A 112,786-nucleotide genomic window follows, 5' to 3' on the forward strand; every position below is an offset into this window, starting at 1 on the left:
GCTCGGCCTCCCGGAGTGCCGGCCGGGCGATCCATGGGCTCGGGTGGTTCATCGTAGTCGCAGCCGGCCCAACTGCTGCTGGTACGCCTGATTTCGGGACCGCCAAAAAGCGTACATCCACGTACAGGCTCGGCCTCGGGGCCTGGTGGGGATTCTCACTTTCCAGGCAATCGGCCCTCCACACCGCAGTGCCCCTGCCCGGAACCGCCAAAAAGCGTACATCCATGTACAGGCTCGGCCTCGGCCATCCATGGCCTCGGACGCCCCGGGCAGGGGCACTGCGGTGCAGAGGTCCTGGCAGTCAGCGTTGCATGAGATTGGGGGTTCAGCTGGTCGCTACGGGTGCGATGCGGACGGAGGCGCTAGATGCTGCGGGTTGCGACAAACAGGAGTTGCGGATGCTGCGACATCGGGACTGCCGCTATCGCTATAGCTGCCGAAGCGTTGCAGACCCAGTAGCAGCAACGACCTGCTGACTCACCCGCCACCTGGAATCACGATGTTCGAGGCCCAGATGCTGGTACGCCCGATTTCGGGGCGTCCGAGGCCATGGATGGCCGAGGCCGAGCCTGTACATGGATGTACGCTTTTTGGCGGTCCCGAAATCGGGCGTACCAGCAGCTGGGCCGGCGCCAACCAGAATGAACCGCCCAAGCTTCAGCGCCTCAAATCGTCTGCCCCAGGGTCACCGCGAAACCAGCCCCCAAATGACGGGCACAAAAAAAGCGGCCGCAAGGGCCGCTTTCGAAGGTTCAAGCCTGAGCTGTAATCAGCCCAGCTTCTCCTTGATGCGTGCCGCCTTGCCGGACAGCTCGCGCAGGTAGTACAGCTTGGCCTGGCGCACGTCACCGCGACGCTTGACCTGGATGCTGTCGACCAGCGGGCTGAAAGTCTGGAAGGTACGCTCGACGCCCACGCCGTGGGAGATCTTGCGCACGGTGAAGGCCGAGTTCAGGCCGCGGTTACGCTTGGCGATACACACGCCTTCGAACGCCTGCAGACGCTCACGGTTGCCTTCCTTTACCTTTACCTGGACGACCACAGTGTCACCGGGGCCGAACTCGGGCAGTTCCTTGTTCATCTGCTCAGCTTCGAGCTGGGAAATAATCTTGTTGGTGCTCATGGCGCGCTCCTGTTAAATGCAAAGCAGCTTCACAGCTGGCTCTCTAATCTAAATTTCGTGCGAATCGCGGGATTCGCGTTCCCGGCGGTACTCCGCCAATAATTCTGTTTCCTCGGCCGTCATGGCCCTGCCTTCGAGCAGGTCCGGGCGGCGCTCGCTGGTGCGGCCCAGTGCCTGTTTCAGGCGCCAGCGGCGAATCTCTTCGTGATTGCCGCTGAGCAATACATCCGGTACGTGCCGGCCCTGGTACTCCTCGGGCCGCGTGTAGTGCGGGCAGTCGAGCAGTCCGTCGGCGAAGGAATCCTCCTGCGCGGACTGCGCGTGGCCCAGCACCCCGGGCAACTGGCGCGTCACCGTATCGATGACCACCATCGCGGCGAGTTCCCCGCCGCTCAATACGTAGTCGCCGATGGACAGCTCCTCGTCCACCTCGGCCTCGATCAGTCGCTCATCGACGCCTTCGTAGCGTCCGGCGACCAGCACCAGGCCGGTCTCGCGGGCCAGGCTGGCGGCGATGCCGTGGTCCAGCCTGCGTCCCTGGGGCGAGAGGTAGATGACCTTCGCGCCCTGCCCTGCCGCCTGCCTCGCTGCCGCGATGGCCTGGCGCAGGGTGTCTATCTTCATCAACATGCCCGGGCCGCCGCCGTAGGGCCTGTCGTCCACCGTGCGGTGGCGGTCCGTGGCGTAGTCCCGCGGGTTGCTGTGGCTGATGGCCACCTTGCCCTGGGTTACCGCCCTGCCGGTCACGCCGTGTTCGCTGACCGCGCTGAACATCTCCGGGAACAGGCTGACGACCGCGATGTGCATCTCAATCCTACCCGTTCCCCGCCCGGAGCCTACGCCTGAGCGCGGTACCGTGCCCTACTCGTCCAGGTACCAGTCGACGTCCATGCGGCCCGCGGCCAGGTCGACGTCGCTGACGACCTCATCCAGGAGGTAGGGGATCAACCGCTCCCGGTCGTCGATGCTGCCCTCGCAGGCCTGCACCACCAGTACATCGTTGGCGCCGGTTTCGATCAGGTGATCGACCCGCCCGAGCAGTACCCGCCCGGCGTCCGTTTCCGGCTCCCTGCCCCAGACCTCGAGACCCTCGAGCTGGTGCCAGTAATAATCGCCCTCTTCCAGCGAGGGCAGGCTGGCGGCTGCCACCAGGATCTCGAGCCCGCGGTAGGCCTCGGCCTCATTGCGGTCATCGACACCGGCGATGTGGGCGACCATGCCCTTGCCCTGGCGCTTCCACTGGTCGAACTCGACCGGCTCCAGCGCGCCGCGGCGTCGCAGCTGCCATCCGCCGAGCCGGAACAGGTTGTCCTGCGGCTCGGTATACGAGTGAATTTTCACCCAGCCCTTGATGCCGTAGCAGCCGGTAATCTTACCGGCTGTCAGCGCGCTGGATCCGGGCTCACTCATCAAAGACCGGTCGCGCCAGCCTTATGCGGCAGCAGCGGCGTCCTTGACCAGCTTGGCCACACGCTCGGACAGCTGCGCGCCCTGGCCCTGCCAGTAGGCGACGCGGTCCGCGTCCACGCGCAGGCGCTCTTCCTGGCCGCGGGCGATGGGGTTGAAGAAACCCACGCGCTCAATGAAACGGCCGTTACGCGCATTGCGGTGATCGGTGACGGTCAGGTGGTAAAAGGGGCGCTTCTTGGAACCGCCACGTGCAAGTCGAATCGTTACCATGTGCTCTCAATTCCCTGGATTTCTCGGCAGCCGGCTGTGATTTAGGGGGCCGCCCACGACAATAAGCCGGCACCCGGGCCGGAAAGGTGGCGTATCATACGGAAAAGCGCCCCGGATGGAAACCCCAGTGACGGGAATTTTTCATGGAATTCGGGGCCTTACGCTGGCCTCCCGGGGGCCTAGCGCATGGGGGGCATACCACCGCCGGGGGGCATCATACCGCCGAGGCCGCGCATCATCTTCTGCATGCCGCCGCCCTTCATCTTCTTCATCATTTTCTGCATCTGCTTGTGCTGCTTGAGCAGGCGGTTGAGGTCCTGCACCTGGGTGCCGGAGCCCTGGGTGATGCGGCGCTTGCGCGAGCCCTGGATCATCTCCGGCTTGCGCCGCTCCTCCGGGGTCATGGAGTTAATCATGGCCTCCATGCGTGCAAACATTTTCATATCGACGTTCTGCTGCGCCATCTGCGCCATGTTGCCCATGCCCGGCAGCTTGTCGAGCATGCCGGTGATGCCGCCCATCTTGTTCATTTCCTGCAGCTGGTCGCGGAAGTCCTCGAGGTCGAAACGCTGGCCCTTCTTGACCTTGCGTGCCAGCTTCTCGGCCTTGGCCTTGTCGACCTTCTGCTCGGCCTCCTCGATCAGCGACAGGATGTCGCCCATACCGAGGATGCGCGAGGCCAGGCGGTCCGGGTGGAAGGGGTCCAGGGCGGCGGTGCGCTCGCCCACGCCGAGGAACTTGATCGGCTTGCCGGTGATGGTACGCACGGACAGCGCCGCACCGCCGCGGGCGTCGGCGTCGACCTTGGTGAGGATGACACCGGTCAGCGGCAGGGCTTCACCGAAGGCCTTGGCGGTGTTGGCGGCGTCCTGGCCGGTCATGGCATCGACCACGAACAGGGTCTCGATGGGGTTGACCAGCTTATGCAGTTCGGCAATCTCCGCCATCATCGCCTCGTCGATGGCCAGGCGGCCGGCGGTGTCGAGGATCAGCACGTCGCTGAACTTGATCTTCGCGTGCTCCACCGCCGCGCGGGCGATGTCCGCGGGCTTTTGCGAGGCCTCGGAGGGGAAGAAGTCCGCACCCACCTCGTTGGCGAGGGTCTCCAGCTGCTTGATCGCCGCCGGGCGGTAGACGTCGGCGGAGACCAGGGTGACCTTTTTCTTGTCGCGCTCGATGAGCAGTTTGGCCAGCTTGGCGGCGGAGGTGGTTTTACCCGCGCCCTGCAGGCCGGCCAGGAGGATCACCGCCGGCGGCTGAGTGGCGAGGTTCAGGCCCTCGTTGGCCTCCCCCATCACCGCCTGCAGTTCCGCCTGCACGATCTTCAGGAAGGCCTGGCCGGGGCTCAGGCTCTTCATCACTTCCTGGCCCAGCGCGCGCTGCTTGACCGACTCGACGAAGTCCTTCACCACCGGCAGGGCGACGTCCGCCTCGAGCAGGGCCATGCGCACCTCGCGCAGGGTGTCCTGGATGTTGTCCTCGCTCAGCCGGGCCTTGCCGGTGATGCTGCGCAGGCTGTGGGAAAGACGATCGCTGAGACTCTCGAACATGGGGGCTCTCTCGCAGGAAATCTCGGTTGGAACCGGCCCGCTGCACTATTGATTCTACAGGGCCAGTTCGGTACAAAGGGGCGAATTATACGCCACCCCCGGGGCCAACCCCAAGCCGATGTCCGCCGCCCTCCTCGCCCCCGTCGCCGCGCTGCTGTACCTCGCCGCGACCGGGCTGCACCTGTTCGACGTCTCCCGCCAGCGCCACACGCTCAGCCGCGGCGTCAAGCTGCTGGGCGGCGCGGCACTGCTCGCCCACGCGGTGGTGGCAGTGACCAGCGTGGAGGGCAGCGGCGGCCTGCACCTGGGCTTTTACAAGATTTCCGCCCTGATGTTCCTGGCCATCAACCTTACCTGTGTGGTGATGCTGACCTGGCGTCCGCTGCAGAACCTGCTGGTCATCCTGTTCCCGCTCTCCGCCCTTTCAGTGCTGGTCTCGGAGTTCGCGCCGGATACCGAGGTCATCTCCCGCGACCTGCCGCCGGGCATGGTGGTGCATATTGCCAGCTCGATCTTCGCCTACGCGGTGCTCACCCTGGCCGCGGCGCAGTCCGCCCTGGTCTCCGTGCAGGACTACCAGTTGCGCCACCGCCACACCCGCGGCATCGTGCAACTGCTGCCGCCGCTGCAGCGCATGGAGAGCATGCTGTTCGAGTTGCTGTGGCTGGGCGTGCTCCTGCTCACCGTCTCCATCGTCACCGGCTTCCTGTTCGTCGACGACCTGTTCGCCCAGCACCTGGTGCACAAGACCACGCTGAGCATCGTCGCCTGGCTGCTGTTTTCCGTGCTGTTGTGGGGCCACCGGCAGCTGGGCTGGCGCAGCCAGACGGCAGTGCGGCTGACGCTGGCGGGATTCATCGCGCTGATGCTGGCATTTTTTGGCTCCAAACTGGTGCTCGAGCTGATTCTCCACCGCGTGTAATGGATCACAATCCGGGCTTGCCCCGGCATTCCTTTTTCTTCAAAATTTCGGCTCGCCCACAATAAAGGTTGTTCACCGCCTTGGACGACGAACCGTTAGGTCTTCTGTTTTCCGTTCTGGCAGCGCTCATACTCTTCTCCGCCTTCTTCTCCAGTTCGGAGACGGGCATGATGTCGCTCAACCGGTACCGCCTGCGGCACCTGCAGAAACACCACCACAAGGGCGCTATCCGCGCCGGCAAGCTGCTCGATCGTCCGGACCGGCTGATCGGGTTGATCCTTATCGGCAACAACCTGGTGAACATCCTCGCCTCGTCGATCGCCACGATCATCGCCATTCGCCTGTGGGGGGACGCCGGCATCGTCATCTCCACGCTGGCGCTGACCCTGGCCCTGCTGATCTTCGCGGAAATCACGCCGAAAACCATCGCCGCCCTGCACCCGGAGCGCGTGGCGTTCCCGGCCAGCGTGGTTCTGCTGCCGCTATTGAAGCTGCTATTGCCGGTGGTGGTGGGCGTGAACTGGATTACCAACGGCCTGCTGCACATGCTCGGCTTCGACCCGAACAAGCAACTGGACGAGAGCGTCTCCTCCGAGGAACTGCGCACCATCGTTACCGACGCCGGCCACCTGATTCCCGCGCGTCACCGCGGCATGCTGCTGAATATCCTCAACCTCGAGTACGTCACCGTCGACGACATCATGGTGCCGCGCAATGACGTGTTCGGCATCGACCTGGAGGCCGACGACGATGAAATCCTGGCGCGCATCCAGGCCAGCTCCCACACCCGCTTGCCGGTGTGGCGCGAGGACATCAACAACATTGTCGGCGTGCTGCACACACGCAACCTCACCCGGGTGATCGACGGCCAGGGCCTGGACCGTGTCGCCCTGGAGCGCGAGATGGAGTCGCCCTATTTCGTACCGGAGAGCACGCCGCTGCACACGCAGCTGATGAACTTCCAGAAGCACAAGCACCGCCTGGGCGTGGTGGTCGACGAATACGGCGAAGTCATGGGTCTGGTGGCGCTGGAGGACATCCTCGAGGAGATCGTCGGCGAGTTCACCTCCAACCTGCAGGACAGCTCGGACTTCATCTTCCCGCAGCGCGACGGCACGTTCATCATCGCCGGCACCGCCAACATCCGCGAAGTGAACAAGTCATTGAAGTGGCAGCTGCCCACCGATGGCCCGAAGACCCTCAGCGGCCTGATCCTGGAAACCCTCGAAGGGTTCCCGGAAGGCAATGCGGGGCTTTCGATCGGCGATTACCGGCTGGAAATCCTGCAGCTCGAGGGCAACGTGGTGCAGGCGGTGAAGGCACAGGTCAGAGCCTGAGGCTGGGCGCGTCCCGGCGACGCGTTGCGATGAAGCAGGCCGGTTATAGCGACCGGTTCAATCCAATCGGCTTAATCCAAACGGCCAACTCGAAACGGCTTAATCCAGCCGGATGTCTGTCGCCGCCTCGCGCCGGCGCTGGGCGCAGGCGAGAATCTCGCGCTTGCGCTGCGGACTGGCCATGAACCAGTCGACGATTTCGTCGGCGCTGCGGTAGCAACCGGTGCACACGTCTTGCTCGTCGAGCAGGCACACCGAGATACACGGCGAGGCGGGGGCGGTATCGTTCACGCCTGCTCCCGCAGGCCGGCGAGATAGCGCCGCGCCTTGTCGCGATAACCCTCGGCGTTGAGCAGCAGTTTCGCCTGGGCCTGCGCGTCCAGATCCTTGACGATCTTGCCCGGGGAGCCGAGCACCATGGAACCGTCCGGTACTACCATGCGCTCGGTGACCAGCGCGTTGGCGCCGATCAGGCAGCCGCGCCCCACCTGCGCGCCGTTGAGGATCACCGCGTTGATACCCACCAGCGTGCCGTCGCCGATGGTGCAGCCGTGGATCATGGCGTTGTGGCCCACCGTCACGTTGCGGCCGACGATGGTGGGGTAGCCCGGGTCCGCGTGGATGACCGTGCCGTCCTGGATATTGCTGCCGGGGCCGATCTCGATGCGGTCGACATCGCCGCGCAGCACACAACAGAACCACACGCTGCTGTACTCGTGCAGGACCACGTCGCCGATCACCGCCGCCCCGGGGGCGATGAAATGGCCTTCGCCCAGCAGTTGCACCTGCTTGTCTCCCAGGGAGTATTTCACGGGCTTTCCTTCCAGTTGCGCTGCAAATCGAACCCCGCATCGTAGGCAATATTGGCGAGCATGGCCAGCACCGCCGCGGTCACGCCCCAGATGTTGTCGTTGTCGATATCGTAGTGCGGCACCATGCGCTCGCGTCCGTCCTGGATCATGCGTTCCAGGCGGAACACCTCGCGCTCGGCGAAGCGGTCCAGCCCCAGGGTGAATACGGAATCGAATTCCCGGGTGTCGACCACCGGGGTAAACGGCGCGGTAATCGCTGCGACGCAGGGATGCACCTCGAAGCCGGTGCGGGTGACCAGCGGTGACAGCTCTCCCAGCGGTTGCGCCAGGCCGGCCGGCAGGCCGACCTCCTCGGTGGCCTCGCGCAGGGCGGTGGCCCAGGGCGTGGCATCTTCCGGTTCACGCTTGCCGCCGGGAAACGCCACCTCGCCGGGGTGGTGGCGCAGGTGGCGTGTGCGCCGGCCCAGCCAGACCCGCGGCGTGGCTTCCATCGAGAGCGCAACCAGCACCGCGGCCTGGGGTTTGTCGCTGCCGTCCCAGGTATTCCCCGCCAGCGGCAGCTGCCGCTCTATCGCCTGCAACACATTCACGGCAGCGGGTTGACCAGTTCGACCATATCCCAGGCGGGCTCCTCGTAGGGATGCGCGGCGTACAGGGCATCCACCACGGCGCGGGCGCAGCGCTTGTCGCAGACCATCTCCACGCGGTACTCGGGCACCCGCTCCAGCGCCCCGTGGCTGCCGATAAAGGGCTGGCTGCCGGACATGGGCCGGAACTGCCCCTCGCCCGCCGTCTGCCAGCAGCAGTGTTCGTAGTCGCCAATGCGCCCCGCGCCCGCGTCGAAGCAGGCTTCCTTGACCGCAGCGAGGTGTGATTCCGGCACGTAGAAACCGAGCTTATACATCGCCAGCCTGTTCCGCGTAATAGCGCTGGGCAAAAGTTTCCAAGGTGCCCTCCTCAACGGCCCGGCGGATACCCGCCATGTGCTGCTGGTAGTAGTGCAGGTTGTGAATGGTGTTGAGCTGCGCGCCGAGAATCTCGTTGCATTTTTCCAGGTGGTGCAGGTAGGCACGGCTGAAATTGCGGCAGGTATAACAGCTGCAGTTTTCATCCAGCGGCGCGGTGCTGCGCCTGTTCACGGCGTTGCGCACCTTGACCACCCCGCGCGAGGTGAACAGGTGACCATTGCGCGCGTTGCGCGTGGGCATCACGCAATCGAACATGTCGACGCCGCGGCGCACGCCTTCCAGCAGGTCCGCCGGCGTGCCGACGCCCATCAGGTAGCGGGGTTTGTCCTCGGGCATCAGTGGCTGCAGGTGTTCCAGCACCGCCATCATCTCTTCCTTGGGCTCGCCCACCGAGAGACCGCCGATGGCATAGCCGTCGAAGCCCAGGGCTTCCAGCCCGGCCAGTGACTCGCTGCGCAGTTTCTCGTACATGCCGCCCTGCACGATACCGAACAGGGCCGCCGGACTCTCGCCGTGGGCCGCCTTGCTGCGCGCCGCCCAGCGCAGGGAGAGCTGCATGGACTCGCGCGCCTCCTGCTCGGTGGCCGGGTACGGCGTGCACTCGTCGAAGATCATCACGATATCCGAGCCCAGCGCACGCTGGATGGCCATGGAGGTTTCCGGGTCCAGGAACACCCTGGCGCCATCCACCGGCGAGGCGAAACGCACGCCCTCCTCGCTGATCTTGCGCATCTTGCCCAGGCTGAACACCTGGAAGCCGCCGGAGTCGGTGAGGATCGGGCCGTCCCAGCCCATGAAGTCGTGCAGGTCGCCGTGGGCCTCGATGATTTCGGTGCCCGGGCGCAACCACAGGTGGAAGGTGTTGCCGAGAATAATTTGCGCGCCGATCTCGCGGATGTCCCGCGGCAGCATGCCCTTCACCGTACCGTAGGTGCCCACCGGCATGAAGGCCGGGGTTTCCACCACACCGCGCGGAAAATGCAGTCGGCCGCGGCGCGCGGCGCCATCGCCGCCCAGGCGCTCGAAGCGCATATGGCACTCGCGACTCACGCGTCCTCCCGACGATGGCTGATAAACATGGCGTCTCCGTAACTGAAAAAGCGGTAGCGGCTGGCGATAGCCTCGGCGTAGGCCGCCATTATAGCGTCCCGGCCGGCGAAGGCGCTCACCAGCATCAACAGGGTGGATTCCGGCAGATGGAAGTTGGTGATCATCGCGTCCACCGCGCGGAAGCGGTAGCCGGGGTAGATGAAGATGCGCGTGTCGCCGGTAAACGGCGCGATGTCGCCGCCGGCGCTGGCCGACTCCAGCGAGCGCACCGCAGTGGTTCCCACCGCGATCACCCGCCCGCCGCGCGCGCGGGTCTCGCGCACCGCCTCGCATACGGCCGCTGACACCTCGGCGAACTCCGCGTGCATCACGTGCTCCTCGATATTGTCCGCGCGCACGGGCTGGAAGGTACCGGCGCCAACGTGCAGGGTCACCTGGGCCTGGCGCACGCCGCTGGCCGCAATCTCTTCGAGAAGTTCGCGGGTGAAATGCAGGCCGGCAGTGGGCGCGGCGACCGCACCTTCGCGGCGGGCATAGACCGTCTGGTAGCGCTCGCGGTCCTCGCTGGCGTCGGCGCGCTCGATGTAGGGTGGCAGCGGCATATGCCCGATGGCCTGGAGGATTTCGGCGACAGGCGCACACTGCGCGCTGTCCAGGGCAAACAATTCGCCCTCGCGACCGGTGACCTGCAGGTGGACGTCGCCGTCCGGTTCGGTATCGGCGTCGCGGGCCAGCAGCAGGCGCGTGCCCGGCTTCGGCGACTTGCTGGCACGCACGTGGGCGAGCGCCGTGTGACTGCCGGTGACGCGTTCGACCAGGACCTCCACCCGCCCGCCGGAGTCCTTGCGCCCCCACAGGCGCGCGGGAATCACCCGGGTGTCGTTGAACACCAGCAGGTCGTCGGCTGTGAGCAGCCCCGGCAGGTCGGTAAATTGTCGGTGCGCGATAGCCCCGTCGCGCCCATCCAGGCACAACAGACGGCTGGCGCTGCGCTCGGCCAGCGGGTACTGGGCGATCAGCTCCGGGGGCAGGTCAAAACTGAAGTCGGTGCGTTGCATGGACAAAAAAGCCGGCGCGGGGCCGGCTTTCCTGAGTGGCTCAGCGGGAAATTACTCCTCGCTGGCCTCTTCCTCGGCCGGCGCTTCTGCGGAGGCTTCCTCGGCAGCAGCTTCCTCGGCGGGCTCTTCGGCTACGGGCTGGGCCACTTTCACTTCGACCAGGCCCTCGGCGACGAGGATCTTCACTTTCTCTTCGCCATTGACGGCGTTCTTGTTGGCATCCTTCACGGCGTAGCGCTCGTCGCGGCGCTGGTAGATGCTGTAATCGTCGGTTTTCTTAACCAGTTTCATGGACATGGTCCTTTCTCCTTACGGGTGTCGCAACGCGGTTGCGGGTACTCGGAACAGCCGCCTTCAGGACGGCCTTGATTGACGTGCACCAGGCTCGCCCCAGGGGCCAGGCCCAAGGGCCAAATCCAGGGGCCGGGTGACGACAGGCCGCGGAGTTTACATGGAAACCGGGGCCAGGTTAAGGGCCGTATTGCGCTTTGGAGACCGGTTGTTATAATCCGCCGCTCTCCCGGGCGGGCCTCCGCCCGACCGCTCAATGCCGGAGTGGTGAAATTGGTAGACACGTCGGATTCAAAATCCGATGGGGTAAAACCCGTGCCGGTTCAAGTCCGGCCTCCGGTACCAGACGCGCCCCGCGTCGAAGCTTTATATCCAGGCGCCTCCCACTGCGTGTTCACGCATCAGGCCTGAATCGCTGGCAGTCCTCGGGCCACAGACTATTCTTGAATAGCAGCGCTTGTTCGAACACGTCGCCAGACCGACTGGAGGCCATACTCCTGGAGAAAAAGAAATAATGCCTACTGCGGAGCTTTCCGAACTCGACCGCCATGTTTTCGCCTACTTCATTTCACACGCCGCACAGACACTGAATATCGACGGCAGGTTTTATCCCTACGGAGAGCTGGTGATGGCGATCCGTAACAAGCTGCAGCTCAATACCAGCAAGTTTGGGAAAGGCGTCACGTCCCGCGTCGACCCGGTTTCCAGGTACTTCCTGGACCTGCTGATCGAGCGCGGCGCCCTGTCCGATATTCCCCAGAAAATCGGCAACAACATGCACCAGTTCCAGGCGGATGCCTACCGCAACCTGCTGCGGGAACTGGAAACGTCCGACGAAATTATTCGCGCCGCCGACGGCAAGGGCGATGACTACTGGCGCGAGTTGTTCACACGCCTGATGTGACCAGCGGGTTTACCAAACCCGTCCTTATCCCACATTCACACAGCAACAAATTTTCGATTAGTTCACATATTTCCTGTCGCCATCTTGAAGCGTAGCGGCTGCCACCGCACACTTCTGGCGTGGGCAGCACACGTCGCTGGCATCCCATTTGAATGGAACTCAAAGCAGGATTGACATATGCACGTACTCATCGGGCTGCTCACGGCCATCGCCTCACTGCTCTATGCCCTGGATCGTCTGGGCGTCGACATCGGCTGGCTCAATCCCTGGGCCTGGGCGCGGCGCCGACGCTGGCGCAAGCAGTTGAGCGTCAATCCCGCATTTAACCTGAATACCCCCATGGAGGCCGTGGCGCTGCTACTGGTGGCAACGGCGCGGATTGACGGCGACCTCAGCGCCGAGGAGAAAGCCGAACTCAAACGCCTGTTCGAGGATTCCTTCAAACTGAATTCACGCGACGTATCGTCGCTGATGAGTTCCAGCACTTTCCTCCTCGGCAGCGGTGATGAGGTCTTCCAGCGGCCCGAAGAAGTCCTCGCCCGTAGCCTGGACCGGTTCAGCCCAGAGCAGAAAGACTCGTCCCTCGAAATGCTCAACACCATTTCCGGCGTCGGCGGCACCCCGAGCCAGGCACAACAGGACTTCATCGCCAGAATCCGCGGTTCGTTATTCACGGAGGTCGCGGCGCAAGGCTGGCAGTAACAAGTGGGGTCAGAGCCCTTTTTGAACACAAAAGATCACTGACTCCCAGCCCGGTCGACAACGCAAACCTGGTCCTCTCCAGCAGCGTATAAATCAAATTGGATCAAAAAGGGCTCTGACCCCTTAAATGCTTGACGAGGATCGTCTGACTGGTTCGAATAGTGTCTCTATAAAAAATAAATAACGAGACTCACCACGTGGAATCCGCAACGACAAACCCTGCCGCCGGGCACGGTGAGCCGCGGCCATCGCCGGGGCGGTGGTACGCACTCGCCATCCTGTTCCTGGTGTCGGTGATGAACACCATCGACAAGATGCTCATTCCGGCCCTGGCCGAACCGCTGCGCATCGAGTTCGACCTCAGTGACTCCCAACTGGGCCTCCTCATAGGCCTCGTGTTTTCCGTGGCCTACGCCATCGCCTCGATCCCCATGGGCCTGATGATCGACCGCCTGAACCGGACCCGCCTTCTCGCCGGACTGCTGGCGCTGTGGAGCGTGCTCACGCTGGTCAGTTCTCGGGCCGGCTCCCTCACCAGCCTCGCCCTGTGCCGCATGGGCGTGGCTGCTGCGGAGTCCGGCGGCAATCCCACCACTCTGTCGCTGCTCAACGATTACTTCCCGCGCAACGAGAGGGCGCGCGCCATCGGCATATTCAGTGCCAACGCGGCGGTCGCCGGCGTACTGGTGTTTTCGCTGGCCGGGCTGATTGCCGCGCAACACGGCTGGCGAGCGGTGTTTGTCGCTGCCAGCGTGCCGGGGTTTCTGCTCAGTATTATCGTGCTGCTCAGCCTGCGCGAACCCCGGCGCGGCGCCTTCGATCCCGCTCCTGCGGCCGCTGAAGACGCGACTCCCCCGGGACTGGGCACCGTGCTCAGGGCCCTGGGCTCGAACCGGACGCTGCTGTGGGTGATCTCCGCCGCCGTGCTCACCACCATGGGCCAGGCTGGGAGCAGCGCATTCGTGTCCGCCTTTTTTGTGCGTATCCACGAATTGCCGCTGGAAAAGGCGGGGCTGATTGCGGGCCTGATTCTCGGGCCCGGTCTCGCCATCGGCTCCGTCACCGGCGGGTTTATTGCCGATGTCAGGGGCAGGCGCAGCGCCGGCGGCGGCTGCTATTTCGTGGGCATCGCCACCGGGCTGGCGGTACCGCTGGGCATCGCCGCGTACATGGCGCCAAGTGTCGCGGTATCCATGGTCTGCCTGTTCGGCTTTCAGGTGCTGGGAACCTGCTTTTACGGCGCCACCATGGCCACCATTCTCGAGCTTTCCCCGCTGCGGGTGCGCGGCTCCATCATCACCTACAGCCTGTTGCTGATGAACCTCGGCGGCTACGGGCTCGGCCCACAAATCTCCGGCGGCTTCAGTGATCTGTACCGCCACCTCGGCGTCGATGAACCCCTGCGCTGGGGCCTGGCCAGTGTGATTGGATTGCTGCTGCTGGCGTCCGCCTGCTACTTCATCGCCGCCCGGCGCATGCAGGGTGGTCGTTAGGAAAACCTGGAAGCGGATAGCTACCGGAAGCGGAGAAACAAAGCGTCGGGTAGCGGCAAGAACAGTTGGCGCGGTGAAAAAGGGTCCGCGCATTGCGCGCGGACCCCGCAGTCATCACTGGCCGAGGTTGTAGCGCAAACGGACCCCGTACATCCGCGGCTGCCCGTAGAGGTAGTCGATGATGCCGAAGGAACCCCAGCCGCCGCCGGTAGCCACTTCGTAGGCCTCGTCGGTGACGTTATTGGCGAACAGTGACACATCGATTGCCGAGTTGAACACGCTGCGCCAGTGCACGTTGACATCGATCAGGCTGCGATCGTCGATGTAATCATACGGCGCCGGCGCGCTGGTGTTGACCAGCTGTTCGTCGGTGTAGCTCCAGATGACACCGAAGGAAACGTCGCCGTAGCTCTCGTCGATGGGCAGGGTGTAAGTCGCGCTCAGCGAAGCCTTGTGCTCGGGCACCAGGTTCAGCGTGCCGCCCTCTTCCGCCAGCGGGCTGATCTCCAGGAACGGCGTACCCTCGAGGTTGACGCCCGAGGTGTCCAGTTCTTTGATCTCCGCATCCAGGTAGGCATAGGCGAGAGTCACTTTCAGGTTGTCCGTGAGCACCGCCACCGCATCGACTTCAATACCGGAGATTTCGGATTTACCGGCGTTGACGATGGCCGCGCCGCCGGAGACCTGCGGGTAATTGACGCGGTCGGTGATAAGCGAGCCGAATACCTGCTGGTCCGTGTAATCGTTGTAGAACGCGGCAATATTGAGGATACCCTCGATGGCGCCGCGGTAGGTCAGCTTGGCACCGACTTCGTAGTTATCCACTTCTTCCGGGCCCCAGGTTTCCACGCCGGGGTTGGTGAAGTTGATGCCGCCCTGGCGGTAGCCGCGGGCGTACTTGGCGTAGATCAGCGCGTCTGGTGAAGGCTTGTAGTCGAGGTTGACCAGCCAGGTCGGCTCGTCGGACTCCTCTTCCAGGGTCTTGCCGCACACCTTGGGATCATCCGCGATCACCCCCGGGAAGCGGAAGGAGTCGCGACAGGTCGCGATCAGCGGCTCGGTGGTGAACGGGGCCGGTGCGATACGCACGCCCTGGTCGTAGCCCTCGATCTTGTCGAAGGTGTAGCGCACGCCTGCGGTCAGTGCGAACTCGTCGGTGATGTCGAAGGTACCCTGGGCGAAGATGCCATGGTTCTCGAACTTCAGCTTGGTGGCCGACTGCGAGATGTTGCCTGCCAGCGGGATGGCGGAGAAGTCGCAGTCCGTGGTGTCCACGTTGTCGCAGTAGGTAAAGATGCCGGTGCGGCCGCCGTTGAGGCCGTCCGGATCCGAGTACTCTAAGTAACCGCCGACCACGTATTGCAGGCGGTCGTCGAAGGCAAAGCCCTGCAACTGGAGTTCCTCGGTCCAGGTGTTCTGTGCCGCATTCGACTCCCCGGGCAGCATGCCCAGTTCAATCAGGCGGAACGGGGTCCCGGGGGTGATCGGCGCCGGAAAGCCAAAATTCAGGAAGTTCACCGAGTCCGGCACCGTGAAGTTATCGCTGTACAGGCTGAAGCGCGACTTCTCCTCGAATTCACCGTAGCTAAGGATGTTCTTCACGGTGAGCGAGTCGTTCACTTCCCAGGTGGTGGTGTTGATGAACTGCCACTGCTTGATGCTAAGGTTAGCGCGCGGTGCATTCACTTCCACGTCGAACTCATCGTCGCCGCGTGCAGCCTGCCGGTCGATCTGCTCGCAGGCGGCGAGCGTGACCATGGCGTTGATGCTGATCTGGCCAATCTCGTCGGGCACCGCGGCCTCCCGGTCGCAGGCCACGTAGCGCGAGGCGTAGCCCGCGGTGTTGGAATCGCTTGAATGCAGGATCGTGTAGTTTTCCAGGGAGTCGGTGATCTCCCAGATGGCACTCAGGCGGTAGGCCTCGTAATCGCGATCGTTGAAATCCGGGCCGTTGCCGGACTTGTTCTCCATGTAGCCGTCGCGCTGGTTGATGTCGGCGGCGAACCGCACCCGGAAGCTATCGGTGAGAGGAACGTTCAACGCGCCCTGCACCCGGGTCATGTCGTAGTTGCCGACCGAGCCCTCGATATAACCGCCGAACTCGTCGACCGGTTCCTGCGGCACCAGCAGGATCGCCCCGCCGTCCGTGTTGCGTCCGAACAGCGTGCCCTGCGGGCCTTTCAGGACCTGCACGTTCTGCAGATCCATGAAGGCGCCGGCGCCGACCGTATTACCGGAGGTGGTACCGCCCTGGGCGCGCACACCAACCACGTCAGCGAAGTACACGCCCACGGTGGGCGCGGTGGCCTGGTCCTGGTTGAAGCCGCGAATCGAGAACGAGGATTTCTCCGGACCGTAACGTTCATTCACCGACAGCGACGGCGTGTAGTTGGCCAGGTCGCTGGCGACGGTGATGTTGCGGTCGTTTAGCTGGTTCTGCGAGAAAACCGTCATCGAGATGGGTACGTCCTGGATGTTCTCCTGGACGCGGCGAGCGGTGACCACGACTTCCTCGAGAGTCACGTTCTGCGCCTGAACGGGCAAGGCCGCCCATACAGCAATCGCGAGAGCGGTCTTTTCAAAAACCCTGTAATTCATAGTGTTCTCCTGACGTTATTATTAATCTCGATGAACAGGTTTTATGGGCGGGGTCGCCCGGGACTTCGGTATTACGGACTGGTGTTTGCTACCTCCACGCCAAACAGACGGCACGCACCGCACCGGTGTCGCGAAACACCGATGGGCAGGATTCGTCCCAAAGCGGGACCTGTTAGTGACCGGGTAACCAGGCAATCAGTTGTCATAGGCCGTTTTTTATCTTTACTAGTCTGGCGCACAAGACAATGTAGAACAGGCTCAGGATGAGCCTGAAATTCCGTATTTGGAACAGTTATTCTACATCTTTACTTATAATGACACCCCCCCTGAACGGCTGTCAATCACTGACAGCGCCCACCCGGGTCAATGGAGAGTGTTGAGAGACTAGCGCAACAGCAACAATGGCGTTTGCGACTGCGCCAGCATGCGCAGGGTGACGCTGCCAAACAGCAGCTCGCGCAGGCGACTGTGGCCGAATGCTCCCATCACGATCAGGTCGATCGCATGGCTGCGCTGGTAGTCCAGCAGGGCGGTCTCGGTATCGCCGGTGAGGTTGGCGCTCACCACCGACAGCCCCGCATCGCGCAAAACGGCCTCGCCCTCAGCGAGTACCGCCTGGTCGGCGGCACTGTTCTTGCCCACCTGGACCAGGTGGCAGTCCAGCCCGGCATAGAGCGGGCTCATGGTCATCATGTCGAGACCGATGCGTGCCGCCTTGCTGCCATCGTAGGCGATCATCAGGCGCTGCGGCGGCGCCTCGAGTGGCCGCTTGACCACAAGGATGGGACGGTGCAGGGCGCGAATCACCGGCTCCAGCTGCTCGCCGATGGCCTGGTCGGTCTGCTCGGAATGGGATTCGCCGCGGATGCCGAGCACCAGCACGCGAATCTCCTCCTCCATCTCGATCAGGCTGTCGACCAGGCTGCCGTGACGCTGCAGGGCCACGATGTCATCCACCTGCGCTGCACGCACGCGGCTTTCGGCCGCGTCCAGGATCAGCTTGCCCTGGTCGCGCAGGATCTTGCTGCGCCGGGATTCCAGTTCGGTGAGTTCCTCGAGCAGTTCGGAGCGCTCGCCGGGGCCGAGGTTGCCGCTGAGGTCAAAGGTCGAGGCCACCCGGTGCTCGAGGTTGTGTAGCAGTCGTACCGGCGCCGCGACCCGGCGTGCGATCCAGGCGGTGTAATCGGCGACGGCATCGCTGATCGGCGAACCGTCGACACAGGCAAGCACCAGGCTTCTTGTCGTTGTCATGCTCAGTGCCCTCCGAGGACTTTCTCGATTTCTTCGGGTTTATCATGCACGCCAAAGCGGTCGATGATCGTGCTGCTGGCGTCATTGAGACCGATCAGCTCCACCTCGGCGCCCTCGCGGCGGAACTTGAGCACCACCTTGTCCAGCGCGCCGACCGCCGAAATGTCCCAGAAGTGGGCCCGACTCAGGTCGATGACCACGTTCTCCACCACCTCGCGAAAATCGAATTGCTCGATGAATTTCTCGGCGGAGTTGAAAAACACCTGGCCGATGACCTGGTAGCGGCGCGTGCTGCCGTCCTCGTCCAGCGAGGAGGCCACGTACATGAAGTGGCTGACCTTGTTGGCGAAGAACAGCGATGCCAGCAATACACCGACGAACACGCCGTAGGCCAGGTTGTGGGTGGCCACCACCACCGCGACGGTGGCCACCATGACGATGTTCGACGACAGCGGGTAGTGCCGCAGGTTGAGCACCGACTCCCAGCTGAAGGTACCGATGGAGACCATGATCATCACCGCCACCAGGGCCGCCATGGGAATCATCGACAGCCAGGGGCCGAGAAACACCACCAGGATGATCAGGAACAGGCCCGCGCAAAACGTCGAGAGCCGTCCGCGGCCGCCGGACTTCACGTTGATCACCGACTGGCCGATCATCGCGCAACCGGCCATGCCGCCGATCAGGCTGCTGCCAACGTTGGCGATACCCTGGGCCTTGCACTCACGGTTTTTGTCGCTCTCGGAATCGGTGAGGTCATCGACGATGGTCGCGGTCATCATCGACTCCAGCAGTCCCACCACCGCCATCGACGCGGAGTACGGCAGGATGATCATCAGGGTGTCGAGGTTGAGCGGCACATCCGGCCACAGGAACACCGGCAGCGTGTCCGGCAGCTCGCCCATGTCGCCGACGGTGCGGATATCCAGGCCCATGCTAATGGCGACCGCCGAGAGCACCAGGATGCACACCAGCGGGGACGGTATCACCTTGCCCACCAGCGGCAGGTAGGGGAACAGATAGATGATGCCGAGCCCGGCGGCGGTCATGGCGTACACATGCCAGGTGACGTCGGTGAGCTCTGGCAACTGGGCCATGAAGATCAGGATGGCCAGGGCGTTGACGAAACCGGTAACCACTGAGCGCGAGACAAAGCTCATCAGGTTGCCCAGTTGCAGGTAGCCGGCGAGGACCTGCAGCGCACCGGTCAGCAGGCCCGCCGCCAGCAGGTACTGCAGGCCGTGGTCGCGCACCAGGGTCACCATCAGCAGCGACATCGCGCCGGTGGCGGCGGAGATCATGGCGGGCCGCCCGCCGGTCAGGGCGGTGATCATGGCGATACAGAACGACGCGTACAGGCCGATTTTGGGATCGACGCCAGCGATGATCGAGAACGCGATCGCCTCGGGCACCAGCGCCAGCGCCACCACGAGTCCGGCGAGCAGATCGCCGCGAATATTTCCGAACCAGTCGGCCCGGGTCCAGCTCAACAACATCGAACAACCTATACAGTGGTAAGGGCGACCGCCAGCGGGCACCTGCATGAGGTGTACCCGCGACGGCACAGAATGCGAACAGGATGCAAAACCGGCGAGCGATGCGCCGCGCGGCAGTCGCATGACCGGCGCGCCCTGCAGGCGAGAGGAATTTCACGTGGACCGTGCGTTTCGCCCCGCCAGCGGGCGCGAAAAACGACGAGCCGGGGATTCTACCCCAGCGGCGCTACAATTCAAGGTCGCGCCCCCCGCGCGGCAAGGCCCCCGGGGGCCTGCGCCACCGCCCTGCCCGGCGACTATCGAGAGTTCGAAAACCGGCCTCCGACGCCCGCGTCAGCAGTGGCCGAAACTGCTACCATGCCTGCGACGACATCGTCGACGGCGCACAGGTCGCGCCTGGCGAACGACTCGACAATAACGATAAGCCGGACAGGAACCCCAGCATGCAGGACGACCTCGCCATGCGCGCACTCGCCGACCACCGGGAAATCACCGATCTCATCTACCGCTACTGCCGCAGCGTCGACCGCCTGGACATCCCGCTGGGCCACTCGATCTGGCATGACGGCGGCACCGCCGACTACGGCGAGCTCTACGAGGGTCCGGGCCCGGGCGTGATCGACCTGATCTGCCGCCAGCACGAGCACACCCTGCACCACTCCCACCAGGTGACGAATATCCTCATTGCGCTGGATGGCGAACAGGCGGGCAGCGAAGCCTACTGCACCGCGACGCTGCGCCTGCGCGACGGACAGGCCATTCGCCAGATCAGCGTCTGGAGCCGCTACCTGGACCAGTGGTCACGTCGCGATGGCCGCTGGGGGCTGGATCACCGCCAGGCCGTCATCGACTTCGACGAGATCCGCGAGGTGACACCGATGGCAGAGCACCAGGTCGGCCGCCGCGACCGCCAGGACCCCTCCTACCGCTGCCTGCCCTGAGCGCGGCGCCCGACACCAACACAGCTGGAGCATCCCGCGTATGTCCCCACCCTCCCCCGACTTCGAGGCATCGCTCAGGCAGCGCTACGGCAGGTTCAGCACGTTCCACGCCGTCGACATCGACGCCCCCGCGCAGGCGCTGTGGCGCGAGATCGAGGCCTTCGAGCAGTGGCCGCAGTGGAACCCGCTGTATACACGGGCCAGCGGCAGTTTTACCCCCGGCGCCACACTGGGCTTTACCGTCGCCATCCCCGGGATGCCGGAACACACCGGGCAGGCACAGGTCGTCGAACTGCAACCGGGGCAGTGCGTGAGTTACCGCATGCTGGGCCGGGAATGGCTGACCCGCGCCACCCGGTTTATCGAAGTCAGCGAACTGGATAGCGGTCGCAGTCGCCTGGTCAACGGCGAGGCCATGGGCGGGCTGCTCGGCCCGCTTCTGTACCTGGGATTCTCAGCGAAGATTCGCGGCGGCTTACAGGGCATGAACGAGGCGCTGAAGGCGCGCCTGGAAGGCGGGCGCGCCGCGGACGGCTAGTCCGGAACCTTTGACTGGAAACGCCTCTGCGCAACAGCCGCCCCGAAGCTGCTAGCCGGGAACCGCCTCGATCGCGATCGGCACACCGGAATAGTGGGCCATGCCGCTCAGGCGGTCGATGGCCGCGGTGCTGGTCAGCCGGTTGACGTTGCTGTGCAGGTAGCCGTGACTGATCGACACCACCCCGCGGCGCACCCCGGGGTCGATACGCGCGACGAATTCCACCACACCGCTGTCATTGCTCACGCGCACCATCTGGCCGTCGCGAATCCCGTGCGCCTCGGCGTCCAGCGGATGCAGCAGGGCGTTGGCCTCTTCGCCGAGAAAGTCGAGTTGTGCGTTGAACTTGCGGCGCTGGCGGCGCGAGGAAAAACACAGCGGCTTCGGCGCATCGCCCTGTTCAGCATCGAGAGCGCGCATCTCGTTCCACTGCTCCACCAGGCGCTGCGGCGCGAGCCGCCAGCCGCCGATGCGCTCTATGTGGCGGTCCACCCAGGGGGCGGGAAACTCCAGCGGGCGCTCCACGTAACCCTTGGCCTGCAGTTCCTCGAAACTGCAGCGCGCGCCGGTCATCAGGTGGGCGAGCATGGCCTCGTCCGCTTCCTGGGTGGGCTCGCAATCCGGCACGTGCGCCGGTACCGGCAGGCCGGCGCGGCGCATGATCTGCGAGATCACCCACCAGGCGGAGCGGCGCTCGCCCAGCGGCGCCACCAGCGGCGCCGAATACTGCATGGACAGGTTCCAGCCAAGGGTATCCCAGCGGCTGAGTTCCGCGCGCTCGATACCGTCCTTGGTCGGCAGCACGTGGGTGGCGAACGCCGTGGTCTCGTTGTGCAGGATCTCGGTCATCACATGCAGTTCGAGATCGCCCAGGGTGCGCTCCAGCGCGTTGGTATCCGGAAAGGAGCGCAACAGGCGGCCGCCGAAATTGAACAGGCCGCGGATATTGCCCGCGTCGATCTCGTCGGGCAGCACCGCGCAGGGCCAGTCGCCGAGGATGCCCAGCGCGTCGGGGCGGGTCTTCGCGCCGGGCGTCCAGGGGTCCATCTCCGGCAATTCGAAGTTCTCGTAGGGGTGCAGGAAACTCGGGTGGAACCAGGTGCCGCCGCGATTGTTCATCGCCCCGGTGAGCACCATCAGAAGCCAGGCAAACCACTGGGTCAGGTTGCAGCCGGTGGACATGGTGATGCCGGTGCCGGTCTCCACCACCACGTTGCCACCCTTACGGCGGATCGCCGCGAGCAGGTCGCGCATGTCCCGGGCATCCACCCCGGCCACCGCCGCGGCGGTGTCGAGATCGTAGCCCTCCAGCGCCGCGCGCAGGGTGTCCAGGCCCTGCACCGGCTGGCGCGGCACCAGCGGGCCGTCGTCGATGATCTCGCGCACCAGCCAGGCGAGGATGGCGTAATCCTTGCCCGGGTAGGCGGCGATGTGTCGTGTGGAGAACTTCGCCGTCTCGGTGAACACCGGGTCGATGGTCCACACCTCGCCGCGCCGGGCGGCCTCGCGTATCCACACCGCCGGGTTGTACATACCGGTGTTGTGGGCGTGGCTGACCATCGGATTGGTGCCGACGTAGATCAGCATTTCCACGGCGTCGTAGTCGGTCTTGGGGTTGAGCCCGGGGAAACCGCCCATGGCGCCGGCCATGAGCACCTTGGCCACGCCGTCGATAGTCAGCGGCGTGAACTTGGGGCCGTAGCCCAGGGCCTGGTGCAGCGCCTCCTCCATCGCATAGCCGGAGGAATCCAGGCCGAGTCCGCTGCCGAAGTTGATCGCCACGCTGTGGCCGCCGTGGGTATCGATGAGGGTACGCAGCCTGGCGGCGATATCGTCCAGGGCCTCGTCCCAGCTCACCGGCTCGAGGCGACCGTTACGCCGCATCAGGGGCCGGTCGATCGCCTCGGGGCTGTGGTGCAACTGGCCCACCGCGCGCCCCTTGGGGCAGGTGTAGCCGGCGGAGAGCGGGTGCTCCGGGTCGCCGCGCACCTTGAGCACCTGGTCGCCGGCCACCTCGGCCAGCAGCCCACAGTGGACCATGCAGACTTTACAGTAGGTGCGCTTCAGTTCGACGGGCCTGTCCGACATGGGGCCTCCTGCGCGTGTCGCCGTTATTAGACTTATAAGTGATCAACTGGCCACATTCTGCGCCGCAGGGACGCCCTTGGCAAGTCGGGGCGGGCCAGGCTTACTTGTTGTCGACGATGTCCTGCAGTGCCTGCGCGAACCAGCGCACCGACCCCGGCGGTACACGACCAGTGGTCAGGCGCCGCGACTGGATGGTAAAGCCGTTGAGCAGGGTAAGCATATTGAGCGCGCGGGCATTGGCCTGCGGTGGGCCCAGCCATTTGGCCAGGGGTTTGAGGATGTGGTCGCGGGTCACGCGCTGGGCGATCTCCGCCGACTGCGGGTCGGCGGTGGCGAGGATGATCATGGTCGGCAGCTTCGGGTTGCTGCGGCTGACCACCAGTTTCGCCATGCGCTGCCCGAAGTCCTGTTTGTCATCGACGAACAGCGAGTGCTCCTCGATGCCGTAGACTAAGGTGGCCTCGAACAGGCTCGCCTTGCTGCCGAAATGCCGCGCAATCAGGGACGGCGCCACGCCCGCTGCGGCGGCGATATCCCGGGTACCTGTCCTGGCGTAGCCGTGCTCCGCAAATAGCTCGAAGGCCACGCCGAGAATCCGCCCCTTGGTCTGCTGCGCATCGCGGCGCCTGGTTTCCTTTCCCCTGGCCATAGACCCTCCTTCTGGTACATCGGGTTATTTCATTTTGTCACGCAACTTTAGCATAATCGGTGCTCGCGCTACCGCAGTACATTCGGTGCACTGAGTATCGATTCTGCGCGTGGCCAGGCACACTCCTCCACAATCATAAGCACAGGAGATACGCATGCCCACCAACGCGGAGATTGTCACCGAGTTCGTCCACTGCTGGGCGGACAAGGACATCGACAGGATCATCGACTACTTCACCGATGACGCCGTCTACATCAATATCCCGATGGACCCGCCCAACCACGGCAAGGCGGAAATCCGCGCCATGATCGAAGGCTTCATCGGCAGCGCCGAGGCCATGGATTTCGAGATCTTCCACCAGGCGGAGTCCCCCGATGGTATCGTCATGAACGAGCGCTGCGACCGCTTCCTCATGGGCGGCCAGTGGGTGGAACTGCCGGTCATGGGCATCTTCGAGCTCGAGAAAGGCAAAATCAAAGCCTGGCGCGACTACTTCGACCTCAACCAGTTCACCAGCCGCATGCCGCAAGCGGCCGGCTGACCCGCTCGCCCCTGCGGCGACCGGCAACCACAAGGAGATTGCAATGAGCGACGAAAGCAGCGCGGAGATCCGCGACACCCGCGCCGACTGGATGACCGAACACCGGGCCATGTACCTGCGCTCCGGCGGCGCCGAGGGACACATCATGGACCTGACCGCGGTGGGCGCCCACCCCTTCGGCACCCACTGCCTGGTGAAATACACCGGGCGCAAGAGTGGCAAGATATTCATCACGCCCCTGTGCTACGGCGCCATCGGCGGCGAGGTCGTCATCGTCGCCTCCAAGGGTGGCGCCGACCAACACCCCGCCTGGTACCTCAACATCCGCGAAGCGGACGAAGTGCAGTTCCAGATCGCCACCCAGGCGTTTCGCGCCAGCTGGCGCGAGCCGCAGGGTGCGGAGCGCGAAAAGGTATGGAACTTCATGGTCGACTGCTACCCGTTCTACGCCAATTACCAGGCCTCTACCGAACGCACCATACCGCTGGTCATGATGAAGCCGCTGGAGGCGATCGACGTATTCCGCGAGGCCGACGCCACCGGGGTTCGCCAACTCTGAGCCGGCGCGGCGGCGAGCGCTCTCAGTCGGGGAACTCGCGGCGCACGCGCTCGAGAATCTCCGCCACCGCCGCCCGCGCCTGGTGCTCGGAGAAACCCTCGACGAGCAGCGCGCGGCTGGCCGCCTCCAGGTAGTCGCCCTTGCCCGGGTGTCCGTGCAGCGCGAGTTCCTGGTAGATCCGGATGCAGTCCTCGGCCAGGGTCAACGAGACCAGGTTGAACTCCTCTTCCTCCAGCTGCTTGAGGCTGGCGGTGAGCCGCCGCGGTTCGCCCAGCAGCGACTGCATGACCTGGGCCCGCTCGACGTCGACGATGCCGTCCTCGATCAGCAGGTTCATGGTCTTCACCACGAGGTCGGTGTACTTCCAGTGTTTGTTCAGGTGATCCAGCATCGACGCATCTCCAGTGCAGTACAGGTGCGATCGAGTGCGTGTTCATGCGCCTCTCGACCGTGCCTGCCAGCGTAGGGAGAGCGCGGTTTTCACCACATTGCCGGGCGCGCCAGGCACATGCCATTGCGCGCCATTCATGCGGATGACGGGGTTTTTCCGGAATTTCCATTGGTAAATCGGGTGTCGGTGCTGCGATTACTGGAAGCGCAGCGAGCCCGCCGGACAGCCCGGTGGGCACGCTGCCATGGGTAGTGGGATCAGTGTTCCGCTGCGGCGGGTCTGCGCGGCATCTTGATGCGCACGCTCACCTTGTCGATGGTGCCGCTGAACACGCCTTCACGCTCGTAGTCAGGCGCCACCGGCACATTGCTGTCGCGGCCGGTATCGAAGGTCTCGCCATTGCCCGCCAGGGTCCGCGGGCGCCGCGCGATGGGGCCGCTGGCCACCGGCTCGCCATCGACGCTGATGCTCAGTTCGCCCCCGCCGCCCTTGCTCGCCGTGAAATCGAACAGCAGCGTGTGCTTGCCCGGCGCCAGTGCCTGCTGCGCCGCGACGCGCGACTGCGCACCGGGCAACGGCAGGCCGGAGACCGAGGCATAGGCCACCGGACGGCCTTCGTCGAGGAAGAAGCTCCAGCCGCCGAACTTGCTGCCGGCGGCGACGATCACGCCCTGGGCGCCGGCCTCCGGCACGCTGATCTCGGCCTCGACGCTGAAGGGCAGGAAGAAGATGGGCGGCGCCGACATCACCTGCAACTGGATGTCGCGGCCCCAGTAGACATATTCCGGCCGCGGCAGCATGCCGCTGTGGCGCGCCATGTTCATACCGCGCTTCATACCGCCTTCGTCCTGCAGCGGATAGACCATGTACTTGCGCGCCTCGCGGTCGAACAGCGCCTGCATCTCGCGCAGTTTCTCCGGTTCGCGGGCGGCCAGGTTGTTGGCCTGGGCGAAATCCTCGCGCAGGTTGTACAGCTCCCAGGTGTAGGTGCTGGTGTCACCGCCGCGCTCCACCGGCATGTTCCAGGGCATATTGCGCGGCGTGGTGTTGGCCAGCCAGCCCTCGTGGTAAATGCCGCGGTTGCCGTGGATCTCGTAGTACTGGGTGGTGCGCACGTCCGCCGCGTCGGCATCGTCGAAACTGTAGAGCATGCTGCTGCCGTGGATGGGCTGCTGCTCGATGCCATCCACCCGCGCCGGGGCGTCGATGCCCGCCGCCTCGAGCAGCGTGGGCATGATGTCGATCACGTGGTGGTACTGGCTGCGCAGCTCACCGCGCGCGGCAATGCCCGCGGGCCAGGAGACCACCAGCGCATTGCGCGTACCGCCCAGGTGTGAGGCCAGCTGTTTGAACCAGGGGAACGGCGTGTCCATGGCCAGGCTCCAGCCGCTCTGGAAGCCCTGGTAGGTGTCCGGCCCGCCGAGCACGTCCAGGTGCTGGGCCAGCCATTGCAGCGGGATGCCGTGCTGGCCGCTGGACAGGTCCGCCATCTCGTTGATCGAGCCGCTCTCTCCGCCCTCCGCGCTGGCGCCGTTGTCGCCCTCGATAAACACGACCAGGGTGTTGTCGGCGATGCCCATGCGCTGCAGTTCGTCGACGATGCGGCCGAACTGCGCGTCCTGGTAGGCCAGTTGCGCGGCGAACACTTCCATAAAGCGCGCATAGACTTTCTGTTCATCGGCGGAGAGGCTGTCCCAGGCCGGCACCACAGCGGGCCGCGGCGCCAGCACGGTGTTCGCGGGGACAATACCCGCCGCCTTCTGCCGCGCCAGGATCTGCTCGCGCTCCACGTCCCAGCCGTGGTCGAACCTGCCGCGGAATCGCGCGATCCACTCCGGAGGCGCCTGGTGGGGCGCGTGGGCGGAACCGGTGGAGTAGTAGATGAAGAACGGCTTGTCCGGCGCGGCGGCCTTCTGGTTGTGAATCCAGTTGATGGCGCGGTCCGCCAGTTCCCGGTCCAGCAGGTAGCCCGCGGGCCGGTCGGCGTCGCGCACCGGGGTGATGCCCTCGTACAGCGCCGGCTGCCACTGGTCCGAATCACCGGCGATAAATCCGTAAAAGTACTCGAAGCCACGGCCGGTGGGCCACTGGTCGAAGGGGCCTGCCGGGGTGCGCTCCGCGTGCGGAATGTTGTGGTCCTTGCCGAACATCGCCGTGCTGTAGCCGTTGTCGCGCAGGATGCGCGCCACGGTGGCGGCGCTAGGCGGAATGCGGCCGGTGTAACCCGGGTAGGGGCTGGGGATGTCCACCAGCGTGCCCATGCCCACGGCGTGGTGGTTGCGGCCGGTGAGCAGCGAGGCCCGGGTCGGCGAGCAGATCGCCGTGGTGTGGAACTGGTTGTAGCGCAGGCCGCGCTGCGCGAGGGCATCCAGCGCCGGAGTCGGGGTCGGGCCGCCAAAGGTGCTGGACGAGGCGAAACCCACATCGTCGGTCATCACCAGCAGGATGTTGGGCGCCCCCGCCGGAGCCTTGAGCGGCGTCGGGTACTGCGCGGTGGACTGCGCCGCGGTCGGCTCCAGGGCACCGGCGAAGGGTTCCGGCGCCGGCGGCAGCGCCTGCGGCGAGGCGGCCTGCAGCGGCACGGCGCCCACCAGCAGCAGTGCGGTGAGCACGCCAGGCAGGCGACGGGACAGACGGAACGGTATTTTCATTATGGCCTCCGCGAGTGAACTCGACGCCGCGCCCACACGATAGCGGGCAGCGGCAGGCGGCACGTTAAGTCAACTGTCTTAACAAGTCAATCATCCGGCGCTGGCGCCAGCAAGCCGGCGGCGGCAAAGGCCACCGCGCGCTGCAGGTGGGCGTCGCGCGCTTCCGGGCAGTGCGGTCCGCCCGGGGTCGCGCCGCGGTCCCAGTCGACCACGGCGATCAGGAACACCGCCACCGCGCCGAGCAGGCGCACGCTGAACTCCTCGGCGGAGAGCCAGTCCACCGCGGCGCGCAGGCTGGAATCGATCTCGCGGGTGACATGCGCGGTTTCGGTATATCGGTTCCACTGGCGGATATCGCCGAACAGGCGCAGGCCGAGCAGGAAGGCGGCGAACGAGCAACGCCCGGCGGAATCGCGTTCCTCGGCAATGGGCAGCAGCAGCGCGCGCAGCAGGCTGGCCGCCTCGGCGTCCTGATCCGCCGAGCGGGCGGCGGCGAGATGCTCACTGCGGGCGATTTCCAGGGAGGCCATGCGCCGGTCGAAGATCGCGCGGATCAGCCCCTCCTTGCTGCCGAAGTGATACTGCACCGCGGAGTTGTTGGCAGAACCGGCGGTGGTGGCGATCTGGCGCAGGGAAACACCGTCAATGCCGTGGCGCCCGAACAGGGCCTCGGCTGCATCGAGAATGGCGTCGGCGGCGGACCCGCGGCTGGCGGCGTTCGCGACGGCGGAAGTCTTGTCCATTATTGGTATCACCTGGTGGGACCAGGCGAACATTGAACTGGAAAACGCGCCGCCGGTAAACCGCGGCCGGGTTACATCACGGTCCAGGCACCGTCCACGGCGATGGCCTGGCCGGTAACGAAACTCGATTGTTCCCCGCACAACCACAACACGGTCTGCCCCACCTCGGCGGGTTGGCCGAGGCGGCCGATGGGGCTTTGCTCGACCAGCGCCGCCTGTACTTCCGGCCCCATGGAACCGCTGGCCATCGGCGTGTCGATCAGGCCGGGACATACCGCGTTGATACGTACGCCCTGGCGCGCGTATTCAAGTGCGGCAGTGCGGGTAAGCCCGACCACGCCGTGCTTGGAGGCGACGTAAGGCGGCAGCCCGGGGGCGCCGACCAGGCCGGCCACCGAGGCGCAGTTGACGATGGTGCCGCCGCCATGTTCCAGCATCACCGGGATCTGGTGGCGCATGCAGTGCCACACGCCGGTGAGGTTAATGGCGATTACCCGGTGCCAGTTCTCCGGGCTGGTTTCCGCCGTGGGCTTGCCCAGGTCGCCATCAATGCCCGCGGCATTGAACGCCGCGGTGATGGGTCCGAGGCGGTCCACGCAGGCCTGCACCGCGCTCTTGACCATGGCGTCGTCACTCACATCGCACTGGAAAAAATGGCACTCGCCAATTGCGGCGAACGCCTCCTGCACCTGCTTGCCGGCGGTATCGTTAACGTCGACCAGGGCGACCGCGTAGCCGGCGCGCAGGAACAGCTCCGCGGTGGCCTTGCCGATGCCGGAGCTGGCGCCGGTAATGAAAGCGACTTGTTTCCTGTCTGCAGGGGTCATTGGAAATCCTCGCTATGGGGTGCGCGTTCCAGGGTAGTGGTCGCCGTGCGCCGGTTGCGCACAGCGCGGTTCAGCCGCCGAGCTTCTGCTCAAGGGCTTTCAGTTGTTCCTGCAGCGCGGCCACCTGGGCGCGTAACAGTTCTACCTCGTTGCCGGCAGGTTCGGCAGGCGGACGGCTCTTGTAGCTCAGGCGCCAGTCCTCGGGGAAGTTGGCGTCGTTGTCCTTCACCGCGTTGTTCAGGCCCTTGTCGAAGGTGTCGTCGCCGAGGGCCAGTTCGTCGCCGTCGGTCTTGACCATCGGCAGCATGGACTCCAGCCAGCCGGTGAGCACGCTGCCCATGTATTCGCCCTGGTTCTGCTTGAACACCTCGAAGAAGGTCTTCTGCATCACCACCGTGTCCGTGGGCCGGTTCTTCGCGCAGGCCAGCGCGTATTTCAGGGTTTCCGCCTCCAGTTGCTCGCGCGGCACCACGCTGTTCACGAAATGGCAGTCGTACATCTCCTGCGCGGTGAACGGCCGGCCGGTGAACACCATCTCCTGGAACTTGCGCAGCCCCATCATCAGGGCCCATTGCCACATGCGCGCCGCCCAGCCGGCGTAGCGCCAGGCGGAGTGGCCGAACAGGGCCTCGTCGGAGGAGATCACCATGTCCGCGTCCGCCGCCTGGTAGAAGTGCCAGCCGTAACAATAGCCCTTGGCCTCGACGATGCTGATCTTCTTGAAGTCCTGCAGGCTGCGCATGCCCGAGCCGGTGGTCGCGTAGTGCTGCACCAGGGTGGCCAGGTAGCGGTAGGAATCCTTCGGCGGGTACTTCACCCCCTCGTCATCGGGGATCTCAAACTCGTGCAGCAGCGACGAATCCATGTTGTCGGAGAAGAGCTCGGACTGCTCCGGCAGGTCCGCACCGCTGCCCAGGTGGTTGCCCACACCGCGAATCACCAGCACCTTGACCTCGTCGTCCACGTTGGCCCGCTGTACCAGCCTGGCATAGCGCTGGCGCGCGGCGATGGTCGGGGCGTTGAGGTAGTTGGGGCGGTTCAGGGTGATGGTGGCGATGCGCGTCGCCGGGTCCTTCTCGTAGAGGATGATGTCTTCCGGGGACGGGCGTTCCGACGCTTGGGACATGTGAGGGTAACTCCTGGTACCAGTGAAAGGTCGCGGCCGCGGCTCAGGCCTTGTCCAGTTTGCCGGCGATCATCGCGCCGATCTCGTTGAGCTTGAGCTTGCCGGTGGAGGTGCGCGGAATTTCCGCCTCGGTAATGAACACGATATCGCGCGGCACTTTATAGCTGGACAGCCGCTTGCGCAGCGCCTGCTGCAGTTCCGCCGCGTTCGGCGTGCAACCGGCGGCGGGCACCACCGCGGCAACCACGCGCTCGCCGAGTTCCACATCGGGCAGGCCGGTGACCACCGGCAGCTCGACCTCGGGCAGTGCGCGCAGGGCTTCCTCGACTTCCAGTCGCGAGACATTGGCCGCCCTGGTCTTGATCATGTCGCCGCGCCGGGCGACGAAAAACAGGTAGCCGTCCGCATCCACGCGCACCAGGTCGCCGGTGGGGTAGAAACCGTCCGGCGTGAACACCTTGCGCCGGTCGACCTTGTAGAAACCGTGCATCAGGCCGCCGCCGCGCAACTGCAACTCGCCGACCTCCCCCGCCGCGACTTCCTCGCCGGTCTCCGGGTCGACCACCCGGCGCTCGTAGCCGTGCACCGTGCGACCGGCAGCGCCGGCCTTGTCCTCGGGCAGGCGCACGTTGAGCGGCTCCGCGCTGTGCACGGCGAAGGTCTCGCTCATGCCCAGCGGATTGGTGCACAGCTGCGGCGGGATCAATTCCCCGTTCTCGTCGCGGAACTCGCCGAGGCCGACGATGCTGTCGACATCGATGCCGCGTTCCTTCGCGGCCGCGCGCAGTTTGAACAGCATGTCGCCCCAGCTATTTAAGCGGTTAACCGCGCAGCGCTCGATGGTCTCCAGCACCACCTCCTGCTCCGGCGTCTGGGGGTAGACCAGGGTGGCGCCGACGCTGAGCGTCTCCAGCGCCATGACCAGCCCGCCCAGCCAGAACACCGGCAGCAGGGGCATCATGCGGTCGTCGGGCTGGAGCAGGAAATAGCGCGCCACCTCGCGCGGGTGGCGGGCCAGGGTCCACTGGGTGTGCACCACCGCCTTGGGCGCCGAGGTGCTGCCCGAGGTGTAGACGATCACCGCCTCGTCGCCGGGGGTCACCTCGTTCTCCACCGCCTGTAACAGGGCGGCGTCCGGCGCGCCGGGGCGTTGCGCCAGCGCGCGCAGCTCATCCACCGACGCCGCCCAGGGTACGCCCTCGGCATCGTCCAGCCAGATCGAGCGCAGGTGCGGCGCATCCGCCAGGCGTAGGCGACCGGCCTCGGCATCGGCCAGCGCGGGCAGTGCTTCTTCCAGGGTGACGACATAGTCGTGGCGCAGGAAGCGGCGCTCGGCGATCAGTATCTGCGTATCGCTGTTGCGCAGGATATGGCGCAACTCGTGCGGGGTGACCAGGGTGCTGACCAGCGAGACCAGCGCGCCGATGCGCATGCTGGCGAGGAACGCGGTCATCCAGAAGATACCGTCCGAGGACAACAGCGCGATGCGCGCGCCCTTCCCCGCCCCCAGTTCAAGCAGCGCGCGGGCCAGCTCCGCCGAGCGCCGGTCGAGTTCGGCGTAGGAGACACTTTCACTGAGAGTCACCACGGCGTCGCGCGCGCCGCGGTGTTTCACCTGCGCGGCAAACAGGGCCGGCAGCGTGGCGGGCATGTGTTCGTCACTCATTGCAAGCGGCCTTCGACTTCAACCGAGACGGCGGATCGGGTCACTGCCGTCCCAGTTGGCGGCGGCATCGCTGAACTGCTTGAAGATCATGTCCGCGGTGGGGTTGGCCTCGACCAGTTCGACCATGAAACCCAGGGTGGCGCTGAGGTCCACCCAGCAGGTGCGGAAATCGATCATGATGCCGCTGAAGGCGACCTCCGCACCCGCCGCGGTGTAGGCGGCCAGTTGCGCATCGAAGTCCTCGCAGTACAGCGCGGTGTGGTGAAACCCGGCCTGCCCCGCCGGCACCAGGTCGCGGAACATGGAGGGGGCGTCGTCGTGCTGGCAGATCAGCTCGATCTGGGTGTGCCCGGCCTGGGCGATGGCCGCGGAAATATCGAAGGGCTGGTCCGGGGCGGGTTGGCCGCGGTACATGGCGTTGCTGTAGCTGGGTTTGTCGAAGACGAAAAACGGCCCGACGCCGGCGCAGCGCGTCCAGTGGTCTATCGCCGCATCGAGGTCGGGGACGACCCAGCACATCTGCATGAAATCGCGCTCGGGAAACGGCATCAGGGACATCGGGTTCTCCTTCTCTTGTTATGCACAACGGACCGCTGAAACGCCCGCCGGCGGGCATCTGGAACGCGGGGCGCGGGCAGCCGGCGGCCGCGCCTGGCACGACGACCTGACCGCCAGTGTGCCGCCGCGCCGGGGGGGATTCTCGACAGATGCTGTCCATTTTTCGACTTCCCGGCCAGCTTGCGCGAGACACGCCGGGGCGGTTAAGCTCCGTGTCTGACAATAAACCGATAAGAATCGTCAGTTACTCAGGACGTCGCCGCCCGCCACCCCGGGCCGTTGCCACGACGTACCGGGAGGAGCGCCATGCAAGCCCAGTTCAGCCTGTCACCCACCGCCGAGCGCCCGCTCGTCCCCTGCCCCGGCCAGGGCAAGTTGCGCGCCGGCTACCTGCGCGGCTTCACCGACCTGATCAGCAGCTTCGGCGCCGACCCGTCCAGCATCCTCGCCCGCGAGGGCATCGACCCGCAGAGCTTCGACGACCCGGACCAGGACATCGAGTGCATCGCCGCGGTCAACCTGCTGGAGTTCTGTAGCAGCCATTTCCAGGACCCGCTGTTCGGCCTGCGCCTGGCCGAAATCCAGGATCCGGATGTGTACGGCTGTGTGATGGCCATGGCGCGCGCCGCCCCCAACCTGCGCCAGGCCCTGCAATGCCTGGTCGACTACGTGCCCACCTGCGTCTCGCCGGAGGCGGGCTTCGAACTGGCCACCACCGGTGGCACGGTGGAGCTGCGCTGGTCGACCAACGTCGGCATGGGCCGGCTGGAACAGGTCAACCTGCACGGCATGCTGCTGAACATGAAGATGCTGCACATCCTCGGCGGTGAACATTTCCGCCCGCGCTACGCCAACCTGACCTGTTCGCTGGACCGCGCCAGCATCCGCCGCCTGCAGGACCAACTCGGCTGCCGCGTGCGCGGCGGCGCCAGCTCCAACGCCATCGCCTTCAGCGCAGACGCCCTGGACCAGCCCCTGGCCAGCGCCAACCGCATGTTGTTCGGCCTGCTCGGCCGCGGCCTGGCGGAACTGTGCGCCAGCGCCCGGGCCAGCTTCCGCGAACAAGTCGAGGCCTGCGTGCGCCAGGCGATCTCCAGCGGCCAGTGTTCGGCGGACGATTGCGCCGAACAACTGGGCACCTCCACCCGCACGCTGCAGAAACGGCTGGCGCGGCTGGGTGTGAAGTTCTCGGATATCGCGCAGGAAGAGCGCATCAAGCTGGCCAAGCACGCGCTGACCTGGAGCGATTTCTCCCTCGACGAGATCGCCTCGCGGCTCGGTTACTCCGAGCAGACCAGCTTCGGCCGCGCCTTCAAGCGCGCCACCGGCATGACCCCCAAGGCCTACCGCAACGCCGCGCAGGACGCCTCGCGGGCGATGGCCTGAGGGGCGCCGGGCCGCGCCCCGCAGGTCCAGCCCCGCAGGTCCAGCCCCGCAGGTCCAGCCCCTCAGATTCAGCCCCTCAGATTCAGCCCCATAGAATTAACCCCGCGGTTTCAGCCGCAGGTTCAAGCCTCCCCGGCTTATTTCTCGTCGAGCAGGCCCGCCAGCACCGCATCGAACGCCGCGGGCCGCTCGTACATGGCCCAGTGCCCGGCGTCGGCAATCACCCGAAAGCGCAGCGCGGGAAACTGCGCGCGCAATACCGCCTCCTGCGCCGCCGGGTCCGGGTGCGGGCGGTCGTGTTCCCCCCAGATGGCGTCTACCGGTGCCGCGATACTCGGCAGAATGCGCAGCAACTTGTCCGGCAGGACGAGATCGATCGGGTTGAGGCGGCTGGCGGCGCCATTCTTCGCCTGCAAGTACAGGGCCAGCTCGTCCACGCTCGGAGGGTGATGCAGCATCAGCTGCAACAGGTTGTGGCGATTGACCTCGCGCCGGGCGTCGTCATCCAGCCCGCGCATACCGCGCAGCTCGACTTCGCCGCGCGGTGTATCCAGCCCGCCGGTGCCCACCAGTAACAGCTGCCCTACCCACTCCGGGTAGTAGGCGGCGAGATGCGCACAGGCCACGCCGCCAAAGGAAAAACCCACGACCTTCAACGGCCGCGGTGCGCCGAGCAACTGGCGCAGGCCGGCGTCCAGCGCGGCGCTGATGGCGCGGTGGGTGGGCTCGGCGGGCAGGGCCGAGTCGCCGTAGCCGGGCAGGTCCACGGCCCACACGCTGTAGTGCGCCGCAAGGGCTTCGATGTTGCGAATCCAGTGGGTCCACGAGCCCTGGGCGCCGTGGGCGAGCAATAACGGAGGTCCCTGCCCCCAGCGGCGCCAGACCATCGCACCATCGCCGCAGGGTGTCTCCGCCCGCTGGGCGCGGCGTTCGAAATCGGCGACCAGTGCCTGGGGATCGCTGCCCGCAGGAGTGCTAGTGCTCATCACCACCCCCACGCGGTGTTGGTATTTCACAAGGCCGCGCCGGGATCATGCCGCCGGCGCCAGCAGCTCGAGGATTTTTTCATCCGCCGGCGCCAGGTTGCCCTCCTGCGCCGGCAGCACCTGCACGCAGACCTGGTCCGCGCCGGCATCCCTGTGCGCCTGCAGGCGTGCACGGATTGCGGACTCGTCGCCCCAGGCCACCAGCGCGTCGATCAGGCGGTCCGAGCCGCCGCCGGCCAGGTCTGCCTCCGTGAAGCCCTGGCGCAGGAAACTGTTGCGGTAGTTGAGCAGCGGCAGGGAATGGCCGATGACCCGGCGCGCGATCTCCCGGGCGCGGGAGGGGCTGGTTTCCAGGATCACCTTCTGTTCCGGGCAGAGCAGTTTGCCGGGGCCGAGGATTTGCCTGGCGCGGGCGGTGTAGTCCGGCGTCACGTTGTAGGGGTGAGCGCCATCCGCGGCGCTGGCGGCCAGGGCGAGCATCTTCGGGCCCAGTGCCCCGAGCACGGTGGCCGGGCGCTGCGCCGGGGCCGGCCCCACGTACTCCACCGCGGCCATGCTCTCGAGGTAGCGACGCATGGTTTGCAAAGGTTTGCCATAGGTATGGCCGCGCCAGCCCTCCACCAGCGGCGCGTGGGAGACGCCGAGCCCGAGCAGGAAGCGGCCGGCGGAGAGTTCCGCGAGACCGTACTGGGCGTTCACGCAGGCCATCGGGTCGCGCGCGTAGACGTTGGCGATGCCGGTCGCGACCTGCAGGCGCTGCGTGTTCGCGAGAATCCAGCCGGCGGCGACCATGGGGTCGCGACCGAAGGCCTCGGGCAGCCACAGGGTGCCGTAGCCCCAGTTCTCCAGGCGGCGGGCGAAAGCCGCGGCCTCGGCGGCTGTGAATCCATGGGTCAGGGCCCAGACACCCAGTTTTGCCAGTTGCATGCTTCCCTCATTTCTCGATCTGTCGCGCAGTAGGCGTGCCGCGCAGCATCGCCCACCAGCGTGCCACGAGCCTAACAGCAGCGCGGCCGCCGCGCGCGACAAGTGCCACGAGCCTAACAGCAGCGCCGTCGCCGCGCGCGACAATAGCGGACAGCAAATGGATTTTTCACGCCGGTTGTGCGCGACACATGCCGCCAGCGGAGGACGCAATCTATCGAAACGCCCGGGAACCGAGCTGTCATACTGCGCCCGACATTGGGAGGACCAGCGCATGCCCGCCGCCGACAACAGCCCGCTCACTTTCATCAATGCCCGTGTGTACGACGGCCACCGCCTGTTGCCCGGCCTGCACAGTGTCAGCCTGGCGCAGGGACTGATCGGCGAACTGGATGCCCCCATCGCCGAGGACGCCCGCTGCATCGACGCCGCCGGCCTGACCCTGCTGCCCGGGCTGGTCACCTGCCACCTGCACCCGGACTTCTACAAGTTCACCCTCGCCGAGGGCCTGGCCGGCGCTCAGCTCGGCAAGGAACTGCCCCCCGGCGTGCTCATGGCGGTCGGTGTGCGCACCTGCCGCGTGCTGCTGGAAAGCGGTTTCACCGGCTACGTCGGGGCCGCCTGCGCCCACGATATCGACGCCCAGCTGAAGATCGCCATCGCCGAGGGCATCATCGACGGCCCGCGTATCCGCGCCTGCGGCCACCACATCGGCACCACCTCCGACCTCAACGACTCGCGCAAATGGTGGCAGCGCTACACCGCACCGGGTATCGACCTGTTCGGCGACGGGCCGCAGGAACTGCGCAAGCTGGTGCGCGAGGAAATCCGCCGCGGCGTGGAGACAATCAAGATCTTCGCCAGCGCCGGCCACGGCTTCCCCGGGCCGACCCCGCGCAACATGGCGCGCGACGAGATCGCCGCCATCGTCGACGCCGCCCACGAGCGCGGCGCGAAGGTGCGCGCCCACGTCTCGGACAAGGCGATGATCATGGAGTGCATCGAGCTGGGCGTGGATATCATCGACCACGGCGACGAGGTCGATGACGAGGTGATCGCCGCCATGGTCGCCGCCGGCACCTACTGGGTGCCCAGCCTGATCTACCCCAAGCTGCTGCTGCAGATGGGCTGGGGTGAGCCCGACGGCTCCACCCAGGTCTGTTACGATAACGTGCGCCGCATGCTGCCCGCGGCCCAGCGCGCCGGGGTCAACATCCTGGTCGGCGACGACTACAGCGGCGTGTTCCGCGACGTCATGGAAGAGGACCCGCTGGACCACGAAGTGGGACGCTACGCCCGCGAGTTCGCCTACTACGCGGACATCGACGGTCTTACGCCGGAGGAAGTACTGGCCTGGGGCACCGGCAACCCCGGCGCCCTGCTCGCCGGCAAGGGGCCCAGAGTCGGTGTGGTCGAGGCCGGCGCGGTCGCCGACCTGATCCTGGTCGAGGGCAACCCGCTGGAGGACCTGACCCTGCTGGCGCAGCCGGACACGCACCTGAAGGCCGTGCTGCGCGATGGCCGCCTGGTCATCGACCGCCTCGGCGAGCGCGGCGTCGCCGGGACCGTCGCGGGGAACGTCACGAATGCCCCGCGGCAGGCCGGCGCCAACCCTTAACCCAGTCTGCCCAAGGTGACACGACACGCGTTGCCGAACGGCGACGCAACACAAGATGTAAACGCTATGAACCCCGAACAACGTATCGCTATCGTCAAGGACTTCCTCAACAAGCTCGGCGCACTGGAGATCGAGGCCGCCTGTGAGCATGTCGCGGAAGACGCCGTCATGCTGTTTCCGTACCTCTCGCAACCCGGTCCCTACGAGGGCCGCCAGCGCATCTTCGAGCAGTTCAACAGCACCCTGCCCGCTTTCTGGGAGCGCATGGAATTCAGCTACCGGCAGTGGTACAGCTGCGACGACGACACTACGGTGATCGGCGAATTCGACAGCCGTGCGATCCAGAAAGGCAACACCGGCACCTACGCCAACCAGTACATCGCGGTGTTCCAGTTCCGCGGGGACAAGCTCACGCTGATCAAGGAATACTTCAACCCCGCCCTGCTCACCGTGAAAATCTGATCACAGGAGTTTCTATGGCCGTCGTCAATTTCAGTGTCAACGGACAAGCCGTTCAGTTGGATGCGGACCCGTCGACACCGCTGCTCTGGGCGCTGCGCGACCACCTCGGCCTGACCGGCACCAAGTACGGCTGCGGTATCGCCCAGTGCGGCGCCTGCACCGTGCACCTGAACGGCGCGGCGACACGCTCGTGCATCATCCCGCTGTCCGCGGTCGCCGGCATGGAGGTGGTCACCATTGAAGGCCTCGCGGGTGAACAGGACCACGTGCTGCAGACCCTGTGGTACGAGATGAACGTGCCCCAGTGCGGCTACTGCCAGACCGGCATCATCATGGCCGCCGCGGACCTGCTGCGACGCAAGCCCGACCCCAGCGACGCCGACATCGACAACGCCATCACCAACCTGTGCCGCTGCGGCACCTACCCGCGGGTGCGCGCGGCGATCCACCGCGCCGCCGCGCAACTGGCCGGAGGTGCAGCATGAACGCCTCGCGGGATACTCCCGTAGACAGCAGCCGCCGCCGCTTCCTGATCAACGCCTCGGTGCTCGCCGGCGGTCTCGCGCTGGGCATCCGCGCTGAGCGCTCGGACGCGGCCCAGAGCACACCCTGGGCACCGGACACCGCCAGCGGCCGCGAGCTCTCCGCGTGGATCGAGATCACACCCGAGGACGCCGTGATCATCCGCGTGCCCACCCCCGAGATCGGTAACGGCGCGATGACCCAGGCGGCGATGAACGTCACCGAGGAACTTGCCTGCGACTGGTCGAAGGTGCGCGTGGAGTTCTGCTCCATGCACCGGGATTTCATGGAAGGCGGCGTCTACAACCGCGGCTTCCTGCCCTTCTTCGGCGGCCACGGCACCAACAAGGACCGCCTGGCCTACGCCCTGCAACTCGGCGCCAGCGCACGCGAACGGCTGAAGGCCGCTGCCGCGCAGCGCTGGGGTGTGCCGGTAGCGGACGTGACAGCGCAGGACAGCGTCATCACCCACAGCGCCAGCGGCCGCACGCTCAGCTACGGCGCGCTAGCCGCAGACGCCGCAAGCATCACACTGGATGCAGAGCCGGCACTGAAACCGCAGTCCGAGTGGACCTTCCTGACCAAGGCCTCGCCGGCCAAGCTGCATATCCCGCCCCTGGTGCGCGGCGAGGCGGTGTACGGCATCGACGTGCAGGTACCCGGCATGGTGCACGCGGCCCTGCGCCAGTGCCCGGTGCACGGCGGCAAACTGAAGAGCTACAAGCCAGAGGTGGTGCTGGACATGCCCGGCGTGCGCGCGGTAGTCGTGGTCGACCCGGCCAAGACCCGCGGCACGCCGGTGGAATCCCAGGCCACCTGGGGCTTCGCCACCAACCAGGTGCAGAGCGGCGTGGCGGTGATCGCCGACCACTACTGGCAGGCGAAGACAGCGCTGGAGGCGCTGCCGGTGGAATGGGACCTGGGTGCCGGTGTGAACTGGAAAGACACGGCAATGATCTACGCCGAGGGCGAGGCGCTGCTGGACGCGGACGAGGCGAAAGTGCTGCGCGAGTCCGGCGACGTGAATGCAGTGACCGGTGGCCGCGTGGTGGAGCACACCTATTCCACGCCCTACTGCGAAAACGCCATGATCGAGCCGCTCAGCGGGACCGCCATAGTCAGCGCCGGGGGCGCCGAGGTGTGGTGCCCCACCCAGGACATGCTGCAAGCCTACTGGGTGGCGGTCGACGAGACCGGGCTCAAGCCGGAAACCGTGCGCATGCACCAGACCTACGTCGGCGGCCGTTTCGGCCGCAGTACCCAGGGCGATGACGTGCGCATGGTGGTCGCCGTGGCCAAGGAGTACCCGGGTGTGCCGGTAAAAACCATCTGGTCGCGGGAGGACTGCTTCGAACAGGGCCGCTACCGCACGCCGATCTTCGCCCGCTACCGCGCGCAGCTCGGTGAGGACGGCTACCCCATGGCAGTGCGCTCGCGAGCCAGCTTTATCGGCACCCACCCCATCTACCAGCTGCCGCTGGGCTACGACGACCAGCCCTACTTCACCAGCGGCATCATTCCCAACGTGCACATCTCGCGTAACAACTACCCGGTGAGCGTGATGAACGGCGCCTACCGCGGCCCGTGCTACAACACCCACGCGTTTACCGTGGAGACGTTTATCGACGAGTGTGCGGTCGCTGCCGGCATCGACCCGTTGGCCTACCGCCTGCACCTGATGTCGCGCTGGGACGAGGCCTGGTCCGACTGCCTGCGCGTGGCCGCGGAAAAAATCGGCTGGGGCCGCAAGCTGCCGCGCGGCGAGGGCCTGGGCATCGCCATTTCCAGCTGGCCCTCCGCCGCCATGCGCGGTACCGGCACCGTGGTGTGCAGCGCGGCGCACGTGGCGATCAGCCGCGCAGGGGCGATCGAGGTCAAGCGCGTGGATGTGGCCTTCGACTGCGGCCGGGTAGCGAATGCGGACGCGGTGCGCTCGCAGATCGAGGGCGCCACCCTGTTCGGCATGAACATGACGCTCAACGAGCAGCTGACGATTCGCGACGGCGTCACCGAGCAGCGCAATTTCGACAGCTACCCGATGCTGCGCCTGCGCGACCCGCTGCCGGACATCCACGTGCACTTCGAGGCGCTGTCCGGTGCCGAGCGCATCGACATCATCGGCGAGGCGCCGGTGGGGCCCATCGGCCCGGCCATCGGCAACGCCATCTTCCAGGCCACCGGCAAGCGCCTGCGCAGCACGCCGTTCCGCAATCACGACCTGAGCTGGAGCTGAGGCCTCGCGGGCGGCCGTTCTCGATAAAAAACACGCGTTTTAGCGCGGTCCCGGGCGGGTTGGGTAGAGTTGCCCGACGCGCCGGCTGCTAGCATCGGGCCGGTTCGAGACTATTTCGGAGACGCCCCATGCAAGCGCTGGAGACCCTGGACCTCCCCTACCTGCCCATGGAACAGGAGGGGTTTTCCGCCGATCCCCTGCCCTGGTTCGAGGAGGCGCGCAGCAAACACCCCTGGGTGGCGCGCTGCGCTTTCGGCCTGGTGGTGCACGAGCACGGCGCCATCGAGGACCTGCTGCGCATGGACCAGCACCTGTGCCCGAGCTTCGACAACATCATCGAGACCATGGGCGCGCAGGACACGCCCTGGGGCCGCTTCACCGAAGTGCAACTGCTCGCCCACACCGGCGACTCGCACCGGCGCATGCGCGATATCCTGGCGCCGATGTTTACCCCCGCCGCGGCCAACCGCAACCGGCCGCTGATGCGCGCCACGATGCAGGACCTGCTCGATACCTGGGCACCGCGCGGCGCATTCGACTTCGAGGAATTCATCTCCTACTACCCGATCTCCGTGCTCAGCGCGATGATCGGCGCCCCGCGCGCGGACATCCCGCGGCTGCGCAGCTCGCTGGAGGCCATGGGCCTGGGCTTCGCCATGGACCCGACCCACCTGCCCGCCCTGCAGGAGGCGATCGGCATCCTCGACGACTTCGTCCAGGACATGGTGGCCCGGCGCCGCGCCGAGGGCGAGCGCGCAGAACCCCAGGACCTGCTCGACGACCTGCTGTTCGCCGGCAAAGCGGGCAAGCTCGAGGACCGGGAAATCTACGACCTGCTCATCTTCATGTTCGTCGCTGGCTACGACACCTCCAAGAACGTCATGACCCTGACCATGAGCATGCTGCTGGAGCGCCCGGAGAGCTACGCGCGCTGCGCGGAGGACCTCGGCTGGTGCAGCAAGATCGTCGAGGAGGCAATCCGCTTCCGCAACCCGACGATGATCTTCCGCAAGGTAGCGCAGGATATCGAGTACCGCGACACCGTGCTGCCCGCGGGCACCATGCTGTTCTTCCCCGCCAACGTCTCCGGCCACGACCCGCGCTACTTCGACCAGGCCGACGACTTTCTGCCCGAGCGCGAGCGCAAGGCCCGCCACATCGCCTTCGGCCGCGGCATGCACATCTGCCTCGGTCAGTTCATCGCCCGCGCGCAGATCGAGGAGGGCCTGCACCTGATCGCCCAGCGCCTGCGCAACCCGCGGTTGACCGGCGAGATCGGTTACCGGCCGTTCTATGGGGTCGGTGGGCTGAAAGGGCTGCCCATCGCCTTCGATACCTGAACCAAAAAAAACCGCGGGGAAATATTCCCCCGCGGTAATGGCTACCGCCTTGGTTCGGTAGTCGTTCAGGGCAGCACAGCGCTGCTCATGTCTTGAAGAATTTTCCCGCCGACACTCACCCGCGCCGGGTAAAGGTCAGGGGCAGCCGCTCCAGGGTCTGCGTGGCCAGGGTCGGCAGGTAGTCGAGCTCCTCCAGCGGCACCGCCAGGCGGATGTTGTCCATGCGGCGGATGATCTCCTGCGCCGCGACCTTGATCTCCATGCGCGCCAGTGAGGCGCCGATGCACAGGTGAATCCCCGCGCCGAAGGTCAGGTGCTTGCCGGCGTTGCTGCGGTCCAGGCGCAGGCAGCGTGGGTCCTCGAAGCGCTCGTTGTCGTCGTTGGCGGAGGCGAACATGATGCAGATCTGCGACATCGCCGGAATCCGCGTACCGCCCAGTTCCACGTCCTGCATGGCGGTGCGGTAGAGGCCGTGCACCGGCGGCTGCAGGCGCAATACCTCCTCCACGAAGCGGCTGATCAGGCGGTCGTCGTCGACGTTGGCGTAGAGGTGATCCAGCAGTTCCGGGTCGGTGGCGAGCACCAGCATGAGGTTGGTCAGCGCGGCGGCGGTGGTGTCGTTGCCGGCGATCAACAGGGCGCGCACGCAGGACACCTGCTCCTCGAAAGACAGCCGCGGGCGTTCCTCGTCGTCCAGCCGCGCGTGCACCAGGTCCGAGATCATGTCCTCGCGCGGGCTGGCTTCGCGCTCGCGAATCCGCGGGATGATGTAGTTCTGCAAATCGCACATCTCCCGCGCGTTCTCCAGCATCTCCTCGCGGGTCTGCATGCGGCCGATCTGGGCTAGCAGTGCGGTGGTCCAGCTGGCGATTTTTTCCGTGCCGACCTCGTCGAAATCAAAGCCCAGCTGCTCGCAGATAATGCGCGCGGTCATCGGTGCGCTGATGTCCTTCATGGCATCGCAACTGCCGCGTTCGGTGAGCGGTTCGATCAGGTCGATGACAATGCGGCGGATGTCCGGCTCCAGGGTTTTCACCCGGTGCGCGGTGAAGGCGTTTTCCAGCAGGCGGCGCAGGCGGGTGTGCTCGGGCGGGTCGCAGGCGATGATGTCGCGGATGAAGCCGCCACCGTCGCGATTCATGATTTCCGCCAGTTCCTCCACGTGGCCGTTGGCGTAGCGGTCCTGGTAGCCGTGCTCCTGCGAGTAGGTGATCGGGTCGCGCAGCACGGTCATGGCGTCGTCGTAGCGGGTGACCAGGTACAGGTCCAGGCCGGGGTCGTAGTACACCGGGTCTTTCTCGCGCAGGGCGCGGTAGAACGGGAACGGGTTCTTGCGGATCAGCGGGTCGAGTCGCGACTCGCCGCCCTTCAGTTGCATAGTGCCGCCGCCCAGCGGGCAACCGCCGGTGGCCGCGTCGGCCTGTGTCGTCGTGTTCATGCTCATGCTTCCTCGCCCGACGGCGACGCCGGCACATAGGGTTTGATCGCCCACTGCCGGGGGTCGGCAGCGGCATAGGGAATAGCGGTCTCCGGCGTGCCGGCAAAGATTTCCGACCAGCGTTCGGCGACGGTCTCGATCTTTAACTCGCGGTCACTGAAACCCGGTGTGGCACCGAGGTAGAACGAGCGCACCTCGCCGCCCACCGACTCGATACAGGCGCCATTGACCGGGCACTGCTCGTGGGCGAGGTAGGCGACCACCGGGGAGGCGAGTTCCGGAGGCAGGTTCTCGCGCGCGTGCTGCAGCATCGGCGAGCTGTCTTCCTGCTGCGCCGCGACCATGCGGGTGAAGGCGCCGGGGTTCACCGCGTTTACCAGGATTCCCAGTGCCTCGCCCTCGGCGGCGAGCGCGCGCGACAGCGACAACAGCCCACCCTTGCTGGTGCCGTAGGCCGCCAGCCAGGCATAACCGGTCAGCGAGCCCGAACAGATGTTGACGATGCGCCCGTAGCCACGCTCGCGCATGTGCGGCCAGGCGGCGCGGCAGGTCCACACCGGACCCATCAGGTTGATGTCGATATGCCGCTGGAAGTCGCGCGCCGACATCTGCTCGAAGGGCGCGGCGATGGAGATGGCGGCATTGTTGACCAGGATGTCGATACTGCCGAAGGCATCCAGCGCGCTCTGGATGATCGCCGCGCCGCCCGCCTCGCTGGCCACGGAATGGGTGTCGGCGATAGCCTCGCCACCCAACTCGCGGATTTCCCGGGCCACTGCCTCGGCGCTCGCGCTGCCCGCATAGCCGGGCGTCTCCGGGTCACGCCCGATATCGTTGACCACCACCTTCGCACCGCGTTCGGCGAGCAACAGCGCATGGGCACGGCCCAGGCTCGGATTGCCACCGGCGCCGGTAACGACGGCGACGCGCCCGTCGAAGCGCAGCGGCGTCACCGCCGCGCTCCACGCACGGGCCGTGCATACGCGGCGGAAGCTTGCTGTGTTGGCATGGCGATCTCCAGGCACCGGGAAAACCCGGCTGTACCAGTTCGGACACAGGCTACTGGGGCGCACAATCCGATTCTCGACAGAAGCTGCCTGTGCGTCGATATTTCTTTGAGCTGGTTGTTGGCGCTGACTCTTCGCAATCGCGCGTCGAATCCCCGCACACGGGCCTGCCGCAGATGCGACGCTTGCAGATAAATTGTCGCGAGATGTTGAGCGCCCCGCGCCCGCCGACTGCTAGATTGCACACTGGCCACCGCGTACCCGCCGGGGCCGGTGTCCGCAACAGGAGAGCGAAATGTCAGATCAGGCGCGCGTACTGGAATCACCCTGCAGGGACGTTACTGCGCAGGAGATTGCCCACTACCACGAGCACGGCTGGGTCAAGCTGAGCAAGTTCATCAAGCCGGATGTCATCGCCCTGCTGCTGCAGATCGCCAAACGCCGCATGGGCGAGGACGGCGACAGCAACGACTCCTACGGCCTCGACCAGCCCTACTTCAACGCCGAGGCCGCCGAAGGCCTGGGCAACCAGGAGGTGCGCGCGCTGATCGAGGGTATCGGCCGCAACGCCACCGCACTGCTGGCCCGCAAGGGAATCCGCGCCCGCTACTTCTCCGATTTCTTCGCGCCGAAGCTGCCCTGCTCCAAACAGACGCGCAACGCCGGCAACGGCGCCACCGCGTTTCACCAGGACTACATCACCTTCGCCGTGGACCGCACCGGCGGTATGACTTTCTGGATTCCCCTGGAGCCCTATGGCGCACAGGCCGGGACCATGTCGTTCATCACCGGCTCGCATAAGATGGGCGTCATGGGCAGCTACCACACCTACGGCGACGGCGACGCCCGCGACGCCTTCCCCGAATTGCTGGACCTGCCGATGACCGACCCCATCGAGTACGAACTCGGCGACATCACCGTGCACACCCACCTGACCATCCATGGCGCGGGCCAGAACCAGACCGACAAGCCGCGCTGGGCCTACCTGGTACTGGCACAGCCGGAGGATGCCTGCTGGAACGGCGCACCGCCTGAGGCCTTCGACACCACCGGCATGACGCCGAACCAGCGCCTCGACGACGAGCGCTTCCCGATCATCGGCTGATGGAGAGATTCCGGCTGCAACAGCGGTAGTTGCCCGCGCGGCACGGCAAGGGGACAATGCGCCCTCCGCTTACCAGCACAAGGAGTAAACCATGAGCGAAGAACTTTCCGGCAAGGTCGCCATCGTCACCGGCGGCGCCAGCGGCATCGGCCTGGCGGCGGTGCGGCTGTTTGCCACTGCCGGGGCCAGTAAGGTCATCATGGCCGACGTCAACGGCGCCACCGGTGAAGCGCTGGCCGCCGAGATCGGCGACAACGTGGTGTTCCAGGAAACCGACGTATCGAGCGAAACCGCAGTGCAGGCGCTGGTGGACCGCGCGGTGAACGACTTCGGCGGCCTGCACGTCATGTTCAACAACGCCGGCATCAGCAACCGCCTGTTCGACAGCTTCCTCGACGACGACCTGCAGGACTTTCGCCGCACCATGGACGTAAACGTGCTCGGCGTGATGCTCGGTACCCAGCGCGCCGCGCGCCACATGGCAGCCCACGGCGGCGGCTCGATCATCAACACCGCCTCCATCGGCGGCGCCCACGCCGGCTTCGGCGTCATGAGCTACCGCGCCTCCAAGGCCGCGGTGCTGCACTTCAGCAAGTGCGCCGCCATCGACCTGGCGCAGCACAACATCCGCGTCAACGTCATCAACCCAGGGCATATCCGCACCAAGATGGCCAGCTGGTCGGATACCGGCATGAGCGAAGCGGGCTTCAACCAGCTGCAGAGCGAACTGGACGAGATCAACCTCTCGGACCAGCCGATCAAGCGACTCGGCACCCCCGAGGATGTAGCCGAAGCCGCGCTGTACCTGGCCAGCGATCGTTCACGGCAGGTCACCGGCATAGTCATCACCGTCGACGGCGGGGTGACCGCAGGCGATTGCGTCAACCACGTCAAGCAGATTCACGACGCCCAGGCGCGCGCGATGAAGCTCTAGAAGACTTGCCCGGGCGTTCGCCGAACCTGAAACCAGTTCAATAAAAATGGAGTTCGCCCATGGCCTATGCCGACTATTTTCCGCTGCCGGTCAGCGAAGACGAAATCACCGCACAATGGCTCACCGCGGCCCTGCGCCAGCGCGCACCCGATGTCACGGTTACCGGCTTCGACTTCGTCGACGCGGTGCGCGGAACCAGCACCAAGCTGCGCCTGCGCCTGCAACTGGATGAGGCGGGCCGGCAGGCAGGCATTCCCGAACTGGTAATCCTCAAGGGCGGCTTCGAAACCCATAGCCGCGATTTCGGCTACATGCACGAGCGCGAGGTGCGCGGCTACCGCGACGTGCTGACCCGTCTCTCGCTGCCCGCCCCCGCGTGCTACTTCGCCGACTACGACGCCGAACGCCGGCAGGGCATCATCATCATGGAAGACCTGGTCGCCAGCGGCGCCGAGTTCTGCCACGCCTCGAAACCGCAGGGGTTCGAGCAGGTGGCGCGGCGCCTGGAGGTGCTCGCGCGCTTTCACGCCGGCACCTGGGAGAGTCCGGAACTCGCTCCGGGCGGTGAATGGGGCGACCTGGTGGACTTCCTCGACACCGTGGACAGTTTCTTCGCCAACAAGACCAGCCCGCAGAACTGGCAGCGCTTCATCGACTCGCCGCGCGGCGCCGCCACCGCGCGCTGTTTCCAGTCCCGCGACTGGATGCTCGATGCCTGGGCGCGGCTCAAGCGCTTCGCCAAGCAGATGCCCTACTGTGTGCTGCACGGCGATATCCACCTGGGCAACCTGTACATCGCGGCGGACGGCACGCCGGGCTTCTTCGACACGCTGGCCAGCCGCGGTCCGGGCATGCTGGAGGTCTCCTACCATATCTCCGCCTCCATAGACGTCGCCGACCGCCCGCGCTGGGAGCGTGCGCTGGTGCAGCACTACCTGGAGACCCTCGCCCGCTGCGGAGTGGCCATTCCCGACTTCGATACCGCCATGCACCAGTACGCCATCGCGCTGGTCTACGGGCACTTCATCTGGATGACCACCGAGTCCGAGTACCAGACCGAGGCGGTGAACACGGCGAATATCATGCGCGTGTGCGCGGCGATGCTGGAACACGACACCCCCTCCCTGCTGCGCGCCCTGCCGCCAGCCTGATCACCGCAAGGCCCGGCGCCATCGCGCGCATACAGCCTGGCGTGAATACGTCGCGCCCACTGGGAGAGCCGGGCAACAGGCGCTAGACTGGGCGCCACCAAACTACGAGGAGACCTGCCTGTGGACCTGCAGTTGGACACACTGGGCCATTTCACGATCACGTTCATCGAACTCTCGGCACTGCTGCTGGCCTGCGTCATCGGCGGCCTGGTGCTGTGGGTGGTGTACATGTACATCGTCGACATCACGCAGAAATCCCACGCCATCCGCCGCAACTACCCGGTGCTCGGCCGCTTCCGCTACCTCTTCGAACACCTCGGCAGTTTCTTCCGCCAGTACTTCTTCGCCCTGGATCGCGAGGAGCTGCCGTTCAACCGCGCGCAGCGCTCCTGGGTCTACCGGGCCGCGAAGAACATCGATTCCACCGTTGCCTTCGGTTCAACCCAGCCCCTCAGCGAACCGGGCCAGGTCATCTTCCTCAACGCATTGCTGCCGCCACTGGAGCAGGAAATCGAGGAGCGCGACCATATCGTGTTCGGCGAGGGTTTCGCCAGGACCCCCTACCGCACCTGCTCTTTCTTCAATATTTCCGCGATGAGTTTCGGCGCCCTCTCGGCACCGGCGGTGCAGGCGCTCTCGCGCGGGGCCAGGCAGGCGGGCGTGTGGCTGAATACCGGCGAGGGCGGTCTGGCACCCTACCACCTGCAGGGCGGCTGCGACGTGGTGTTCCAGATCGGAACTGCGAAATACGGTGTGCGCGACGAGCACGGCGCAATGAGCGACGCCAAGCTGGGCGAGATCGCCGCCATCGAGCAGGTGCGCATGTTCGAGATCAAGCTTTCACAGGGTGCCAAGCCCGGCAAGGGGGGTATCCTGCCGGGCCTGAAGGTGACCGATATCATCGCCAGCACGCGCGGCATTCCCGCGGGGCAGGATTCGATAAGCCCGAACCGCCACCCGGAAATCGACAGCGTGGACGACCTGCTGGACATGATTCATCGCGTACGCGAGGTCACCGGCAAACCCACCGGCATCAAGGCGGTCATCGGCCAGAGCGACTGGCTGGATGACATGTGCCAGCGCATTCACCAGCGCGGCCTGGACTACGCACCGGACTTCATCACCGTGGACAGCGGCGACGGCGGCTCCGGTGCGGCGCCGCAGAGCCTGATCGACAACATGGGCCTGCCGATCCGGCGCAGCCTGCCGATGGTCGCCGACAAGCTGAACTACTACGGCCTGCGCGATCGGGTGCGCATCATCGCCTCGGGCAAATTGATCAACCCCACAGACGTGGCGACGGCGCTGTGCCTGGGTGCGGACACCGTCAACTCGGCGCGCGGCTTCATGTTCTCGCTCGGTTGTATCCAGGCCATGCAGTGCAACCGCAACACCTGCCCCACCGGCGTGACCACCCACAACGAGGAACTGCAAAAAGGACTGGACCCGACGGACAAGGCGCAAAGGGTGGCGAGTTACGCGCGCAACCTGATGCACGAGGTGGAGGTGATCGCCCATTCCTGCGGCGTCATGCACCCCCACCTGCTCAACCGCTCACATGCCTATATCGTCAGCGACTCCGGCTACCCCGAGCCGATGACCGCGCGCTTCCCGGTGATCGAGACAGCGCCGGAATTCCAGTAAGGGGCTGGAAAAGCCCCTGGACAGGCTACTTGGCCGCGTCCAGTTCCGCCTTGCGCGCGGCCTGGACCTGTTCCATCTGGTGGCGATACGCCTCGACCACTTTTTCCACGCCGGAGGGCGTCAGGCCGCCGGCATTGCCCACCGCGACGTAGGTGGCGTACACGGCGGAAGCGGACATCAGTGCCGCGGAAACGACGGGCGTGGACACTCCCTCGTTCTTCATCGTGTTGGCCAGTTCGATGAAACGGTTGAGGCACTCGTGGTGATACTCGGTATCGGATTTCGACATGAATTCATCCCCGGTGACGGGTCGCGATAAGTGAGCGCGCGATTCTAGCACTTTCGCGCACGAGTTAAAGGCCGGCGCAGGTTGCACCGTGAAAGTACGTCGACAAACGCGGTGATATCCGGCGAATCGGCCTTTAATCCCGGGAAAGTCTGCTATGATTGTCGCCACTCAACGCGACCGCGCCTGGACTCCCGGAACCTCGGATATGCAACGGCCTGTACAACTGGTTGGCTTCGCCTGTGCCCTCGCGGCGGGCCTTGCCGCGGGCGCGGCGCGGGCGGCGGGCGACTCCTCCACCAGCTTCTCGGCGGAAATCGGCCTGGGCGCGGAGTACGACAGCAACGTCTCGGTGGACGAACTCGACGCCAGCAGCAACCAGGGTGACTATGCCGGTACGCTCGACGCCGAACTGAAACTCAAGCACGAGTTCAACCCGAAGCTGGATACCAGCCTGACCTACAACTTCAGCGAGACCGCCTACGAGGAGTTCGACTTCCTCGATCGCCAGACCCATCTGCTGGGCCTGGACTTCGCCGGCGATCTCGGCCCGGTGACCAGCGGCCTGACCCTGCACTACATCAACGCGCGCCTGGACGGGGAGGACTTCCTCGAGTACTACCGCGCCTCACCCTACGCCTCCGGCTTTCTCGCCAAGAAATGGTTCCTGCGTGGTGCCTACGTCTACTCGGACAAGTCGGTGGAACAGAACCCGGGGCGCGATTCACTGGGCCACGCGGGCGAACTGGACGTTTACTTTTTTCGCCGCGGCCTGCGCAGCTACTTCAACGTCGGCTACAAATACAAGCACGAGGATGCCGAAGCGGACCGCTACGACTACACCAGCAGCGATGTCAAAGTGCGCTACGTTCATCGCTGGGATGTGCTGCAGAAACCGCTGAAGTTCGAGCTCGGCTGGCGATACGAATACCGCGACTACAGCTCGGTGACGCCGAGCATCGGCGAGGAACGCCTGGACAAACGCCAGCGCTGGAAGACCTCGCTGGACTACCCGGTGTTCACTAAGGGGAATATCGAACTGTACGGCGGCTACGCCGACTACGACTCAAATTACCCGAGCGCCGACTACGAGCAATACGTGGTCGGCACGCGGGTGTCCTACAGCTGGTAATCAGGAGCCGCTGAAGCGCAGCAGGCCGTAGCCGTAGATCTCGTCCCGTCCCGGCGGGCCGAGGTCCTCGGCGGAGCGGTAGAGCTCGGACATCACGTCGCTACCCGGGTGCTGCCGGCGCAGGGCGGCGGCGGCGGTGGCGGCGAAAGGCACCGCAAACGAGGTTCCCGAGGATGCAACGTAGCCGCCGCCCGCACGGGCGTGCAGCAGGCCGACGCCGGGTGCGGCAATATCCAGGTAGGTGCCGCGATTGGCCAGGCGGAAGACCCGGCGGGTCTGGTCCACCGCCGTAACGGCAACCACGGAATCGTAGGCGGCGGGATACATCGGCGCAGCGACCGGACCACCGTTACCCGCGGCGGCGAGAATCAGCATGTTGTTCTGCTTGGCCCGGTTGAGCGCAGTTTCCAGCAGCCGGTTCGGCGGCCCCGCCAGGCTGATGTTGATCACGTCCACGTGGCTGGCGATCAGCCAGTCCAGCGCGCGCAACAGGCTCACCGTGGAGGCGATTTCACCGCGCTCCGGATCCTGTTCGAACACCGCTGCGGCGTAGATCTGCGCCTGGGGTTCAAGGCCCTGGTACTCGGGGTCGTTGGCAGCAATGATCGAGGCGATCGCGGTGCCGTGGAACGAAGGCTGCGGCGCGCCCTCGGCGACGAAGGTGCGGCTGTTGATATGCGCCGCGGACAGCGCCGGGTGGCTGGTGTCGACCAGGCTGTCGATCATGCCGATGCGCGGGGCCTCGGCCTCGACCACCGGCAGGCTGGCCACCGGCAGGTTAGCAGCAGTGCGCGGCGAGACACCCTCGCCCACCGTGGCCAGTTCAGTACCCGCGGTGTAGATGTGGTTGAGGTCGACTTCGGCGCGGTCCTTGCCGACTACGTCGAGCACGCCGCGGCGCACTTCGGTAATATCGAAGCTGGAGGGACCGGCGACTTCCGCCAGGCGCATACCCAGTGCCGGCAGTTCCGTCACGGTATCGAACAGGTAGCCTTCCTCGGCCAGTTCCTCGAACACCTGGGGCTCGGCCATTACCAGCCAGTGGTCGCTGTGGATGCGTTCCTCGTCGATTTCCAGGCCGGCCTCGAGATCGTCGAGAATGTCATCGATCTCGTTGTCGAGTTGCTCCTCGACGATTTCCGCGGCGCGGGCCTCGGCATTGGCGGCCACCGTCTCCTGCACACGCTCCTCGACGTTTTCCGCAACCTGCGTCTCGACGTCGGCCTCGACCTGCTCCTGCACGCCGGTTTCGACTTCCAGGGCGACCTCTTCCTCGACCACGCTCTCGACGGTCTCGGCGACTTTCTCCTCGACCTCGTCGGTGACGGTGCTTTCGACCGCCTCCTCGACGCTGGCTTCAACGCTGTCCTCGAGTTCCTCGGTCACCGTCTCGGCAATCTGTTCCTCGACGGTTTCCTCAATAGTCTCCTCGACGTTTTCCTCGACATTCTCCTCGACGACCTGCTCGGTCTCTTCCTGGAGTTCCTCTTCAACGTTGTCGGTGATCTGCTCCTCGACCTCTTCCTCGACCTGTTCCTCGACAAAGCTGTCACCGGGGCCCAACAGCAGGCGGTCGAGCTGATTGTCGATGGACTCCTCGACGGCGTCGGCCACCTCGTCCACAACCTCTTCTTCTACCTGGTCGTCGATCTCTTCCTCGACCTGGTCGTCTATGAGGCCGGAACCGGTGAGGTCGCCGGGCACCTGCGCACGCACCGGTGTCGCGGGCACGGCCAGAACCAGGGCTGCAACGCACACCGCCACAGCCAGGCCAGAGGGGATTAAATCAATGCTTTTCAATGACTTGCGTAAAAACATGGTAGTATTTACCGTCATGTTGGGACCGTCATACTCTATGATGATGACGAGCCGGACACACAATAATTCCGCGTGATGGAATAAAATCGCGTGGCGAATCGTCACTAATACTAACAGGAAACGTATGGCAGCGCTCAGCGATTCACAGCGTCAGGACCTGATGGCCGAACTAAGCGGTTTGCGCCGGTTCTGCCACTCGCTGACCGGCAATGCCGCTGACGCCGACGACCTGCTGCAGGCCACCGTCGAGCGCATCCTGCAAAAAGGGATGCCCGCGGACGCGCACACCGCGAAGTGGACTTACCGCGTGTGCAAAAACGTCTGGATCGACGAGTTGCGGGCCCGCGAGGTGCGCCAGCGCTACCCGGCAACGGAGACCGAAGAGGAAACCGCGCTCTCGGCGGACACAGTCGCCGAAAGCGAATTGGAGGTGGCAGCGGTCTCGACCGCCATGGCGGCGCTCCCCGAGGAGCAGCGGCTGGCGCTGACCCTGGTGACCATCGACGGCAAGACCTACGCGGAGGCCGCCGAGATCCTGGATGTGCCGGTGGGAACCATCATGAGCCGCATCGCCAGGGCGAGAAAACAGTTATTGCAGCTATTGCATCCGGCACAGCCGGAGTGACGAGAACCGACGATGAACGACAAGGACTTTGAACTGCTCTCGCAGTACCTGGACGGCGAACTGGACGAACTCTCCACCCGCCGCGTTGCGCAGCGACTGGGCAGCGAGCGGGAACTGCGCGAGACCTTTGCCCACATGACCGCTGTCGATCAGAGCATCAGGCAGGTGTACAGCGCATCCGAACAGGTGCCGGCACATATCGCAGCCATGCTCGAAAGCGCAACCGCGGCGCCGCCGCGCCGGACCACGCAGTGGGCCTTTGCCGCCGCGGCCTCGGTGGCTGCCGCGGCAGGTCTCATGCTCACCCTGCAGTGGCAGCAACCGGAAAGCGCCGGCCCCACCGTGGCCGAAGTCCTCGAGATCACCCCTTCCATGGCCAGCGGCTGGCAGCCCCTGGCCGACGGGCGCCAGATTCGCCCGGTCCTGAGCTTCCGCGATGTGGACGGCGCCTGGTGCCGTGAATACCTGGTCGAAGACCATGGCAAAGGCACTCGCGGTGTCGCCTGTCGCGACCAGGGCAAGTGGGAGACCCGCATCGCCGTGGCCGCCGTGATTCCCGGCGCCAACGACGCCTTCCGCCCCGCCGGTGCCGGCGACTCAGACGCGGTCGCCGATTACACGGCCAGCCGTGCCGACGGCATTGCCCTGTCGGCCAGCGAGGAAGCGAAAATCATCGCCAGCGATTGGCAAAAATGACCTCCAGGTCTTCGTGGTTGTAATCCTCCGGCCGCTCTCGTAGCGGCCTTTTTTTGCCTGTCCCCTGCACGTGTAAGGTGAGGGGGCAGAGTCGCGACTCTGAGCCCGGACTTTCGGCAATCAGCGAAAAAGGGGGAGGTAGAAAAGAAGCAGGGTCTGCCGCCCCATGTAGACGACAGACCCTGGAGTTCAGTGCGGAGGGCTAGCGGTCCCCGCTCTGTGAGACTGTTACGGCGGCGCACGGCGTAGGCCGGACACCTGCCAAAAGGGTCGAGGGCTGCGGGATCGGCCACGCATTCTATGTGGCCTTAAGGCTCTGCGATGCGTACCCAAAGGCCGATCACCCGTTACCTCGTGTGGTGTTTCACTCCACTCTGTCTGGTTAACGGGTGACATCGGGGGTTTATTCCCCCCTCCATGAAAAAAATGCATTTTTTGTTTCGGTCGCGTTCGCGGCGGCCGGGGCAGCGCCGCGAGCACGCCCAGGGATGGCCCGAAGGCAGCCCGGGCGGACTCTAGGCAGACCCCGCCAGCCGGCGCAGGACGTAATGCAGGATGCCGCCGTGGCGGTAGTAGGTGAACTCGTTGGGCGTGTCGATGCGGATCACCGCCTCGAATATCACCGGTTCGCCGCCGTTCTCGCGGGCGATCACCTCCACCCGCTCCTGTCCCGGCTCGATGGTGGGGATATCGAAATGCTCCTCGCCATCAAGGCCCAGCGAGGCCGCGCTCTGCCCGGGCAGGAACTGCAGCGGCAAAATGCCCATGCCGACGAGGTTGGAGCGGTGGATGCGCTCGTAGCTCTCGGCGATCACCGCGCGCACGCCGAGCAGGGACGGCCCCTTGGCGGCCCAGTCGCGGGAGGAGCCGGTGCCGTACTCCTTGCCGGCCAGCACCACCAGCGGTTCGCCCGCCTCGCGGTACAACTCCGCGGCGTCGAAGATGGACATGCGCTTGTCGTCGACAAAACAAGTGGTCCAGCTGCCCTCGCTGCCCGGCGCCAGCTCGTTGCGCAGGCGGACGTTGGCAAACGTGCCGCGCATCATCACCTCGTGGTTGCCGCGCCGGGAACCGTAGGAGTTGAAGTCCTTCTGCGCCACGCCGTGTTCCACCAGGTAGGTCCCCGCGGGACTGTCCGGCGCGATGGCGCCGGCCGGCGAGATGTGGTCGGTGGTGACACTGTCGCTGACCTTGACCAGGCAGCGGGCGCCGATGATCTCACCCAACGGCGCCGGCGAGGCGGGCATGTCATCGAAAAAGGTCGGCTTGCGCACGTAGGTGGAGTCCGGCCAGTCGAAACGCTCGCTATCCGCCACCGGCAGTTCGTTCCACACCTCGTTGCCGGTATACACGTCCGCGTAGCGGGCCTTGAACATCGAGGGATCGACATTGGCGGCAACCAGGGCATCGATCTCCTCGCCGGTGGGCCAGACATCGGCGAGGTACACGGTCTTGCCGTTGGCAGTCTGGCCGAGGCCATCGCTGGCCAGGTCGATACCCATGTTGCCGGCCAGGGCGTAGGCCACCACCAGCGGCGGCGAGGCCAGGTAGTTGGCGCGCACGTCCTGGTGGATGCGCCCCTCGAAGTTGCGGTTGCCGGAGAGTACGGAAGTGACCAGCAGGTCACCGGCGCGTATGGCGTCGGTGATCTCGTCGGGCAGCGGGCCGGAGTTGCCGATGCAGGTAGTGCAGCCGTAACCCACCACGTAAAAACCCAGGGCTTCCAGGTCTGCGAGCAGTCCGGTGCGCTCCAGGTATTCGGTGACCACCTTGGAGCCGGGCGCGAGACTGGTTTTCACCCAGGGCTTGACCTGCAGGCCGAGGGCGCGGGCCTTGCGCGCCACCAGCCCCGCGGCGATCAGCACCGCCGGGTTCGAAGTATTGGTGCAACTGGTGATCGCGGCGATCACCACCGCGCCATGATTGAGCTGAAAACGCTGCCCCTCGCGCTCGACGGTGACCCCGTGAACGGCCTCCGGCTGCGCTTCCGGGCTGCCGCCCTCCTCCGCCCAGTCGGCCTGTTCCGCCGGCGCCACGCGCAGTTCGTGGAACTCGCGCAGCACATCGCCAAAGGCCGCGGCGGCGCCGGATAACGCGATGCGATCCTGCGGCCGCTTCGGTCCGGCCAGGGAAGGCACCACCTCGCCCAGGTCCAGGCCCAGTTCGGAGGAGTAGCGCGCGTCCGGCGCGCTGTCGTCGTGCCACAGCCCCATCGCCCGCATGTACGCCTCAATCAGGGCAAGCTGGTTTTCGTCACGACCGGTCAGGCGCAGGTAGTCGATGGTTTTCTGGTCCACAGGGAAGATGCCACAGGTGGCGCCGTACTCCGGCGCCATGTTGGCGATGGTGGCGCGGTCGGCCAGGCTCAGGCTGGCCAGGCCCGGTCCGAAGAACTCGACGAACTTGCCCACCACCCCGTGCTTGCGCAGCATTTCAGTCACCGTCAGCACCAGGTCGGTGGCGGTGGCGCCCTCGGCGAGGCTGCCACTCAGGCGGAAACCCACCACCTGCGGGATCAGCATGGTCACCGGCTGGCCGAGCATCGCCGCCTCCGCCTCGATACCGCCCACACCCCAACCGAGCACGCCCAGGCCGTTGATCATGGTGGTGTGGGAATCGGTGCCGACCAGGGTGTCCGGGTAGGCCAGGCGCTGGCCGTCGACCTCGGCGCTGAACACGCCGCGGGCCAGGTATTCGAGGTTGACCTGGTGCACGATGCCGGTGCCCGGGGGCACCACGCTGAAGTTGTCGAAGGCCTTTTGGCCCCAGCGCAGGAAGCGATAGCGCTCCAGGTTGCGCTCGATTTCCACTTCGGTGTTTTTCTCCAGGGCGTCCTCACTGCCGAAGTAGTCGACCATCACCGAGTGGTCGATTACCAACTCAACCGGCGACAGCGGATTGATCTTCGCCGGGTCGCCGCCGAGGTCGACCATGGCATCGCGCATCGCCGCGAGATCGACGATGGCGGGCACGCCGGTGAAATCCTGCAGCAGGACGCGTGCCGGCACGAAGGCGATCTCCTGGCTGGGCTCCGCCTGCGGGTCCCAGTCGAGTAACGCCTCCACGTCGTCGTCGGTGACGAAATCCTCGCCGGCGTGACGCAGCAGGTTCTCCAGCAGGATCTTCAGCGAATACGGCAGGCTGGCCGCATCCCCGGGGGCGTCCAGCCCCTCCAGCGGGAATATCCGGTACTCCTCACCGGCGACGCTTAGTGACTGCGGTTTGGCGTAACGACTGCTCATGCGAGACCTCCGGGTTGACGCCCCGCCGTCGCGGCGGGCTATGCTGTAGTGCAGGCCACTACCCTAGCACATCGGGAGATTCAGGTATGAGAACGCGCAGTGAACGCGACAGCATGGGCGAGGTCCTGGTGCCCCAGGACGCACTGTACGGCGCCCAAACCCAGCGCGCGCTCGACAACTTCGGCCTGCAGCAGCGGCCGATGCCCGGGGCCTTCATCCGCGCGCTGGCGGCGATCAAGGCCGCAGCGGCCAGGGCCAACAGCGACTGCGCTGTTCTCGACCCCGCACTGGCTACTGCCATCGCCAGCGCCGCACGCAGCATCGCCGACGGCGAGCACGCGCAACACTTCCCCGTATCGGTGTTCCAGACCGGTTCCGGCACCAGCAGCAACATGAACGTTAACGAGGTGATCGCGCGGCTCGCGAGTGCCGCCAGCGGCCTGCAGGTCCACCCCAACGATCACGTGAACTGCAGCCAGAGCAGCAACGACGTCGTACCCAGCGCGATCCAGGTGTTGGCCATGGGCGGTCTCAGCCGACGCCTGGAACCAGCGCTGGGGCAGTTGATAGAAACCGTGCGCGAGCGCGCCGACGAACTCTATACGGTGACCAAGACCGGGCGCACCCACCTGATGGATGCCATGCCGCTGACCTTCGGCCAGGAACTCGGCGCCTGGGCGGAACAACTGCAGGAGTGCGGCGAACGCTTCGCCGGACTCAAGCCCCGGCTGGGCCGCCTGCCGCTGGGCGGCTCGGCGGTGGGTACCGGGGTGAACGTGCCGGCGGGTTTCCGCGAGCGCTGCATCGCGGGCCTGTCGTCACAGCTGGCACTGCATTTCGAACCAGCCGACAACCCCTTCTCGCGCATGGCAGGCCAGGACGTGAGCCTGGAACTGTCATCGACGCTGCGCGCGCTGGCGGTAGTGCTGGGCAAGGTTGCCAACGACCTGCGTTGGATGGGTTCGGGGCCACTCTCGGGACTGGCGGAAATCCAGCTGCAGGCCCTGCAGCCTGGCTCCTCGATCATGCCCGGCAAGGTCAACCCGGTGCTGCCCGAGGCGGTGCTGATGGTGGCGGCGGACGTCATGGGCAACGACGCCAGCATCGCCCTGTCGGCCCACTCCGGCAACTTCCAGCTCAACGTCATGCTGCCGCTGATCGCCGAAAAGCTGGCTGCGAGTATCGACGCCCTGGTCTGGGCCTGCGAGGCGCTGCGCAGCTGCATCGCAGGTTTTACTGTGAATACCCCGCGGGTAGAGGCCAACCTCGCGGCCAACCCGATCCTGGTCACCGCTCTCAACGCCAGGCTCGGCTACGACCGGGCCGCAACAATTGCCAAGCGCGCCTATGCGGAACAGCGCCCGGTGCTGGACGTGGCGCTGGAGGAGTGCGACCTGTCTCGCGAAGAACTGGAAGTGCTGCTCGACCCGCAGCGCCTGACAGGTGTCGAAGACTGGCGCGAAGACTGAAGTTCAGTCCAGGCGTACACCGATGTAACGCCGCCGCTGCAGGCGTCCGGACAGGCGGGCGCCGAAATCGGCGGCGCGCATCTGCAGGCCGTACTTGCGCAGCAATGCGCGATGAGCAACGGCAGCCTCTTCGGCATCGTCGATCAACCACGCCTTGCCCGTGTGCCAGTCGCCGGTCAGGCGGCCATTAAAGGTACAGGTAGCGAGGCGGCACTGGGCAAAATTGCGCAGGCGTTTGACCTTGCCCGCCTCACCGGCACTGAAGATATACAAGCAGTCCGCATCCGGCGCACACCACACCGGGGTATCCACCCAGTTCCCGTTGCGCCGCAGGGTGGAAAAGCTGACGTATTTCGCCCGCTGCAGGGCCTCGCGAACGCCCTCATCGGCCACGCTCAGCAGGCCTCGGCCACGGGCTCATCCGAGGGCATAAGTCGTGTCCCCTCCACCTCCAGCGCAATGCGCGGCCCGAAGGCCATGGTCGGCGTCATGCAGCCGCCGTCGATGCCACCACACAGGGCTTTTTCCACACACAGCAGCGAGGCCTGGGTGGTGAAGGTGAAGCCCTCCAGGGTTTCCATGGTCGCCTCGACACTCTTGCCGGCGTCGTTCCAGGCGCGCCCCCACAGGCGCATGTAACCGGCGGCGCGCTGCTCGTCGGTGGGCGGCGCCACGCTGGCGTCGATCTTCTCGAACATGCGCTTTTGCAGGGCGGGCAGCCCCAGCACCGGCGCCAGCGGACTCATCGCACGCATCACGCGGCCGGCCTTCTGCGGCATCGCCATGTACATGGTGAAGTTGGGAATACCGGTGCTGCGGTAGGCGGAGCTGACATCGCCCCAGGGGATGCTGATGCAGTATTCCTCGCGGTCGGAGAACTGCACGGTCTTGCCCCAGCGGGCCAGGGCCACGCGCTTGATGCGGCCGTCGCGGCGCACTTTGCATTTGTCCGCGAGCATGCCCATCACGGTTTTCTGCGAGCCCGCGCTGCCGCCGCCGGCGCCATAGAAGGCCATCTCCAGCCAGGTCGCGTCGGGCAGGCGGTCGGCCAGGGAGCGAGCCAGGGTATCGCTGGGCACCACGTCAAAGCCCACGCCGGGGACGATCACCGCACCGGAGGCGCGCGCCTGGGCGTCGCGGGCGTAGTACTGCTCGAACAGGTCCGGCTCGCCGCAGATATCCAGGTAGTGAATGCCGTGCTCGGCGCAGGCCTCGACCAGCGGCAGACCGGTCGCGGCAAAGGGCCCCGCGCAGTTGAGCACCAGTTCGCAGCCTTCGAGCTGCCCGGCGGCCTGCGCCGCGGACTCGATGGGAAATACCTTGCTGGGCAGCGAGAGCTCGGTGGCGAGGGCCTCCACAGCGGCGCGGTTGCGTCCGGCGAGAATGGGCGACCAGCCGCGCCGGGCGGCTTCGCGGGCGATCAACTGGCCGGTGAAACCGTTGGCGCCGTAAATCATCCACGTATGTCCGACGATATTATTATCTTTCATAGCAAACTTTTCCTTTCAAGCGGCCGTTGCAGTTACCTGGCAAAGGCTTCCTGTGACGACGGTGCGAAGACAGCATTTATAATAATCGCGACAATCGCAATAGCGATAACCTACGCGCGGGCAGATACTCTGCATTGCAAAGTTAACTATTGTAACGACAGACTGCCCCCCTGTGACAAGCGCGCCAAAGGCGCTTGCGGAGAACCCGATGCTGGTAGTGATTTTTCGCGCGCGAATCGCCGCGCTGGACGCCGAGTACGAACACACTGCGGCGCAACTGCGCGAGACGGCGTTACGGGACTTCGGTTGCCTGCGCTTCGAGGCGCTGAGCGCCGGTGACGAGGAGATCGCGCTGTCCTGGTGGCCGGACGAGGCGAGCATCAGCGCCTGGAAGCAACACCTGGACCACCGCGCCGCACAGGCCCGCGGCCGCGAGCGCTGGTACGCGAGTTACTCGGTGCAGGTGGCGAGGGTGGAGCGGGAATACGACTACCCCTGAAGCCGGGACTTTCCCCGCCGGATCAGGAGCCCTCTTCGAGCAGGGCTTTCTGTTCCATTTCGTGGTCGACAAAGGCCAGCCACTGGTCGGCGTAGCGCTCGGTCTCATCAAAGCGCGCCGCGCGCTCGAAGTGGCTGCGCGCGTCGGTCAACTTGTGCAGGCGCACCTGCGCCATGCCGCGCACCAGCCAGGCGACACCCTCGCGGCGCAGGCCGCCCTTGGCGATGGCCTTGCGCGCCATGGCCTCGGCCTGCTCCCAGTTCCAGGCGTCCATCTGCAGTTGCGCGACGCGCAGGTAAAGGTCGCCGCTGTCATCCAGCGCCGCCGCGCGCTCCAGCGGGGGAATCGCCTTTTCCGTATCCGCCGCCGCGAGCCAGGCCTGGGACAGCATTTCCAGGTTGCTCTGGGTGGCCTCGATAACACCGCCGTCGATCTCGCGCTGCAGCAGCACCGCCGCCTTGTAGGGCAGCTCCTCGGCGAGGAACAGGCTGGCCAGCATACGCAGGTGGGTGGCCTGGGTCAGCCGGCCCTCGTCGAGCAGGGACTCCACCAGCGCCAGCTGGCGCGGCGTGTCGCCCAGCTCCCCGTGCAGGGCGGCGAGGTTCATCAGGTATTGTTCACGCGGGTACAGCGTCACCAGATACTCCATGGTGTCGCGCATGTCGGTGTAGGCCTTCATCTCGAAGTAGATCGAGGCGAGCATCGACAGCCAGTTCTCCGGCGGCTGGTCGTCGGGGCCGGAGCGCGAGGCGATCGCCTCCTTCAGCGGCTGCAACGCTTCCTCGAAACGTTCCTGACGCACCAGGGCGATGGCCAGCAGCGCCTTGTTGGCGCCGGTGTCCTGGCCCTCGATGGTCATCAGTTGGCGCAGGCGGTTCTCCGCCTCGCGGTAATCTTCCTGCACCAGGCACAACTGGCCCAGGGCGAGCAGCAGGTTGATCTGCATGGACTCGGGCAGGTTCTCCAGTTCGATAGCCTGCTCGTAGATGCCGCGCGCCTTGCCCAGTTCGTCCTGTTCGTAGTGGATGTAGCCGAGCAGGTTGAGGATATGCGCCTTTTCATAGGGCGAGATGCGGTTGTTGAGCAGGGGTTCTACCTCGCCGCGGGCGGCGGCGAAATCGCCGGCCTCGACGAAGGTCTGCGCCTCGTTCATGGCGTCGTAGACGCGCTGGCTCATACCGACTACCGACTCCGCCGCGCCCGCCAGCGGGCAGGCGAGCAGCAGGAGCAGCGTCACGGCAAACCTGTGTATGGCATATCTCATCAGTTGCGCTGACCGTCGAGCTCGTAAGTGAAGTTGTTGTAAACGCCGATGACCTCGATGGCCACGCCGTCGATCACCCGCGGCTTGTACTTGAAGCGCCGCGCCGCTTCCACCGAGGCCTTGTAAAACACCGGGTCGGTGCAGCGATCCTCCAGCACCTCGACATCCTTGACCGTGCCCGCGGTGGTCACCGTGTAGCGCACCATGCACTCGCCGGAAAGGCCGCGCTGCTGCGCGCGCCGCGGGTAGACCGGCGCCACCTTGACGATGGGCAGGTACTCGCCGTCACCGGTGCCGAGGCCGAGGCCACCGCGGCCGATGTCCAGGTCGCCCGGGCCGCCGCCGCTGGGCGCCGTGACCGCCAGCGTCTCGCCGCTGGAGGAGGAGTCCTGGTTCATGTCCGGGGGAATCTCCGGCGGTTTTTCCTGCTGCGGGCGTTCCGGCTTGCGATCCTTGCGCTGGGCTGCCTCCTCGCGCTTGAGGCGCACGAAGTCGAGCATCTGGATGTGGTCGCCGTCGTTCAGGCGCATCTCCGAGGCGTTGATCAGGGTGTACATGAACAACGCCAATGCCAGCGCACCGGCGGCGCCGACACCCGCCCCCACCAGCAGGCCAAAGGCGGCCCCGGCTCCACGACGCTGTTCAATAATCGGGTCGTTCATGCTGCTGTGCTTACTGCGAGGCCGCGAGGGCGATGTTGTAGACGCCGGCGCGGCGCGACTGGTCCATCACCTGCACCAGTACCTCGTTGCGCGAGTTGCGGTCGGCCTGGATCACCAGCGTGCCCTTGGGGTTCTCCGCGTGCAGGCGCTCGATAATCGCGCGCAGGGAGCGGATGTCGGTTTCGCGGCGGTTGATCCACACCCGGTCGTTCTCGTCGATGGCGACCAGGATACTGGCTTTTTCCTGCACCACGGCGGTGGCGGCGTCGGGTTTGTCGACGTCGATGCCCGCCTCCTTGATGAATGTCGCGGTGACAATAAAGAAGATCAGCATGATAAACACGACGTCGAGCATCGGCGTGATATCGACGCCGCCCTCCTCGGTTTCGGTCTGAACACTACCCAACAGATTGCGCATGCTAGTCGTCCTGTGTCTGGGAGAAGAAGGCGGCCAGGCGGTCGCCGGCGGCATTCGCGCGACCCTCCGCCACCAGGTTGCCGAGCAACCCGAATATCGAGACCACCATGCCGGCGAGCGTGGTGACTGTCGCCTTGGAGATACCCGCGGCCATGGAGCGGGCGTTGTTCGAGCCGGTGGCGGCCAGCGCATCGAATACCTCGAGCATGCCGAGCACCGTGCCCAGCAGGCCGAGCAGCGGGCACACCTTGATCAGCGTACTGATCAGCGGAAAGTGCCGGCGCAGGCCCTGGCGCACCTCCCACTGCAGGTTCTCGCGAAACTGCTGGGCGTACCAGGAGGTCTTGTCGTCGCGCTGCTGCCACAGCGCCACTACCACACCCAGGTGCTTGGGCAGCTCCCAGGACAGGAAATACAGGCGCTCGAACAGCAGCGACCACATGACGAAGGCGATCAGCAGGATCAGGCTGAGGATCGGCCCGCCCAGTTCCAGCAGGTCGCCCAGCCAGGGCAGCCAAGTGTCGACCAGGTTCAGCATGTCGCGACCCTAGCCCTGGGCTTCCGCACGCGAGGCGACCATCGCCACCGCCCTGCCCTGCAGGATCTCGGACAGCGACTTGGCGCGGCTCTGCACCAGGTTGTGCAGCAGCAGCATGGGAATCGCCACGCACAGGCCAAGCACCGTGGTGACCAGGGCCTGGGAGATACCGCCGGCCATCAGGCGCGGGTCGCCGGCACCGAACAGGGTAATCGCCTGGAAGGTGACGATCATACCGGTCACCGTACCCAGCAGGCCCATCAGCGGCGCGACAGCGGCGACAATCTTCAGCAGCGGCAGGTAGCGGTTGATACGCGGGACTTCCTCGAGCACCGCCTCGGACAGGCGCAGCTCCAGGGTCTCGGTATCCGGCTCGTCGTGCAGGCGACCGGCGAGCAGGATGCGGCCCAGCGCGTTCTTCGCCGACGGTTCCTCGGGGTTTGCCATCTGCCGGTGGATCGCCCTGCCCTCCAGCCATAGTACGACCAGGCGACCCAGGGCGAGCAGCAAACCCGCCACACCGAGGGCGATAATGGAGTAACCGATGGTGCCGCCCTGGGCCACACGCTCGGAGAGGTTCGGCGCCTGGGTGAGCAGCTCGAGCAACTGGCCGCGGGTCGGGTCGACAGCGAAGGCCAGCGGGCCGGCGTCGCCAGCGCTCAGGGCCCGGGCACCGCCGAGGTAGCGGTCCGGCTGGCGCGAGTACTCGAGCAGGCGGCCGGTCTCGGGAATGAACTGCAGGTACTTGCCGTCGGCCACCGCGTTGAACAGGCCGACGCGGGTCACCGGCCGCGGCTCTTCCGTGCCGTCCGGGGTCAGTACGTTGCGGGTCTGTGTCACCACCTGGCCGGACTCGGTCATCTCCTGCTGCAGTTCAAACCACAGGCGCTCGATCTCCCCGATTTCCGGCAGGCGATTGGCCTGGCCCATGCGCCCGGCGAAGTCGACCAGGAAATCGCCGCGTTCGGGATGGTCGAGCTGGGTCAGGGACACATAAAACTGGCCCTGGGCGTCGCTGGCCACCTGCTGCAGCACACCGAACAGCTCTTTCAGGGAACCCATACGTTCCTGCAGGCGCTGCTCGAGATCGCCGATCAACAATTCGTTTTCTTCAAACTGGCTCTCGCGCTCGGCACTGAGGGCCTCCAGCGCGGCGCGCTCGGCCTTGATCTCGGCGAGCAGCTTTTCGCGGTCGCGCTGCTCGGCCTTGAATTCGGCCAGGCGCTCCCTGTTCACGGCCTGGTCTTCGCGGCGGCCCTGCTTGACCGACTGCAGCAGGCTTTCCAGCGTCAGCGGTTTGCCCTGCTCGGGCTCGGCGAGCGCCGCCAGCGGCAGGCACAGGGACAGGCCGACGCCCAGTGCGATAGTGCGGATCATGGCTTTCATTACTGTGCCCCCCCCTGACCGGGCATCACCGGCACCGAAATCAACTCCGGCGCGATCTCCTGGCGCGCCACCTTCAGGCCCTTCTCGATAAAGCGGCGGTAGGGCACGCCGTCGAGTTCACGCCAGGCGCCGGCCTCACCGTCCCAGAAGCCGAGGCGATCGCCGCCGACCGTCTGGTACAGCAACGCGGTGCGGCCGATGCGCAGGAAATCGGCATCGAAGGAGCCGCTGTCGAGGGCGAGCTTGGCCTTATAGGCCTCGATGGTGCGACCGTATTCGGTCTCGATCTGGTAGGCCTCGAACACCCGGCGGCATTTCTCCGCCACGGTGACGTCGGCGCGCTCGAGCAACTCGCGCAGGCGCTCGATGCGCTGGCGCCGCTCGACCAGCAGGAAGGGCACGTCCAGTTCGACGAATTCCTCGAGGGTGTCGATCATGCGCGACATCAGCGGCAGGATCTGGCGCTCGATCACTGCGACCTCGCCGATGGAACCCTGCAGGGTCACGATCTCCCGGTCCTGGGCATCCAACTGGCGCTGCAGCATGGCGACGTAGGTCTCCAGGCCCTCGACCAGCTTGAGTTCCGAGCCGTATTCCTCGACCAGGTCGCGGGTCTTGTCGCTGACCTTGTTGATGGCGGCCTGGGCGTCGCGGCCTTCCGCGGAGCGCTCCATCCCCTCCTTTTCTATCTGATCGAGGGTGTCCGCCGCGCTGGCGGGCACACAGGTGAGGGCGCCGAACAGGGCGACGGCCACGATAGTCAGTCTCGACATCGGTGACTCCGGATATGTTGGTTAGTAAAAACTAGGGAGGGGCGTAGCCGTACAACCCTTACTTCAGTTATATAGCAAACGCTCCAATTGTTACATTAGCTTTACACGCCCCTTGTTGGGTAGTACCCCGCGAGCTTAAGTGCCCCGGGATTGACTTGCGTCAAGCGGGCTGGCGAGCGCACGGAGGTGGCGTTACACTGCAGGCAACCATCGCCGTCGTCCCCGTGGGAGGTACCGGCATGCAGCGCAGCAAGTCCCGTTCACCCGCTCAGCCAACTGGCCGCCCCGTCGCCCGCCGTGCCGTCGCGCTGCGCCTCGGGCCTGGGCGTCTGCAGGATGCCGGCAACCAGGCCCTGCAAAGGCGCCACAACCTGAGCACGCCCGGCGATGCCGACGAACGCCGTGCCGACAGGCTCGCCGCGCACGCACTGCGCACCGGAGCAGGCAGCGCCGCTGGCGGGTCCGCAGCGGCACGCACGCCGGTCACCGGGCAGGGCCAGCCGCTGCCAGCGAGTGTGCTTGGCGACATGGAAGCGCGTTTCGGCGAGGATTTCAGCGGCGTGCGCTACCGCGACGACAGCGCCGCGCATCACGAGGCCCGGTCGCTCGACGCGCGCGCCTTCACCCGCGGCCAGACCATCTCTTTCTCTGCCGGCCAGTTCGCCCCGCACACGCCACAGGGCCGCGAACTACTCGCCCACGAACTCGCCCACGTGGCCGCCGCTGGTGACCCGCAGCGCGTGTACCGCGAAACCTGGGATGTGGACGACAGCGCCGGCACGGTAGAGCGCGGTATCTCGGTGCAGTTGATCTTCGAGAACACCTGGACCGACTGGTGGAACAACACCGGCTGGACCGAATCGCGCAAGGCCACCTTCCGCAGCAACTTCGAAAGCAGCATAGAGAACACCTTCAACAACAGCGGCATGGTGCTCAATCCGCCGGCCAGCGCAGTGGATGTATTACCCCCCGCAATCATCGCCAGCGGCTACCGACCGCTGGTCGACATCTCCCTGGTCGGCGATGGCGAAACCTCGGTAAGCGAAGACTGGGAAGTGGATGTCTCCTCCAACCCCACGGGCGAGTTCCGCACTTCCAGCAGCAATCGCAGCTACGGCACGCTGGATGAAGCGGACAACACGCCAATCGAGAAGGAAGGTGCTCCGTCCAACGTGGAACAAATACCGTCTGTGCATGAATTCGGGCACTTTATCGGCCTGATGCACCCGGGTTACAACATGGACGAGGACGAGTGGAGCCCCGGCGCCGGCTCCGAGTACGGGCATTCCGGTACCGACGAACACGGCCACGCGGTGCACGGCCCCACCGACCTCATGGGCACCGGCATGGGCCTGCGCCCCTTCTACTTCGACGAGTGGGCACAGGCGGTGGACCGGCATATCGCCGAATTGCGCCGCGAACGCTCCTGGGAGGAATTCCAGCGCTCCATCGACCGCTTTATTGGCGGCGATCGCGAGATGGGGGATTTTCCGGTGCCGGATGGGGCGACGCGGTTTGGCTAGGTACCCCAGGCCAGACTGTCCACTGAAACCCGCGCAGGGTTGATTCAACGCGTCTCCTGCGCCGTGCGCAGAACACTCAGGATGTACTCACGCTCGAGCTCGCCTACGGTAGGATCGATCCCTGCCTCCGACGACATGAACAGGGGGTTGTCTGTCGGCAGGCCAAACATCCCCTCGACACCGACGGTTGAGGCCTGGTCACCAGTGACCGGCTGGTTCAAACGCGCCAACCTCGCCCTGCGCTCTGCCTCCCGGCGCTCCTCGGCTTCGCGTCGGCGCCGTTCCTGCTCCGCACGCTCGCGGGCGCGCCGCTCTTCCTCCGCCCTGCGATCCCAGTATTCCCTGCCGCCGGGAGCCAGTCGATTCGCGGCCCAGCCGACCAGGAAACCCACGCCAAAACCGACGACGAAGCCAATGGGTCCGCCGACGGCGGTACCCGCCGCGGCCCCTGCCCAGGCCGCCCCGCCACCGATCACGGCCGCACGCCCGGTGCGCACTACCACCTCGGTCGCAGAGTTTTCCCGCTCGTCGGTCAGCATGCTGTAGCCTTCGATCGCAGCGTCCGCAACCCCCGGAAGCGCACGCGCCGCCATGCGACCGGCCACGAGGCGCGGTGCTGTTGCCTCCAGACCCTCTTCGAGTGCCTCATACGCGAGCCGGGACCTGAGCGCAGTTTCCCCAAAATCTGCTGCGTAGTTCGCAACACCCTCTACCGCGAGTTGCTCGGCGAATTGGGCGCGAAAGCGCGGATCCGAGAGATCTGCATTGTCGTTGAATAGCAGGTTGGCACCGGCGGAAAACGCCAGATTTCCCGCCGACCCACGCAGGGCATTGCGATTGGCCACACGCAGGGCGGCGTCGCCGCGATTGCTCCAGTTAGGCGCGGATGCATCGCCGCCGGATCGGCGGTGCTCCTCCTCTATCTGGATGACTTCGATGGGAGTAGCCGCACGCAAATCCCGCGCGTTGCGCGTCTGGGCGTTGCGCCGGAATTCCTCGTAATGGGGTACCACATCGTCGCCCATCTGGAAGCCGAAGACCCGACCCGCCAGATGCTGGCCGAGCCTGTTTATTTCCGCGTCGAAGCGCGGCTGGTCGATCCGCCCACCGCGCAGTGCAGCGAGCAGGTCCGCACCGGTTTGAAGCCGCGGCTGGCCGTCGCGGAGATCGATAACGCCCGGCAGTCTTGCGTTGGCGAAATGCGGGCGCATTTGCCAGGTACCGGCATTACGCGGGCCAGTGCGAGGCTCCTGGGCCCAGTTGGGGGTTCGCGAGTCGCCTCCGCCGTCGGTGGTTTCTAGCCGGGTGGGATTGCGCAGCAAATCACGCAGATCCTGGGCATGGTCCTCGGGTATCATCAGACCCATGCGCGATGCCGTCGCGTCAAGGCTGGCACCCGGTGCGTGTTGATCGCGGAACAGGCTGAGATTGTTGCGACCGGTATCGCCCAACGCGGCGAGTTCCTGCAGGTAATACTGGTAACGGGTATTGCGGTTGGCGCCCTGCCGATAGGACACTTTCACTGACATCAGGTCGAAATCACCCGCCCCCTGGTTGAGAGCCTGCCGCATGCGCAGGTCAACGGCAGGCGTGGAATCCCAACCGCGGCGTACGGGGCGCAGGATATCCAGGCCGCGCGGTGTTTCGTAGTCAAAAATACTCCCGCCCTGGGCCAGTCGCGGAGAGTTTCGAGCGTTCCAGAACCAGCCTGAATTGTCGAAGCCGCTGGCCCCCTGTCCGCGCAGACTGCGCAAGGCAAAACCCTCGCCGATCTCGCCCTGCCTGGCAGCCGCGCTCCCCCAGGGCATCGCGTCTGCAATACCCTGAATACGTGTATCGAGGCGCCCCTGCCCGCCGGTATAGCCGCGGTACCTATCCTGCGGCGTAGCCAGGTTGAACGGAACCTCGCCGGGAGCGAGAAGCAATTCCGGAGCAATCTCCTGAGCGGTTTGACGCAGCCGTTCAACATACTCCTCCTCGCTGAGGATCGGCACACCGATACCCGCCATGTGGTCGTCAAACTGCTGGCGGCTCATGATCGGTCCGGGGAAGGATTGGGATGGGGTACCGGTCGCGAGTTCGGTTTCCACTCCAATAATCAGCGTCTCACCGCTGGCCGTATCCAGCATGAAGAACTCATCGGGGGCTGGATCGACCGCAGTCGTCATCCACAGGAAACCGGTCTGTACGCGCAGGTTGCGTTCATTGCGCAGGCGCACCTGCAGCCGACGATAGGCCCCCAGGTCCGGGTCCACAGGACTCATCTGCCCGTTGTCGGCAATCCAGGTGTCTACACGCAGGGATTCTGCATTGAGCGTATCGTTCCGCATACCGGCAACGTCGACGGCCTCGGGGTCGAACGAAGCGTCGGCGAAGGGCTGTTGGCAGATCATTGGACCGGGTTCGGAGCTCAACCGCTCCTCCGGAACCGAGGTCATGGGCGTGGTCCCGCTCTCCAGCAGGTCCCCTTCATCGAGGCTGCAGCTTCCCGCATCGGTTTCGACTGGCGGAGGCTCATCCATGGAGCACTCACCACCAGGCTCAAAGCGACGAACAACCTGTGGATTTGCCGTACGGGTTCGCAAATTTCCCTGCACAGCCTCGCGCTCGAGCGTATCGTCGCGCTGCCCGAGTACGATTGGCATGGCCGGATCGGGATCCCGAGAACCGACCTGGGCTACATGGCGCAATTCATGTTGGAGTACGCGTTGTCGCTCAGCTGCCAAGGTGCGGTTTGAGAGAAGTATGTGGGATCCGATGGCTGCGCCGGAGGACTGCAGACTGGCCAGGATGCGCTCTGTTTCAAAGCCCTGGTGTATGCGCGCCCCGCCAGCCGTTGAAACGCCACTGCCTGAGGCGAGCAGGTGTTTAATCGCCTGATTTCCCGCGGCTGCAAACGGCTTTGATCGACCCACTCCCGGGGCACGCTCAGCAATGACTTCTGCACCATCGGAACGGCGAACAGGCGCACGCGAGGACTGAGTTCCCGGATCGGCGCGCTCTCCCCGTGGGGACTCCTGCTTCATCGGCGGTTACTGCAGGCCCTGTCCCATCGCGTCCAACTCCGCGTGATCGATAACGTTCTGCACAGCAACCACCGCCGCCTCGGCGATCGCCTCGGCCATGCCGCGCATCGCGTCGGGATCAGACTTGTCATACATTGCCACCATTGCCGCCAGTACCGCCTCGGTCGCCTCGTTGCGGACGGTGTTGATATTCACTGCCATTATATGATCCTCATGTGGAAGTCCTCGTAACTCGTCGACGCGGCGCGCTCACAACCCAAACAGTCGATACCAGCCTCCGGGGGTGGCCAGCGCCCGCCAGCCGGCATTCCACTCCTCGGTAAATTCGTTGACTGGCTGGTTATCGGAGACCGTGGACTGCGTGCGCGATGCGTTGGAACTGCCTCGATCCTCACCGCCGCGCTCCGAAGGGTCGGTCTCCGGCAGGCTGCTGCGTCCCGCCAGCGGGTCGTCCTGCGAGCGTGCACCCATGTCGTCGAGCCAGCGCTGCAGCGAGTCGGACAGCGCCTCGTTGCCGTTGACGTAGTCGTCACCGAAACTGCCACCGGCCGCATTGCTGGGAATATCCTCCGGCGAAAATCCGCTGCGATAGTCGTCGCCCCATTCGGTAAGCCACTGCATGACCTCGTTGCCGAAGCCGAGAGTTTCCGCGGCGACACTGCCATAACCGCTGGCGATACCAGCAGCGGCGCCGAAGTGGCGCAGGTCTACCCAGCCATGCTCGTCGGTGTAGACATAGCGCCCGGCGTTGGTGGCGTGGTCCTCCTGGATGCGCTCCAGAATCTCTTCGTTGGTCATGCCCTGGGCTTCCAGGGCCTGGACGAAGGCAATGAGATCCGCAGGATCTGCAGTACCCTGCTGATTGGGCGCGAGCTGGGAAACCTGTCCGGGGGCCGCCGCGCGACGCAGCGATCCCACAGGCGAAGACAGTCCGAGCGGTGCACTGGCGACGCGCTCCGCCTCAGCCTCCAATTCGGGATTGGTGTCCAGGCTGCGGCCGGCAAATGTCGCGTTCCCGCTCACCCTGCCCTGCCGTTGCTGCACCGCGTGCCAGGTCTCATGGGCGAGATAGCGTTCGGCACCACCGGCGAGGTGAATGTCCCGACCGCGTGTAACCGCGTGTGCACGCAACAGGCCGGGCTCGGCGGAATTGCGGTGTACGCGGACATCGGACAGGTCGATACCACTGCGCGCTTCGTAGGCCGCTTGCAGGCGCGGCGGCAGATTCCCGCCGTGGGCGGCGCGTTGGGTCGCCTGGTTCCCGGCCGGGTTGTGCACCTGTGCATCCGTTCGACGCTTACCCGCGCGCTGGCTTGCTCCTGATTCCCGCTCTCTGCCCGTCTCTCGAGTCCGATTTGGCATGGCTGGCTCACGCACTGCGCGTATCGACAAGACTGAAGTAGTGTTTGAACTCCACCGCCGAGGGCACCCTGCCCTGCTTCATCATCTGCCGCGCCGCCGAGCGCACCAGCAGGGCCATGTCGATTTCTGCAGCGTCGTTCGCGGCGGCCATCAAGGCGGCATCCAGGACCATATTGCGGATCTCGCCGCCGGTGTTCTCGAACTGGCGCGCGAGGAAATTGAAATCCACATCCGCCGCCAGCGGCAGCGACTCGCCGCACATGCTGCGCCACAGCTGTTCGCGCAGGGCGGTGTCCGGGCGCGGGAATTCGACAATGAACTGCATCCGGCGGGTGAACGCCGAGTCAATGCTTTTGGCCAGGTTGGTGGTGAGAATGACGATACCGTCGTGATTTTCGATTTTCTGCAGCAGGTAGGCGACCTCGATATTTGCGTAGCGGTCGTGGGCGTCCTTGACCTCCGATCGCTTGCCGAACAGGGCATCCGCCTCGTCGAAGAACAGGATGCAGTTGGCGCGCCGCGCGGCGGCGAAAATGCGGTCGAGGTTCTTCTCGGTCTCGCCGATGTACTTGGAGACGATACCCGACAGTTCCACACGGAACAGGTCGAGACCGATCGCGTTGGCGATGACGCTCGCAGACATGGTCTTGCCGGTACCGCTGGCACCGGAAAACAGCGCGACCAGGCCACTGGCACCGCCGCTCTTGTGCTGCAATCCCCACTCGTCGAACACCCGGCGCCGGGCGCGGATTGCCTGCACCATCTCATGCACCCGCTGTACAATCGCGCCGGGTAAGACCAGGTCCGCGAAATCGAAATTGCGCTGCACGCGTTCCGCCAGTGCGCCCATGTCGCCGTGCGACTGGCGACGCGCGGCGGCGAACAGCTGCGGCTGCTCCAGCGCACTCTCGCCAGCGTTCTCGGGCCGCAGGGCAAGGTCGTCGACCGCCGCACGTACCTGCTCGAACTCCAGCTGGAAGTAGTCGGCGGCCGCGGACACCGCTGTCTCATCGGCACGCAGACCGGCTCGTGCCAGATGGTATTGCCACATGCCGGTGCGTTCGACAACGCTACCCGGCGGCAACTCGCAGGCGATATGGGGCATACCGCGCACCCAGGCCCACCAGCGGCTGCCCGGAGCTACCAGCAGGAACACCGGTGCCGCGGAGTTGCGCAGGGTTTGCAACAGGCGGCGCAATAACGCGGTATTCACCTCACTCTCGTGCAGTTCCGTTGCGCACAACAGCAACCCCTGCCCTGCCAGTGTCGCCGTGAGCTGCAGTGCAACTACCTGCTCCTGTGCCTGTGCCTCGTCGCGCGCCAGTGCCGCGAGGTCCACGCGTTGTGCCGCCTTCCCGGTGCCGGCCAACGCATTGGCACACAGGGCCTCGGCACAGCTCTCGGCGGCGGCTTCAACTACCAGCAACGGCGGACGTGCCGCCTGGCCCAGGATCTCCCCGAACCCCCGAAACTGCTCGCGGACTTGTTCGCCAACCGGCCACTGTGTCCAGTCGCGGTACGCCACCGGCTCAGGGCTGGCGGCTGCCGTGGGCGACGCGTCGCCGACCAGGCCCAGCAGGAAACGCTGCAGTGCACCGGACAGCGCAAATCCGGACGTCAGGCCCGCACCGCCCGCGCGCTCATCCAGTGGCACCAGCAAGCCGCGGGCAAACAGCGTGGCAGCTGGGGCAAAGCTGCGACGACAATCATTGCCCCCGACGTCGGCGAACAGGTTGAGCGCCAGCTCCACCGTGGGATGCTTGCGGCTCACATCGTTGTTCAGGTAGGCGTAGATCACCGGGTATTTGCTGTGCAGTTCGGTGGCGAAGGCCAGCAACAGGACATCGCGCTCGAAGGCGCTGAGTTCAAGGCTTTCACACAGGCGCGCCCAGCAGGGGTCGCGGACCAGTTCACCGTGCATCACTGCGCCCAGACGATCCGCCTCGGCGCTCAGGTGATCGACATCCAGGCCAGCTCCGTGCTCGACGCTGCCTATCAGCTCGTCGACCTGGCGATCGGAGATGTACAGGCCGCGAAACTCGTCGAGCGACAACTGGTAGCTGGCGCGCAGGCGCAGGATCTCGCGGTGCAGCAACAGGTCCAGGCGCTGCAGCGCGAGACGGTAGGCAGGCGGGGCCCAGCTTCTCATCGGTGCCTGCCCACTACGTCACCTCCACCAGGCGAATCGGCCGCGGCGAGAGCGCCGTAATGTCCACGCAGCCGCGGTTGATCCCCGCCATGTTGAGGATCACGCTCATGGGGGCCCGCGTCAGGTGCGCCTGGAGTTCGCCATCGCGCACCACCAGACTGGCTGACATGCCGAGAAAATTGCTCGAGATGTACGCCAGGGAACTGCTGCCAAAACCCGGCAGGCGCCGCGCGAAGGCGCGCAGGCAATGACTGGCGAGCGCGGGCAGCAGGACGCCGGCCAGTGCCGGTACCGCGAGCCGCGTACGTGGCCAGAGGAAATCGAAGTCGGCATCGGCCTGCGCGGATGTCACATCCTCCGGCACGGGCTCACCGCACTGTGCGGCCAGCATCGCGAACACCGGGGCGGCGCCGCTGGCGCCCGGGGCTGCGTCCAGCCAGGCCAGCGCCTCGCCCGCAGTGACCGCTGGCCCGACACCGCACATATCGCGCAACAGGGGGTCGTCCGCTGCGGCGAGGAAGTACTCTCCGCCCATGCAGCAGCACAACACCAGCCAGTGCAGCAGCGCCGCGCGCTCCTGTTGCGCCGGCGCCGGCCAGTTGCGCCAGATGGCTTCGGGTAACTGCAGGACATGCGGAAACAGCAGGAAGGCGCTGCCAAAGCGGGTACTGCGCACGCTGGCCTCCACGCCGCGCCTTGCAGGCTCGACACCGGACGCCGCCGCGGGCAGCCGGGCGAGAACCTCCCGCGTCGCACCCCCGGCCTGCAAAACCGGTAACAGGGCAGCCAGTTGCTGTGGTTCGAGCACCTGCCGCAGCGCGCTGACGCTGGCATCGCGCAGCGCCTCGGCGATCTGGCCGTCGGCATCGCGCATGCCAGCCAGACATGCAATGACTGGCAGCAACCGGGCTATGCCCGGGCGCGGCTGTGCACCGCACAGCGCGATAGCCAACCACAGGCTGCGCTGCGCGTCGCCGGGTAGCTGGCGCAAGGCCGCCAGTGGCTGCGTGGCGAGCGCAGCGAGTGCGGCACTGTCCTGCGCGGAAAGTGGCGCGTGAGGAGCACTGCGCAGGTACACCGCATCCACCACCCGCAGTGCATCCGCCTCGGCTAGCGAGGCGCACACAGCCAGCCGCTGCGCGGAATCAAGAAGCGCCAGGGCACGCGCGGCGCAAGCGGGATCTTCGGCACACAATGCCGTGCGCAGGGCCGCGCCCCGCGGCAGCGGCCGCAGCCCGTCGAACTCGCGCAAGTACCAAAGGTCACCCAGGCCATCACACAGTATCTGGCGCAGGGCCTGGGCCAGGTACTCGGCGCGATTGGGGAAACTCACGACCTGGGCTTCGCTGCTGCGTCCGAGCTTGCGCAATAGCGATAACTGCAGGCGCCTGGCCCACACGCGCGCGATCTCTGCATCCTCCAGTGCGCTATCGATATCCATTTCCAGTTCCAGCCGGCGGATGAATACCAGCCCCTCCCCGGCATCCGCGAGCGGCTCCAGCGCCTGGGACAGTGCATCCGGCAGCCCGCGCCGGGCAGTGCGCTGAAGGCGTTCGAGCAGCGCCTGCGCGGGTCCGTCCGGGTGCGCGACAAAGCACTCCAGTTGCAGCTGGCCGATGCGCAGGTGGGAGTCGCGCGCCATGGCTCAACGCGCGCCCATGGCGATGAAATTGAAGGCGCGGTCCTCCGCCTGGGTGGCAGCCGTGGAACCAGGGTCCTCGTTGCGGTCGCGGATGTCAGTCACCTGGATCAGCGCGGTGCTGTTGCTGGTCACGGTCACCGAGAGAATGTTATCCGGGTTGCCGTGGGCGTTGGCCACCACGATGGGGTGCGCTGTGAAGCCCGGTGAGAAGGTAATCGTGTATTGCCCGAGCGGGCCCTTGCTCACGCTGTAACCGGTGCCGACCTCCTCGTTGCCGTTGGCCGCCACCCGCCCGGCGACAGTGCGCAGGCCCTGTGCGCCGCCGACCGCGCGCAACTCGGCGGTGTTGCCAAAGCGCACATCGCCGCGTACATCCAGCTTGGCCAGGGGCGCACTGGTGCCGATGCCCACGTCACCATCGTCGGCCACGGTAAAGCGCCGCGAGGTATCCCAGTGGTGGATGCTGAACTCGCCACCGTGCGCCTGAACATGAAGGCCCTGGGTAGCGCCATTGTTGCGCGCCTGGATTTCGTTCACGTCGACCACCAGGTTGTCGGCATTGACATCGCCGATCAGCAGGTAGCCGGCATTGTCCGCCAGGGTCACGTCGTTGCCGGAGAACAGGTGCAGCGTGGTCAGCGGATCGCCCGTCCCCAGGCCGACCAGGTCGCCGTTGATCACCAGGCTGTCCTCGCCATCGTGGTGCAGCACCAGCCTGTCGTTGTTCTTGTGCCAGTGGACATTGGCCCGCTCGACACCGTCACTGCCAAACTCGAGGCGGCTGCGCGGGGTACCGGACAGTGAGTTGATGTCGATGAACACCGCGGGCGCATCGCCGACCACGTGCAGTTGCTCGGCGGGATCTACCGTGCCGATACCCACGTCCCCGCCCGGCGCCAGGAACAGGCGGCTCTGTGCCAATCCGGTCTCGGTCAGGTTAAGTCCCTTGCGCTCGGTGCCCTCGACATCCCACAGGTCCAGTTGCCACTGGGTCACACCGCTGTCAGCCTCGAAGCTCGCCAGGCGATAGATATCGTAGCTGGTCTCGTCCTCGGTACCCTCGTTCTCGACCACGGTCTCAGCGCGCCCGCGCATGGTCAGCGGTGCTTCGAGCAGGCTGTCCGGGTTGGTGGTACCGATACCGACCAGCCCGTTGTCCTGGATCACCACAGCGTTCTGTACCACGCTGCCCGGGTTACAGATGTCGCTGCCCGAAAAGGTGATACTGCCGATGGTGAAACGGTTGCGCCCGTCCTCGCTGCCGCCGAGCAACACCTGCAGGTCGGTACCGTGGCGCGGGTTGTTGTCGGCACGTTGCATCAGCGCGGGTACGATCGGCGACACCAGTGCGCCATCGACGGTGCGCTCCAGGTAGTCCCGCCCCGCGGCATCGCGAAACTCGAGGCGGCCATCCAGCAGGCGGGCGTCGCCGGTGACACGCACATTGCCCTCGAGCCACACCAGTTCCTTGGGTTTGAGGCGGCCGTCACAGTAGTGCAGGTCGCTGGTCTTTACCTGGCGCGCGCGGCACACGGCGTCGTTGTTGCCGGCCGGGTCGGGTTCGTCGGTGCGCTCGCGCAGGCGGATCAGCCCCTGGGCGGCGAACAGCGATTCCGCGACCACGCCGAGCAGGCGGCGCTTGGCGCGGCTGGCCATCAGCGCCTCGTAGACCTGGTCTGGCGTCTGGGTACCCGCGCCGCTGTCCAGCGCCTGCTGCGCGGCGGGATCGACCAGCGGCAGGAAGGCATTGTCCGCGGCGGACCAGTGCACATGCCCCAGGGGTACCAGCCAGCGCGCCGTGGCGTCGTCCACCGGCAGCTGCTGGTGCGGCACTGCACCATCGCACAACAGCTGCGCGTCCGGATCGACGCTGATCAGGGCTTCACGAGCGTCGACCAGCAACTGATCGTTGACGGTAATCCCGCTCTGCCGGTCGAGGATACTGGTCTTGCCGCCGACTTCGATGGCGAAGCTCTCGCCCGCGCGGGCGTAGCTGTCCTGGGCCGAGCAGGCATTGAATCCGGGGCGCGTGGCCGACAGGTCGGTCTCGTCGTAACGGATCCAGACATCGACATTGCCTGAACCCACGCCGACGAACTGGCCGGCCTCGATCCGCGTCGGGTTGCTGACCACGATAATCCGGCCGTAGCCGTCCACCGCCACGCCGGGCTGCACGTAGTACTCGACGGTGGTATCGGTAACCGGCTGCGACACCAGGTCGAGACCCACGGCGATGCCCCAGCTGTGCTGGCCGAGGTTCTGCCGCGCCGCGGTGGTGCGCAGGTAATCGACAATGGCGTTGAGATCCACCGCGCTCAGGTATTGCAGCGCGAAGAAACTGGGTCGTTCTGCGGCGATACTGGCCATGCTCTCCTCCGGCGCCCTAGAGATTCAGGTTTTTCAGCAGGGTCTTGAGCTGGGCGTCTTGCAGCTCGACTTTCAGGCGCAGGTCCCTGAGTTCTTTCTCGACCGCACTCGTGCCCGCCTGCGGCGCCTCGCCTGACAGCTCGCGGCGAAACTCGTCCATGCGGTGTTCGGCCTTGCCACTGCCGAGCACCGTGTCGAGAAACGGCTTCACCGCGACTTCACCGACGATCAGCAGCGGCAGGTTGCGCGCCTCTACCTCGGAAAGGGGCTGGCCGTTGTCCGGCAGGCGAAAGCGCGGCGATACCGCGTTGAGCACCGCGCCGAGTTGCAGCGGCTGCGAGCCGCGCGCCTGCATGTCGCCCAGCAGTCGGGAAAAGTTCTGCACCTGCAGGCCAGCCTGCGGCGCGAAACGCGATGCCACCCGCCCGGAGGCCGCCTGCATGACGCTGGCGCTGTAGGCCGGCGTCACCGAACCCAGCGGTGAGGTGGTCATGCCGGCGACATTCGACGGCACTCCCTGGGGTTGGGTCGCGGTGCCGGGAACCGTGCCCGGCACATCGTCGATAATGTCGTCGAACAGGCCGAGCAGGGAGTTGCAACACATCTCGTCGAGCAGGTCGCGGATGAAATCCATGATCGGCAGGATGCCCACCCAGTGAGCCATCGCCGGCCAGGTGACCATCATCTGTCGCTCGGTGGTCCAGTTGCAGATACTGAGCACCTTGCAGTCGCGGGCGCGCACCCGTATCGAAGCCAGCGGCACGCGGGTGTCGCAGGTCGATGGCGGGGGCGGCGGCAGCAGCGCCAGGCACAGGCAGTTCCTGACGCCCTCCGCCCAGGCGCTGATCAACTGCAGGTAGGCGTTGAGGAACAGCTGTTCATAGTTCTCGAGGTTGCTGGCGCTGGGGCAGGTCACCGCCAGCAGGTAATCGATGATCTCGCAGCGCACGTTGCGGTGTGTCTGGAAGTACTTGAGCAGATTGTCCCGGAAGCGGCAGCACCACTGGGTGAGCTGGGCGGCCTGGGTATCGAGGTTGCCATCGGGATCGAGTTGCGGCATGGGCGGCACCGCATCGATGAGCGGCTGCGCGCAACAGTTAAACGCCTCCCAGAAGGCGCCCTGCAGCGGCACCAACTGGTCGTCATCGTCGCGCGGGTCCTCATTCTCCGGCTTGCGGTAGACGCCGAAGCGGTAGCCCTCGCAGGTCACCGTGGGCTCGCACTCGGGCGGAGCACCGCGGTAGGTCGTGGTCCCTGCAGTGGGTGTTGCAGTTGTACCACAACCGCATCCGGCGCTGCTCTTGCCATTCGCAGGAGTGCCACCTGCGCAGCCGCAATCGCCACCGCAGCCACAGGCGTTGCCAGCCCCCCCTGCACCCGGCGCCCCGCAGCTGTTGCCGCGCAGCGCGGTCACACCGCGACTGGCCCACTCCTGGTAGCTCACGGTCAGCACCCATTCTTCGACAAGGTCGTCGCAGTTGTTGCCGCGGGGCTCGCGGAAGGGCTGGCACTCCGGCTGCGGGTCGGCCTGCTTGCACTTGCGGATCAGGTCGCACAGGCCGACGCTGGTCTCCTCGCAGACGACGATGTCATCGCCGCAGGGGTCGACCGCGTAGCCCTGGGTGACTTTCACGTCGCCACAGGGGTCGCAGACCACCAGCAGCCCGTTGACCACGCCCCAGCCGTGCAGGTTGCGGGTATGCAGGCGATGCTTGTTGCGAATGTACTGGTCGAGCCGGTTGAGGTCCTGCTCGCTGAGCAGCTGCCCGGCGAAGAATCGCGGCCGGCACAGGCACTCCAGGGCGCCGCAGTCCGGGCAGCAGGCGGGATTCCTGGCCGGGGGGCGGCACTGGGTGGATTCAGTGGTGGTGGCCATGACTACTCTCCCTGGTCAAAGGAAATGTGATTGCGCAGCCTCGCCATCAGGCTGGAGCCGATACCGGGAATATTCAGCAGGTCGGCCTCGCTGTTCAGCGGCGCCGCGTTGCGCGCATTGATGATGGCGTCGGCCAGTTCCGGACCGATGCCGTTGAGGGCGATCAATTCATCGCGGCTGGCCGTATTCACCGCTACCCGCGGACTGCTGAGCATGGCCAGCGCCCGCGCCTGGCTCTCGGCGCGCTGGCCCTCGTAGTCGGTGAAGTAGGCGCGATTGACCACCACCATCCCCGGCAGTTCGCCGACAGGAAGTCCGGGCAGCTGCTCCCGGGCATAGCTGAACCAGCTGATGAACTCGCCGCCCGGCACGCCGTCGCCGGTGCGCTGGGCGGTGGGCTGGGTGGGGTCGGCATTGGTCAGCCACTGCGGCAGGTGGTTGAGGTCGGCGCCGCGGTTTTCCCGGTCGCGGATGAAATCCCCGTGCACGGAAATGCGCAGGTTGAAACCGGTACGCAGCTGACCCACCCAGTCCACGGGCACCAGGATCTCGGCGCCGTTGACGAAATCCACATCGATGCGCTGGTCGCGCGAGAAGCCCTGCAACTCGCATTCGAAACCGCTGAAGACACCGGGATAGATGCGGGTGAACAGCCAGTGCTGCTCGTAGATAACACTCTGCAGTTCGGTAAAACACACGCGGATCGTATTCGGGTTGAGATCGTCCGCGCGTACCGGCGCGTCGAAGCGGATGGCAAAGCGAAAGAACGGAATGTCGTTCTCGAACACCAGCATGGATTCCAGCTGCTCGCCGCGGTACACGGCGTCGTGGAACCAACTGATGTTGCACAGGTGGGCGAGGTTCGGGTTGCAGTTGCCCGGCAGTTCCAGTTCCAGGCGCAGGTCTTCCTCGCCGATTTCCACCACGGTGCCCGAGGGCGGCTGGCCGCAGGGAATCATGGTCACCTCGACCTCGGTAATGCTGCGACCGTCTTCGCCGGGGGTACCGGGATCGCCCGGTGCGCCCGGTGTCCCCGGTGTCCCCGGTGTCCCCGGTGCGCCGGGTTGCCCGGGAGGCCCCTGCTCACCGCCACCGGTACCGCCGCAACAGTTGTCCAGCAGGCACTCCAGCGCAGCGACGATGGCCTGGGTGCTGGGCAGCCGTTGGCGGCCGAGGTTATTGTCGATGCGCGCAATACCCGCGGCGAGGTCCTCCAGCGGGTCGGGGGGCGGCGCAGGCAGGTCCAGCACGCGATAGCCGGGCCGGTAGTTCTCGATAGTAGCCAGCACCAGGCAGTCGGCGCTGGCGCAATCCGGGCACTCGTCTGGCCACAGCAGGTCGCGGCAATTCACCTCACTGATATCCAGCACGGCTACGCCGCCGGCGTTATCGACCTCGGCATCGGCGATGTAGGGCACGAACAGGCGGTCGCCCGCGGCGGTCAGGGCCAGCGCGGTGGACAGATCGCCCACCGCGACCGGGTTGCCCGCTGCCACGGGGTTGCCCTCGCGCAGGCGATGCAGGTTCACGCTCTGCACATAACCCTGCCCCGCGTCGTCCACCAGCACATAGGCCCAGTGGCCGCCCTCGCTGCTGACCGCCGCCACGGGTGGGTGCGCCAGTCCCACGGAGCCAATCACCGCTCCACCACCCGCGGGGTCGACCAGCCGCAGGACACTGTTCACGCTGTCCAGCGACAGCAGTTCATCCGGTGCGCTGGAGACCACCACGCTGACCCCGCTGCTGCGTTCCACGGTAGCGTCGGAGACTGCGTTGATCGCCAGCGGTGCGAAGTCCGTCGCGTCGACATCGAAGCGCAGTACGTCGCTACCATCTGGCTGTGTGCTGTAGATGTACTGCAAGGCGGTACCCGCGGCCAGGCCGTGCAGGTCCAACCCGTGATCCAGCGTATTCGCCGGGTCCATCGGTGCAGCGAGGCCGGCATCCCACAGGCGCAGCCGGCCACCGGCGTGAAAGAGCACCGCGAGCCGGCCATCGGCCAGAGTCAGCGCCGAGGCCGCGGAGTTGTCCGAGGCGGCGATGGTGGCCTGGCGCTGGGGGCCGGTGGCGAGGTTGCCGCCGCTGGCGTCGAACACCCAAAGCTCGGCGTCCCCCGCCGCGATACCGCCGTCGCTGGCCACCACCGCGTAGACTTCATCGCCGGCGACGCTGGCCGCGATAGCGAGACCTTCGCGCTCGAGCGCAAACGAAGCCTCGATGGCAAAGTTGTCCGTGCTCACCTGGTACAGCACGGCGTTGTTGTCCGCGGTCAGCACGTACAAACGGTTGCTGGCCTCGTGCAGCAGCACCTGCGCGGCGTGGGCGATGTTCACCGTGGCGTTCCATGCCAGCTCCGGCTGGTGCAGGGGGTTCGCCTGCTCCGGCGGGTCGATCACCAGGTCGATCTCGTAGGACTCGAGAATACGGTTCGGGGCGCAGCGGGTATCATCACAGCCGCACTCGTCGTAAAGCACCGGGATATCCTCGCCGGGACACTCGCGGTAGCGGATACACAGCTGCAATGTATGCGGTGCATTCTCCGGTGCATCCGGGTCGTCGCCCGCCTGTTCGAGACCGGCGAGCAGGTCCTGCATAGCGGGGAACGCGTACAGGTCGATGACCTCCTCGTGCGCGACCAGGATATCCTTGCCGCAACAATCCACCGCACTGCCGGGCAGCAGGGTCACGTAGCGTTCGTCGCAGGGCTCCGCCTGCGCCGCGACGCGCAGGCCGCAGACCACACCGCTGCCGTGCAGGCGCTGGTGGTGCAGGCGGATCTTCTCCATGAAGTAGCGCTGCTCGTCGGTGAAGTCGCGCTCCACCATCAGCTTGCCGGTGAAGTAGTTGTTGCGGCTGAAGCTCTCGGCCTCGCAGCTGTGACAATCGGGTCGCTTACTGGTAGCCATGATGACAACCCCCTGGTTCGATACTTGAATTCACTGCCACCTCCTCCGCGCCTGCTCAGCGCAACCGGGTCGTGGTGCCGATGCGCGCCTTCTCACCGACACGCAGTGTGCTGTCGGCATCGTCCTGTTCACCCAGTACACTGGCCTTGCCGAGTTCGGCAGTGCCCAGCGTGACACCGCGCGGGTAGCAGCCGATAACCGAGTCGTAGCCGATCATCGACTGGATGCCGATGCGAAAACGCGGTTCCACGTAGATGATGTCCGCCGCCGTATGCGCGGGTTTTTCCGCCTCGACCAGGCGGGCGATACTGCGCCGGAAACCCTGCAGGCGTCCCACCCAGGCGGGCAGGAAGACGGAAAACCGATGCGCGTAGACATGGAACGGGTCGCGCAACGGGTCCTGGATCGCATTGAGCTGGGTCACCTCGAGCTGCGCGTTGCCGTCGCCGGAGTCTCCGCGCAACTGGCTGCGGTTGACGATCTTCTGGCCCCACAACCGCGCCTGTTCCCCCAGGCGCCCACAACCCACAAACAGCCAGCGGCGCAGCACGAAGTGCTCCAGCAACAACCCCGGCGGTTCCCACGTTACATTGTGCTGGTCCGGGCAGGGTCGGCAGGTGGGCGCCTGCACACACTGGCGGCTGGAGAAGCCCAGGTAGAGATCGAGCATATGGCGTAGCCCGGCAAGCGTTCCCCGGCACTGGTAGAGATGGCCCGCCTGCTTGACCAGCCGCCGCCGCGTCGCCAGCGGCAACTGGCGGTCGAGGGTGACGCCCACCCAGGACGCCAGCCAGGACAGGAAATCGCTGCGCCCTGCTTCAGCCGGTGCGGAGAGCGGGTCGAGCAGCGCACCCATGCCATCGATATGCGCCTCGAGCTGGCGGAAGCCGCGGTCGAATATTCCCAGAAAGCGGTCGGTAAAGTCGGCGGAGAGCGGCTCCTCGGCGAACACCGCCGGCAGGTAGCGCGCCAGACTGATGCGCGGAAAATCCAGCGCGGCACTGCACACCACAGGAGTAGTCGTGGTGTCCGAGTGCATCTCGATGCGCAACCACAGGAAACGCCCCGGCAGCGAACGCAGCAGGCAGTCCCAGTCCAGCGCGGCGCCGTCCTGCCCCTCCGGGGGGAACACCCATTGCCGGGTGGCCCACTGCGCGTCGTCCAGGGCCACCAGTTGGGCCGTCGTCAGTTCGGTCTCCGCGCTGTAGCTGGACACGCGCACACGCGTGCCCTCGGGCACGACCAGTCGCAGGGCGATACGATCCCACTGGCAGCGATACAGGCGGCTGTCCAGGGCCTCGCTGAAGGCGGTACCGGACGCCAGGAAGCGGGAGGTCTGCGGCTCGGCGGCGGGCACCGGCCGGCCCGCGGCATCGAACCAGCGCGACTGACCTGCCGCTTCACCCAGCGGGTTGTAGCGCGCGCAGAGCCAGCCGAGATCGACGTTGCCCGCTGCATCCACCGCGAAGTACGGTGCGGCAAACCGGGCGCAGACGCTGTCGACACTGTGCACCTCGCCCAGCGCTTCGCCGCCCGGGAGTTGCAGGACCTGCACCGGCAGCAGCGGGTCGATCAACAGGTAAAGGCGGTTATCGACGTCTATCGCCAGCGCCTGCACCGCGCCGACCCCCGCGATGGCGCCCAGCCAGCGACCGGCAAAATTGAACTGGTGCACGCAACCGTTGGCCGGGTCGGCCACCAGCACGCGGCGGTCGCTGCTGACGCACACATCCACCGGCGACCAGGGCTGCGCGAGCTCGTCCGGCGGCGGCGCCCAGAAACCGCGGACCAGAAAGCCGAGCAGGCTGTACACCACCAGGCGGTGATTGCCGGTATCCGCCACCAGCAGGTTGTCGCCGCACACGGCGATCGCCGAAGGGGCGTCGAACTGGCGTGGCCCGGCACCGACGCCTCCTGTACAGGGCACATTGTCGAAGCGGCACGCGCAGGGGTCGAATTTCTTCAGCCGTGCATTCGCGCTGTCCAGCAGCAGTATGCCGCAGTCACTGGTGTAGGCCAGGTGGCGCGGCAGCTGCAGCCCGCCAAAGGCGCCGCTGGCTTCACCGAGTTCGCGCTGTACACCGGGCTGGCGCGCCAACCGCAGGTCGCCACAGGGCGAGATGTCGATACCATCGCGCTGCGCCAGGTGCCAACCCGCCAGCCCGTTGAGCGGCAGCGTGCGCGGATCGTGTGGCGGCCGGCTGGTGAGCGGCAGCCAGGGCGCATTGCTGTGAGCACCCATCAGCTGTTCACCTCGTAGTCGACCTGGATTTCATGGGCGCCGCTGCGCAGCAGCACCCCGGTAGCCAGGGGGACGTCCGAACACTCGGGATAGATTTCACCGTCGAGTTCGATCTGCAGCGAGACCAGGCGCTTGACGCCGGAAAACAACAGCCGCCGGTAGAGCAGCGAGTAGTAGATGTCGCCACCGAAGGGCCAGCCGCCGCCGCTGCGCTCCGGGTCGTCGACCGGCAGTTGCGGGTCGCTCTGCTCGCCGCCGTGCAGGGGGTGGAAATACAGGTCCAGGCTCTCCAGCGCCAGGCTCTTGAGCGCGGCGAGGTCGGCGGTGTCCTCGGCGACCAGTTGCGCGCGCACCACCACCGTGCTGTAGGTGGGACCCATCACGTAGAGCTCGGAGGTGAGCAGGCGACGCTGGTTGAGGTAGGCGCACACCGTCTGTACCGTGCCCTCGCTGGGTACCGGCGCATCGCCTTCCACATCGGGTACGACCAGCACGCTGACCACGCCGGGTACGTCGATACCCGGGTAGTCCGGGTGGTACAGCGGCAGCGCTCGCGCCCTGGCGATATTGGTAGAGAGCAGCGCGAGCTCCTCGTAGTCCTCGGCAGTCACTGCGCGGTCACGGGTTTTCAGGCGCTGCGGGGCACGGCGGATGGCGTCGTCCAGGCTCTGCTCGTCGCTGCCGCCGGCGGAGGCAAACAGGTTGCTCACGGCCTTGCCGTCAACGCCCTTCACCGAATCCAGCAGTTTGCTGATTGCCTGCGCCGCCAGGTTGCCCCGGCTGCCGCCGCCGGCGTGGTAACTACGTGCCCGAACATTGCTGCGATTGCTGGCATTGGCCACCGGCACGCGGCCGTTGCGGCCGTTGCCGAAGCGCACCTCCCCGGTGGTGCGGTTGAGCACGTAGTGGGCATCGCGCGCTCCGGAACCATAGAAGTCCGGCACTTCCTGCCAGGCCTGGTAGTCGTCCCCCTCGTCCACCTCCAGTACCAGCGAACCGGCCAGTACCGGGGCGTTGCGCAGGCGCAGCACCTGGTCGACCTCCCCGTTGCTGCCGCCCAGTGCCTCGAACTCGTAGGTCTGGGCCTGGCTCACGGTGAATGTATTGGCGCGCACCGCCAGCAGGCGCGGCGCCTGCTCGTAGCCGCTGGCGTCGATACGTGCACGCAGCCAGAAGCGCGGCGTGGTGATATCGCCGAAGCCGCGCGCGACCATCTCGCCACTGGCCGGCCCGCGCAGTTGCAGGCTGCCGCTGCGGGTGAAAGCCGCGGTATCGTCTTTGAGCAGGGTCAGCGGCCGCCACTCGCGTCCGTTCCAGTACTCGAAGGCCAGCCGGGTGCTGCTGATCGTCTCCACTTCGCTGTAGCAGCGGCTGACCACGCGCTCCTCGCTGGCGATAGGGCTCCATGCCTGCAGCGTCAACGTCTCCGGCGGCAGTTCCTCGTCGAAGCCGAGCATGAAGCTGTTGTCGCGCACCGCGGCGGGACCGAAGGGCAAAAAGGTGGCTGTGGTGTCGAGGTTGTCGTTGCCCAGGTCGCGGTAGTTGAATCCGTCATCGGCAAGCAGGTCGACAAGATTGGCGCGCACCAGTGTGAAGGCGCGCTCGGTCTCGAACACGATACGCCCCTGCTCGTCCGCTTCCGCGGCGCTGAACTGGGTCTTGGCGGGCACGATGACTGCGCGCTGGCTGTGCCCGGCGCTCACCGCCAGGGTCAGCTGCGCGGTGGCCGGGCGCGCCGGCTCCAGTTCAATGCCCACCAGCTCGAGGAACTTCAGGTAATGCAGTTCGGGCACCTGGGCCAGGCGGTACAGCTGCATCTCGGTGAGCCAGGCGAACAGCTCCATGATGATCATGCCCGGGTCGGACTCGTTGAGGTCGGTCCACTCCGGGGTGTAGCGCGGGATGCGCGAGCGCACCTCGCGCACGATACTCTCGTAGGAGCGATCGTCTATGACTGGCATGTAGTCCTGTAGCGGCACGACTACCTCCCCTCCGTGATGTAAAACGGATACACCAGGTTCTCGATCGTGTTGTTCGCGCGCACCCGGTAGTTCACGCGGATGATCAGCAGGTTGGCCTCGGCCTCGCTGGTCTGTGCATCCACGGTGAGCACATCGATGCGCGGCTCCCAGGTCACCAGCGCGCGGCGCACCGCGTCCACCACCCGGGTGACCACGGCGGGGTTGTTGGGCGCGAACACGATCTCGTGAATCCCGCAGCCGAAGTCGGGCAGCATGACGCGCTCGCCGCGGGCAGTGCTCAGGATCATGTACACCGCCTCCTCGATACTCTGCTCGCGGCGCGAGGAGGCGATGGCCCCGCGGCTGTTCACCTGCAGCGGAAACTTCCAGCCGACACCGAGAAATTCGCGTGAAGCGCTCATCAGCCGCACCCCCCGAGGCCTTCCGCAAGCAGTTCCAGGGTGTCGACGAACTGCTCCATGGTGGTGACGAAGCCGCGCATCTGCTCGACACCCTCGACACCCTCGAAGGTGGGAATCTCCACCGGCCCGACCTGCGCGATCTCGAATATCGGCCCGGCGATTTCCAGGATGACCATGACCGGCTCGACCGCCTGCAGCTGGGCGGTGGCCGAGCGCTGGGCGTTTTCCATGGCGCATTCCAGCAGCGCCTGCTGGGTGGCATTGCCATCCGCCGCGTCGAAGCTGATGGTGAGCTTCTCCATCAGCGCGAGCAGGCTGTTCATCTGGTCCAGCATGCAGCTGAGAATGCGGATGATCAGGCACAGGATGTCGCGCACAAACGGAATCATGCCCAGCGGCGTGGTCAGCTTGACGATGCACTCGGCGACTTCCTTGGCGGCCTCGGCAAAATCGAACAGCGCTTTCGCCGGCGGGAACGGCAGTCCGTCGATCACGTCGATCAGCGGCTTGATCAACTTGAGCACACGGATGAAGCACTCCAGGTTGGCCAGGATCGGCCCGAGCTGGAGCATCAGGGAGAAATTCAGCGAGCAATTGGTGGGAATACCCTGGGTGATATCACCGATGCCCTTGATGGTGCCGCCACTGGGCAGTTCGATCTTGACGTTGCCGGGCTCGGGCAGGGAGATATCCGCACACACCGGCGCGGCGAGGAATTTCTGCAGCTCCTCGGGCAGCGGGATCTCGATATCAAAACCTTTTTCCGACTGTGTTACCGCCACTAGATCGCGCCTCCCAGGGGGTTTACCGGTCGTCCCATGATGTTCACCAGGGGCGCATCGATATTCAGTACGCCAACCGCGCTGATGGTCATCACGCCGTTGGTCATGGTGATCACGTTGCCGTGCGCGTCCTCGATGATCAGGGCACCGTAGTTGCCGCCATTTTCGTGCGAGTCGACGAAGCGGATGGTGTGCCCCTCGCGCGAGCGGATCATGCGCTCGCCGGCATGGGCCGAGGGCGGCATCTGCACCGGGTTCCAGGGGTAGCCGATGATGAAGCCGTGGTCGAAATCGCCGTGGTCGAAGGCCACCAGCACCTCGTCGCCGATCTCGGGCATGAAGAACACACCGCGATCGCCGCCCGCCGCCACCGACGCCACGCTGCACCAGCGGGTCGGCGAACCGTCGCCGAGCGAGGTGAACTCCACCTCGACACGCGCCTGGGCCTCCGGGTCCTCGTTGTTGACCACGCGGCCCACCACCACACCGTGGATCAGGTTCTGCATGGCCGGGTCTCCCCGTCGGCGGGCACGGTCTCGCGACGCGCCTCGAATTTGGTGATGTAACCACTGTCGTTGAACACGTGCTCGGTGCTGGTAACGAAATAGTCGCCGGTGAGCCGTGCGCCCACTTCCGAGATGCGCACACGGGTGCCGGCACGCAGCAGCGGCAGCCCCAGGGTGGTCCCGCTGGCTTTCACCATCTGCTTTTGCTGGTCCAGCAGCAGCGCCCGCGCCCGCTCCTTCGCCTGGTTCTCGTCCCACTGCGGCTCGTCGACCACCAGTTCCTCGCGCGCATCACACATGCACAGCATGTAGCGCAGGTCCGCGTTGAGTTCCTGCATCTCCTCGTCTTCGAAGCTCACGGTCTCGGTGATGCGCTCCTGGGTGCTGCGGTTCCAGCTGTTCACGGTGACCGACTTGAACTGGTTGGCGGTGGTAATGCGCGGTCTGAAATCGATCAGTGACTGGCGCAGCTTGAGGTCGTACACGGCGTCGCCCAGCGACTGGCCGCGTTCGGAGGGCGCGAAGCGGATACGCGGGTCGCCGTCCGGTTCCCCGGACTCGAGCATGGTGATCACGTAGCCCTCGCGCCGTGCCAGCTTCCACAGGAAATCGATGCTGTACTCGTTGCGCTGGGCGATCTGGGCGATCGGGCGTTCATTGCCCAGCACGTCCTCGTCGATCACGATCTCGATAGGCAGGCGCAGCGCGTTGAGGTCCTCATCGCGACGCTCACCGACCAGGCGGGCAATTTCACTGGGTCGCATGCCCTCGAAGAAATCGTTGTACTTCTTGGTGCGCAGGCGCTGCAGTACATTGATGCCGCGCACATTGAGCGTCGCCGGCGCGCCGGGTGAGAACGAGGGTTCCATGGTGGTGAAGAAACCGGTCATCATGGTTTTCAGGTCGCCGAGGTAGCCCATGCGCACCTTGACCTGCTTGCTGCAGGGCTCGAACAACTCGTAGCGATCGCTCTGCGCGCTGCCCGCAGACCTCGGGCCATTGGCCCCGGCACCCATGCCGGCGACGTCCTCCGAGCCGATGTACTTGTAGTCGCGCGCCACCTCGTCCCAGTTACTCACGGTGATCTGGAAGCTGTCCATGTTGTCCAGGTCGTCCTTGTAGGTCAGTTCGATCACGTCGCGCATCACGTCGTCCGGCAGCCCGGCGCCCTCCACGAGCATCTCGAACTGCGGCACGTAGAAGCCGCGCAGGGACTCGGAGAGAGAGTCCAGGGTGATGCGGTCGGCCTCGGCACTTTCTTCCGGCATGCCCGCGCTCCTACTTGATCGCCGGCACGGTCAGCGTGCGGCCGGCGCCCAGGCGGCGCGGGTCGGCAACACTGTTGGCGTCGGCGATATGCCGCCAGCGACCACCGCGGCCGTAGTAGCGCGCGGCGATGGTCGCCAGTGTCTCGCCGTCGCTGACCGGGTGACTGTGAGTGCGATCCGGCGAGTTCAGCCGCATCTGCTTGAGTTGTTCGTCGAGGGTGCGGAATTCCTTGAGCACCAGGTTGACCGTGGCCCGCAGCGGTACGCCCTCGGCGCTGAACAGGGTGAACTGCTGGCGTACGCTTTCCACCACGCCGACAAAGCTGTTGCGTGTCTGGTTGCCGCTGGCGCCGCCGCCCTGCTCGCCGTAGGACAGGCTCGAGCCGGGAAACTTACTGTTCCAGCAAAAGGTCACCACCGCTGGCGCGTGGCTGCTGTTCTCCACCTTGGCCAGCTTGTAGATGCGGTCGGTGTGATCGGTGACCGAGGTCGCGTCCTTGCCGGTGCCGTTTTCGGTGGTGTCGAAGAACAGTTCGACACTCAACTTCTCGGCCTGGCCGCGGACGAACTGCTGCAACGGTGCGTCCAGACCCGGGATGTTAATCTCGCCGTGCTGCAGGGACTTCTCCAGCGAGAACTCCTTGGGGTTGTACTGGACCTCGTAGGTTTCCTGCCCGCCCTGGCCCCAGTCGGCGATGATCACGGCGGGCGCTTTCGCGGTGCTCATGCTAGCGATTCCACGGCTGGTTGCGCTGCTGGTAGTTGCGCAGCGAGTGCTCCTCGTCCTGGTTCTCGCGCGCGCGCTGCTTGTCGTCCACCGCGGACAGCACCGCGCTGACGATACTTTGCAGGGTCTGCGCAGACAGGCCGGAACCGCCCTCGACGGCGCGAATACGACTGACTACTTCCTCTATCACCACTTGCATGCGTCACTCCCTCAGTCGAACAGGCTGCCGATCCCCTCGGCGGCGCTGCTGATGGCCGACGCCAGCCCGCTGGCGCCGGTCATGAGTTCCAGTCCCTCGTGTTCAATCTCGATGCTCTCGAACGCGATGGCATTTTGTTGCGCGTTGAGCTGCGGCCCGGTGTATTTCACCGGCAGGCCGCGCTTGAACTTCCACACGGTGTGGGCCAGGCCTTTCTCGCCGAGCAGGGTTATCAGCCCGTCCTTGCGCACCACCTCGCCCTCGCAGAAGCCGTACACCCAGTCCCACAGGTCGGTGTTCTTGATAATTCCCTTCTTCATCACCAGCTTTCCCCACTTCATGCGCGTGGGAAACTTGAGCACCGTGCCGTTGTTGCCGCCCTCCTCGTACTCGTGTACGTCGAGGATCATCTCCAGTCCGGAACACTCGTTGAAGCCGGCGTCGATGTTGTCGGTCAGCGTGTTGATGGCGATGGTGGTGATCGCCGCCCCGGTCGACGAGGCGGAGTCCATCAGGCTGACGGCGAAATTGAACGCCGCCGGCGGGTCGTCACGGTTGTCCAGCGCCATCGGCGGTCACCTCGCTCACTGTCATTTCGTTTTCCTGCAGGCCGACACGCACCACCACAAACTCGAAGGGCTTGCTCGGCGCGACCCCGATCTGCGCCAGCAGCCAGCCGTTGTCGCGCTGCGCTGCCGGGTTGTTCTCCTCGTCGCACTTGACGAAGAACGCCGCCTGTTGCGTGGCGCCGGCCAGCGCGCCGCGCGTCCACAGGGCGGAGAGATAACTACTGATCGCCACCTGGAACTTGTTGCGGGTGAGCGCGTGATTGGGCTCGAACACCACCCACTGGGAAATGATGTCCAGCGTGCGGCGCAGCATGATCATCAGGCGGCGCACATTCACGTAGCGCCAGTCGGGATCGCTGGACAGGGTGCGTGCGCCCATCACGCGTATCCCGCGCGGGCCCTCGCTGCGCAGCAGGTTTACCGCCAGCGGGTTGAGCAACTCCTGCTGGCCATAGGTGCTGTGCAGGGACAGGTCCTGCAGCCAGTGCAGCGGGCGATTGGCGGGGGCGCGGTGCACGCCGGTCTCGTTGTCGAACAGGGCGTACTGGCCGAGCACGTGTCCGCTGGGCGGCACCGCGCGCACTTCCCCCTGGCCGCGCGGATCGAGCACTTTCACCCACGGGTAGTAAAGCGCGGCGTAACTGGAGTCGAAGCGATTGCGCCAGGCGCGTATCTCGGCGATGCCGGCGGAGGCGTTCTCGGCAATGTGGTAGGGCGAATCGAGCACTGCGAAGCGGTCGCCGCGCGACTCGCACTGGGCGACCATCGCCGCCTGCACCTGGAATACCTGCTCGTCGGTAAACACCGGCGGCAGTTCCCGCTCGCGCGTCGGCGCCACGAACTGCCGCACTGGCTCATGCGGCGGACAGGGTTGGCAGGGGTCCCGCGGCGGGGTCGGCTCCGGCAGGTAGACCGGGTCCGGCTCGGGGCGAATCACGATGTCCGGCACACAGACCAGGGTGATCTCCGCCACGCGTTCGAGACTGGCGAGGCCGCGCTCGCGCTGGCGGCGCGCTTCGTCGGAATCCCCCACCGCGTACGCCTCGCCGATGAAATCCCGGTGCGACAGCGCCGCCAGTCCATCCCTGCCGCCGGCCAGGGGAATGCGCTCCAGCGGTACCACCCGAAGGGGCTGCGGCATCACACCGCCGGCGGCATGGGCCTCGATCACGATCGGCGCCGGCGCCCGCGGCGGCGCGTCGTCGGCCGGGTCCAGGCGGTAGGGTGAGAGCACTTGCGGTGCGTACTTCGGATGTTCGGGAATAAGGCTGAGCCCGGAATACATCGCCAGCAGGCGCTCCTGGCGATACACGTCGACGCGATAGGCGATATCGACGACGCGCGCTGGACGCTGCAGGTCATAGCCCTGCAGCGGCGCGTCGTAGGGCAGGCCCTGGCCGGGCTCCGGGTGCACCCAGTAGAGCCGCCGCTGCACCTCGTCGACATGGCTCACCACGCGCAGGAAATCGCGCAAGCCGCCGAGACTGTCCTCCTGGCTGATGCGCACAAGGCTGCCGCGCGCAAAACCCGCGGTCGCCGAGACCGCGGCGAAGCGCGACTGCAGGCCGCCGGCATCCACCGACGCCTGTGCGAGGCCCTCCTCGAGCAGGGCCACCTGCAGTTCATCGCCCCAGCTGCCCTCGCTGAAGGCGCTGATTGTCCAGCCCGGGTTGCTCCCCGCGTCTACCACGCTGGCCATCGCCGCGGCGGCGCCGACCTCATTGTCCTCGCTGAAATCACGGCTGGCGACACGCACCACGCGGCAGCGCCTGCCCCCGTTGTCGAAAAATGCGCGGACGCTATAGGCGAGGTAGCCGGCGCCGGTAAACCCGCCGAAACAGGCCTGGAACTGGCGAAATGATTCGACCGGTACCGGCGTATCCAGCGGGCCCTGCTCCGCAATCCCCACAAACGCGGGGATATCGCTGCGCAAGAGCAGGCGCCGCGGGCCGGCGTTGTCGACTCGCTCGGTGTAGGCGCCAGGTCGCAGGTACTGGGTCATTGCGAACGCTCTCTGCCTCAGCCTGCCAGCTCGAGGGTGAGTTTCTCGTGGACCACTTCCATGTTCTCGATCGCCACCTCGTTACCGGTGGCGTTGAAGCTGGGACCCTCGATCTTGTTGATGAAGGCGCCGAAGGCGTACCAGCGCATCACCGGCGCATGGGCCTCGTCGAGCAGGGTGATGGTGATCGAGCGGCGGTCGTTCTGGCCGTTGGCGATATTGGTGTACCAGCGCCACAGGGTGTCGTCACGGGTATAGCCGCGCTTGAAGGTGAGGTTGGTGTACTTGCGCAGGCCGGGCAGCTTGCGCACGTGGTTTTCCGCGTCGGCACCCTCGCGATACTCCACCGGATCGCCCTCGGCGGTGAGTCCGGCCACCTCGCTGAAACTGGCGACGGCGATGTTGTCGATATCGACAACGAAATTGAACGCGCGATAGGGGTCGAAGCGTTGGTCAGTCTGCATGGGCATGGGTCAGTTCCTCCAGCATTGCTCAGTCGTTAAAGCGGGTCAGTCGGCACTGGCCGTCCACAGCCCGATGCGCACGATGACGAATTCCGCAGGCTTGACCGGGGCGACGCCGATCTCGCAGATGAGCCTGCCGTTGTCGAGATCCGTCTGGGTCATGGTGGTGCGGTCACAGCGCACGAAGAAGGCCTGTTCCACCGTGGCGCCTTCCAGCGCGCCATTGCGCCATACCACGGTGAGGAAGTTGGTGATGGCGCGGCGCACCCGCGCCCACAGCGGTTCCTCGTTGGGTTCGAACACCACCCACTGCAGGCCGCGGTACAGCGAATGCTCCAGGAAAATCATCAGGCGGCGCACGTTGACGTACTTGTAATCGCTGTCGCTGGTGATGCAGCGCGCGCCCCACACCCGCAGGCCACGATTGGACTCGCGGAAATCGCGCACCACGTTGATGTTGCGCGGGAACGGGTTGAGGATGTCCTGTTCGCGCTGGTTCAGGCTGCGGGTCAGGCCGGTGATACCGCGCACCACCTCGTTGGCCGGCGCCTTGTGCACGCCGCGGGTGTTATCGACGCGCGCGTAGATACCCATCATGTGGCCGCTGGGCGGTATCGGCATCTGCCGGATCGAGGCGAGGTTGGCCGGCAGTGGCTCGGGTATCGTCAGCCAGGGGTGGTAGAGCGCCGCATACTTGGTGTCGAACGCCTGCCGCTGGGCCTGCACATCGACCAGCGTGTCGCGGTCCGGCGCACGCGCATCGAGCACGGCGAAACGGTAGCGCTCGTTTTCGCAGTGGTTGATGACCGCCTGCTGCACACCCACCGAGGTCTGGCCCGGCACTGCGACGATAGACACCTCGGGCACATTGCCCAGCGCGTGGATACCGCTGCGCAGGCGCGGCTCGTCACTGTTCACGCCCAGGTACATGGCATCCCCCTGGGCTTCGCCGATGATGCTGTCCAGCCCGTCGACGCCACCGGCCAGGGGCAGGCGGGCGGCGCGCAGCTGGCCGCTGTCGAGTTCGTCGGTCAACACCTCGGGACCGAGGCGGATGCTCTCCTCCACCGCCGTATTGCCCGCGGCGACATCGCGCACGCGGATGTAGCGCGACTCACCCTCGGAGCGACGGTCCCACAGGCGCAAGTCGATGCCGTCGTCGTCCTGGGGGTTGCCCGCAACCCAGGTGGTGCCGATGACCCGGTGAATGTAGCGGCTGTTGCGCGGATCCATGCAAACCAGGAAGCGCTCACTGTCGATCACGGTACTGTTGCGCGAGGGTACGGCGGGGTCGGGGCGCTGCAGCAGGTAGACGCTGAGCAGGAATTCCCGCGAACGCACCAGCAGGTTATCCGGAAGAACGTTGTGGGCCGTGATCACGTCGGCATGGGGGATGGCGGCCAGTTCGACCTCCCCCGCGGCGCGATCCACCGCAACAACTTTGGCCGCCGCGCCGATAAGCTCCTGCGTGCCCGGGTGCAGGAACTCGAGTACGGTGCCGGCCTCGACATTGGTGTAGTTGCTGAGTGAGATCACCGGGTTGAGTCCGTTCGCTGCGGTGAGTTGGGCCTGCACCAGACTGGTTTCCGGGTCCTCCACCGACACCTGCAGGCGGTTGCCCCAGGCGCCGCGGTCGAGTGCGAAGACCTCGATCACCGCTTCGCGTTCGACCAGCGCAGACCCCGCCTCATGACTGAAGTCCAGTGGGTCGGCCGGCTCGAGGGTGAGTTCCTGGATATCGGACAGGCCCGCCGGTGCCGGCGCCACGGGGTTGGCGTCAGCCAGTTCGTGGTAGAAGCTGCCACCGCCCGCAGCGCTGGCGCGCAACACCTCGCCTGCGGCATAGGTGGCGCCATCGTTGACGAAGAACGTGCCCTCCCCGGTCTCTCCGGACAGCACGACCAGTGCGGGCTGGCGGGCGGTGTTTACCACCGGCGTCGCCTGTCGCTGCACCAGCGTGCCCACGGCGAATTCCTGTGCCAATGGCGCGCTGAGTACCAGGTTGCCGCTGTCCGGTGCAGCGCCCCGGGCGCCGCTGATCGAGGCGATGGTCGCATACTCGGCATCCGCACCAGTGCCGATACGCAGCACGTCGCCCGCGGCCAGGCCGAGGCGGTTGTCCAGCGACAGCACCACGCGGCCCGCGTTGGCGACGCCGGTCAGTGCTTTCGCCGCGGGAGTTACCACGGTGCCTGGCGCCGGTGCACCGGACGGTAGTGTGGCCTGCATGACCACCAGCAGGGTGACGTCATCCACGCTCTGGATAAACCCGGTATCGACACCGACCGTCACCGGCATGCCGGCGGCCAGACCCTCGACGCTGTCCACGTAGAACTGCAGGTTGCTCGTTTGCGGCGCAGGCAGGGGCGGCGCCGCGACGGTGAGCACGCTGTGGTCACCCATGGCGACCAGCTCGAAACGAGTGCCGGCGCCGTAGTCGGCATAGGCCGGCAGGTCCAGGTCGAACTGGGACAGCGTGCCGATGCGCCGCACTTCCATGGCCGCGGTTCCGCTGTCTATCACCACCAGGTTGCCCGCGGCGAAAGCGCCGAACAGGCTATCGAGGAACAGGAGGACCTCACCGGCGCTGGCGTCGATGTCCAGGCTCGCTGTAGTCGCCGGGGCGACCAGTTCGATGGCGTTGACCGGATCACCGGGGGCGTAGCCCATGGCCAACGGAGTGGCCAGTGTCAGCCGTACCGAGCCGCCGCCCAGAGCGTCGGCAGCGATCGCCACCACGTATTCAGCGCTACCGAGCGCGCCGATCTCAAACACCGCATTGCCCGGCAGCCCGAGCAGCGTGGTGGCATCGCCGGGTGAACCGACGGCGGTCACGGTTATCGATGTCGCCCCGGCATTGGCCTGCACGGCAAGCTGGAAATCCCCGGTGAGATAGGCTGTGGTGTCCACGGTGCGCACGACTTCATCGACCACTGCCGCCGCGGCATGGGACTGGCCGAGCGGGAAGTTGAGCGCGACATGCCGGTGCACATTGCTCACGCCACCGGCGGCGACCTGCCGGTATTCCGCGCGACTGCCCTCCCCCACCCGCACCCAGTCGCCGGCACTGACCGGCGTGGTGCCCAGGGTGTACAACAGGGGCGCATTGATGGCAGTGCCGCTGTCCTGGGGCGCCGCACGCAGCAAGCGGCGCTCTGCGGACGCCGGGCCGCCGCGGTCGAACAGGTCGCGCATGGCGAGGCTGGCATCCTGCGGCGCGACACGGACCACATAGTCGCGGCGACCCTCGTTCTGGAAAAAGCCCTGCACGGCGTGCGGCAGGTAGGCGTGGGGCCGGCCGCCACCGTCGGTGAATTCGTCCAGCCGCAACTCGCCGCCGAACACGCGGCGATAGTCGCCGACGCTGGTCACCAGCACGGGCACGTTTTCCGGGCCGCGCTCGGTGACGCCGACCATACCTGCGGTACTGGTGCTGACACCCTCGATCGGCTTGGCGCCGGAGTTGACTTCCTCTACATAAACACCAGGTGATAGATACTCAGGCATGGTTCTTCTCCCATCCTCGATTCACTAAGCAAAAATAAAGTCCAGCCGGTTCCCCGCCAGTTCATAGTCCGGGCTGAACACCGTATTCACGTCCGCCGGCGCAAGTCCGTGACTCGCGCGCAGTTGCAGCATGGCCACCCGCGAAACCGGCGGCAGGCGGAAAAAACCCCGGGCGTCCGCGCTGACCTGGTACAGGGATGCGCGGTGGTACTCGGGGCTGCCCGCCCCGCTGATTTCAACCGTGCCATCCGCCAGCCCGGCGAGCGCATCGAGAAACACGGTCTGGTCCCCGGCAATACCATGGCGTGCCAGGTTGTTGCTGGCACCCGGCGCCTGGGCAACCACACGCACCGCCACACCGCCCAGCGCATGTTCACGACGCAACGGGTAGGCTAGCGTGATGGTGGCGGGCTGGGTGTCGGTGGAGGCGCCGTCTACCTGGGTGATCTCGAGGTACTCCACGCGCTCGGGGTCGCCGGGCTCGATCGCCAGCAACTGGCCCGGCGCGAGGTTTACCCGATCCGACAGTCGCAGCCGGGTGGCGCCGGGGGCCGTCGCGGCGAGCAGTGTCTTCTCCTCGCCCGCCTGCATCACCAGGTCGCGCTGGCGCAGCTGGTCGACGCCGGCGCTGCGCGGGCGATACAGGCCCTGCGCCAGCGACAGGATATTCGGCGCCTCGATCACCGTCGGCGGGTCCACATCGGCCGCCGGGAACCGGTGCCAGAGTCCGGTGAGCGTCACCGTCGCCGCGTTCAGGGGCGATGTGCTCGAGCCGTTGTCGAGCACACAGCGCCCGCTGATGACACTCGGTGCGCGGTGCAGGCCGACATCGCCAAGGTTCGCGGGGGCGAAGTGGTGCGGGTAATCCGCCGGGGCGCCCATCCCGGTGTTGAACGGTCCCAGCGTGGCGGTAAAGGTCTGCGCCAGGAAGCGGCGGCACACCACGGTCATGTCCAGCGCCACGCTGCCTGCAGCCAGCCCCGGAAAACGCCGTGCCGGGTTGCCCACTAGCCCCGCCACCGCATCCGCCGTCACCTGGCTGGAGACACCCTCGACCTCGGTGAGCAGGTGCAGGCGGGCGCTGACCGGGTTGCCGGTGAGCTCATCGGTAAACCGCCCGAACATCAGTGCACGCATGCGATCGGCCATGGGCGGCAGGGTGTCCGGGCAATAGCGGTATTCGATACTCCCCACGGTTTCGCTGCGGCAGACCATCAGCTGTTGACCTCGGTAATCACGCCGTACTCGGGTTCCACCGACAACACCGGCCCCAGGTGTTCAGCGGCCTGGTTGGAGGCGATCAGCACCAGGCTGACCTCGTAGGAAATGCACAACTGGTAGGAGCTTTCCATCGCGTCCCAGACCCGGGTGATCTCCTCCAGGTCCATGGGTTCCAGGCGCACCGTCAGGCGGCTGCCGGAACCGGCGAGGTCGCCACCCAGCAGCGCACCGTGCAGGACCGGCGTGTCGTGCAGGCTCTGCAACACCTTGCCGATGATGAACTGCTCCATGCCCGGGTCGTTGCCGCTGACTTCCGGATCGTTGACCACCGGGGTCATCAGGTAGTGCAGGCGCAGCGGCAGTGGGCGGTATTCGTAGGCGTCCGCCGCCACGCGCCGCGGCGGCTGGTTGAGCAGTTCCGGGTCGCGGGCGATGCGGTACAACCAGACCGACAGGCCGGCCTCGTTGCTGTCGGCCATCTCCTGCGGGGTGCGCGCCGAGAGCACCATGCTGCCGCCGGCACCGGAATCGAAAAACGGTCGCAGCAGCGGGTCGGCGACAAAACGGGAGGTGAGCAGGTCGAGCAGCGTTACGGTGGTGGCATTGATGGCGCGGTAGCTCACGGGTCGCTCCCGTCGCTGGAAGCGTCGCTGCACCCGTCGCTGCAACCAGGGTTAGCGCCGCTGACCGCGAGAATCATGTTGAGTACCGCCTCGCGACCGGCGTTACGCAGGAATGCGGTGAGATGGCCGTAGTCGTCCAGCCCGATAATCGGCAGCGCCTGCAGTTCCGGGTGCAGCGGTTTGAGGCCTTTTTCCGTCATGGCGATCTCGCGCATACCCAGGATCAGCACGTCCACCGGCGTTGACGCCACCAGCGCGGGCAGTTCCGCCACGCTGTAAACCCCATCGACAATCTGGATGCGGCCGCTTTCTGCGGCGAGGTTTTGCAGAATCTCCACCAGCAGTTGCTGTGGCATTCCGGCGATGGCGCAGCGAACACTTTGCATGGCCTCATCCTGGATGGCTGAGACTGGAGTATGGAAACTGGCCGGTAAGGTTTAAATGAATCCGCGGGTGGGAATTGGATGCAGGACCAAAAGGCCCGGGCAGTATCTAGTTCCTGTACAGGGCGGGAGTGGGGTACCCGATCGAAAGATCTGGATCTGCCGCGCGCGAGGTGCGCAGGCGTGAGGCGGCCTGGTTGCGGTTATCCACCTCGAGCTTGAGCAGCAGGTTGTGCACGTGGTTCTTCACGGTGGAAACCTCGATATTCAGCTGCCGTGCGATCTGCTTGTTGGACAGGCCATCCTCGAGCAGGGCGGCAATCTGCTGCTCGCGCCGTGTCAGACGGGCGGGCGCAGGGGCGTCATCGGCGGCAGCCTGGATCTGGCGCGGTGTCGTAGCCGGTGGAGGTGCCGGCTCGCGCGGCGCCTGCAGCCCATTGAGAATGCAGGCCGTGATCTTCGGTGGACAGTAAAACTTGCCCTCCCCGGCGCAGACAACGGCCTCGACCAGTTCCTCGACCGATGCCTCGCGCAGGATGTACCCGGTGATACCCAGATGCGCGCACTGCAACAGGTCGTGTTCCTCAAAGGGCACGGCGAGGGCGACGATTCTCGATTCGGGACTGGCCTCGACGATAAGGCGCGCCAGTTCGCATGGCGCCGGCATGGTCATGTCCAGCAACACCACATCCGGTTGTTGATCCCCCACCAGGGACTGCGCGCGCGCCAGGTCCGCCGCCGCCCCGAGCACGTCGATCGCCGCCTGGCGTGCAAAAATATGCTGCAGTCCTTCCGCGTAAATCCGGATATCTGAAAGGATCACGATACTGACCATGGATACCTCACCCTGTGGGGGAATCACACACCTGGCGTCGCAGGCAATCATCGTGCATGGGACTTATACGGAACTCATGGTCGTGGTGGCGAGCGCGCTGCTCTCGCTGGTCCTTGGCATTATTGTGATTTTTCCGGCAGGCATGATCACAGGCCTGCTGGCTCATCCTTCCTGAAACGACCGCGGCCTGAAGAATAGCACAAGGAATTTGGGGCATTGATTACGCAATATTTCAACGAAGCTAGCGAGGACTCGATTCCCGGTCACCGCGGACCTGGCGCCGCGCAACAGGCCTGGCTCAACAATCTGGCTACCAGCACGGGAAGCGGTTGAAAATCAACAGGATCGACAGTACCTGTGAGCCATGCGGAGGGGGAGCTCACGGCTTCCCTGGTCGCCAGGTGGAAGCGATGAAAGGGTCGATGTCGCCTGGAAAATATTTTTAGACGGAATTGTTTTAAACAGACAGCGGCTTGTGCGGGCTACGGGTAACACGTGTCACCCATGAGGTCGGAACGGACAGATTGCAAACGCCTTCCAGCAAGATCGATTTCTTCTAAAAGAGTCAATTTGTTATGTGGCGAGTGCTGACTTTTATCAGAAATGGAGAGGCCTGATTTATCAAAGACGCATAAAAAAAAGAAAAAATAGAAGTACTCGCTATTCTTTAGGCCACCGTTATCACCAAAAATCGCCCTGACGACCTCGATTTTCCGGGTTGCCCTGTGTGACGCATGTTCCGGAAAACTGCATACAGCCACACGTGATCCACTGTCCACAATGCGCAACAGATCAGCTTTTTCTCGATCCGGATTGCCGGAGACAAAATATTTTTTTTTGAAATTTTTTCTGGCGGCCCAATCCGGCCGCCAAGCGTGACTATACTGTTTTTTGTTCCGGCTTGTTACGTCTTGTTCCTGTAAGGCCTGGCGCTGATCTCGGCGTGATCGCCAGTGTTAACGCCCCGGGTGACCATCGAGAACGACAACCTGTCTATAACGACAAACAAATTCCACCAACCAAACCAAGGGAAGGACCCCAGCATGCAATACATCCTAAAACTGGCAGTACTGTTCCTCGCACTCTGCAGCCTGCCATCGCAGGCCGCACTCATCGCCTATGACTGGCGCGGCGTTTCCGACAATGCGGTTTCCTGGGGTACGCTGGTGTTCGACTCGGATGATCTGAGCGCCGGCGTCAACCTGGTGGACAACCTGGTGAGTTGGGAGTTACACCTGATGACCACTGGCTCCCCGATGCAGGCGGACTGGAGCGATGCCACCGACGACCTGTTCGCCCTGAGCACCTTCCGTCTCGACGACGACCTGGAGGTCAAACGTGCGTTCCTGTGCACCAACCGCTGCCAGGACGTCCCGATCCTGGCGGTCGGCAAACACATCTGGCAGGGGGGATTCCTGTTCGTGGGCCCGCTGGGCGGCATCGGATCCTGGTCGTCCCCCCGCGTGGTACCGATCCCGGCGGCGGGCTGGCTGTTCGGTTCCGCGCTGTTTGCGCTACTGGCGAGAAGGCGGCTGAGCGGCGTGAGGTCGCGGCCGGCCTGAGTGAGTTGGCGGGGGTAGAAGGATTCGAACCCTCGACCCACGGCTTAGAAGGCCGTTGCTCTATCCAACTGAGCTATACCCCCGGGTGACGCGAGCGCGTGAAGGGGCGCAAGTATACCCGCAAGGCCCGGGGCGTTCCATGCTGCGGGTGCGCAACGGCGCGCAAGCGCCGGTAATCCCTGCTAGCGGACAACCAGCGCGTTGGCGACATCGGGAACACTGCCATCCGGCACAGCCTGCGCATCGAGCATCTGCAGGTTGCGGTGTGGAGTGGACACCACGCCGGACAACACCGCCGCCTGTTCAAACGCCGCCCGCGCCGCGGGTACATCGCCCATACGGTACTCGGCCACACCGAGGTTGTTGAAAGCGCGCCAGCGTGCACGGCCCGAGGCCATTTCGATGGAGCGCACGCAGTGGTGCTGCGCGTGCTGGGCATAGCCGTGCTCGAGCCAGGCGCGGCAGGCAATGTCGTGCCGCGCCACGCGTTCCGCGTGACTGTCGATACCCGTCGCGTTGGCGGCAAGGATGTCCAGCGCTGCCTTCGGCTCACCCAGGCGCAGGTGGCGCTGGGCTTCGCGCAGGTAGTCGTCCGCCGTGTCGGTGGTGGTCTGCGCCGCCGCCGGTAAGGCCGCGGTGACGGCCAGCAGGGCGAGCAGCAAGAATAAGTGTCGAATCGAACCCGCCATGTGAGGACCTCCAGGTCACCGCTTGAGGTGGCAGGATCAGAATAGCTATGCTAAAAATGCATAACAATAAAGCAAATGAACAGTAGCAATTCACTTATGAATAGCAAGCTTATGAACGCCGAGTGGAGCGACATCCGCGTGTTCCTCGCCATCGTCGACAGCGGCAACCTGGTGTCCGCCGCGGAACAACTCGATATCTCCCAGCCCACCGCCGGGCGGCGACTGGCCGCACTGGAGTCCGCCCTCGGGGTTTCGCTGTTCGTGCGCACCGGCCGGCGCATGGTCCCCACCGACGCCGGCACCGGCATCCTGGAGAGCGCGCGCATCATGCAGCGGGAGATGGTGGCGATCCAGCGCCTGGCCGACGGCCAGGCGCAGGGCCTGAGCGGTACGGTAACCATCTCCGCCTCCGAGGGCACCGGCTCGAAATGGCTGATCCCGGTACTGGGCGACCTGCGCAGGAAATACCCGGACATCACCGTAGACCTGAGGATCGAGAGCCGCTCGGTCGACCTGGTGCAGCGCGAGGCGGACATCGCCTTGCGCATGGCCCGCCCTACACAGCTCGACCTCATCTGCCGCAAGCTCAGCGATATCGGTTTCGGCCTGTACGCCTCAACAGATCACCTGGCCACTTTCGGCGCGGTCGAGGAACTTGGCGACCTGAACGGGGCGGACTGGGTACGCGGCCGCTTCCTGCCCGGGGAGCGAAGCTACCTGGAAGAATTCCTGACCGGGAACGAGTTGGACTACCGCATCACCCTGACCACCAACAGTCCCGCGGCACAAATGGAGAGCGTGCGCCACGGGCTGGGCTTCGGCCTGATCTCCCACCGCTGGGCTTCGCTCTATCCAGACGTGGTCCGGGTATTACCCGACCTCTCCGTGATGAGTATGGAACTGTGGCTGGTCACCCACGAGGACCTCCGCCACAGCGCGCGCATCAAGGCGGTGGCGGACGTGATCGCCGAGCACGCGGCGCACTCCAGCGACAGCCTGGCCTGGGGCTGCGGGACGCTGGCCTGAACCAATCAACACTGGGAACACAGCGACGCCCACACGACCGGGCGGTCGCGAAGATAAGGGAAGTCGATGTGGGAATTGGGGTGGCCGAAGGGTCTCGAACCCTCCACCTCCGGAGCCACAATCCGGTGCTCTACCCGATGAGCTACGGCCACCATAGAGAAACCTGAAGAGGAATCGACACACTCGCCCACTGTGGCTGGGGAGTTGGTCGGGGTAGAGGGATTCGAACCCCCGACATCCTGCTCCCAAAGCAGGCGCGCTACCAGACTGCGCTATACCCCGCCGATTCACTCGGGAGACGTTGTCGACCCCGTTTTTCAGGATGGCGCATCATACTCATCCGCAGGGGGAGCGTCAACGCCGAAAGCGGCCGGATTGGCCGCCGCGCACTTCCCCAATCCACCCCACGCGTGTGACAATACGCGCCCTTTTTTGGCGGCCAACCGGAGGATTCTGACCCATGGCAGCACTGGTACTGGACGGCAAGTCCCTGGCGGCACAGACCGAGGCGGAATTGCTGGCGCGAGTGGAAGCGCTCAAGGCAAAATCCGGCGGCAAGACGCCGATCCTGGCCACCATCCTGGTGGGGGACGACCCCGCCTCCGCCACCTACGTAAAGATGAAAGGCAACGCCTGCCGCCGCGTGGGCATGGAATCCCTGGCGGTGGAACTGCCCTCCTCCACCACCACCGACGAGTTGCTGGCGAAGATCAACGAGTTGAACAACAACCCAGACGTGCACGGCATCCTGCTGCAACACCCGGTGCCCGCGCAAATCGACGAACGCGCCTGTTTCGACGCCATTGCCCTGTCCAAGGATGTCGACGGTGTCACCTGCCTCGGCTTCGGCCGCATGGCCATGGGTGAAGACGCCTATGGCTGCGCCACGCCGCAGGGCATCATGCGCATCCTCGAGCACTACGGCGTGGAGATCGAGGGCAAGCACGCGGTGGTGGTTGGCCGCAGCCCGATCCTCGGCAAGCCCATGGCCATGATGCTGCTGCAGAAGAATGCCACGGTCACCATCTGCCACTCGCGCACCCGCGACCTGCCGGCACTGGTCGCCCAGGCGGACATCCTGGTCGGTGCCGTGGGCAAGCCGGAATTCATCCGTGCCGAGTGGGTAAAGGAAGGCGCCGTGGTAGTCGATGCGGGCTACCACCCGGGCGGTGTCGGCGATATCGAACTCGCCGCGCTGGTCGACAAGGCCTCTGCCTACACCCCGGTTCCCGGCGGCGTCGGCCCGATGACCATCAACACGCTGATCATGCAGAGCGTCGAGTCTGGCGAGAAATCGCTGGGCTGACCGTGTAAAAATTCGCGCCGGAAACGCCGCGGATTTTGCAAACTTTACAAACCTCCCCTACCCCGAATTGCAAAATACGCCGCCTTCGAGCGGCGTTTTTGCTCGCCTCGAAAATTCCGACACTGCTCGCAAACCCTTACAGGCAAAGGCTTTGCGGCCCGCTTTGCAGTTTTTTACACGAATCTGGCACGCCCCCTGCAATACCTCGGTTGTACAACGCGGTCCCGGCCAGCGCCGGGCGACAGCAACCATAGAGAGGTATCCACTATGAAAAGCACTAATTTTCTGAAAGCGACCACCTGTTCCATCATTCTCGCGGGCAGCCTGGCGTCCGTCCCGGCCCTGGCCGGCAGCAACCACGACAAGGCGCAGACCGAGACCCAGGGCGAGGAACTGAAGGCCGATGCCCACAACGCCTGGATGGAGGGCAAGCTGGAAACCACCTTCATGCTCAACCGTCACCTGAACAACTTCACCATCGACCCGGAAGTCGAAGGCGGTAACGTCATCCTGCTGGGTTCCGTGGAAAACGAGGTTGACCGCGACCTGGCTGAAGAGATCGCCTACAGCGTGGATGGCGTCGAAGATGTCGACAACCGCCTGGAAGTCATTCCCGCTGAAGACGACGCAGACGCCAGTGAAGAACCCGGCTTTGCGGACCGCGTGGAAGACGCGACCCTCACCGCCGAGGTCAAGCTGAAGCTGCTGGCCAACAGCAATACCGACGGCCTGGACATCAACGTGGATACAGAAGATGGCGTGGTCACCCTGAACGGTGACGTGGAAAGTGACAGCCGCCGTGACCTTGCCGCGCAGATCGCCGCCAACGTGGAAGGCGTTAAGGACGTGGTCAACAAGCTGCAAGTGCAGAGCTGAACCTCACGCTTCAACTGGCCGGTCGTCGATCGGCCAGCCGACTAATCACTAGCGGAATCGGCGTCCGCCAACCCGGCGGGCGCCAGATCAAGGAGGCAACATGATTTACTGGGCACTGATCTTTCTTATCGTCGCACTGGTGGCCGGCGTGCTGGGGCTCACCGGGGTAGCATCCATTGCAAGCAACATCGCCTGGGTGCTGTTCGTGGTCGGCCTCATCATGTCGATCATCTTCTTCGTCATGGGCCGGCGGCCGCGCGTGTAGGCGCGCCCTGCCCCTGACTGAACAGTCGAACAGCTCGCGTGAGCGCAAGCACCATCACGGTCAGGCTCGATCACGCCATGCTGATGCTCGGGCTGCAGGGACAGCAACTGGGCCTGGTGAAACAGGCCAGGCTGGACGCCGAATCCGGTGAGTTGCTCGGGCTGGTACTGGAAACGCGCTGGCAGCACGTAGAACTTCCCTGGCGCGATGTCGAGTTTGATGGAAACGACGCGGTATTCAGGTTGAGCCGGCCCTGCGGGGGCGATCACTGAACACCGCCAACGCGGCCCAACGGGTCGCGTTTTTCATGCGTGCATCAATAGTACAGAAACTACTGGAGTGGCAGCCTACTCTTCACTCTCGTAGCGATTCAGGCGGTTGTAGAGGGTTTTCAGGCTGATGCCCAAAGCCTCTGCCGCGGCGCTTTTGTCGCCGTCGAACTTGTCCAGGGTGGCCAGAATTATTTCGCGCTCGGAATCGGCGAGACTGGTGCCCACCGGGATCTCCACCACGTCCCCCACCACCGTTGCGCCCTCCCCCTCCGGCAATTCCACGTCGAACGCCGCAGCGCCAATCGCATACTCGGAGAGGATGTATGCGCGTTCCACCGCGTGCTTGAGCTGGCGCACGTTGCCCGGCCAGGGCGAGCCGGCGATACGCGCCAGCGCCTCCTCCTCGAAGTACAGTTCGGTGCCGTGGTGCGCGTTCAACTCGTTGAGGAAATACTGCGCGAGGCCGGCGATGTCGTCACCGCGGCGGCGCAGCGCGGGCAGGGAAAGCGGAAACTGCGCCAGGCGGTAGTACAGGTCCTCGCGAAACACGCCATCGTCCACCGCCTGTTGCGGCGGCCGGTTGGTGGTGGAGACCAGGCGCACATCCACCGCGATCTCGCGCTCGGAACCCACCGGCCGGACACTGCGCGTCTCCAGCACACGCAGCAACTTGGCCTGCAATTCCAGGTCCATCTCGGTAACCTCGTCGAGCAACAGGGTGCCGCCGTGGGCGCGTTCGAAGAAGCCGCGGTGCTGGCGCGCGGCGCCGCTAAAACTGCCCTTCTCATGGCCGAACAACTCGCTCTCCAGCAGGGTCGGGGCGATCGCCGCACAATTGAAGGCGATAAAAGGCCCCTCCGAGCGCGGGGACAGCGCGTGCACTGTGCGCGCCACCAGTTCCTTGCCGGTCCCGCTCTCACCGTAGACCAGCACACTGGTATCGGTGGGCGCCAGCTTGCGCAACTGCCGGTAGAGCTTGCGCATGCTGCGCGAACTGCCGCGCAGGTAACCGAACTGGTCGACGCCGGGGACGCTCGCGCCATCCGGCGGGCGCTGGGCATCGGCGGCAAACTCCGCGGCGATGTCCCGCAGCATGCCGCCGAGGGAGTGCTCGTCGAAGGGTTTGCAGAAGAAGTAGGAGGCACCCAGGCGAATCGCGCGGTCTGCGCGCAGCGGGTCGTCCGCGTCGCCCATGACGATGACCTCGGCGCCGTCGAGATCCGCGTTCTCGAGCAGTTGCAAGCCGTCCTCGCCACCGGGCAAGTCCAGGGCGAGAAAGACCAGATCGAGGCCACCGCCCTGCACCAGTTCCAGCGCGGCCGCGAGATTGTCTGCCGGGTGAACGCGATAACCAGTCTGCTCCGCGAGCGAACTCAAGGCGGCCGTGTGCACACGGTCGCCATCCAGAACCAGGCAGCGGGAATTCAAGTCAGTAGCGCTCCTCAAACGCCAGCGCGGCGCCGGGCCACCCGAGGTTCGGGTGACGGCGCTGCACTGGCCGGTATAAAAGACAACGGGGCTGGTCGCGGAGTGCGCGGCCCGGCCCGCAGGTGAGCGGACCGGGTCAACCGGAGGCGCGCTTCCAGCGGGTGCCTTCGCGCGAATCCTCCAGTACCACACCTTCGGACAACAGGGTCGCACGAATTTCGTCGGCGCGCGCAAAATTTTTCGCGGCCTTCGCCGCCTGGCGCTCGGCGATCAATGCCTCGATCTCCTCGGCGCCGATGGCGTCGTCCGCCCCGGAACCCTGCAGCCAGGCTTCAGGGTCCTGCGCCAGGATGCCGAGCAGGTTGCCGGCGGCGAGGATGCGCGCCTTCAGCGCAGGCTTTTCCGCCGCGTCTGCCTTGTGCAGTTCGCGCGCCAGCGCATGCAGCTCGGCGATGGCGACCGGGGTGTTGAGGTCGTCGTTGAGCGCGGCATAGAACGCTTCATCCGCCAGCGGCACGTCCACATCGAGTTCGATGTCCTGTACGCCGCGCAGGGTGTTGTACAGGCTGTCCAGGGTGGTTTGCGCCTGCTCCAGCAGCTCCATGGAGAAGTTCAGGGGCGAGCGGTAGTGCGCCGAGAGCAGCGCGAAGCGCAGCACCTCGCCGCGATAGCTCTGCAGCAGGTCGCGCACGGTGTGGAAGTTGCCGAGGGACTTGGACATCTTCTCGCCGTCGATGTCGAGGTAGGCGTTGTGCATCCAGTAGCGCACGAACTCGTCGTCGCCGTGGGCGCAGCGGCTCTGGGCGATCTCGTTCTCGTGGTGCGGGAAGATCAGGTCGCGGCCGCCGCCGTGGATGTCGATGGTGGTGCCCAGGTGGGCGCGGATCATCGCCGAGCACTCCAGGTGCCAGCCCGGCCGGCCGCGACCCCAGGGGCTGTCCCAGCCCGGATCTTCGTCCGCCGCGGGTTTCCACAGCACGAAATCACCCGGGTGACGCTTGTAGTCGGCGACCTCGACCCGCGCACCGGCGAGCATGTCGTCCAGGGAGCGGTGCGAGAGCTTGCCGTAATCCGGCATGGATTCCACCGAGAACAGCACATGGCCCTGGGATTCGTAGGCGTGGCCGTTGTCCACCAGGGCGCGGGTGAGCTCGATCATGGCGTCGATGTTGTGCGTCGCGTGCGGCTCCAGGGTCGGCGCCAGCACGTTCAGCGCGCCCATGTCCTCGCGGTACTTGCTGGTGAACTCGTCGGTCACCGACTCGATGGAGCGCTCGCCCTCGCGGGCGGCGGCGATGATCTTGTCGTCCACGTCGGTGATGTTGCGCGCGTAGACCACCTCGTCGTACTCGGTCTGCAGCAGACGGAACAGGGTGTCGAAGACCACCGCCGGCCGCGCGTTGCCGATGTGCGCGAGGTTGTACACGGTGGGCCCGCACACGTACATGGTCACCCGGTTAGGTTGCAGCGGCTCGAAGGGGACCTTGCCCCCGCTCATGGTGTTGTAGATGGTCAGGCCCATGCTCACGCCCCCTCGTTCCAGGTATCGCGCAGGCCGATGGTGCGGTTGAACACCGGCTGGTCCGCGCTGTGCTCGAAGCGGTCCGCGACAAAATAGCCCTCGCGCTCGAACTGGAAGGACTGCTCGGGCAGCGCGCCGGCCAGGGCCGGTTCGATCCAGGCCTGCTCGACCACGCGCAGGGACTCGGGGTTGAGATGGCGCAGGAAGTCGGCGTCGCCGCGGTCCGGCGCCTCGTGGTTGAACAGGCGGTCGTAGAGGCGCACCTCGGCACGCCGGCCGTGGCTGGCGGAGACCCACTGGATCACGCCCTTGGGCTTGACGCCGTCCGCGGGGTCCGCGCCGATAGTATCCGGGATGGTGTGCGCGTGGACCTCGACGATCTCGCCGGCGGCGTCGCGCACCACCGAGTCCGCCTCGATCACGTAGGCGTTGCGCAGGCGCACGCGCTTGCCCAGCACCAGGCGCTTGTACTTCTTGTTGGCCTCCTCGCGGAAGTCGTCGGCATCTATATACAGTTCACGGGTAAACGGCAGCTCGCGCGAGCCCAGTTCCTCGCGGCTCGGGTGGTTGGGCGCGACCAGGGTTTCCACCTGCGCCTCGGGGTAGTCGGTGAGCACCACCTTGAGCGGGTTGAGCACCGCCATCGCCCGCGGGGCGTTGGCGTTGAGGTCCTCGCGAATCGCGAACTCCAGCATGGCCACGTCCACCACGCCGTCCGAGCGGGTGACGCCGATCATCTCGCAGAACTTGCGGATGGAGCCGGGGGTAAAACCGCGCCGGCGCATGCCGGCGATGGTCGGCATGCGCGGGTCGTCCCAGCCGTGCACCACACCGTCGTCCACCAGCTGCTTGAGCTTGCGCTTGCTGGTGACGGTGTAGTTGAGGTTCAGGCGGCCAAACTCGTACTGCCGCGGGCGGCTGGTCACTGGCAGGTTGTCGACGAACCAGTCGTACAGCGGGCGGTGATCCTCGAACTCCAGGGTGCAGATGGAGTGGGTGATGCCCTCGATGGCGTCGCCCTGGCCGTGGGCGTAGTCGTAGGTGGGGTAGATCACCCAGTCGGTGCCGGTCTGGTGGTGGGCCACCTTGCGGATACGGTACATGATCGGGTCGCGCAGGTTCATGTTCGGCGAGGCCATGTCGATCTTCGCGCGCAGCACCTTCTCGCCCTCGGCGAACTCGCCGGCCTTCATGCGCGCCAGCAGGTCCAGGTTTTCCTCGACGCTGCGCTCGCGGTGGGGGCTGTTGCGGCCGGGCTCGGTGAGCGTGCCGCGGTACTCGCGCGCTTGCTCGGCGTTGAGGTCACACACGTAGGCCTTGCCCTGCTCGACGAGATAGACCGCCCAGTCGTAGAGCTGCTGGAAATAGGAGGAGGCATAGCGCACCTCGCCCTCCCACTGGAAGCCCAGCCAGCGCACGTCCGCCTGGATGGACTCGATGAACTCCTGGCTCTCCTTCTCCGGGTTGGTGTCGTCGAAGCGCAGGTTGCAGCACCCGCCGTTGGCCTCGGCGAGGCCGAAATTCACGTGAATCGACTTGGCGTGGCCGACGTGCAGGTAGCCGTTCGGCTCGGGCGGGAAGCGGGTGTGCACTTCGCTGACACGGCCGTTGGCGAGGTCGTCGCTGATGATCGACTGGAGAAAGTTCTTAACCGGCGTTGGTTCCATCGTTCCTGGGGGCTTTTAGGCAAAAAAGGCGCGTATTATAGCCGCTTGCGCGCGACGCTTTAAGCGAATTGATACCACCCGGGGCCCGGGGTGTGGTTTCTGCCCAGGATTCGGTCCCGGCGCTGTTTTCCTGAGATGCAAAAGCCCGTATCATTGCCCGCCCGCAGTTAAAAATCACAGGGAAGACACCATGGTCATCATCCGCACCACGTTCGGCGAGATCAAACTCGAATTGGATGCCGAGAAGGCGCCGAACACTGTTGCCAATTTCTTGCAGTACGCCCGCGACGGGTTCTACGACGGCACGATCTTCCACCGTGTCATCGACAATTTCATGCTCCAGGGCGGCGGTTTCGACACCGAAATGGCACAAAAGACCACGGGCAAGCCGATCGAGAACGAGGCCGACAACGGCCTGAAGAACGACTACGGCACCATCGCCATGGCCCGCACCATGGACCCGCACTCGGCGACGGCCCAGTTCTTCATCAACGTGAAGGACAACGACTTCCTGAACCACACCGCCAAGACCGCCCAGGGCTGGGGCTACGCAGTATTCGGCAAGATGGTCGAGGGCGACGAGGTTCTGGACAAGATCCGCGCGGTACCCACCACCTCGCGCAAGGGCCACCAGGACGTGCCGGTGGACCCGGTGATCATCGAGACCGTGATTGTCGAGGACTGATCGTCGAGGACTGAGCACGCGAAGGACACGGTGTCCCGCACCCTCTTCATCTCCGACCTGCACCTGGACCCCGCCCGACCCGCCGTAACCGCGGCCCTGGCGGGGTTCCTCCAAACCCACACCAATTGCGACGCCCTCTATGTCCTCGGCGACCTGTTCGAGGCCTGGATCGGCGATGACGACGACGCCCCGCTGGCCGCGGAGGTCGCCGAGCTCTTCCACACCTTCGCCGCCGCCGGCCCCGACCTCTACTTCATGCGCGGCAACCGCGATTTCCTCCTCGGCGATACGTGGTGCGCCCGCGCCGGCGGCACCCTGCTCCCGGACCCATCGCTGGTGGACCTCTACGGCACCCCGACCCTGCTGATGCACGGCGACAGCCTGTGCACGGCGGACGCCAGCTACATGGCCTTCCGCGCCCAGGTGCGCGATCCGGCCTGGCAGGCTGACGTTTTGGCCCGCCCCCTGGAAGAGCGCCGGGCGCTGGCTGCCCAGTTGCGGGCGCAGAGTCGGGAGGCGAGTTCGAACAAGCCTGAGGATATTCTGGACGTGACGCCTGCTGAGGTGGAGCGGGTGATGCGGGAGGCTGGGGTTTCCCGTTTGGTGCATGGGCATACGCATCGGCCGGGGCATCATGAGTTCGATCTCGGCGAGCGCTGGGTTTTGGGGGACTGGGAGGACTTCCTCTGGGTGCTTTCCGTTGATCCCAGCTCTGTCTGCCTAGAGAATTCCCCAATAATTCAATAGGTTACAGCGAATTCCTCAGGAGGATCTGGTGTATCCTCGACGCCCCGCCAACGCCATGCCCTAGCCACATCAGCCGCCCACTCCGCGCTATCTGGGCCGGGGCGCATCCTCGACGCCCCACCAACACCATGCCCCCGCCGAAACGGCCGCGCGCTCCGCCGCGTTTGCGGGCTGCTGCGGAACTCGACCGAAAATCGCTCCGCGATTTTTCGGGACTCGGGCAGTCCTCGCAGAAAGCCCCCGCAAACGCGGCTCCGCTTAAAGCACGGCCTGACTGTTGCGGCGGGGGCATGGTGTTGGCGGTGCTCTTTTCGGTGATGGGTGTGGACCGGGGTGGCTGCGATGTCGCGGCATTTTCTGGCTTGGTGTTCGCAGTGCCTCGGATTGCGCGAGTTGCAGGTGACCAACCAAGGGGCTTCGAGAATCCGAGACTCCGCGGGAAGCAGGCTTCAGGACGGTGAGATTCCGGGAATCCTGGATTCTGAGGCGCTGGGGCCCGAGCACGTGTGACTCCGGGGCTACGAGTCAGTAGAACTCTGAGACTCCGGGACCGCGGGACTCTGGACTCGGAGACCGGGGCACTATCGAACTCAGGACTCAGGACTCAGGAGCATTTCA

At 65.6% G+C, this 112,786-nt stretch carries 102 protein-coding genes, 4 tRNA genes and 1 pseudogene; 35 read left to right on the top strand and 72 right to left on the bottom strand.

The genetic code is table 11. The annotated features are described in order from the left end of the window. Positions 1-769: 769 nt before the first annotated feature. From rplS to ffh, 5 genes are all read right to left on the bottom strand, one after another. Positions 770-1,123: a 50S ribosomal protein L19 gene (rplS, locus tag E4634_RS00730; protein ID WP_135440683.1), complete on the bottom strand. Its 354-nt coding sequence runs from the start codon at positions 1,121-1,123 to the stop codon at positions 770-772. A 48-nt stretch (positions 1,124-1,171) separates the two neighbouring features. Further along, on the bottom strand, positions 1,172-1,930 hold the full coding sequence (gene trmD / locus E4634_RS00735) for a tRNA (guanosine(37)-N1)-methyltransferase TrmD (protein ID WP_135440684.1): 759 nt from the start codon (positions 1,928-1,930) through the stop codon (positions 1,172-1,174). A gap of 54 nt (positions 1,931-1,984) precedes the next feature. Then, positions 1,985-2,533 (bottom strand): ribosome maturation factor RimM, encoded by a 549-nt coding sequence (gene rimM, locus E4634_RS00740; protein WP_135440685.1) that lies wholly within the window; start codon positions 2,531-2,533, stop codon positions 1,985-1,987. A 21-nt stretch (positions 2,534-2,554) separates the two neighbouring features. Continuing rightward, on the bottom strand, positions 2,555-2,803 hold the full coding sequence (gene rpsP, locus E4634_RS00745; protein WP_135440686.1) for a 30S ribosomal protein S16: 249 nt from the start codon (positions 2,801-2,803) through the stop codon (positions 2,555-2,557). A gap of 179 nt (positions 2,804-2,982) precedes the next feature. Continuing rightward, on the bottom strand, positions 2,983-4,353 hold the full coding sequence (ffh, locus tag E4634_RS00750) for a signal recognition particle protein (protein WP_135440687.1): 1,371 nt from the start codon (positions 4,351-4,353) through the stop codon (positions 2,983-2,985). 118 nt (positions 4,354-4,471) lie between these two features. Between ffh and E4634_RS00755 the strand changes: the two genes are divergently transcribed. Then, entirely contained in the window at positions 4,472-5,275 is an 804-nt protein-coding gene (locus E4634_RS00755) for a cytochrome C assembly family protein (RefSeq protein WP_135440688.1), read from the top strand. Positions 5,276-5,279: 4 nt separating this feature from the next. Here E4634_RS00755 and E4634_RS21800 read toward each other — a convergent pair whose 3' ends face one another. Beyond that, positions 5,280-5,456 carry a hypothetical protein gene (locus E4634_RS21800; RefSeq protein WP_240725036.1) on the bottom strand — a complete coding sequence of 59 codons (177 nt, stop codon included), beginning with the start codon at positions 5,454-5,456 and terminating at the stop codon, positions 5,280-5,282. Between E4634_RS21800 and E4634_RS00760 the strand changes: the two genes are divergently transcribed. Continuing rightward, positions 5,443-6,612, top strand: coding sequence for an HlyC/CorC family transporter (locus E4634_RS00760; RefSeq protein ID WP_240725037.1), 1,170 nt, complete (start codon positions 5,443-5,445; stop codon positions 6,610-6,612). The two genes, E4634_RS21800 and E4634_RS00760, sit on opposite strands and share 14 nt — an antisense overlap. A 99-nt stretch (positions 6,613-6,711) precedes the next feature. Here the strand turns inward: E4634_RS00760 and E4634_RS00765 are convergent, their stop codons facing one another. The 7 genes from E4634_RS00765 to E4634_RS00795 are packed head-to-tail and all read right to left on the bottom strand — an operon-like array spanning position 6,712 to position 10,797. Next, positions 6,712-6,903, bottom strand: coding sequence for a DUF1289 domain-containing protein (locus E4634_RS00765; RefSeq protein ID WP_135440690.1), 192 nt, complete (start codon positions 6,901-6,903; stop codon positions 6,712-6,714). Then, positions 6,900-7,424: a gamma carbonic anhydrase family protein gene (locus E4634_RS00770; protein ID WP_135440691.1), complete on the bottom strand. Its 525-nt coding sequence runs from the start codon at positions 7,422-7,424 to the stop codon at positions 6,900-6,902. Before E4634_RS00770 ends, E4634_RS00765 begins: the two co-directional genes overlap by 4 nt. Beyond that, positions 7,421-8,014, bottom strand: a complete 594-nt coding sequence (locus E4634_RS00775) for an NUDIX hydrolase (RefSeq protein ID WP_135440692.1) — start codon at positions 8,012-8,014, stop codon at positions 7,421-7,423. The genes E4634_RS00770 and E4634_RS00775 overlap by 4 nt, the downstream gene beginning before the upstream one ends. Further along, positions 8,011-8,328 carry a YqfO family protein gene (locus tag E4634_RS00780; RefSeq protein WP_135440693.1) on the bottom strand — a complete coding sequence of 106 codons (318 nt, stop codon included), beginning with the start codon at positions 8,326-8,328 and terminating at the stop codon, positions 8,011-8,013. Before E4634_RS00780 ends, E4634_RS00775 begins: the two co-directional genes overlap by 4 nt. Then, positions 8,321-9,424 carry a tRNA guanosine(34) transglycosylase Tgt gene (gene tgt / locus E4634_RS00785; RefSeq protein WP_206046759.1) on the bottom strand — a complete coding sequence of 368 codons (1,104 nt, stop codon included), beginning with the start codon at positions 9,422-9,424 and terminating at the stop codon, positions 8,321-8,323. The genes E4634_RS00780 and tgt overlap by 8 nt, the downstream gene beginning before the upstream one ends. A 14-nt stretch (positions 9,425-9,438) precedes the next feature. Continuing rightward, positions 9,439-10,500, bottom strand: coding sequence for a tRNA preQ1(34) S-adenosylmethionine ribosyltransferase-isomerase QueA (gene queA, locus E4634_RS00790; RefSeq protein ID WP_135440695.1), 1,062 nt, complete (start codon positions 10,498-10,500; stop codon positions 9,439-9,441). A 51-nt stretch (positions 10,501-10,551) separates the two neighbouring features. Further along, positions 10,552-10,797, bottom strand: coding sequence for a hypothetical protein (locus E4634_RS00795; RefSeq protein ID WP_135440696.1), 246 nt, complete (start codon positions 10,795-10,797; stop codon positions 10,552-10,554). A gap of 252 nt (positions 10,798-11,049) precedes the next feature. On the opposite strand from E4634_RS00795, the gene E4634_RS00800 reads away from it, so the two are divergent. The 4 genes from E4634_RS00800 to E4634_RS00815 all read left to right on the top strand — a co-directional run bounded on the left by E4634_RS00800 (position 11,050) and on the right by E4634_RS00815 (position 13,890). Continuing rightward, positions 11,050-11,136 (top strand) — tRNA-Leu (locus E4634_RS00800). 169 nt (positions 11,137-11,305) lie between these two features. Continuing rightward, positions 11,306-11,695 (top strand): hypothetical protein, encoded by a 390-nt coding sequence (locus E4634_RS00805; protein ID WP_135440697.1) that lies wholly within the window; start codon positions 11,306-11,308, stop codon positions 11,693-11,695. 177 nt (positions 11,696-11,872) lie between these two features. Then, positions 11,873-12,397, top strand: a complete 525-nt coding sequence (locus E4634_RS00810; protein ID WP_135440698.1) for a tellurite resistance TerB family protein — start codon at positions 11,873-11,875, stop codon at positions 12,395-12,397. Positions 12,398-12,690: 293 nt separating this feature from the next. Beyond that, positions 12,691-13,890, top strand: coding sequence for an MFS transporter (locus tag E4634_RS00815; RefSeq protein ID WP_276606612.1), 1,200 nt, complete (start codon positions 12,691-12,693; stop codon positions 13,888-13,890). A gap of 114 nt (positions 13,891-14,004) precedes the next feature. Here E4634_RS00815 and E4634_RS00820 read toward each other — a convergent pair whose 3' ends face one another. The 3 genes from E4634_RS00820 to E4634_RS00830 all read right to left on the bottom strand — a co-directional run bounded on the left by E4634_RS00820 (position 14,005) and on the right by E4634_RS00830 (position 19,235). Then, positions 14,005-16,488: a TonB-dependent receptor gene (locus tag E4634_RS00820; RefSeq protein ID WP_135440700.1), complete on the bottom strand. Its 2,484-nt coding sequence runs from the start codon at positions 16,486-16,488 to the stop codon at positions 14,005-14,007. Positions 16,489-16,872: 384 nt separating this feature from the next. Then, positions 16,873-17,739, bottom strand: coding sequence for a universal stress protein (locus tag E4634_RS00825; protein WP_135440701.1), 867 nt, complete (start codon positions 17,737-17,739; stop codon positions 16,873-16,875). A gap of 2 nt (positions 17,740-17,741) precedes the next feature. Beyond that, the gene (locus tag E4634_RS00830) at positions 17,742-19,235 is read right to left on the bottom strand and encodes a SulP family inorganic anion transporter (RefSeq protein ID WP_135440702.1); all 1,494 of its coding nucleotides are present in this window, start codon (positions 19,233-19,235) and stop codon (positions 17,742-17,744) included. A 443-nt stretch (positions 19,236-19,678) separates the two neighbouring features. Between E4634_RS00830 and E4634_RS00835 the strand changes: the two genes are divergently transcribed. Together E4634_RS00835 and E4634_RS00840 are read left to right on the top strand one after the other, a co-directional pair. Then, a complete protein-coding gene (locus tag E4634_RS00835) occupies positions 19,679-20,176 on the top strand; it encodes a nuclear transport factor 2 family protein (protein WP_167854702.1) in 498 nt (165 codons plus the stop codon). Between the two features lie 40 nt (positions 20,177-20,216). Then, positions 20,217-20,714, top strand: coding sequence for an SRPBCC domain-containing protein (locus E4634_RS00840; RefSeq protein WP_135440703.1), 498 nt, complete (start codon positions 20,217-20,219; stop codon positions 20,712-20,714). A gap of 51 nt (positions 20,715-20,765) precedes the next feature. Here E4634_RS00840 and E4634_RS00845 read toward each other — a convergent pair whose 3' ends face one another. Both E4634_RS00845 and E4634_RS00850 read right to left on the bottom strand, forming a co-directional pair. Next, positions 20,766-22,802, bottom strand: a complete 2,037-nt coding sequence (locus tag E4634_RS00845; protein WP_135440704.1) for a molybdopterin-containing oxidoreductase family protein — start codon at positions 22,800-22,802, stop codon at positions 20,766-20,768. 100 nt (positions 22,803-22,902) lie between these two features. Beyond that, positions 22,903-23,451, bottom strand: coding sequence for a TetR/AcrR family transcriptional regulator (locus E4634_RS00850; protein ID WP_135440705.1), 549 nt, complete (start codon positions 23,449-23,451; stop codon positions 22,903-22,905). A 154-nt stretch (positions 23,452-23,605) separates the two neighbouring features. Between E4634_RS00850 and E4634_RS00855 the strand changes: the two genes are divergently transcribed. After that, positions 23,606-23,992, top strand: coding sequence for a limonene-1,2-epoxide hydrolase family protein (locus tag E4634_RS00855; protein WP_135440706.1), 387 nt, complete (start codon positions 23,606-23,608; stop codon positions 23,990-23,992). A gap of 43 nt (positions 23,993-24,035) precedes the next feature. Then, positions 24,036-24,551: a nitroreductase/quinone reductase family protein gene (locus E4634_RS00860; protein ID WP_135440707.1), complete on the top strand. Its 516-nt coding sequence runs from the start codon at positions 24,036-24,038 to the stop codon at positions 24,549-24,551. 22 nt (positions 24,552-24,573) lie between these two features. Here E4634_RS00860 and E4634_RS00865 read toward each other — a convergent pair whose 3' ends face one another. The 7 genes from E4634_RS00865 to E4634_RS00895 all read right to left on the bottom strand — a co-directional run bounded on the left by E4634_RS00865 (position 24,574) and on the right by E4634_RS00895 (position 32,513). Beyond that, positions 24,574-24,942: a hypothetical protein gene (locus E4634_RS00865; RefSeq protein WP_135440708.1), complete on the bottom strand. Its 369-nt coding sequence runs from the start codon at positions 24,940-24,942 to the stop codon at positions 24,574-24,576. 257 nt (positions 24,943-25,199) lie between these two features. Next, on the bottom strand, positions 25,200-27,593 hold the full coding sequence (locus E4634_RS00870; RefSeq protein ID WP_135440709.1) for an arylsulfatase: 2,394 nt from the start codon (positions 27,591-27,593) through the stop codon (positions 25,200-25,202). An 86-nt stretch (positions 27,594-27,679) separates the two neighbouring features. Continuing rightward, positions 27,680-28,336, bottom strand: a complete 657-nt coding sequence (locus tag E4634_RS00875) for a TetR/AcrR family transcriptional regulator (protein WP_135440710.1) — start codon at positions 28,334-28,336, stop codon at positions 27,680-27,682. Between the two features lie 71 nt (positions 28,337-28,407). After that, positions 28,408-29,163, bottom strand: a complete 756-nt coding sequence (locus E4634_RS00880) for an SDR family NAD(P)-dependent oxidoreductase (protein ID WP_135440711.1) — start codon at positions 29,161-29,163, stop codon at positions 28,408-28,410. 70 nt (positions 29,164-29,233) lie between these two features. Further along, complete coding sequence (locus tag E4634_RS00885; RefSeq protein ID WP_135440712.1) at positions 29,234-30,289, bottom strand: enoyl-CoA hydratase/isomerase family protein; 1,056 nt, start codon at positions 30,287-30,289, stop codon at positions 29,234-29,236. Positions 30,290-30,332: 43 nt separating this feature from the next. After that, entirely contained in the window at positions 30,333-31,955 is a 1,623-nt protein-coding gene (locus E4634_RS00890; protein WP_135440713.1) for a class I adenylate-forming enzyme family protein, read from the bottom strand. 18 nt (positions 31,956-31,973) lie between these two features. Next, a complete protein-coding gene (locus tag E4634_RS00895; protein ID WP_135440714.1) occupies positions 31,974-32,513 on the bottom strand; it encodes a VOC family protein in 540 nt (179 codons plus the stop codon). Positions 32,514-32,819: 306 nt separating this feature from the next. Between E4634_RS00895 and E4634_RS00900 the strand changes: the two genes are divergently transcribed. Continuing rightward, positions 32,820-33,899, top strand: coding sequence for an AraC family transcriptional regulator (locus E4634_RS00900; protein ID WP_135440715.1), 1,080 nt, complete (start codon positions 32,820-32,822; stop codon positions 33,897-33,899). A 137-nt stretch (positions 33,900-34,036) separates the two neighbouring features. Here the strand turns inward: E4634_RS00900 and E4634_RS00905 are convergent, their stop codons facing one another. Both E4634_RS00905 and E4634_RS00910 read right to left on the bottom strand, forming a co-directional pair. Continuing rightward, entirely contained in the window at positions 34,037-34,885 is an 849-nt protein-coding gene (locus E4634_RS00905; protein WP_135440716.1) for an alpha/beta fold hydrolase, read from the bottom strand. Positions 34,886-34,930: 45 nt separating this feature from the next. After that, a complete protein-coding gene (locus tag E4634_RS00910; RefSeq protein WP_135440717.1) occupies positions 34,931-35,812 on the bottom strand; it encodes a TIGR03620 family F420-dependent LLM class oxidoreductase in 882 nt (293 codons plus the stop codon). A 271-nt stretch (positions 35,813-36,083) separates the two neighbouring features. Here E4634_RS00910 and E4634_RS00915 point away from each other — a divergent pair, with 271 nt between their 5' ends. The 5 genes from E4634_RS00915 (at position 36,084) to E4634_RS00935 (ending at position 41,984) form a co-directional block, all read left to right on the top strand. After that, positions 36,084-37,427 (top strand): metal-dependent hydrolase family protein, encoded by a 1,344-nt coding sequence (locus E4634_RS00915; RefSeq protein ID WP_135440718.1) that lies wholly within the window; start codon positions 36,084-36,086, stop codon positions 37,425-37,427. Between the two features lie 66 nt (positions 37,428-37,493). Beyond that, positions 37,494-37,889: a nuclear transport factor 2 family protein gene (locus E4634_RS00920; RefSeq protein ID WP_135440719.1), complete on the top strand. Its 396-nt coding sequence runs from the start codon at positions 37,494-37,496 to the stop codon at positions 37,887-37,889. 14 nt (positions 37,890-37,903) lie between these two features. Then, positions 37,904-38,374, top strand: coding sequence for a (2Fe-2S)-binding protein (locus E4634_RS00925; RefSeq protein WP_135440720.1), 471 nt, complete (start codon positions 37,904-37,906; stop codon positions 38,372-38,374). After that, positions 38,371-40,644, top strand: a complete 2,274-nt coding sequence (locus tag E4634_RS00930; RefSeq protein ID WP_135440721.1) for a xanthine dehydrogenase family protein molybdopterin-binding subunit — start codon at positions 38,371-38,373, stop codon at positions 40,642-40,644. Before E4634_RS00925 ends, E4634_RS00930 begins: the two co-directional genes overlap by 4 nt. 128 nt (positions 40,645-40,772) lie before the next feature. Continuing rightward, positions 40,773-41,984 carry a cytochrome P450 gene (locus tag E4634_RS00935; RefSeq protein ID WP_135440722.1) on the top strand — a complete coding sequence of 404 codons (1,212 nt, stop codon included), beginning with the start codon at positions 40,773-40,775 and terminating at the stop codon, positions 41,982-41,984. Positions 41,985-42,099: 115 nt separating this feature from the next. Here E4634_RS00935 and E4634_RS00940 read toward each other — a convergent pair whose 3' ends face one another. Together E4634_RS00940 and E4634_RS00945 are read right to left on the bottom strand one after the other, a co-directional pair. Beyond that, a complete protein-coding gene (locus tag E4634_RS00940; protein ID WP_206046748.1) occupies positions 42,100-43,422 on the bottom strand; it encodes a cytochrome P450 in 1,323 nt (440 codons plus the stop codon). 2 nt (positions 43,423-43,424) lie between these two features. After that, positions 43,425-44,375 (bottom strand): SDR family NAD(P)-dependent oxidoreductase, encoded by a 951-nt coding sequence (locus tag E4634_RS00945; protein ID WP_167854703.1) that lies wholly within the window; start codon positions 44,373-44,375, stop codon positions 43,425-43,427. A gap of 349 nt (positions 44,376-44,724) precedes the next feature. On the opposite strand from E4634_RS00945, the gene E4634_RS00950 reads away from it, so the two are divergent. The 4 genes from E4634_RS00950 to E4634_RS00965 all read left to right on the top strand — a co-directional run bounded on the left by E4634_RS00950 (position 44,725) and on the right by E4634_RS00965 (position 49,263). Continuing rightward, the gene (locus E4634_RS00950) at positions 44,725-45,534 is read left to right on the top strand and encodes a phytanoyl-CoA dioxygenase family protein (protein WP_135440724.1); all 810 of its coding nucleotides are present in this window, start codon (positions 44,725-44,727) and stop codon (positions 45,532-45,534) included. 91 nt (positions 45,535-45,625) lie between these two features. Then, positions 45,626-46,468 (top strand): SDR family NAD(P)-dependent oxidoreductase, encoded by an 843-nt coding sequence (locus E4634_RS00955; RefSeq protein WP_135440725.1) that lies wholly within the window; start codon positions 45,626-45,628, stop codon positions 46,466-46,468. Between the two features lie 59 nt (positions 46,469-46,527). Beyond that, complete coding sequence (locus E4634_RS00960) at positions 46,528-47,619, top strand: phosphotransferase (RefSeq protein ID WP_135440726.1); 1,092 nt, start codon at positions 46,528-46,530, stop codon at positions 47,617-47,619. Between the two features lie 126 nt (positions 47,620-47,745). Beyond that, positions 47,746-49,263 carry an FMN-binding glutamate synthase family protein gene (locus tag E4634_RS00965; protein WP_240725041.1) on the top strand — a complete coding sequence of 506 codons (1,518 nt, stop codon included), beginning with the start codon at positions 47,746-47,748 and terminating at the stop codon, positions 49,261-49,263. A gap of 25 nt (positions 49,264-49,288) precedes the next feature. On the opposite strand, the gene E4634_RS00970 is transcribed toward E4634_RS00965, so the two are convergent. Then, positions 49,289-49,552: a DUF3144 domain-containing protein gene (locus E4634_RS00970; protein WP_135440727.1), complete on the bottom strand. Its 264-nt coding sequence runs from the start codon at positions 49,550-49,552 to the stop codon at positions 49,289-49,291. Between the two features lie 205 nt (positions 49,553-49,757). On the opposite strand from E4634_RS00970, the gene E4634_RS00975 reads away from it, so the two are divergent. After that, positions 49,758-50,681 carry a surface lipoprotein assembly modifier gene (locus E4634_RS00975; RefSeq protein WP_167854704.1) on the top strand — a complete coding sequence of 308 codons (924 nt, stop codon included), beginning with the start codon at positions 49,758-49,760 and terminating at the stop codon, positions 50,679-50,681. Here E4634_RS00975 and E4634_RS00980 read toward each other — a convergent pair whose 3' ends face one another. Further along, on the bottom strand, positions 50,682-52,412 hold the full coding sequence (locus E4634_RS00980) for a S8 family serine peptidase (RefSeq protein ID WP_240725038.1): 1,731 nt from the start codon (positions 52,410-52,412) through the stop codon (positions 50,682-50,684). Positions 52,413-52,623: 211 nt separating this feature from the next. Here E4634_RS00980 and E4634_RS00985 point away from each other — a divergent pair, with 211 nt between their 5' ends. Both E4634_RS00985 and E4634_RS00990 read left to right on the top strand, forming a co-directional pair. Then, positions 52,624-53,124: an RNA polymerase sigma factor gene (locus E4634_RS00985; protein WP_135440729.1), complete on the top strand. Its 501-nt coding sequence runs from the start codon at positions 52,624-52,626 to the stop codon at positions 53,122-53,124. Positions 53,125-53,136: 12 nt separating this feature from the next. Continuing rightward, a complete protein-coding gene (locus E4634_RS00990) occupies positions 53,137-53,820 on the top strand; it encodes an anti-sigma factor family protein (RefSeq protein ID WP_135440730.1) in 684 nt (227 codons plus the stop codon). Positions 53,821-54,335: 515 nt separating this feature from the next. On the opposite strand, the gene acnA is transcribed toward E4634_RS00990, so the two are convergent. After that, positions 54,336-57,062 (bottom strand): aconitate hydratase AcnA, encoded by a 2,727-nt coding sequence (gene acnA / locus E4634_RS00995; RefSeq protein WP_135440731.1) that lies wholly within the window; start codon positions 57,060-57,062, stop codon positions 54,336-54,338. A gap of 86 nt (positions 57,063-57,148) precedes the next feature. Between acnA and E4634_RS01000 the strand changes: the two genes are divergently transcribed. Continuing rightward, complete coding sequence (locus tag E4634_RS01000) at positions 57,149-58,531, top strand: class II fumarate hydratase (protein WP_135440732.1); 1,383 nt, start codon at positions 57,149-57,151, stop codon at positions 58,529-58,531. Between the two features lie 3 nt (positions 58,532-58,534). Here E4634_RS01000 and E4634_RS01005 read toward each other — a convergent pair whose 3' ends face one another. Both E4634_RS01005 and E4634_RS01010 read right to left on the bottom strand, forming a co-directional pair. After that, the gene (locus E4634_RS01005) at positions 58,535-58,924 is read right to left on the bottom strand and encodes a PPOX class F420-dependent oxidoreductase (RefSeq protein WP_167854705.1); all 390 of its coding nucleotides are present in this window, start codon (positions 58,922-58,924) and stop codon (positions 58,535-58,537) included. 2 nt (positions 58,925-58,926) lie between these two features. Continuing rightward, a complete protein-coding gene (locus E4634_RS01010; protein ID WP_135440734.1) occupies positions 58,927-60,021 on the bottom strand; it encodes a saccharopine dehydrogenase family protein in 1,095 nt (364 codons plus the stop codon). Between the two features lie 208 nt (positions 60,022-60,229). On the opposite strand from E4634_RS01010, the gene E4634_RS01015 reads away from it, so the two are divergent. Beyond that, on the top strand, positions 60,230-60,520 hold the full coding sequence (locus tag E4634_RS01015; RefSeq protein WP_135440735.1) for an antibiotic biosynthesis monooxygenase family protein: 291 nt from the start codon (positions 60,230-60,232) through the stop codon (positions 60,518-60,520). A gap of 22 nt (positions 60,521-60,542) precedes the next feature. Here the strand turns inward: E4634_RS01015 and E4634_RS01020 are convergent, their stop codons facing one another. From E4634_RS01020 to E4634_RS01045, 6 genes are read right to left on the bottom strand one after another with little or no spacing between them, the layout of a single operon-like run. Further along, entirely contained in the window at positions 60,543-61,757 is a 1,215-nt protein-coding gene (locus E4634_RS01020; RefSeq protein ID WP_167854706.1) for a tetratricopeptide repeat protein, read from the bottom strand. A 26-nt stretch (positions 61,758-61,783) separates the two neighbouring features. Next, a complete protein-coding gene (locus E4634_RS01025) occupies positions 61,784-62,446 on the bottom strand; it encodes an energy transducer TonB (protein ID WP_135440737.1) in 663 nt (220 codons plus the stop codon). 10 nt (positions 62,447-62,456) lie between these two features. Next, positions 62,457-62,864, bottom strand: a complete 408-nt coding sequence (locus tag E4634_RS01030) for an ExbD/TolR family protein (RefSeq protein WP_135440738.1) — start codon at positions 62,862-62,864, stop codon at positions 62,457-62,459. 1 nt (position 62,865) lies between these two features. Next, positions 62,866-63,402 carry a MotA/TolQ/ExbB proton channel family protein gene (locus tag E4634_RS01035; RefSeq protein WP_135440739.1) on the bottom strand — a complete coding sequence of 179 codons (537 nt, stop codon included), beginning with the start codon at positions 63,400-63,402 and terminating at the stop codon, positions 62,866-62,868. A gap of 9 nt (positions 63,403-63,411) precedes the next feature. Next, positions 63,412-64,788, bottom strand: a complete 1,377-nt coding sequence (locus E4634_RS01040; RefSeq protein WP_135440740.1) for a MotA/TolQ/ExbB proton channel family protein — start codon at positions 64,786-64,788, stop codon at positions 63,412-63,414. Next, positions 64,788-65,561 (bottom strand): DUF3450 domain-containing protein, encoded by a 774-nt coding sequence (locus E4634_RS01045; protein WP_135440741.1) that lies wholly within the window; start codon positions 65,559-65,561, stop codon positions 64,788-64,790. Before E4634_RS01045 ends, E4634_RS01040 begins: the two co-directional genes overlap by 1 nt. 239 nt (positions 65,562-65,800) lie before the next feature. Between E4634_RS01045 and E4634_RS01050 the strand changes: the two genes are divergently transcribed. Next, positions 65,801-67,084 carry an eCIS core domain-containing protein gene (locus tag E4634_RS01050; RefSeq protein WP_135440742.1) on the top strand — a complete coding sequence of 428 codons (1,284 nt, stop codon included), beginning with the start codon at positions 65,801-65,803 and terminating at the stop codon, positions 67,082-67,084. A 44-nt stretch (positions 67,085-67,128) separates the two neighbouring features. Here the strand turns inward: E4634_RS01050 and E4634_RS01055 are convergent, their stop codons facing one another. From E4634_RS01055 to E4634_RS01170, 25 genes and pseudogenes are all read right to left on the bottom strand, one after another. After that, positions 67,129-69,729, bottom strand: a complete 2,601-nt coding sequence (locus tag E4634_RS01055; RefSeq protein WP_240725039.1) for a hypothetical protein — start codon at positions 69,727-69,729, stop codon at positions 67,129-67,131. Positions 69,730-69,765: 36 nt separating this feature from the next. After that, positions 69,766-70,110 (bottom strand): annotated as a pseudogene (locus E4634_RS22060) (eCIS core domain-containing protein); the annotation flags it as partial. A 6-nt stretch (positions 70,111-70,116) separates the two neighbouring features. Then, positions 70,117-70,311: a hypothetical protein gene (locus tag E4634_RS01060; protein ID WP_135440744.1), complete on the bottom strand. Its 195-nt coding sequence runs from the start codon at positions 70,309-70,311 to the stop codon at positions 70,117-70,119. A 48-nt stretch (positions 70,312-70,359) separates the two neighbouring features. After that, a complete protein-coding gene (locus E4634_RS01065; RefSeq protein ID WP_206046749.1) occupies positions 70,360-71,388 on the bottom strand; it encodes an eCIS core domain-containing protein in 1,029 nt (342 codons plus the stop codon). Positions 71,389-71,479: 91 nt separating this feature from the next. After that, the gene (locus E4634_RS01070) at positions 71,480-73,621 is read right to left on the bottom strand and encodes an ATP-binding protein (RefSeq protein ID WP_135440746.1); all 2,142 of its coding nucleotides are present in this window, start codon (positions 73,619-73,621) and stop codon (positions 71,480-71,482) included. 13 nt (positions 73,622-73,634) lie between these two features. After that, positions 73,635-75,263 (bottom strand): hypothetical protein, encoded by a 1,629-nt coding sequence (locus E4634_RS01075; protein ID WP_135440747.1) that lies wholly within the window; start codon positions 75,261-75,263, stop codon positions 73,635-73,637. Positions 75,264-75,266: 3 nt separating this feature from the next. Further along, entirely contained in the window at positions 75,267-77,630 is a 2,364-nt protein-coding gene (locus E4634_RS01080) for a hypothetical protein (RefSeq protein WP_135440748.1), read from the bottom strand. Positions 77,631-77,646: 16 nt separating this feature from the next. Further along, entirely contained in the window at positions 77,647-79,506 is a 1,860-nt protein-coding gene (locus E4634_RS01085; RefSeq protein WP_135440749.1) for a hypothetical protein, read from the bottom strand. Between the two features lie 2 nt (positions 79,507-79,508). After that, positions 79,509-82,412 carry a ComEA family DNA-binding protein gene (locus tag E4634_RS01090; RefSeq protein ID WP_135440750.1) on the bottom strand — a complete coding sequence of 968 codons (2,904 nt, stop codon included), beginning with the start codon at positions 82,410-82,412 and terminating at the stop codon, positions 79,509-79,511. A gap of 55 nt (positions 82,413-82,467) precedes the next feature. Further along, on the bottom strand, positions 82,468-84,654 hold the full coding sequence (locus E4634_RS01095) for a phage tail protein (protein WP_135440751.1): 2,187 nt from the start codon (positions 84,652-84,654) through the stop codon (positions 82,468-82,470). Next, complete coding sequence (locus tag E4634_RS01100) at positions 84,654-86,633, bottom strand: putative baseplate assembly protein (RefSeq protein ID WP_135440752.1); 1,980 nt, start codon at positions 86,631-86,633, stop codon at positions 84,654-84,656. Before E4634_RS01100 ends, E4634_RS01095 begins: the two co-directional genes overlap by 1 nt. Before the next feature lie 2 nt (positions 86,634-86,635). After that, positions 86,636-87,037, bottom strand: a complete 402-nt coding sequence (locus tag E4634_RS01105) for a GPW/gp25 family protein (protein ID WP_135440753.1) — start codon at positions 87,035-87,037, stop codon at positions 86,636-86,638. Beyond that, positions 87,037-87,819, bottom strand: a complete 783-nt coding sequence (locus E4634_RS01110; protein WP_135440754.1) for a hypothetical protein — start codon at positions 87,817-87,819, stop codon at positions 87,037-87,039. Before E4634_RS01110 ends, E4634_RS01105 begins: the two co-directional genes overlap by 1 nt. Next, positions 87,819-88,325 (bottom strand): phage baseplate assembly protein V, encoded by a 507-nt coding sequence (locus E4634_RS01115; RefSeq protein ID WP_135440755.1) that lies wholly within the window; start codon positions 88,323-88,325, stop codon positions 87,819-87,821. Before E4634_RS01115 ends, E4634_RS01110 begins: the two co-directional genes overlap by 1 nt. Then, positions 88,313-89,593 carry a phage late control D family protein gene (locus E4634_RS01120; RefSeq protein ID WP_135440756.1) on the bottom strand — a complete coding sequence of 427 codons (1,281 nt, stop codon included), beginning with the start codon at positions 89,591-89,593 and terminating at the stop codon, positions 88,313-88,315. Before E4634_RS01120 ends, E4634_RS01115 begins: the two co-directional genes overlap by 13 nt. A 10-nt stretch (positions 89,594-89,603) precedes the next feature. Next, a complete protein-coding gene (locus tag E4634_RS01125; RefSeq protein WP_135440757.1) occupies positions 89,604-90,320 on the bottom strand; it encodes a CIS tube protein in 717 nt (238 codons plus the stop codon). A 1-nt stretch (position 90,321) separates the two neighbouring features. Next, positions 90,322-90,519, bottom strand: a complete 198-nt coding sequence (locus tag E4634_RS01130) for a hypothetical protein (RefSeq protein ID WP_135440758.1) — start codon at positions 90,517-90,519, stop codon at positions 90,322-90,324. 11 nt (positions 90,520-90,530) lie between these two features. After that, positions 90,531-91,088, bottom strand: a complete 558-nt coding sequence (locus tag E4634_RS01135) for a phage tail protein (protein ID WP_135440759.1) — start codon at positions 91,086-91,088, stop codon at positions 90,531-90,533. Then, on the bottom strand, positions 91,069-93,090 hold the full coding sequence (locus tag E4634_RS01140; protein WP_135440760.1) for a phage tail sheath family protein: 2,022 nt from the start codon (positions 93,088-93,090) through the stop codon (positions 91,069-91,071). Before E4634_RS01140 ends, E4634_RS01135 begins: the two co-directional genes overlap by 20 nt. Before the next feature lie 17 nt (positions 93,091-93,107). Further along, positions 93,108-93,560 carry a phage tail protein gene (locus tag E4634_RS01145; RefSeq protein ID WP_206046750.1) on the bottom strand — a complete coding sequence of 151 codons (453 nt, stop codon included), beginning with the start codon at positions 93,558-93,560 and terminating at the stop codon, positions 93,108-93,110. A gap of 39 nt (positions 93,561-93,599) precedes the next feature. After that, positions 93,600-97,061: a phage tail sheath C-terminal domain-containing protein gene (locus E4634_RS01150; protein WP_135440761.1), complete on the bottom strand. Its 3,462-nt coding sequence runs from the start codon at positions 97,059-97,061 to the stop codon at positions 93,600-93,602. Positions 97,062-97,085: 24 nt separating this feature from the next. Further along, positions 97,086-98,276 (bottom strand): hypothetical protein, encoded by a 1,191-nt coding sequence (locus E4634_RS01155; RefSeq protein WP_135440762.1) that lies wholly within the window; start codon positions 98,274-98,276, stop codon positions 97,086-97,088. Then, positions 98,276-98,905: a Pvc16 family protein gene (locus E4634_RS01160; protein ID WP_167854707.1), complete on the bottom strand. Its 630-nt coding sequence runs from the start codon at positions 98,903-98,905 to the stop codon at positions 98,276-98,278. The genes E4634_RS01155 and E4634_RS01160 overlap by 1 nt, the downstream gene beginning before the upstream one ends. Then, positions 98,902-99,291 carry a hypothetical protein gene (locus E4634_RS01165; protein WP_135440764.1) on the bottom strand — a complete coding sequence of 130 codons (390 nt, stop codon included), beginning with the start codon at positions 99,289-99,291 and terminating at the stop codon, positions 98,902-98,904. Before E4634_RS01165 ends, E4634_RS01160 begins: the two co-directional genes overlap by 4 nt. 106 nt (positions 99,292-99,397) lie before the next feature. Continuing rightward, positions 99,398-100,123, bottom strand: a complete 726-nt coding sequence (locus E4634_RS01170) for a LuxR C-terminal-related transcriptional regulator (protein ID WP_167854708.1) — start codon at positions 100,121-100,123, stop codon at positions 99,398-99,400. Between E4634_RS01170 and E4634_RS21410 the strand changes: the two genes are divergently transcribed. Continuing rightward, positions 100,122-100,298 carry a hypothetical protein gene (locus E4634_RS21410; protein ID WP_167854709.1) on the top strand — a complete coding sequence of 59 codons (177 nt, stop codon included), beginning with the start codon at positions 100,122-100,124 and terminating at the stop codon, positions 100,296-100,298. The two genes, E4634_RS01170 and E4634_RS21410, sit on opposite strands and share 2 nt — an antisense overlap. Before the next feature lie 868 nt (positions 100,299-101,166). Next, positions 101,167-101,685 (top strand): hypothetical protein, encoded by a 519-nt coding sequence (locus E4634_RS01175; protein WP_135440766.1) that lies wholly within the window; start codon positions 101,167-101,169, stop codon positions 101,683-101,685. A gap of 6 nt (positions 101,686-101,691) precedes the next feature. On the opposite strand, the gene E4634_RS01180 is transcribed toward E4634_RS01175, so the two are convergent. Both E4634_RS01180 and E4634_RS01185 read right to left on the bottom strand, forming a co-directional pair. Beyond that, a tRNA-Arg gene (locus E4634_RS01180) sits at positions 101,692-101,768 on the bottom strand. A gap of 99 nt (positions 101,769-101,867) precedes the next feature. Continuing rightward, entirely contained in the window at positions 101,868-102,374 is a 507-nt protein-coding gene (locus E4634_RS01185) for a hypothetical protein (RefSeq protein ID WP_135440767.1), read from the bottom strand. Positions 102,375-102,470: 96 nt separating this feature from the next. Here E4634_RS01185 and E4634_RS01190 point away from each other — a divergent pair, with 96 nt between their 5' ends. Then, positions 102,471-103,400 (top strand): LysR family transcriptional regulator, encoded by a 930-nt coding sequence (locus E4634_RS01190; protein WP_167854710.1) that lies wholly within the window; start codon positions 102,471-102,473, stop codon positions 103,398-103,400. Between the two features lie 76 nt (positions 103,401-103,476). On the opposite strand, the gene E4634_RS01195 is transcribed toward E4634_RS01190, so the two are convergent. Both E4634_RS01195 and E4634_RS01200 read right to left on the bottom strand, forming a co-directional pair. Next, positions 103,477-103,552, bottom strand: a tRNA-His gene (locus tag E4634_RS01195). Positions 103,553-103,605: 53 nt separating this feature from the next. Further along, positions 103,606-103,682, bottom strand: a tRNA-Pro gene (locus E4634_RS01200). 178 nt (positions 103,683-103,860) lie between these two features. Between E4634_RS01200 and folD the strand changes: the two genes are divergently transcribed. From folD to E4634_RS01220, 4 genes are all read left to right on the top strand, one after another. After that, a complete protein-coding gene (folD, locus tag E4634_RS01205) occupies positions 103,861-104,706 on the top strand; it encodes a bifunctional methylenetetrahydrofolate dehydrogenase/methenyltetrahydrofolate cyclohydrolase FolD (RefSeq protein ID WP_135440769.1) in 846 nt (281 codons plus the stop codon). 267 nt (positions 104,707-104,973) lie between these two features. Continuing rightward, positions 104,974-105,582, top strand: coding sequence for a BON domain-containing protein (locus E4634_RS01210; protein ID WP_135440770.1), 609 nt, complete (start codon positions 104,974-104,976; stop codon positions 105,580-105,582). A 100-nt stretch (positions 105,583-105,682) separates the two neighbouring features. Next, positions 105,683-105,847 carry a DUF1328 domain-containing protein gene (locus tag E4634_RS01215; protein ID WP_135440771.1) on the top strand — a complete coding sequence of 55 codons (165 nt, stop codon included), beginning with the start codon at positions 105,683-105,685 and terminating at the stop codon, positions 105,845-105,847. Between the two features lie 38 nt (positions 105,848-105,885). Next, a complete protein-coding gene (locus E4634_RS01220) occupies positions 105,886-106,119 on the top strand; it encodes a hypothetical protein (RefSeq protein WP_135440772.1) in 234 nt (77 codons plus the stop codon). A gap of 75 nt (positions 106,120-106,194) precedes the next feature. On the opposite strand, the gene E4634_RS01225 is transcribed toward E4634_RS01220, so the two are convergent. The 3 genes from E4634_RS01225 to E4634_RS01235 form a co-directional block, all read right to left on the bottom strand. Next, entirely contained in the window at positions 106,195-107,547 is a 1,353-nt protein-coding gene (locus E4634_RS01225; protein WP_167854711.1) for a sigma-54-dependent transcriptional regulator, read from the bottom strand. A gap of 136 nt (positions 107,548-107,683) precedes the next feature. Further along, positions 107,684-109,069: a cysteine--tRNA ligase gene (gene cysS, locus E4634_RS01230; RefSeq protein WP_135440853.1), complete on the bottom strand. Its 1,386-nt coding sequence runs from the start codon at positions 109,067-109,069 to the stop codon at positions 107,684-107,686. Between the two features lie 2 nt (positions 109,070-109,071). Next, complete coding sequence (locus tag E4634_RS01235) at positions 109,072-110,736, bottom strand: glutamine--tRNA ligase/YqeY domain fusion protein (RefSeq protein WP_135440774.1); 1,665 nt, start codon at positions 110,734-110,736, stop codon at positions 109,072-109,074. Positions 110,737-110,926: 190 nt separating this feature from the next. On the opposite strand from E4634_RS01235, the gene E4634_RS01240 reads away from it, so the two are divergent. Both E4634_RS01240 and E4634_RS01245 read left to right on the top strand, forming a co-directional pair. Then, complete coding sequence (locus tag E4634_RS01240) at positions 110,927-111,421, top strand: peptidylprolyl isomerase (protein WP_135440775.1); 495 nt, start codon at positions 110,927-110,929, stop codon at positions 111,419-111,421. Positions 111,422-111,451: 30 nt separating this feature from the next. Continuing rightward, positions 111,452-112,168, top strand: coding sequence for a UDP-2,3-diacylglucosamine diphosphatase (locus E4634_RS01245; RefSeq protein ID WP_135440776.1), 717 nt, complete (start codon positions 111,452-111,454; stop codon positions 112,166-112,168). Positions 112,169-112,786 lie beyond the last annotated feature (618 nt).

It is taken from the genome of Mangrovimicrobium sediminis, from assembly GCF_004745945.1.
GTDB lineage: Bacteria > Pseudomonadota > Gammaproteobacteria > Pseudomonadales > Halieaceae > Mangrovimicrobium > Mangrovimicrobium sediminis.

What these genes read in the sequence shown, in the direction of transcription:
- E4634_RS00855 (WP_135440706.1), top strand. Translation starts at nt 23,606, where the DNA reads ATGCCCACCAACGCGGAGATTGTCACCGAGTTCGTCCACTGCTGGGCG.
- E4634_RS01080 (WP_135440748.1), bottom strand. Translation starts at nt 77,630, where the DNA reads ATGGCCAGTATCGCCGCAGAACGACCCAGTTTCTTCGCGCTGCAATAC.
- E4634_RS01030 (WP_135440738.1), bottom strand. Translation starts at nt 62,864, where the DNA reads ATGCGCAATCTGTTGGGTAGTGTTCAGACCGAAACCGAGGAGGGCGGC.
- E4634_RS01015 (WP_135440735.1), top strand. Translation starts at nt 60,230, where the DNA reads ATGCTGGTAGTGATTTTTCGCGCGCGAATCGCCGCGCTGGACGCCGAG.
- E4634_RS00880 (WP_135440711.1), bottom strand. Translation starts at nt 29,163, where the DNA reads ATGACCCCTGCAGACAGGAAACAAGTCGCTTTCATTACCGGCGCCAGC.
- E4634_RS00900 (WP_135440715.1), top strand. Translation starts at nt 32,820, where the DNA reads ATGCAAGCCCAGTTCAGCCTGTCACCCACCGCCGAGCGCCCGCTCGTC.
- acnA (WP_135440731.1), bottom strand. Translation starts at nt 57,062, where the DNA reads ATGAGCAGTCGTTACGCCAAACCGCAGTCACTAAGCGTCGCCGGTGAG.
- E4634_RS00835 (WP_167854702.1), top strand. Translation starts at nt 19,679, where the DNA reads ATGCAGGACGACCTCGCCATGCGCGCACTCGCCGACCACCGGGAAATC.
- rplS (WP_135440683.1), bottom strand. Translation starts at nt 1,123, where the DNA reads ATGAGCACCAACAAGATTATTTCCCAGCTCGAAGCTGAGCAGATGAAC.
- E4634_RS01165 (WP_135440764.1), bottom strand. Translation starts at nt 99,291, where the DNA reads ATGCAAAGTGTTCGCTGCGCCATCGCCGGAATGCCACAGCAACTGCTG.
- E4634_RS01150 (WP_135440761.1), bottom strand. Translation starts at nt 97,061, where the DNA reads ATGCCTGAGTATCTATCACCTGGTGTTTATGTAGAGGAAGTCAACTCC.
- E4634_RS00760 (WP_240725037.1), top strand. Translation starts at nt 5,443, where the DNA reads ATGATGTCGCTCAACCGGTACCGCCTGCGGCACCTGCAGAAACACCAC.
- trmD (WP_135440684.1), bottom strand. Translation starts at nt 1,930, where the DNA reads ATGCACATCGCGGTCGTCAGCCTGTTCCCGGAGATGTTCAGCGCGGTC.
- E4634_RS01135 (WP_135440759.1), bottom strand. Translation starts at nt 91,088, where the DNA reads ATGGCGCTGGACAACCGTGACGACCCGCCGGCGGCGTTCAATTTCGCC.
- E4634_RS01170 (WP_167854708.1), bottom strand. Translation starts at nt 100,123, where the DNA reads ATGGTCAGTATCGTGATCCTTTCAGATATCCGGATTTACGCGGAAGGA.
- E4634_RS01070 (WP_135440746.1), bottom strand. Translation starts at nt 73,621, where the DNA reads ATGAGAAGCTGGGCCCCGCCTGCCTACCGTCTCGCGCTGCAGCGCCTG.
- E4634_RS01035 (WP_135440739.1), bottom strand. Translation starts at nt 63,402, where the DNA reads ATGCTGAACCTGGTCGACACTTGGCTGCCCTGGCTGGGCGACCTGCTG.
- E4634_RS00875 (WP_135440710.1), bottom strand. Translation starts at nt 28,336, where the DNA reads ATGGACAAGACTTCCGCCGTCGCGAACGCCGCCAGCCGCGGGTCCGCC.
- E4634_RS00860 (WP_135440707.1), top strand. Translation starts at nt 24,036, where the DNA reads ATGAGCGACGAAAGCAGCGCGGAGATCCGCGACACCCGCGCCGACTGG.
- E4634_RS00985 (WP_135440729.1), top strand. Translation starts at nt 52,624, where the DNA reads ATGGCAGCGCTCAGCGATTCACAGCGTCAGGACCTGATGGCCGAACTA.
- E4634_RS00845 (WP_135440704.1), bottom strand. Translation starts at nt 22,802, where the DNA reads ATGTCGGACAGGCCCGTCGAACTGAAGCGCACCTACTGTAAAGTCTGC.
- E4634_RS00975 (WP_167854704.1), top strand. Translation starts at nt 49,758, where the DNA reads ATGCAACGGCCTGTACAACTGGTTGGCTTCGCCTGTGCCCTCGCGGCG.
- E4634_RS01085 (WP_135440749.1), bottom strand. Translation starts at nt 79,506, where the DNA reads ATGGCCACCACCACTGAATCCACCCAGTGCCGCCCCCCGGCCAGGAAT.
- rimM (WP_135440685.1), bottom strand. Translation starts at nt 2,533, where the DNA reads ATGAGTGAGCCCGGATCCAGCGCGCTGACAGCCGGTAAGATTACCGGC.
- E4634_RS00920 (WP_135440719.1), top strand. Translation starts at nt 37,494, where the DNA reads ATGAACCCCGAACAACGTATCGCTATCGTCAAGGACTTCCTCAACAAG.
- E4634_RS01145 (WP_206046750.1), bottom strand. Translation starts at nt 93,560, where the DNA reads ATGCCCATGCAGACTGACCAACGCTTCGACCCCTATCGCGCGTTCAAT.
- E4634_RS00885 (WP_135440712.1), bottom strand. Translation starts at nt 30,289, where the DNA reads ATGTCCCAAGCGTCGGAACGCCCGTCCCCGGAAGACATCATCCTCTAC.
- E4634_RS01050 (WP_135440742.1), top strand. Translation starts at nt 65,801, where the DNA reads ATGCAGCGCAGCAAGTCCCGTTCACCCGCTCAGCCAACTGGCCGCCCC.
- E4634_RS00830 (WP_135440702.1), bottom strand. Translation starts at nt 19,235, where the DNA reads ATGTTGTTGAGCTGGACCCGGGCCGACTGGTTCGGAAATATTCGCGGC.
- E4634_RS01045 (WP_135440741.1), bottom strand. Translation starts at nt 65,561, where the DNA reads ATGTCGAGACTGACTATCGTGGCCGTCGCCCTGTTCGGCGCCCTCACC.
- folD (WP_135440769.1), top strand. Translation starts at nt 103,861, where the DNA reads ATGGCAGCACTGGTACTGGACGGCAAGTCCCTGGCGGCACAGACCGAG.
- E4634_RS00865 (WP_135440708.1), bottom strand. Translation starts at nt 24,942, where the DNA reads ATGCTGGATCACCTGAACAAACACTGGAAGTACACCGACCTCGTGGTG.
- E4634_RS00795 (WP_135440696.1), bottom strand. Translation starts at nt 10,797, where the DNA reads ATGTCCATGAAACTGGTTAAGAAAACCGACGATTACAGCATCTACCAG.
- queA (WP_135440695.1), bottom strand. Translation starts at nt 10,500, where the DNA reads ATGCAACGCACCGACTTCAGTTTTGACCTGCCCCCGGAGCTGATCGCC.
- E4634_RS00910 (WP_135440717.1), bottom strand. Translation starts at nt 35,812, where the DNA reads ATGCAACTGGCAAAACTGGGTGTCTGGGCCCTGACCCATGGATTCACA.
- E4634_RS00850 (WP_135440705.1), bottom strand. Translation starts at nt 23,451, where the DNA reads ATGGCCAGGGGAAAGGAAACCAGGCGCCGCGATGCGCAGCAGACCAAG.
- E4634_RS00870 (WP_135440709.1), bottom strand. Translation starts at nt 27,593, where the DNA reads ATGAAAATACCGTTCCGTCTGTCCCGTCGCCTGCCTGGCGTGCTCACC.
- E4634_RS01025 (WP_135440737.1), bottom strand. Translation starts at nt 62,446, where the DNA reads ATGAACGACCCGATTATTGAACAGCGTCGTGGAGCCGGGGCCGCCTTT.
- E4634_RS00890 (WP_135440713.1), bottom strand. Translation starts at nt 31,955, where the DNA reads ATGAGTGACGAACACATGCCCGCCACGCTGCCGGCCCTGTTTGCCGCG.
- E4634_RS00825 (WP_135440701.1), bottom strand. Translation starts at nt 17,739, where the DNA reads ATGACAACGACAAGAAGCCTGGTGCTTGCCTGTGTCGACGGTTCGCCG.
- E4634_RS01140 (WP_135440760.1), bottom strand. Translation starts at nt 93,090, where the DNA reads ATGACCCAGTACCTGCGACCTGGCGCCTACACCGAGCGAGTCGACAAC.
- E4634_RS00755 (WP_135440688.1), top strand. Translation starts at nt 4,472, where the DNA reads ATGTCCGCCGCCCTCCTCGCCCCCGTCGCCGCGCTGCTGTACCTCGCC.
- E4634_RS01210 (WP_135440770.1), top strand. Translation starts at nt 104,974, where the DNA reads ATGAAAAGCACTAATTTTCTGAAAGCGACCACCTGTTCCATCATTCTC.
- E4634_RS00915 (WP_135440718.1), top strand. Translation starts at nt 36,084, where the DNA reads ATGCCCGCCGCCGACAACAGCCCGCTCACTTTCATCAATGCCCGTGTG.
- E4634_RS00820 (WP_135440700.1), bottom strand. Translation starts at nt 16,488, where the DNA reads ATGAATTACAGGGTTTTTGAAAAGACCGCTCTCGCGATTGCTGTATGG.
- tgt (WP_206046759.1), bottom strand. Translation starts at nt 9,424, where the DNA reads ATGCGCTTCGAGCGCCTGGGCGGCGATGGCGCCGCGCGCCGCGGCCGA.
- E4634_RS00810 (WP_135440698.1), top strand. Translation starts at nt 11,873, where the DNA reads ATGCACGTACTCATCGGGCTGCTCACGGCCATCGCCTCACTGCTCTAT.
- E4634_RS01060 (WP_135440744.1), bottom strand. Translation starts at nt 70,311, where the DNA reads ATGGCAGTGAATATCAACACCGTCCGCAACGAGGCGACCGAGGCGGTA.
- E4634_RS00925 (WP_135440720.1), top strand. Translation starts at nt 37,904, where the DNA reads ATGGCCGTCGTCAATTTCAGTGTCAACGGACAAGCCGTTCAGTTGGAT.
- E4634_RS01120 (WP_135440756.1), bottom strand. Translation starts at nt 89,593, where the DNA reads ATGCCGGAAGAAAGTGCCGAGGCCGACCGCATCACCCTGGACTCTCTC.
- E4634_RS01185 (WP_135440767.1), bottom strand. Translation starts at nt 102,374, where the DNA reads ATGGCGGGTTCGATTCGACACTTATTCTTGCTGCTCGCCCTGCTGGCC.
- rpsP (WP_135440686.1), bottom strand. Translation starts at nt 2,803, where the DNA reads ATGGTAACGATTCGACTTGCACGTGGCGGTTCCAAGAAGCGCCCCTTT.
- E4634_RS00970 (WP_135440727.1), bottom strand. Translation starts at nt 49,552, where the DNA reads ATGTCGAAATCCGATACCGAGTATCACCACGAGTGCCTCAACCGTTTC.
- E4634_RS01190 (WP_167854710.1), top strand. Translation starts at nt 102,471, where the DNA reads ATGAATAGCAAGCTTATGAACGCCGAGTGGAGCGACATCCGCGTGTTC.
- E4634_RS01215 (WP_135440771.1), top strand. Translation starts at nt 105,683, where the DNA reads ATGATTTACTGGGCACTGATCTTTCTTATCGTCGCACTGGTGGCCGGC.
- E4634_RS00990 (WP_135440730.1), top strand. Translation starts at nt 53,137, where the DNA reads ATGAACGACAAGGACTTTGAACTGCTCTCGCAGTACCTGGACGGCGAA.
- E4634_RS01055 (WP_240725039.1), bottom strand. Translation starts at nt 69,729, where the DNA reads ATGCCAATCGTACTCGGGCAGCGCGACGATACGCTCGAGCGCGAGGCT.
- cysS (WP_135440853.1), bottom strand. Translation starts at nt 109,069, where the DNA reads ATGGGCCTGACCATCTACAACACCATGAGCGGGGGCAAGGTCCCCTTC.
- E4634_RS00950 (WP_135440724.1), top strand. Translation starts at nt 44,725, where the DNA reads ATGTCAGATCAGGCGCGCGTACTGGAATCACCCTGCAGGGACGTTACT.
- E4634_RS00960 (WP_135440726.1), top strand. Translation starts at nt 46,528, where the DNA reads ATGGCCTATGCCGACTATTTTCCGCTGCCGGTCAGCGAAGACGAAATC.
- E4634_RS01000 (WP_135440732.1), top strand. Translation starts at nt 57,149, where the DNA reads ATGAGAACGCGCAGTGAACGCGACAGCATGGGCGAGGTCCTGGTGCCC.
- E4634_RS01105 (WP_135440753.1), bottom strand. Translation starts at nt 87,037, where the DNA reads ATGAGCGCTTCACGCGAATTTCTCGGTGTCGGCTGGAAGTTTCCGCTG.
- E4634_RS01010 (WP_135440734.1), bottom strand. Translation starts at nt 60,021, where the DNA reads ATGAAAGATAATAATATCGTCGGACATACGTGGATGATTTACGGCGCC.
- E4634_RS01240 (WP_135440775.1), top strand. Translation starts at nt 110,927, where the DNA reads ATGGTCATCATCCGCACCACGTTCGGCGAGATCAAACTCGAATTGGAT.
- E4634_RS00935 (WP_135440722.1), top strand. Translation starts at nt 40,773, where the DNA reads ATGCAAGCGCTGGAGACCCTGGACCTCCCCTACCTGCCCATGGAACAG.
- ffh (WP_135440687.1), bottom strand. Translation starts at nt 4,353, where the DNA reads ATGTTCGAGAGTCTCAGCGATCGTCTTTCCCACAGCCTGCGCAGCATC.
- E4634_RS01090 (WP_135440750.1), bottom strand. Translation starts at nt 82,412, where the DNA reads ATGGCTACCAGTAAGCGACCCGATTGTCACAGCTGCGAGGCCGAGAGC.
- E4634_RS00780 (WP_135440693.1), bottom strand. Translation starts at nt 8,328, where the DNA reads ATGTATAAGCTCGGTTTCTACGTGCCGGAATCACACCTCGCTGCGGTC.
- E4634_RS00805 (WP_135440697.1), top strand. Translation starts at nt 11,306, where the DNA reads ATGCCTACTGCGGAGCTTTCCGAACTCGACCGCCATGTTTTCGCCTAC.
- E4634_RS01040 (WP_135440740.1), bottom strand. Translation starts at nt 64,788, where the DNA reads ATGAAAGCCATGATCCGCACTATCGCACTGGGCGTCGGCCTGTCCCTG.
- E4634_RS01155 (WP_135440762.1), bottom strand. Translation starts at nt 98,276, where the DNA reads ATGGTCTGCCGCAGCGAAACCGTGGGGAGTATCGAATACCGCTATTGC.
- E4634_RS01235 (WP_135440774.1), bottom strand. Translation starts at nt 110,736, where the DNA reads ATGGAACCAACGCCGGTTAAGAACTTTCTCCAGTCGATCATCAGCGAC.
- E4634_RS01175 (WP_135440766.1), top strand. Translation starts at nt 101,167, where the DNA reads ATGCAATACATCCTAAAACTGGCAGTACTGTTCCTCGCACTCTGCAGC.
- E4634_RS01130 (WP_135440758.1), bottom strand. Translation starts at nt 90,519, where the DNA reads ATGCAAGTGGTGATAGAGGAAGTAGTCAGTCGTATTCGCGCCGTCGAG.
- E4634_RS21410 (WP_167854709.1), top strand. Translation starts at nt 100,122, where the DNA reads ATGGATACCTCACCCTGTGGGGGAATCACACACCTGGCGTCGCAGGCA.
- E4634_RS01115 (WP_135440755.1), bottom strand. Translation starts at nt 88,325, where the DNA reads ATGCAGAACCTGATCCACGGTGTGGTGGTGGGCCGCGTGGTCAACAAC.
- E4634_RS01125 (WP_135440757.1), bottom strand. Translation starts at nt 90,320, where the DNA reads ATGAGCACCGCGAAAGCGCCCGCCGTGATCATCGCCGACTGGGGCCAG.
- E4634_RS00940 (WP_206046748.1), bottom strand. Translation starts at nt 43,422, where the DNA reads ATGAACACGACGACACAGGCCGACGCGGCCACCGGCGGTTGCCCGCTG.
- E4634_RS01075 (WP_135440747.1), bottom strand. Translation starts at nt 75,263, where the DNA reads ATGGCGCGCGACTCCCACCTGCGCATCGGCCAGCTGCAACTGGAGTGC.
- E4634_RS00905 (WP_135440716.1), bottom strand. Translation starts at nt 34,885, where the DNA reads ATGAGCACTAGCACTCCTGCGGGCAGCGATCCCCAGGCACTGGTCGCC.
- E4634_RS00930 (WP_135440721.1), top strand. Translation starts at nt 38,371, where the DNA reads ATGAACGCCTCGCGGGATACTCCCGTAGACAGCAGCCGCCGCCGCTTC.
- E4634_RS00895 (WP_135440714.1), bottom strand. Translation starts at nt 32,513, where the DNA reads ATGTCCCTGATGCCGTTTCCCGAGCGCGATTTCATGCAGATGTGCTGG.
- E4634_RS00840 (WP_135440703.1), top strand. Translation starts at nt 20,217, where the DNA reads ATGTCCCCACCCTCCCCCGACTTCGAGGCATCGCTCAGGCAGCGCTAC.
- E4634_RS00955 (WP_135440725.1), top strand. Translation starts at nt 45,626, where the DNA reads ATGAGCGAAGAACTTTCCGGCAAGGTCGCCATCGTCACCGGCGGCGCC.
- E4634_RS01095 (WP_135440751.1), bottom strand. Translation starts at nt 84,654, where the DNA reads ATGGGTGCTCACAGCAATGCGCCCTGGCTGCCGCTCACCAGCCGGCCG.